A 113375-nucleotide genomic window follows, 5' to 3' on the forward strand; every position below is an offset into this window, starting at 1 on the left:
AGGGCTTGGCGCCAAGGCCTTGCCACCCCAGCACCACACCAAAACGCGGGTGATTTACCCCTCCACCGACACGCGCCAGACCTTGCCCAAAACCACCCGCCATCTGCGCGTTGTGATGGTGGGCCATTTGCGCGAAGAAAAAGACCCGCTCACCCTGATGGCAGCAGCACGTCTGCTGGCCCCGGACTGCGGCATCCTGGTGGACCACATTGGCGCAGCGTTGGACCCGGCCTTGGGGCAGGCGGCACTGGCCACCCAGGCGCAATGCCCGCATTACCGCTGGCTGGGTGGGGTGTCGCACCAGCAAACCTTGCAGCGCATCCAGCGCGCCCACCTGCTGGTGCACACCAGCCGGCTGGAAGGCGGTGCGCATGTGCTGATGGAAGCGATGTGCAGCGGCACGCCCGTGTTGGCCTCGCGCATCGATGGCAACCTGGGGCTGTTGGGCGAGGATTACGCCGGGCTTTTTGAATCCGGAGATGCACAAGGCCTGGCCAATTTGCTGCTGCGCTGCCGTGCTGATCAAAATCAGAACAGCCTGATGGCACACTTGGGCCGTCAGTGCGCATGGCGCACGCCCTTGTTTGAACCGCAGGCCGAACGCGCTGCCTTGCACCGCTGGGTGCAAGACCTCTGGACACCCTCATGAAATCATCCAATCAACCTGTGCTGCGCGACCTGGTGCTGGTCGGCGGCGGCCACAGCCATGTGGGCGTGCTGCGCATGTTCGCCATGAAGCCCGAACCCGGCGTGCGCATCACCGTGATCTGCACCGACATCGACACCCCTTATTCGGGCATGCTGCCGGGCTACATTTCGGGTCACTACAGCTTTGACGAAGTGCACATTGATCTGGGCCGCCTGTGCGCCTTTGCCGGTGCGCGGCTGTACCACGATGCAGTGGTCAGCATTGACCGACAAAACAAACAAGTCATTTGCCGCAACCGCCCTGCGGTGGCTTATGACGTGCTGTCGATCAACATCGGCTCCACCCCACAGATGAAGCACGTCGAAGGGGCGTCCAGCCTGGCCGTGCCCGTCAAGCCGATTGCCCAGTTCAACCAGCGCTGGCTGGCCTTGTTGGACAAAGCGCGGCAATGGCCTTCGCACCGAGGCCGCATGACGGTTGCCGTGGTGGGCGGTGGTGCAGGTGGTGTGGAATTGCTGCTGTCGATGCAATACCGCTTGCGCAACGAACTCAAGGCCCTAGGACGCAACCCGGAAGACCTGAAGTTTGTGCTACTGACCTCCGATGACACGATCTTGCCCACCCACAACCCGGGGGTGCGTGCGCGCTTTGCCAAGGTGCTGAGTGATCGCAACATCGAAGTGCACACCCAAGCAGAGGTGGTGCAAGTCTCGCCCGGCTGCCTGCACACCCGAAACGGACGCACATTGGACGCCGACGAAACCCTGTGGGTCACGCAAGCCGGTGGGCCCGAGTGGTTGCAAGGCACGGGGCTGGCGCTGGACGCGCAAGGCTTCATCCAGGTCAACGCACACCTGCAAACGGTCAACGACCCACTGGTGTTTGCAGCCGGCGACATCGCCTCTTTTGTGGACCGCCCTCTGGAAAAAGCCGGTGTGTTTGCTGTGCGCATGGGCAAACCCCTCGCCGAGAATTTGCGCCGCAGTTTGCGCGGCCAAGCCTTGGTGACTTACAAGCCACAGCGCCATTGGCTGGCCTTGATTTCAACGGGCAACCGCTACGCCGTGGCCTCTCGCGGGGCCTTGGGCTTTGCAGGCGATTGGGTCTGGCACTGGAAAGACCGGATTGACCGCAACTTCATGCGCCGCTTCACCGATTTGCCGGCGATGGACCCCAGCCACCCGGGTGCCCATGTCCGAACCGCGATCCAGTCGATGGGCCAATTGTTGAAAGACATCCGCGCCCAAGGCAAAGCCCCGACCACCCACTTGGCATTGAGCGCTGAAGAATCGCTGCAAGCCATATCGGCCATCGCCATGCGCTGTGGTGGCTGCGGTGCCAAGGTGGGGGCCAACATCTTGTCACGTGCGCTGGGCCATCTGCAGCCAGTGCAACGTGACGACGTGTTGATCGGCCTGCACTCGCCCGACGATGCCGCCGTGGTGCGCGTGCCGCCGGGCATGGCTGTGGTGCAAACGGTGGACTTTTTCAGGGCCTTCATCGATGACCCTTACCTGTTTGGCAAAGTGGCGGCCAACCATGCGCTGGGTGACATTTTTGCCATGGGCGCAGTGCCCCAAACGGCCACCGCCGTGGTGACCGTGCCACCGGGGCTGGAGAGCAAAGTGGAAGACCTGCTGACCCAAATGATGGGCGGGGCCATCGAGGTGCTGAACGCTGCAGGCTGCGCCCTGGTGGGCGGCCACACCGGCGAAGGGGCCGAGCTGGCCTTGGGCTTTGCCATCAATGGGCTGATCGACGAGAAGATGGATGGCGTGATGCGCAAGGGCGGCATGCAGGCGGGCAACGTGCTGCTGCTGACCAAACCCATTGGCACCGGCACCCTGTTTGCGGCGCACGCCCGCCATGCGGCCAAAGGCCGCTGGATCGATGCCGCGCTGCAATCCATGCTGCAGTCCAACCAGACCGGTGCCCGTATTTTGCAAGCACACGGTGCCACCGCGTGCACCGATTTGACGGGTTTTGGTTTGCTCGGCCACTTGGTCGAGATGACACGCCCCTCGGGCGTGGACGCCGAGCTGCAACTGAGCACCTTGCCCCTGCTGGATGGTGCGGTCGATTGCATCAAGGCGGGCATCGTCAGTTCTTTGCAACCGGCCAATGTGCGCCTGCGCCGCGCCTTGCGCCATGCGGATGAATTCATCAACGACCCACGCTACCCACTGCTGTTTGATCCGCAAACTGCGGGTGGCTTACTGGCCAGCGTGCCCGCTGCGCAAGCGGCGGCCTGTGTGCAGGCCTTGCAGGCTGCAGGCTATGCGCACACCGCCATCATTGGTCGCATCACGGCACAGGGCGAAGCACTGGAGCCGGTGGCGCTGAAACTCTGAGTGCACCACAAGCGATGACCGATCCGTCAAGCCCACGCGCTTTGCACATCGCTTGCCTGTGTGCCGAGTGGTGCGTGATTTGCCGCAGCTACGCGCCTTTGTTCCAGCAAATGGCCGCCGAGGCCCCCGAGCATGCCTGGCACTGGATCGACATCGAAGAACACGAAGACGCGCTGCCCGGCATCGACATCGAGACCTTCCCGACCATCGTGATCCTCGACCACCAAGGCCGATTCTGTTTTGCAGGCACGGTGGAGCCCCGCCCGGACATGCTCAAACGCCTGGTTCAATCGGCACAAACGGGGCATTTGCAACTGTCAGCGGCCGATGCAACGCCGTGGATGCCCGTCAAAGCGCTGCTGGGTTTGCGTTGAATGCGCTCTAAATTAGCTTTGAATTCGCGTTGAATTTTTGCTGCTGATGCGCAGCCACGGCGGCCCATCAGGGCGTGTGCTGCACCGAAGCGACCCATCCCACACTGCGGCTGGCGGTGTTGTCGCTGTCTGCGCCCACCAGCACCGCACGCACGAGCGGTACGCCGGTGTTTGCGGGCAGTTCATCGGCAAACAGCTTTGAAAAATCAGCAGCGACATCGCGCGTCTCGTTTTGCCATTGCCCCAAGGCTGCACCTTGGCCTTGCAAGCTGATGAAGCGCACCCGACGTGAATACGGGTTGGCCCCGTGCGTGCCTGCGGGGTGGGTGCTGTCCCACACGTAGCACAGCGTGGCGGCAGGCAAGTCTTCACCGCTCAGGCTGCGCGCCAGGCGCAGCTTGGTGCGCTCGACAAAGGGCACGCGCTCCAGAAGGTGGTCAAACATCACACAGACCTTGAGCGCCGCATCGTCACCGGTTTTGCTCAAGATGTCGGGCGCCCCCTTGCCGCCCGACAAGGGGACATCCAGCCGCCAGCGCCATTGCAGGCGACCCGCAGGCGTGTGCGGCAGGTCATGCACCAGCGTGCCATACGAAGCTTGCGTGCTGACCTTGATGGCGCGTTCACCTTGAACCGTGGCCACCTCAAACCGTGTGAGCGGGATATCGGCACCGGCTTTGGGAAAACCCACCACACGCCAAGACGCAGCCGGCTGTGCGCCTTCAGCAGGGATCAACGGCAACAGCATCTGGGCTTGGACCTGCAAGGCACCGGTCCACAGCAGCGCCACACCAGCGATTTTGAAAACACGGTTCATCCGCGCCGCCAATCGTGAAAGCGTTTCACCCAAACCAACAGCCGCGCTGGCGCGTGTGCCCGCTTCCACTCACCGGCCGCGTATTTGTTGGCTTCTGCCAGCGTGGGGTAGGTGTGGATCGTGCCCAAGATTTTGTTCAAACCCAGGCCGTGCTTCATGGCCAGCACGTATTCAGCCAACAGGTCGGCCGCATGCGTGCCCACGATGGTCACGCCCAGAATGCGGTCTTTGCCCGGCACCGTGAGCACCTTGACCCAACCGCGTGCCTCGCTGTCTGCGATGGCGCGGTCCAGATCGTCGATGCCGTACTTCGTCACTTCGTACGCCACGCCTTGGGCCTTCGCCTCTTGCTCGTTCAGACCCACCCGCGCCACCTCGGGGTCCACAAAGGTCGCACTCGGGATCACGCGTGTGTCCACCTTGAACGATTTGAAGTCTCCAAACAAGGCGTTGACGGCCGCATACCAAGCCTGGTGCGCGGCCGTGTGGGTGAACTGCCAAGGCCCGGCCACATCGCCTGCAGCATAGATGTTGGGGTAAAGCGTTTGCAAATATTCGTTGGTGTCCACCGTGCGGTGTATGGGCACGCCAATGTCTTCCAGACCATAGCCTTGCAATCGGGCTTGACGGCCCACAGCGCAGATCAATGAATCAAAGGGCACGCGCACCGTTTGGCCTTGGTGCTCAAGCACCAGCGTTTTTTCATCGCCCTGCCGCTCGCAACGCAAGGCCTTGTGGTTCGTCAGCACCTGCACGCCATCGGCCACCAACGCATCGCGCACGCATTGCGAAACCTCGTCGTCTTCGCGCGCCATGAGGCGATCGCCCATTTCGACCTGCGTGAGCTGCGCCCCCAGGCGCACCAGGCTTTGCGACAACTCGCAGCCAATCGGCCCGCCGCCCAGCACCACAATGCGCCGGGGAATCTGGTCAAGCTGTGCAAAAGCGTCCCACAGCGTGTCGCTGGTCAGGTAGCACACATCCTCCAACCCCGGCAGGTCCGGCACCACGGGCCGTGCACCTGCGGCGACCACGATGGACCGCGCTGTCAGCCGCTGTACCTGGCCATCGTTCAACATCACCTCGACCGTCCACGGGTTGACCAACTTGCCGTAGCCCTGCAACACCTCCACGCCCAGACTGGTGTAGCGCTCAACGCTGTCGTGTGGCTCGATCGCACGGATGACATCGCGCACGCGCTGCATGACGGCCTTGAAGCTGAACGTGGGCACCCCGTCGCTCAGGCCGTATCGGGAAGCATGGCGCATTTGGTGGGCCACCTTGGCGCTTTTGATCAGCGCCTTGCTGGGCACGCAGCCATAGTTCAGGCAGTCGCCGCCCATCTTGTGCGCCTCGATGAGTGTGACCTTGGCTTTGACGGCAGCGGCAATGTAGGCCGACACCAGACCTGCCGCCCCACCGCCGATCACGATCAGATTGCGGTCAAAGGTCTTGGGCCGCACGCTGGCCCAGCGGGCATAGACCTGCCGCCTTTGCCGCCAGCTCAGGGCCGAACGAAAGATGAAAGGCAACACGCCCAACAACACGAATGAGCCCCACAGCGCAGGCGACAAGATGCCCGACACACTGTCAATGCGCCCCAATTGCGTGCCCGCATTCACAAAGGCCAGGGTGCCCGCCAGCATGCCCAACTGACTCACCCAGAAATACGTCCACACCTTCATGCGCGTCAAACCCATGGCCAGGTTCAGCAAAAAGAACGGCACCATGGGCAACAGGCGCAGCGTGAACAGGTAAAAAGGCCCGTCTTGATCGACACCGCGCTGCAAAGGCTCCAGCTTGGCTCCCCAGCGCGCCTGCACCGCATCACGCAGCACATAACGGGCGCTGAGCATGGCCAGCGTGGCCCCCACAGTAGAAGCCAGCGACACCACCAGTGTGCCCATTGCCCAACCAAACAAGGCCCCTCCCACCAAAGTCAGCGGCACCGCGCCCGGCAACGACAAAGCGGTGACGGCCACATACAGCGCTCCAAAAGCCAACAGCACCGTGATGGGCGATTGCGCATAAAGCGCCAGCATCTGCGCCTGCCTGGTCTTGATCTCCACAAGCGTCAGGTAACGCCCCAGATCAAAGGCAAAAAACGCGGCCAACAACAAGGCCACGGCCAACAGCAGCAGCCCTTTTTTCAAATTCATGGTGTGTCTTTCTGCGGTTTGAAGCTGACATAGCCGGCATGGATTCGCACCGCGATGGTCAGCCCGCACAAAGCGGCAAAGCCATAGGCGATGGCCGCGAAGTGCTGCGGCCACCAACACATGGCCACAAAGGCCGCCAGGGTTTCGGTGGCCTCGGTCAGGCCGCCCAGGTAATGGAAACTTTTTCGCAAAGCTGCGGTGTCTGCCACCCCGGCCTGACTGGCCATGACCGCGAACGCCAAAAAGCTGCTGCCCGTGCCGATGAAAGCCGCCAGCAAAACCGCCGCAGGCAAGGCATTGGCCTGCGCATCGGCCAATGCAAACCCCAGCACGATGGCACCGTAAAAAATGAAGTCCAGCGTGATGTCCAGAAAGCCGCCGCGAAACGTGGGCTGCGTCAGACGCGCCACAGCGCCGTCCAGCCCATCCAGCAAGCGCGACGCGAGCAACAGTGCCAGGCCCACGCCATAAGCCTGAAACGCAATCGCCGTCGCCGCCAGCAAGCCCAGCGCAAAACCCAGCCAGCTCAAACTGTCGGCATGCACACCCACACGCACCAATTGCCGCGCCACCGCCTGCAATGCAGGGGTAAGCGCTTTTTGCAGCGGTTTATCCAGCATGGCTCAGCTCCACCACGCGCAGCGGGTCGGCCACGTCTTCGCGGTCGTGCGTGACCAGCACCACCGGGATGCGCCGCTCGCGCACATGCGCAAACACCCAAGGGCGCAGCTGGGCACGCAAGGCGGCGTCGAGTTTGGAAAACGGCTCGTCGAGCAGCAGCGCTTGCGGCTCGGCCAGCAGGGCACGCATGAGCGCCACACGGGCACGTTGCCCGCCCGACAGTGTGGACGGGTCGCGCTCACCGAAACCGGTCAAGTCGGCCTCTTGCAGGGCTTGGGCCACGCGCTTGTGGCACTCGGCCTGCGGCAAGTGGCCGGGCACGGCAAAGCGCAGGTTTTCGGCGACGGTCATGTGCGGGAACAACAGCGCGTCCTGAAACAGCAAGCCCACGCCGCGCTGGTGGGTGGGCAAACCGGTCAACTCACGCCCGTGCAATTGCACACAGCCTTCGAACTGCAAAGCTTGCAAGCCTTCTGACACGCTGGCCAGCGTGCCCGCCATGGCGGCCAGCACCGAGCTTTTGCCGCAGCCGCTGGGCCCCATGAGCGTGAGGATCTCGCCCGCAGGCACATCCAGCCGAAGGCCTTGCACGAGCGTGTGGGTGGCACTGCCCAGGCGGTCGATTTCGGCATGCAGTCCTGCGTTCATGGCTTGGCTTTCATGGGGGCGATCTTCTCAAATTGTCGGGGCCTGCCCAGCCAGGCGGCCAAAGCAAAGGCCAGCACGGGCAAAAGCATTTGCAAAACAGCATAAGCGCTCATGAGCGAACGCTGTGCGCCAGACGCGAGGGTGACGGCTTCGGTGGTCACGGTGGCATAACGGCCCGCCCCCACATAGAGCGTCGGCAAATACTGCGCCACGCTGACCGCAAAACCCACCGCCCACGCCGAGCTGATGGCCCGTTTGAGCAGCGGCCATTTGATGCGCACAAGATAAGGCCATCGGCCATGGCCCAGGCTGGCCACCACGGCGGCCTGGCGTGAGTCCACCGCCAGATAGGCCGGCTCCAGTGCCAGCAGCACATAGGGCAGGGCCATGACCGCATGCGCCAGCAACAAGCCCGGCCATTGCCCCTCCAACCGCCACTGCAGCGCCATGCTGTACAGCCCCACCACCCACAACACCGATGGCAGCACCAGCGGCAGCAACCAAACAGGCCGCAACACTTGTTGGCAGCGGCGCGGTGCCCATTCCAGCCAAGCCACAGACCAGACCAGGCACACACTGGCCGAGGCCGCCGCCAAACCCAAGGTGGTCCACACCGTGGAGGCACTGGCGATCACTTGCGCCCAGGCATCACCCGTCCACAGCGATGGCCAAAGCTGCGGAAAAGGCCAGACGCCCGACACACTGCCCACCGCCAAGGCCCACCAAACGGCAGCGTAGCTTGTGATGATAGTGGTCCAGACAACATTCGGCCGCAGGGGCAGCCTCCTACAAAAATGCAGAATCCATGTCAGGGGTTTTTGTAGGAGCCACCCTCCCAGATCAGTCGCCTGACTCTGTGGGAGCGAGCCCCTGCTCGCGAAGTTGCGCATGGCAGCGACCACTCGCAACGCCATCACAGTGAGCACGCCCGCCAGCAGCACCGTGCCCGTCAGCCACCCCGCCGCAGCCGCACCCTGCGCCTGCACGGCCACATCCGCATCGTTCAGCCACTGCCATGCCAACACCGCCAGAGTAGGCGGCGATGCCGGGCCGATGATGAGCGCCATGTCCACCACCGTGAGGCCATAAGCCAGCACCGCCAGCAAAGGCCAGCGCAAGCGAGGTGCCAGCTGCGGCAAGACCACTTGGGCAAAGGCTTGCGCGGGTGCGCGGCCCAAAGTTTGGGCCACCGCATATTCGGCTTGCCAGCGGCGGCGCAGGTCTTCACGCTGCAGTTGCGTGGCGGCCACCCACAGCAAAAACGGCACTTCTTTGAGCCACAGCGCCAAAATCAATCCCAAGCCCCACGGGTCTTGTGTGGTCAACCAAGGCGGTGGCGCATCAAAACCCGACAGGCCTGGCGACACCAGGCGCAAAGCCCAACCACTGGGCGAGAGCCACAGCACCAAACCAATCGCCATGGCCGCGTGCGGCGTGGCCAGCAAAGCGGGCACCTGCGCCAGCCACCGGGCCAACTGCTGGCGGATGAAGCCACTGGCCAGCAAACGCGAGACCGTCCACCACACCAACAGGGTCGATGCCAAGCCAGTCCCGAGCGTGAGGCCCCAGGCGCGCAGGGTTTGCGGGTCGGCCCAGAGGGCGTGCCAGGCTTGCGCGTCAAAGACTTGCGAGGCAGCCGCCCACAGCGCCCAGCCCATGGGCAGGCCAGCCAACGCAGCCAGCAACAAGGGCAACAGAAAGCTCACGGCCTGTAGGTCGGCGGCTTTAGCACCGACATGCAAGCTGCACGGCTCTTGGACCCGACAAGCCTTTGCGCACATCGTTGGCGCTGAAGCGCCAACCTGCGGAAACACACGGTGCGCATCTCACACGCCGTAACGGCGCACCCACTCTTTTTCGAGCGCGTCCACCCACGAGGCATGAGGCTCAGGCAGTGCAGGCGCGGTTTGGGCCAGTTGCCCGGCACGTGGGGTCGACTGAAAACGTGCGCGCTCAGCCGCTGGCAAGCGGGCCACATCGAGCACCGTGGGGTCGCCCCACACGTCAATGTCGGCCTTGCGTGCTTGCGCGGCGGGCGACAGCAAAAAGTTGGCCACCACCTGCGCAGCGGCCTTGGCAGGCGCGTTGTACGGGATGGCCACAAAGTGCGTGTTGCCAATCGTGCCTTTGGCAAATTGCCAGCTGTACACGCTGGTGGGCAAGCGCTTGGCGGCGATCTCGTTGGCCGCTTCGTTGGGGTTGAAAGTGAGGGCCATCACCAGCTCGCCATCGGCCATCATCTGGCGCACCGCCGTCGAATTTTGCGGGAACTGCTTGCCGCCGCGCCACAGCTGCGGGTGCAGCGCATCCAGAAAGCGCCACAGCGGTGCGGCTTGCGTCGCCAGCGCAGCAGGTGTCACGGCTTGAGCCAACGCTTTCACATCAGGGGCGTGTTCGATCAGCGCTTGCTTGATGAAGGTGGTGCCATGAAATTCGGGCGGGCGCGGGTAGGTGATGCGCCCTGGCTGGCTGCGGGCCAGCGCCAGCAACTCGGCCATGCTTTGCGGTGGCTTGGGCAAACGCACACGGTCGGCAAAAAACGTGAGCTGGGCCATGCCCCAAGGCGATTCCAGCCCGTCGGTGGGCACCGAAAAATCCACCAAGGTGGTGGGCTTGCCCACCGTGTCCACCCACTGGAAATTGGGCAGCGTTTTGGCGAACGAAGCCGACAACAAGCCATCGCGCTTCATGGCGGCGAAGTTTTCACCGTTGATCCAGATCAGGTCCACCGTGCCTTCGCTGTCTTTGCGGCCTGCCTGTTTTTCGGCCCGTACACGCTTGACCACATCGCCGGCATCGCTGATCTTGACGTGTTGCAGCTTCACGCCGTAATCACGCAACAACTCGGCAGCCGCCCATTGCAGGTAAGCGTTGATGCGCTCGCTGCCCGCCCAGGCATTGAAGTAAACCGTCTGCCCACGGGCTGCACGCTCGATGTCGGACCAGCTGGTTTGGGCTTGTGCCCAACCCGGCATGGCCACAGCGGTCAATACGCCCATGGTTTGACGACGGTTCAATGCCAAAGGTGCCGAGACAAAAGGTTTCAGGTTCATGATTCAGACTTCGCCAGCCAAAGGCAAATTGAGCAACAGGTTTTGCGGCTTGAGTTTGAGCAAACCCTGCTCGTTCATCGCCAGGCCCAAATAAACCGGCTTGCCCTGCACATCGGCACGCATGTCTTGCGGGTGGTCAAAGCGCAGCTTGAACAGGCTGATGAGTTGTTGCTGACGCTTTTCGTCCAGCGCTTGACCCTGATACAGGTCGTTGAGCAAGGCTGTGGCCGTGGCATCCAGACCCACATGCCAGCGCCATGCCGGATCGTCGACTTTTTGCACCGGATCGATCTGCACCGACACACCCAGAAAATGCTGCACCCAGCGGGTCAGCACCACCGACAAGGCCTTGAGGCCTGATCGGGCATTGACCATGCTCAAAATCAAGCCGTGCGGCAATTCGTTCTGAATCTCGTGCGTCATGTCGAGCAAGAAGGCGTAGCGGCCCAGACCTTCGCGTTGCGCAAAGTAGCGCTCGGCGTTGTCTTTGTGCAGTACTTTCACATCGACCGCTTTGAGCGGCGCACCACCTTCCATCAGTAAGCGGCCCATTTCGCCCAAACCGCCCGTGGCCTTCAAGGCGTCCAGCGTGTCGCTGTCGCCCGACAAGACACGACCATTTTCCACAGTGATGCGTTGGCGGCGAAACAGCAACTCGGCGGCGCGCCAGACCCAGGCGTCTGGTTCATCGGCCAATACATTGCACACGATGGCCTGCACCACCAGGTCGATGAACAGCGGCGGCAACTGGATGTGGCCACTGCGCATCCAGCCGATGTAGGCCGACTCCAGTGAGCCGGCGTTTTCCACGTCATCGCGAAAACGCAAGAACAGTTCGTAGTTGGCCCGTGCATCGTCGTCCTTGAAAGCCTTCAGGTCAGCAGGTGCGACCGGCATCAAAGGGGCGTCCAGCAAGGCCTTGTGCAGGCGCTCTTCGGCTTTGCACGATTCGGGCACCAGCGCCAACTCCGGGCGCTGCAACCACAAGCGCCAATAGTCTGGCGTGGGACACATCCAGCCACGCGCGTTGCGCGTCAGGTGTTGGTGGCCGCACGCCGTCCAGAAGTTGTGCATGGTGTTTACAGATTCGGTGCCAACAGGCGCTGCAAGTCTTTCACCTCAACCCCGCTGCGCTGCGCGAGGTCTTGCACCTGATCGCCACCCACCTTGCCCACGTTGAAGTACTGCGCCTCGGGGTGCGCGATGTAGAAACCGCTCACGCTGGCCGCAGGCGTCATGGCCAGGCTTTCGGTCAGGCCCATGCCGATGTCTTCGCATTGCAGCAAGTCGAACATCGGCTTTTTGGCGCTGTGGTCAGGGCAAGCAGGGTAGCCCGGCGCGGGGCGGATGCCCTGGTACTTTTCGGCAATCAGCGCTTCATTGCTCAGCGCCTCGCCAGCGGCGTAACCCCACAGGTCGGTGCGCACTTTTTTGTGCAGGCATTCGGCCAAGGCTTCGGCCAGGCGGTCAGCCAGAGACTTGAGCATGATGGCGCTGTAGTCGTCGTGTGCGGCTTCAAAAGCGGCGGCACGCTTGTCGGCACCGATGCCTGCCGTCACGGCAAACACACCGACGTGGTCAGGCACGGTGCCAGCAGGTGCAACGAAATCGGCCAAGCAACGGCTGGGGCGAATGACCCCGTCGATCATGTGTTTTTCGGTCTGCTGACGCAGGCCACGCCAAGTCATGGCGACTTGCTGGCGGGACTCATCGGCATAGAGCGCGATGTCGTCGTCATTCACCGTGTTAGCGGGGTACAGGCCCAGCACCGCGTTGGCCGTGACCCAACGGCCGTCGATGATCTTTTGCAGCATGGCCTGGCCGTCTGCATAGACCTTGCGCGCCTGCTCGCCCACCACCTCGTCGTCAAGAATCGAGGGGAAAGGCCCGGCCAGGTCCCAGGTCTGGAAGAACGGGCCCCAGTCGATGTATTGCGCAATCTCAGCCAGGTCGTAGTTCTTGAACACGCGCCGACCGATGAACTTGGGCGCAGCGGGCACACCTTGTGACCAGTCGATCGGCGTCTTATTGGCGCGGGCCTGGGCCAGCGTCCACATGGGTGTTTGTTTTTTGTTGGCGTGTTGTTCGCGCACCTTGGCGTAATCGGCATTCAAGTCGGCGATGAACTTGGCCGCTTGCTCGGACAACAAGCCCTGCGCCACGCCCACGCTGCGCGAGGCATCGGGCACATAGACCACGGGGCCGCTGTAGTTGGGCGCGATTTTGACGGCGGTGTGCACACGGCTGCAGGTGGCACCACCAATCAACAGCGGCATTTGGCGTTCGCGGAAGTACGGGTCTTTTTCCATCTCAGAGGCCACGTACTGCATCTCTTCGAGGCTGGGCGTGATCAGGCCCGACAGACCGATGATGTCGGCGTTTTCTTCCTTGGCCTTGGCCAAAATTTCGTGGCAGGGCACCATCACGCCCATGTTGACCACTTCAAAGTTGTTGCACTGCAAAACCACGGTGACGATGTTCTTGCCGATGTCGTGCACATCGCCCTTGACGGTGGCGATCACGATCTTGCCCTTGGCTTTCACGTCTTCGCCCGCCGCTTCTTGCGCGAGTTTTTCAGCCTCGATGTAGGGCAGCAAATGCGCCACGGCCTGCTTCATCACACGGGCGCTCTTGACCACCTGCGGCAAAAACATCTTGCCTTGGCCGAACAGGTCACCGACCACGTTCATGCCGTCCATCAGCGGGCCTTCGATCACATGCAGCGGGCGACCGCCTTGGGCCAGCACGTCACGGTAAGCCGCTTCGGTGTCTTCGTTGATGAAGTCGGTGATGCCGTGCACCAGCGCGTGCGAGAGGCGCTGCGCCACGCTCACAGGTGCATCGGGCGTGCCGCGCCAGGCCAGCTTGGTGCTCTCGTCCTTAGCGGCGCCCTTGGCGCTGTCGGCAATCTCCACCAGGCGCTCGCCCGCATCGGGGCGGCGGTTGAGCACCACGTCTTCCACGCGCTCGCGCAGCGTGGGCTCCAGGTCGTCGTACACACCGACCATGCCCGCATTCACGATGCCCATGTCCATGCCCGCTTGGATCGCGTGGTACAGGAACACGGTGTGGATGGCCTCGCGCACGGGGTCGTTGCCACGGAAGCTGAAGGACACGTTCGACACGCCGCCCGACACCTTGGCACCCGGCAGGTTCTGCTTGATCCAACGCGTGGCGTTGATGAAGTCCACCGCGTAGTTGTTGTGCTCTTCGATGCCGGTGGCAATCGCAAAAATGTTCGGGTCAAAAATGATGTCTTCGGGCGGGAAATCCACCTCGTCCACCAGCACGCGGTAAGCGCGTTCGCAAATCTCGATCTTGCGTTCGTAGGTGTCGGCCTGGCCTTTTTCGTCAAACGCCATCACCACGGCAGCCGCGCCGTAGCGCTTGACCAACTTGGCCTGGCGCTTGAACTCTTCCAAACCTTCTTTCATGCTGATCGAGTTGACAATGCCCTTACCCTGGATGCAGCGCAGACCCGCTTCGATCACGGTCCATTTGCTCGAATCCACCATCACCGGCACGCGGGCGATATCGGGCTCACCGGCCATCAGGTTCAAAAACCGCACCATGGCCGCCTGGCTGTCGAGCATGGCTTCGTCCATGTTCACGTCGATCACCTGTGCACCGTTTTCGACCTGCTGACGCGCCACGGCCAAAGCCTGCTCGTACTCGCCGTTCAAAATCATGCGGGCAAAGGCCTTGGAGCCGGTCACGTTGGTGCGCTCACCCACGTTGACAAACAACGATCCCTCGCCGATGGAGACAGGCTCCAGACCGGACAACTTCATGGGGGGAACAGACAGAATTTCGGACGCGACAACAGACACAGGCTCACCTTGGGCTTACAGGTGAGCGTCGTTGTGCAAAACAATCAGGAATTGAAGGCCCCAAGCCTGACCTGCAAGCTCATGGGTAGAGGCAGGCTGCAACGCTCCTTGGGAAGGTAGTGATTTTAACCGGTGGCTTCAAAGTAGCCGCTGAGGCCCCGCTTGTACCAAGATGACAGCTTTTCAGCGGTCTGAGTTGCACAATATCAGTGCACCATCATTGAACACCCCATGATCCTCACATCTGCCTCACTCAGTCCCCTCCAAGGCGCCTCCAACTTCCGCGATGTCGGCGGCTACCGCAATGCCGATGGTCGCCAAGTGCGTCGTGGCCAGGTATTCCGCTCAGACCATCTGGGAGGACTGACTTCTGAAGACTTGACGCGCTTTCAGCAGCTGGACATCGGGCACAGCCTGGACTTTCGCGGCGAAGCCGAATGCAAGGCCACGCCCTATGCCATCCCAGGCGTGCAGCGTGTGGCGCTGACGATTGAACCCACCGTAATCGCCCGCATGCAGGCACTGGTGGCGCAAGGCATTGTGCCGACCACCGAAGAAACGGTGGATCTGATGCGCGAGACCTACCGAGATTTTGTGAACAACAACGCAGGCACTTACGGGCGGTTCCTGAAGCATTTGCTCGAAGAGCCAACACCCCAGGTGTTTCACTGCACCGCAGGCAAGGACCGTACGGGCTTTGCGGCGGCGCTGCTGTTGTCAGCACTGGGGGTTGACCGGGCCACCATCGAGCACGACTATTTGCTGACCAACCAACTGTACAAGCGCGATGCCCGACTGGAAGGCCAAGGTCACCCGCATGTGATGAAGGTGCTGTGGCAAGTGCAGCCCGAGTTTTTGCATGCGGCATTTGAAGCGGTGGATGCGCAGCATGGGGGCATGGCCGACTATTTGCACGGGGCGATCGGACTCAGCCCGCAAGAGCTGGCCGAGTTGCAGCGGACGCTTTTAGAACCTTGACTCTTTTGTAGGAGCTTGCCTGCAAGCGATGGCTTGTCGCCTGTCAACGGCTTTATCGCCAGCAGGCTGGCTCCTACAGAACACATCAGTTTTTGTGAGGTACAGACTTCATCGATCCTGATCAAGCCGCTTCTTTGTAGAAGAACCCGCCATGCACGTTGCGCGGTGCCAGCGGGCCTACCGCTTTGCTGATGGCACCGATGTGGTCGGGCGTGGTGCCGCAGCAGCCGCCCACGATGTTGACCAGGCCTTCAGCGGCAAACTCGTGCAGCAGACGGCTGGTCACTTCGGGGGTTTCGTCAAAGCCGGTGTCGCTCATGGGGTTGGGCAGACCGGCGTTGGGGTAGCAGCTGATGAAGGTATCGCCCGCGACCTTGTTGAGTTCCTGAATGTAGGGGCGCATCAGCGTGGCCCCCAGCGCGCAGTTGAGGCCGATGGCCAATGGGTGCGCGTGGCGCACGCTGTGCCAGAACGCGGTCACGGTCTGGCCGCTCAGGATGCGGCCTGACGCATCGGTCACGGTGCCGCTGATGATGAGGGGCAGACGCTGGCCGCTGGCTTCAAAAAATTCTTCAATGGCAAACAGCGCGGCCTTGGCATTCAGCGTGTCAAAAATCGTTTCGACCAGCAGCACGTCCGAGCCGCCCTCGACCAGGGCTTCGACCTGCTCGTAATAGGCGGCGCGCAGCTCTTCAAAGGTCACGTTGCGGGCACCGGCGTCGTTCACGTCGGGGCTGATGCTGGCGGTCTTGGGTGTGGGGCCGAGTGCGCCGACCACAAAACGGGGCTTGTCGGGGGTGGAGAATTTGTCGCAGGCGGCGCGGGCCAGTTTGGCCGATTGCAGGTTCATCTCGCGGGCCAGGTGCTGCATGTCGTAGTCGGCCTGGGCCACCGTGGTCGCGCCAAAGGTGTTGGTCTCGATCATGTCGGCCCCGGCGGCCAGGTAGCCTTCATGGATGTCACGGATCACGTCGGGGCGCGTCAGGCTCAGCAGCTCGTTGTTGCCCTTGACGTCCTTGGGGAAGTCCTTGAAGCGCTCACCCCGGTAATCGGCCTCGGTCAGCTTGAAGCGCTGGATCATGGTGCCCATGGCCCCGTCGAGGATGGCGATGCGGTGTTTCAGGATCTCGGGCAGCGCCTGGGCGCGGGTGTAATTCAAGGGTTTCATGGGGTGTATTGTAAAAAGGGGCTGAAGCTGCCGACCTACAGGGGAGGGTCAAGGTTTTTGGTAACGCGCAAAGCCCGAGGCCCTGAGCTGGCACGCCGGGCACTGGCCGCAGCCATAACCCCAATCATGCCGCTGGGTGCGCTCGCCCAGGTAACAGGTGTGGCTGTGCTCCACGATCAAGTCCACCAGCGCCTGCCCGCCATCATGGGCATCGGCCTTTTGGCCCAGCTCGTGCGCCAGTTGCCAGGTCTGGGCCTTGTCGATCCACATGAGCGGGGTTTCAATCAACAGCTTGCGGTCCATGCCCAGCGACAGGGCCACCTGCATGGCCTTCATAGTGTCGTCGCGGCAGTCGGGATAGCCCGAAAAATCGGTCTCACACACACCCGTGACGATGACCTGCAGTCCCCGGCGATAAGCCAAAGCGGCAGCCAGCGTGAGGAACAACAGGTTGCGCCCCGGCACAAAGGTGTTGGGCAAGCCCGAGCTTTCCATTTCAATCGCCGTGTCGCGGGTCAACGAGGTTTCGCTGATTTGGCCCAGGATGCCCGCATCCAGCAGGTGGTCTTCGCCCATCTTCGGGGCCCATTGCGGAAAGCGCGCCTTGACGGCGGCCAGCACGTTCAAGCGGGCGTGCAGCTCCACCTTGTGGCGCTGGCCATAGTCAAACGCCAAGGTTTCAACCCGCTCGTAGCGGGTCAAGGCATGGGCCAGGCAGGTGGTGGAGTCCTGACCACCGGAAAACAGGACGAGGGCGGAGGTGTGCATGGGGTGCGATGGTAAACGCATGGGTCTATGGGGATCTGTCCGCGTTCGGGGGGCGCGTTTGGAAGGGGTCGGCGGCGGGCTCCTCATGAGGCGAGGGTACGCCAAAATCGTCGCCCGCCGCCGACCCCTTCCAAACGCTGGTGGTGATCGTCAGTCTTGCTGGCACTGACAGCCGTCCTTATTGGCGATGAACGCTGGCCTTGGTGTTGCTGGCTGCGCAGCCCATGGTCTTGTGTGGGTGGGTGAGGGCGGGCACAGGGTGACGATTTTGGCGTACCCCCGCCTCATGAGGAACCCTGTGCCCGCCCTCACCCACCCACACCACACCCGCAAAAACTCAAGCACCACACATAAAACCCGCCCCATCAATAGCGGACAATCAAGCCTTCAAAAGCTGTCAAACCCCACGTGTCCCCCCACCTCCCCATCCTGCGCGAAGTTTTTGGCTACGACGCCTTTCGCGGCCCGCAGCAAGCCATCATTGACCATGTGGCGGCCGGAGGCGATGCGCTGGTGCTCATGCCCACAGGCGGGGGCAAATCGCTGTGCTACCAGATTCCGGCCATTGCGCGCCAGCGTGCGGGCCAAGGCATCACGGTGGTGGTGTCACCGCTGATCGCGCTGATGCACGACCAGGTCGGTGCGCTGCACGAGGCGGGCGTGAGTGCCGCCTTCCTCAACTCCACCCTGACCGGCGAAGAAGCGGCAGACATCGAGCGGCGCTTGCTGCGCGGCGAAATCACGCTGCTGTATGCCGCACCCGAGCGCGTGACCAATGGCCGCTTTCTGGCGCAGATGGATTCGCTGCTCGAACGCGGGCTACTCAGCCTGTTTGCGATTGACGAAGCCCATTGCGTGAGCCAGTGGGGCCACGACTTCCGGCCCGAGTACCGGGGCCTGACGGTGCTGCACGAACGCTACCCCAGCGTGCCCCGTGTGGCGCTCACGGCCACGGCAGATGCGCTGACTCGTGCCGACATCATCGAGCGCTTGCAGCTGGAAAGTGCCGAGCTGTTCATCAGCAGCTTTGACCGCCCCAACATCCGGTACACCATCGTCGAGAAAAAAGACGCCAGCACCCAGCTGCTGCGCTTCATCGAGCGCGAGCACCCCGAAGAAGCGGGCGTGGTCTATTGCCAGTCGCGCAAGCGGGTCGAAGAGATCGCGGCGATGCTGGTCGAATCCGGCATTCATGCGCTGCCCTACCACGCCGGTCTGGACGCAGGCATGCGCCAGCGCCACCAAAACGAATTCCTGCGCGAAGACGGCGTGGTGATGGTCGCCACCGTGGCCTTTGGCATGGGCATCGACAAGCCCGATGTGCGCTTTGTGGCGCACCTGGACATGCCCAAGAACATCGAAGGCTATTACCAGGAGACCGGCCGCGCCGGGCGCGACAGCCTGGCGTCTGACGCGTGGATGGCCTATGGCCTGCAAGACGTGGTCAACCAGCGCCGCATGATCGATGAGAGCCCGGCAGGCGAAGAATTCAAGCAGGTCATGCGCGGCAAGCTCGATGCGCTGCTGGGCCTGGCCGAGGCCACCGACTGCCGCCGTGTGCGATTGCTGAGCTATTTTGGCGAGAGTTACAAGAACCCATCCGCCCGCCAAGCTGACAGTGCCCAGGGCGTGTACATGCCGTATTGCGGGAACTGCGACAACTGCCTGAACCCGCCCGAGGTGTGGGACGGCACCGACGCCGCACGCAAGCTGCTGTCCACCGTTTACCGAACGCAGCAGAGCAGCGGCCACAACTTTGGCGCGGGCCACACCATGGACATCGTGCGCGGCAAGAAAACCGACAAGGTGGTGCAGCGCGGCCATGAAAGCATCAGCACCTTTGGCCTGGGGGCCGAGTACAGCGAACAGCAACTGCGCGCCGTGATGCGCCAATTGATCGCAATTGGCGCACTGCATGTGCACACCGAAGACGGTTTCAGCACCCTGCACCTGACCGAGGCCTCACGCGCCGTGCTCAAAGGCGATGTGCCAGTGCAACTGCGTGAATCCACCAGCCAACGCAGCGACAAACGCAGCCGCACGCGCAGCGCCACATCACCTGCCGCAGCCAACCTGGGGCAAGACGCGATGGTGCGCTACATCAACCTCAAGGCCTGGCGCGCTGAAGTGGCCAAAGAGCACAACCTGCCGGCGTACGTGATTTTCCATGACGCCACCTTGGCCGCCATTGCCGAAGCTGCGCCACAAAGCCTGAGCGATTTGCAAGGCATCAGCGGACTGGGCGTGAAGAAGCTCGAAGCCTATGGCGCGCAGGTGCTGAAAGTGTGCAACGGCAGTTAACCCCTTAACTTGTGGGAGCGAGCCCCTGCTCGCGAATGAACGGTGATGGACCACCACCATTCGGCCGCAGAGGCGGCCTCCTAGAATTTTTCAGCAGAACGACAACTCAGGTGGCGTCTACCTGAATCGCCCCGCGCCGGATCTGGTCGCGTTCCAAGCTCTCGAACAGCGCCTTGAAGTTGCCTTCGCCAAAGCCTTCGTCGGCCTTGCGCTGAATGAACTCGAAGAACACCGGGCCCAGCAATGTCTGGCTGAAGATTTGCAGCAGCAGGCGCTTCTCACCGTTGCCGGTGGAGCCGTCCATCAAAATGCCACGTGCCTGCAACTCGGGCACGGGCTCGCCGTGGCCCTTGAGGCGCTCTTCGAGCATCTCGTAATAGATGTCGTTGGGCGCGGTCATGAGCGGGATGCCTGCCATTTGCAGCGCGTCCACACTCTTCAAAATGTCATCGGTCAACAGCGCGATGTGCTGGATGCCTTCGCCGTTGAACTGCATCAAAAATTCTTCGATCTGGCCACCGGTCTTGCCCGACTCTTCGTTGAGCGGGATGCGGATCATGCCGTCGGGTGCGGTCATGGCGCGGCTGGTCAGGCCCGTGTGAGTGCCTTTGATGTCGAAGTAACGGATCTCGCGGAAGTTGAAGATCTTTTCGTAGAACTGGCTCCAAAAAGTCATGCGGCCCTTGTAGACGTTGTGCGTCAGGTGGTCGATGAGCTTGAAGCCGTGGCCGGGTGGGTGGCGGTCCACGCCCTCAATGAATTCAAAGTCGATGTCGTAGATGCTTTTGCCGTCTTCAAAACGGTCAATCAAATACAAAGGCGCACCGCCAATGCCCTTGATCGCGGGCAAGCGCAGCTCCATCGGACCGGTAGGGATCTCGACCGGTTGCGCGCCCATCTCCAGCGCACGTTCGTAGGCCTTGTGCGAGTCCTTCACCCGAAAGGCCAGCGCGCAGGCGCACGGACCATGCTCGGCGGCAAAATAACCGGCCAGGCTTTTAGGCTCGCGGTTGACGATGAAATTGATGTCGCCCTGGCGGTAGAGCACCACGTCTTTGGAGCGGTGCTTGGCCACCAGCGTGAAGCCCATTTTTTCAAACAGGGGCTCCAGGGTGTTGGCGATGGGGGAAGCAAACTCGACGAACTCGAAGCCGCACAGGCCCATGGGGTTGTCAAACAGATCGGTCATGAAAATCTCCAGCAGTGAACGGGGCCGCACTGCAGGGTGCAGCGGGGCCCGAATTGAAATCGGTCAAACGAAAGGGGGGGTGTTTAAAAAGCCTGCGGCGGTGCGCAGGGCTTGCCCCGCGTGCTGCGCGCGAGGTGGATGCCAAAAATCAAAACCTGGATGGACATGGGCTGTGATGGTCGTCGCTTGTGCCTGTGCTGTCAAGCGACGACCGCAAGCCTTATTGCGGCTCGATGCCGGTTTTTTTGACGAGTGCGGCGTAGCGGGCCAATTCGCTGCGGAAGGCTTTTTGGGCCTGTTCGGTGCTGCTGACGCTGATGGTGTTGCCTTGCTTGGCCATGGTTTCTTTCACCGTCGCATCGTTGAAAGCGGTCACCACGGCATCGTGCACTTTTTTGACTTGGGCCGCGGCCATGCCTTTGGGGCCGATCACCGCGAACCAAGCTTCCATGTTGTAGCCCGTGAGGCCTTGCTCAACAAAGGTAGGAATATCGGGCACTGCCGGCGTGCGCTTGTCGGCACACATGCCAATGGCACGCAAGGCGCCCGACTTGATGTGCTGCGCCACGCTGGGCAAGGCCACCACGCCAAAGTCAATCTGGCCGCCCAACAAATCGGTCACCATGGGGCCCACGCCTTTGTAAGGGATGTGGCGGGCTTTGACACCGGCTTCGTCGATGAACATTTCACCGGCCAAATGCAAGATGGTGCCGGTGCCGCCGGAGCCAAAGTTGTAGCCATCGGGCTTGGCCTTGAGCGCGGCAATGAATTCACGGCTGTTGGTGGCGGCCACTTTTTGCGGGTTAACCACCAGCACCATGGGGGTGCTGCCCACCACGGCAATGGGCGTGAAGTCACCGGGCATGTCGAACGGCAAGTTCTTGATCACGCTGGGGAAGATCACCACGTTGTTGGACACCACCGACAGGGTGAAGCCATCGGGCGGGTTTTTGGCCAAGGCCTGCAAACCGATCACGCCGCTGGCCCCCGACTGGTTTTCGACCACCACGCTGGTGCCCAAGGCTTTGCCCAAGGCGGGTGCTGCGGCACGCGTGATGGCGTCCACGCCCGAGCCCGTGGCGTTGGGCAAGATGAACTTGATGGGGCGATCGGCTTGTGCGAACGACATGCCCGGCAAAGCCACAGCGGCAACAGATGTCAAAGCGGCCAAAGCGGTGCGGCGTGTGATGTTTTGTTTCATGGTGTGTCTCTTTCTTTTCAGATGGATGGGTAATTTACAACATGACGCTGCGTTGGCTCAGGCCACGGCCTTGAGCGTGCGCAAACGATCAATCTCTGCCGCGCTCAGGCCCAGGCCCTGCAACAGTTCGTCGGTGTTTTCGCCTTGCTGGGGCGGCTGGTGGCGCACGCCCAAGCGCTGGCCGTCCATGGTGAAGGGGAACAGCGCAGCGCGGGCGGTCTGCCCGGCCTTGGGGCCATCGGTCAGGCGCACATCGGCCAAGCCGCCGGTCGCATTCAGGTGCGGGTCGTCAAACAGTTCTTCGGGCTTGACGATGGGCGCAAAGGGCAGGCCTGCTTTTTCAAAAATGGCGGTCAATTCGGCGGCGGTGAAGGCTTCCAGGCGGCGGCGCAGTTCGGGCAGCAACTCGGCGCGCAGCGAGACGCGGGCGTTGTTGTCAAAGTAACGCGCATCGGCCTTCAAGTCGGCAAAGCCCAACACATCGCAGAAGGTGGCCCACTGCGCATCGCTCACAGCGGCCAGGAAAATCTGCTCGTTGTTTTTGACGGTGAACACGTCATACACCGCCCAGGCCGAGATGCGGTTGGGCATGGGCTCGGCGGCCTGACCGGTGATGGCGTATTGCAGCATGTGCTGGCCGACCAGGAACACGTTGTTCTCAAACAGGGCCGACTGGATCTCTTGCCCGCGCCCAGTGATGCCGCGCTGGATCAGCGCGCCCAACACGCCGATGGCGCCGAACATGCCGCCCATGATGTCGTTCACGCTGGTGCCTGCGCGCAGCGGGTCGCCGGGGCGGCCCGTCATGTAAGCGAGGCCGCCCATCATCTGCACCACTTCATCGAGCGCCGTGCGGTGGTCATAAGGACCGGGCAAAAAGCCCTTGAGGCTGGCGTAGATGATCTTCGGGTTGCTGGCCGACAGGCTGGCGTAGTCGAGTCCGTACTTGGCCATGGAGCCGGGCTTGAAGTTCTCGGCCACCACATCGGCGGTGGCGCACAGGCGGCGCGCCATCTCGGCCCCTTCGGGGCTTTGCAGGTTGAGTTGGATGCTCTTCTTGTTGCGGTTGAACATCGGGAAAAAGCCCGCGCCCGAACCCAGCAAATGCCGCGTGCGGTCGCCCTCGATGGGCTCGACCTTGATGACTTCGGCACCCATGTCGGCCAGCACCATGCCGCAGGTGGGGCCCATGACCATGTGGGTGAACTCGACGACGCGCAGGCCTTCGAGCGGGAGTTTCTTGTCGGAATTGTTCATGCCATCACTTCTGGGGTGCGCAGGGTCTTGGGCAAACCCGCCTGCGCGATCGAACCATGCAGGCATTCGCCTGCGAGCCACTGCGCCACTTGGGCACGCAAAGCCATGAGCTTACCGAAATCGATGCCGGTGTCGATGCCCATGCTGGCAAACAGATACGCCAGGTCTTCGGTCGCCACATTGCCGCTGGCCCCCGGGGCGTGCGGGCAACCGCCAATGCCAGCCAAGCACGCGTCAAAACGGGTCTCACCCGCTTGCAGCGCGGCCATCACATTGGCCATGCCCAAACCGCGTGTGTCATGAAAGTGCCCGCAGGCCAGCCTGTCACCCGCCACTTCGCGGGCCCGGGCAAACAACTCGCCCACCTGTCGCGGGTCGGCGTAGCCCACGGTGTCGGCAATACCGACACGATCCACCCCCAAGGCCAGCACGGCTTTGAGTAAGCGCAGCACTTCCTCGACCTCGACCCGGCCTTGGATGGTGCAGCCCAGCGCGGTGCTCATGCCCACTTCGATGCGGATGTTCGAGCCGCGTGCGCGGCGCGCTTCCACCATGGCGGCGATCTCGGCCAGCACCTCGTCGGGCGTCTTGCGCAGATTGGCCAGGCTGTGCGCATGGCTGGCCGACAGGGGCAGCAGCATCCAGTCAGCCCCGCTGTCCATGGCGCGCTCGGCCCCTTTGAGATTGGGCACCAGCACCGAGACCACCAGACCTGGCAGGGTTTTGGCAAAGGCCACCAGTTCGGCCGTGTCGGCCAGCTGGGGCAGCAATTTGGGCGGCACGAAAGAGCCGACCTCGATCTCGCGGATGCCCGCGTCGTAAGCGCCCTGAATCCATTGCAGTTTTTGCGCGGTGGGCAGCGTGCGGGCGATGCTCTGCAAGCCGTCGCGCAAGCCCACTTCGCGGACCGTCACGCGCTGGGGCCAATGAAATGCGTTCATGCCAAATGTCCTTGTCTCTGTACTGGCTGCGAGTTTAATGTTTCCAATCGATCATACAATTCAATTTTGGAAGCCTATTTGTTCCGACATGGAATAACTTGATGCGTGACCTTGACCTGACTTCGCTGCGCCTGTTCGTGACCGTCTGCGACACGGGCAACATGAGCCGTGCCGCCGAAAAAGCCAACATGGTCGCCTCGGCCGTGAGCAAACGGCTGGCCCAGCTCGAAGCCACCGTGGGGGCCAGCCTGCTGACCCGGCGCAAGCACGGCGTGGTGCCCACCCCCGCTGGCGAAACCCTGCTGGAACACGCCCGCAGCATGCTGCTGAGCGCCAGCCGCATCGAGCGCGACATGGCCAGCCACGCGGCGGGCATCCAGGGGCGGGTGAATTTGCTGGCCACGGCCTCGGTCATGGCCGAGTCGCTGGCCGACGAGATCGCCGGGTTCCTGAAGATGCCGGAGCACCAGAACATCCAGATCGACCTCGAAGAACGCATCAGTCCCGAGGTGGTACGCGGCATCCGCGAAGGCGTGGCGTCGATTGGCATTTGCTGGGATGCCGCCGAAACCGGCCTGCTGCACACGCGCACCTACCGCCACGACCACCTGAGCGTGGCCGTGCCCCGGGGCCACCCACTGTGCGCGCTCCAGGCGGTGCGTTACGCCGACACGCTCGACTTCGAGCATGTGATCATGCCGGTCAACTCGGCGGTCGAGGTGATGCTGCAACGCGAAGCCAGTGTGCTGGGCAAGCGGCTGCAGCACCGCGTGATCGTCACCAACTTTGAAGCCGCGCTGCGCGTGGTGCGGGCGGGGCTGGCGATTGCGCTGGTGCCCCGCGAGGTGACCACGCTCTATGCAGAAGCCTATGGGCTGGAGATCTTGCCGCTGCAAGAAAACTGGTCTGAGCGGCGCTTCATCTTGTGTCACCGGGGTGAAGACGTGCTGAGCCCGGCGGCACAGCTGCTGCTGAACTATTTGTCTGCCGCACACCCCGACCACTGAACTGTTGACCATGACCGATCCTGCATTGCAAACCCTGTTGCCCGAGGCCTTGAAATCACCGCTCAAGCTCTTGTACCTGTGCCAAGAGGCCGCGCTGATCGGCCGTCAACTGGCGGGCGAGACCCTCACACGGGAACAAGCCGGGGCACTGCGTGACGATGTCTCGACCGACGAGATCACGCCGGTGCACATCCTCAGCCATTACGACGACACGCTGGGCGATTTTGCACACACCGGGCTGCGCTGCGAAGGTGTGAACCCGATCGCGCGGCGGGCGCTGCGCCAGGCAGGCTTTGCCGTGCTGGTGGCAGGCCGCCGCTACGGCAAGGGCTCGTCACGCGAACACAGCCCTACTGCCGAAAAGCTCGCGGGCGTGCAGCTGGTGATCGCAGAAAGTTTTGAGCGCATCTACCGCCAGAACGCCGACAACATCGGTCTGTTCACCTCGACCGATTTCGGTTTGCTGGACCGCATCGAACGCGGCGAAGCCATTACGCTGGCTGATCTGCTGCAGGGACGCGAGCCGCTGGCGGCCTCGATCTTGTCGGCTGGGGGTCTGCTGCTTTGGGGGCAACGCTTTTTGAGTGGGAGTGAAACCTCGCTCACGAATGTTCGCCTGAGCCACAACACCCATTCGGCCGCGGGGGCGACCTCCCACACAGAAACCGCCACACACACTGGGCATGCCGAAGCCGCCGCTCTCTGTGGGAGCGAGCCCCTGCTCGCGAATGCGGCCCCCCAAACCCTGTTTGAAAAAATCCTGCAACGCCACCGCCTGCCCGCGCCGCACACGCCCGAACTACCGCAAGCCGGTGACGGCCTGTTCGTGCGGGCCGACTGGCGCTTCATCCACGAGTACTACACCGGCATGGCCGACACCTTGCTGCGCGGTGCATTGAGTAATCACTTCACACTGCAACGCCCCGAACAAATCGTGGTGTTTGAAGACCACACCTCTTACGTCGACGAAAGCCCGGCCCATGTGCGCGGCGGGTTGATCGCCAACATGCACGCCATGAGCCAGGCGCAACGCGACTTTGCGGCGCGCCACGGCCTGCGCATGCACCGCACCCTGACCGACGCCGAGGTGCTGCAGGACGACGGCAGCAACGTGGCCGGCATCTCGCACGCCATGGTGGCCGAGCACTACGCCCTGCCCGGCCAAGTGGTGGTGGGCACCGATTCGCACACGCCGCACAGCGGGGCCTTGGGCTGCGTGGCCTTTGGCGTGGGCACCACAGACATGGCCAACGCCTTTGTGACCGGTGCGGTGCGCGTGACGCTGCCCGAATGCGTGCAGGTCAAGCTGCAAGGCCAACTGCCCGCAGGCGTGACCGCCAAAGACCTGATGCTGCACTTGCTGGCATTGCCATTCATCCGCGAAGGCCGAGGTGTGGGTAAGGTGTTTGAATTCACAGGCCCCGGCATCGCCCACCTGAGCACCGACGAGCGCGCCACGCTGACCAACATGTGCGCCGAGTTGGGCGGGCTGACCGGCATCGTGGCCCCAGACTTTGAAACCGTGCGCTTCTTGAAAGAACGCAGGGGCGTGGACTTCCGCGTTGAGGACTGGATGCACAGCGACGCCGCTGCACACTTTGTGCACCGCATGGCCATTGATCTCAACACCTTGAGCCCCATGGTGGCCCGCCCAGGCGACCCGGGTCAGGGTCTGGCCTTGAGTGACTTGCAAGAGCGCGTGCGCATCGACATCGCCTATGGCGGCTCTTGCACCGCTGGCAAACGCGAGGACTTTGACCATTACCACACCGTGCTGGCATGGGGGCTGGCGCACGGCCTGCAAGTGGCCGAGGGCGTGCAGGTGTTATTGCAATACGGCACCACAGCCGTGCGGGACTACTGCATCGACAAAGGCTACGACAAGACTTTTGCGGCCATGGGCGTGCGCATTTTGCAGCCCTCGTGCGGGGCCTGCGCCAACTGTGGACCGGGCTCGTCGACCGATGCGGCGCAGGTCACGGTGAGCGCCATCAACCGCAATTTTCCGGGCCGCTCAGGGCCTGGCCAAGTCTGGCTGGCCAGCCCGCCCACCGTGATGGCGAGCGCGCTGGCAGGAGAACTGCTGTCATTTGAGGATTTGCAGCGAGGCGTGGCCGCAGGCTGAATGGCTCAGCGGTAAAACGCCTCGACTTTGCCCTTGAGCTTGATCATCAGGGGTTGGCCTTTGCGGTCCAACGTTTTGCCTGCCGGAACTTTGACCCAGCCTTCGCTGATGCAGTATTCCTCGACATCGTTGCGGTCCTTGCCATTGAAGCGGATGCCGATGTCGTGCTCAAACACAGCGCGCACATGGTGTGGGCTGCGGGCGTCGATGGACAGGTGATCGGGCAATTCGGGGCGAGCAGCAGCAGAAGTGGCGGGGTTATGGGCTTCGGTCATGGTGATTCGGCAAGATATTTGAAACAGCTGCTGATTCTGCACGATTTGACACGGTACACAGTGGCAGAATCCCCGGTCGTTCAATACACACCCTGCGTGCTTTCATCTGCACCTGCGAAGCCTCTTTGGCTCTGATCCCCACTGTTATGACCTTTCACCCCGCCGGCACGCTCGGCATTGATTTCGGCACCTCCAACTCCGCCATGGCCTGGGTTGGCGCACAAGGCAGCGCCCGCCTGATACCCCTCGAAGGCGAAGCCTTGGCCATGCCCACGGCCGTCTTCTACAACGCGGAAGACAGCAGCACCCACTTCGGGCGAGATGCCCTCAAGCACTATCTGGAAGGCACCGAAGGCCGCTTGATGCGCTCGCTCAAAAGCCTGCTGGGCAGCCCCTTGCTGCTGGAGACCACGCAGATCGGGCACCAGCAGATCAGCTTTCAGGACATCATTGGCACCTACCTGGCGACCCTGCGCGAACGCGCGACCCGAAGCCTTGGTACGGCTCCCCGCCGTGTGGTGATGGGTCGGCCCGTGCACTTTGTGGACGACGACCCCGAGCGCGATGCGCAAGCCGAAGCATCGCTGCGTCAGGCGGTGCAATCGGTGGGGTTTGAGGAGGTGTCCTTTCAGCTGGAGCCCATCGCCGCTGCGCTGGATTACGAACAGCGCCTGACGACAGAAAGCACCGTGTTGGTGGTCGACTTGGGTGGTGGCACCTCGGACTTCACCGTGGTGCGCCTGGGGCCTGACCGCATGAAAAATGCCGACCGGGGTCAAGACATCCTGGCCACCACTGGCGTGCACATTGGCGGCACCGACTACGACCGGCAACTGAACCTGGCCCAGGTCATGCCCCTGCTGGGTTACAAGCACATCGGCCCCGAGCAACGCGAAGTGCCCAGCCGCGTGTTTTTTGATCTGGCGACCTGGCACCTGATCCACTGGCAATACCAGCCCAAAGCCATCAGCCACGCCAAAACGCTGCGCAGCAACTACAGCGACCCGCGCCTGCACGAACGCCTGATGCAGGTGCTGACCGAACGCCACGGCCACCACATGGCGCACGAGGTGGAGCAAGCCAAAATTCGCTGCTCAGTGAACAACGCCGACACGGTGATTGACCTCTCGGTCATTGAGCGCAACCTGCAAGCCACCTTGGGCGTGGCCGACATGCAACCCCATCTGCATGAGCTGTTGGCCCGCACGGTGGCCTGTGCGCGCGAGTGCGTGCAACGCGCGGGCTTGACCGACGCTTCGCTGGATGCGATTTACCTCACGGGCGGTTCTTCGGCCTTGCGCACGTTCCAGCAGGCCTTGCAGGCCGAGTTTGCGGGGGTGAAACTGGTGGAAGGCGATTTGTTTGGCGGCGTGGCGCTGGGACTGGCGTACAGCCGCTGAGCAGACACAAAAAAGCCACTCAGGCATGACACCTGAGTGGCTTTGCAGACCGTTTCAGCCAATCAGCTCTTCACACTGCCCAAAGCCGCATTGAAGGTCGCGCTGGGGCGCATGATGGCGGCCAGCTTGGCCTGGTCAGGCATGTAGTAACCGCCAATGTCGACAGGATGGCCCTGCACAGCATTGAGCTCTTCCACAATCTTCTTCTCGTTGTCAGTCAGTTGCTTGGCCAAAGGCGCGAACTGGGCTGCCAATTCCTTGTCTTCGATTTGCGCAGCCAACTCCTGTGCCCAGTACATGGCCAGATAGAACTGGCTGCCACGGTTGTCGAGTTGACCTGTCTTGGGAGACGGGTTCTTGTTGTTGTCGAGCAGCTTGCCTGTGGCGGCGTCGAGCGTCTTGGACAACACGGTGGCCTTGGCATTGCCGGTCTTCAGACCCAGGTCTTCCAGCGACACGGCCAGGGCCAGGAATTCACCCAGCGAATCCCAGCGCAGGTGGTTTTCTTCGACCAGCTGCTGCACGTGCTTGGGCGCAGAGCCACCGGCACCGGTTTCGTACATGCCGCCACCGGCCATCAAAGGCACGACCGACAGCATCTTGGCCGAGGTGCCCAGTTCCATGATCGGGAACAAGTCGGTCAGGTAGTCACGCAGGATGTTGCCTGTGGCGCTGATGGTGTCCAGACCGCGCACCACGCGCTCCAGGGTGTAACGCATGGCACGCACCTGGCTCATGATCTGGATGTCCAGACCCGAAGTGTTGTGCTCGTGCAGGTACATCTTGACCTTGGTGATCAACTGGGCTTCGTGCGGACGGTACTGATCGAGCCAGAACACCACAGGCATGCCGGAGTTGCGGGCACGCGTGACGGCCAGCTTGACCCAGTCACGGATCGCCGCGTCCTTGACCTGGCACATGCGCCAGATGTCGCCGGTTTCCACGTTTTGCGAGAGCAGCACTTCGCCGGTGTTCAGGTCGGTGATGTTGGCCACGCCGTCTTCAGGAATCTCAAAAGTCTTGTCGTGCGAGCCGTATTCTTCGGCTTGCTGGGCCATCAGGCCAACGTTGGGCACGGTGCCCATGGTCTTGGGGTCAAAGTTGCCATGCCATTTGCAGAAGTTGATCATCTCCTGGTAAATGCGCGCAAAAGTCGACTCGGGCATCACGGCCTTGACGTCTTTCAGACGACCATCGGCGCCCCACATCTTGCCGCCGTTGCGGATCATGGCGGGCATGGAGGCGTCCACGATCACGTCGTTGGGCGAGTGGAAGTTGGTGATGCCTTTGGCCGAATCGACCATGGCCAGCTCGGGGCGGTGCTCGTGGCAGGCGTGCAGGTCACGCTTGATCTCGTCTTGCTTGGACTGGGGCAGCGTGGCGATCTTGCCGTACAAATCGGCCATGCCGTTGTTCACGTTCACACCCAGCTCTTCAAACAATTTGGCGTGCTTGGCAAACGCATCTTTGTAGAAGATCTTGACGCAGTGACCGAACACGATGGGGTGCGAGACCTTCATCATGGTGGCTTTGACGTGCAGCGAGAACATCACGCCGGTCTTGTGTGCGTCTTCGATTTCCTGCTCGTAGAAAGCTTCGAGGGCTTTCTTGCTCATGAACATGCTGTCGATGACTTCACGGTCCAGCAAAGAGACTTTGGGCTTCAGGATGATGGCCTTGCCGCTCTTGGTGATCAGCTCCATCTTCACTTCACGGGCGCGGTCCAAGGTCATGGACTTTTCGCCGTGGTAGAAGTCGCCAGCGTGCATGTGCGATACATGCGAGCGCGAGGCCTGGCTCCACTCGGCCATGCTGTGCGGGTTCTTGCGGGCAAACTCTTTCACGGCGCGGGGTGCGCGGCGGTCAGAGTTGCCTTCGCGCAGCACAGGGTTCACGGCAGAGCCGGTGCACTTGGCGTAGCGGGCCTTGAGGGCCTTTTCTTCATCAGTCTTGGCATTCTCAGGATAGTCAGGCAGGGCGTAGCCTTTGGACTGCAGTTCCTTGATGGCGGCAACCAGCTGGCCAACGGAGGCACTGATATTGGGCAGCTTGATGATGTTGGCAGAAGGGTTCAGCGTCAGTTTGCCCAACTCGGCCAGGTTGTTCGGGGCGCGCTGCTCGGCCGGCAGCAAGTCAGAAAATTCACCCAGGATACGGGCAGCCACCGAAATGTCGCTCTCGGCCACTTCGATGCCGGCAGGGGCTGCAAACGTGCGGATGATCGGCAGGAACGAGGCTGTGGCCAGCAAGGGGGCTTCGTCTGTCAGGGTGTAAATGATCTTGGATTTGTCTGCAGCCATGGGTACTCTCGTTATCAGGGTGTGTAAAAAGGAATACGTCGTTCGGCGGTACGTCGAACCGTTTCGGAAATCGCCCTTTTAAGGCGGTTTAACCCATGACTTTATCTCAAATGCCCCCCTGTTTTGCTTACGTGATGCCGCAGCCAGCACCTGCGTGCAGTCCAACTTGGGGGGCCAACAGCCGGGCGATTAAACTGACACCCCTTCAGACACACGCCAAATCACCGGACTTGGCGTCCCCTTACCCGGCCAGCGCCCTTTGAGCGCGGCCCCCAACCTAGGAACACACCATGGGCGCGCAATGGAAAGCCAAAGGCAAAGCACAAGCCGCAGACGCCAGAGGCAAATTGTTTGGCCGTCTGGCCAAAGACATCATGATCGCGGCTCGCAACGGCGCCGACCCCGCTGCCAACTCCCGCCTGCGTCTGGTGGTCGAGCAGGCCCGCAAGGTGTCCATGCCCAAAGAAACGCTGGAGCGCGCCATCAAGAAAGGCGCAGGCCTGCTGGGCGATGCGGTCAGCTTTGAGCGCGTGATCTACGAAGGCTTCGCGCCCCACCAAGTGCCGGTGATGATCGAGGTGCTGACCGACAACGTGAACCGCAGCGCGTCCGAAATGCGGGTGCTGTTCCGTAAGGGCCAGCAGGGCACATCGGGCTCCGTGTCGTGGGACTTTGACCATGTGGGCTTCATCGAAGCCGAACCCGCCCAGGCCGGGGCCGACCCCGAACTGGCGGCCATCGAAGCCGGTGCACAGGATTTTGAGCCCGCCGACGAAGACGGCGTGACCGTGTTCATCACCGAAGCGACCGACCTGGACCTGGTCAGCCGCGCCCTGCCCGCGCACGGCTTCACCGTCGTGTCGGCCAAGTTGGGCTACAAGCCCAAAAACCCAGTCGACCCGGCAAACCTGAGTGCCGAACAGCTCGAAGAAGTCGAAGCCTTTCTGGGCGCGATTGACAACAACGACGACGTGCAGAACGTGTTTGTGGGCTTGGCAGGCTAAGCCATCACACAGGAGTCATCGCATGAAACGCCGCTTGACCAGCCTGTTGTTGACCTTGGCCTGTCTTTGGGCAAATGCCGAAGAAAAAATGGTCAAGCTCGACATCGGTCGAGCCGATGGCCATTTGCCGATTTATGTCATGACGCAGCCGCAGGCAACCGCCACCTTGGTGCTGCTGCCTGGCGGTGACGCCAACACAGGCAAGATCGTGGATGGCCAGCCGACCAGCAAGAACTTTTTGGTGCGCAGCCGCGCGTTGTTTGCGGCCCAGCAATTCAACGTGATTGTGGTCTTCAGAGCTTCTGATTTGCAACGCCTGGACTACGACTACCGCATCAGTCCCACACATGTGCAAGAGCTGGCCGCGGTGGTGCGCCATGCCAAGCAACTGAGCGATGCACCCGTGTGGCTGGTGGGCACCAGCCGAGGCACGGTGTCTGGCACGGCAGCCACGATTGCTTGGCCCCAAGGCACGGTGCAAGGTTTGGTCCTGACTTCCAGCGTGACATCCAACAAGCCTGGCGCCATTGCCACACAAGCCATTGGCAAAATTGCGGTGCCCACCTTGGTGGTGCACCACAAGCAAGATGCCTGCAAGATCTGCTTGCCCCAAGAGGCGGCCCGCATCACCGAGGGCCTCAAGTCGGCACCGATCAAGAAATTCATCATGGTCGAAGGCGGCTCCGATCCGGTGGGCGACCCCTGCGATGCGCTCCACTGGCACGGCTTCATCAACCATGAAAAAGAAACCGTTCAGCTGATCACCCACTGGATCAAATCACCCCAAAACTGAAGCGGTGAACTGGCGCACAGAAAAGATCCGGCCCGCCGATTAAGGTGGGTGGATCTTTTTGGGGGAGCGATCCATGAATCTGGCCAGTCTGTGTCGACGCGAAATCATTTCTGTCAGCGCTCAAGCCTCGGTAAACAAAGCCGCCGAGCTGATGCGCGTTCACCATGTCGGGGCGTTGGCTCTGACCGATCCTGAAGACCCGGCGCAGGTGGTGGGCGTGGTGACCGACCGGGATCTGGTGGTCGATTTGCTGGCACAAGGACGTTCACCGGAAGAACAACATGTGGGCGCATTCAGCAGCGTGCATTTGATCCGGGTACCTGGAACATCCAGCGTGTACGAAGGCGTGCAAGCCATGCACCAACACGGCGTGCGGCGTATTTTCGTGACCGAACCCAGTGGTCGCCTCATGGGCTTGCTGTCCGTTGACGATTTGCTGGTCAGCATCGCCGATGAACTGAACGGCTTGTCGGAGGCCTTGCGCATCGGCATCGACATGGAAAGTGCAAGAACTTCACCCATGTTCAAACCCGGTGAACTGCCAGGGGGCATGTACCTGGCGCAGCATGAGCCTTGATGCCAAGGAGGCTCACGGGGCGTTGGCGTGAATGTGTCAGGGAACGGCCACAACAAACTGCCAAGAAACCAGCTCTCCAAAAAACAAGCCCGGCCAGTGAACTGGCCGGGCTGATGGGTCGTCACGAGAGGATCGTCCCAAAGTTTGCCCAAAAGAAGAGTTGTCGTTCTGATGGGCGGGGCGCATGAATGCGCCCCAGAGGATGCTTCGGTCAGTCGCCCGACGTCAGCGATGCCACTTTAAGCCTGCTCATAAAGTGCGGTCAAGCCACTGTTACAAATAACTTGCCGCTCAGGCGCAACCTCTGCGCTGCTGCACCGCCTGCGCCAGCGCCTGCAGCACCGGCACGGTCTGCGCAAAGCTGATACAGGCGTCGGTGATCGACACGCCGTATTGCAAAAGCTGGCCGGGCTTTTGGTCTTGGCGGCCTTCTTGCAAATGGCTTTCGATCATCAGGCCCATGATGCGGCGGTCACCTGCCGCGATCTGCGCGGCCATGTCGTGCGTCACCTCGATTTGTTTGCTGTGCTGCTTGCTGCTGTTGGCGTGCGACACGTCCACCATCACTTGCGGGGCGATGCCCGAAGCCTCCAGCGCTTTGCAGGCGGCATCGACATCGGCGGCCGAATAGTTGGGCGCTTTGCCGCCACGCAGGATGATGTGCACGTCCTGGTTGCCACGCGTCTCGAAGATCGCGGCCTGGCCCATCTTGGTCATGCCCATGAAAGCGTGCGGGGCCTTGGAGGCCACCACCGCATCGGCCGCGACCTTGACGCCGCCATCCGTTCCATTCTTGAAGCCCACCGGACACGACAGGCCGCTGGCCAGCTGGCGGTGGCTTTGGCTTTCGGTGGTGCGTGCACCGATCGCGCCCCAGGTGACCAGGTCGCTGATGTATTGCGGGCTGAGCAGATCCAGAAACTCGGTGGCCACCGGCAGGCCCAGGTCGATGATGTCGAGCAACAATTTGCGCGCCATCTCCAAGCCCTGGTTCATGGCAAAGCTGCCGTCCAGGTGCGGGTCGTTGATGTAACCCTTCCAGCCCACGGTGGTGCGAGGTTTTTCAAAATAGACGCGCATGACGATCTGCAGGTCTTTGGCGTGCTTGTCGGCTTCGGCCTTGAGCAGCCGGGCATAGGCGATGGCCTGGTCGTGGTCATGGATCGAACAGGGCCCGACCACCACCACCAAACGGTCGTCCTGGCCTTGCAGCACGTTCGAGATGTCTTGGCGCGAGCGCTCGACCAGCGCCAGATGCGCAGGCGCTGCGGGCAGCCGCTCTTCGAGCAGCGCAGGCGTCATGAGGGGGCGCACCGAGGCAATGCGGGTGTCGTCGATGCGGGTTTTGTCTTGGGTGGAAAGCATGGGGGTGTATCAGGGTTGAGTCGGAAAAGTGTAAGGCCTCGTCACAGCGGCAAACCCGCGCTCACAGACGCAAAGCGGTGTGTTGCACGTTGGTAGGATTTTTGTAGGAGCTTGCCTGCAAGCGATCAACAGCGGGCCACGTTCGCTCATCGCCAGCAGGGCTGGCTCCTACAAGGTCCAGTCAGCCAAATCGCGAAGGCGAGTAAGGCGTCGGGTCGATCCAGGTGGACTGGCCCTGCACCATCTCGGCCAGCAAGCGCCCCGCCACCGGCCCCAGCGTGAAGCCTTGGTGTGCATGGCCGAAGTTGAACCACAGCCCCTTGTGGCGCGGCGCGGGCCCCGTCACGGGCAGCATGTCGGCGGTGCAGGGGCGTGCGCCCAGCCAAGGGGCCTCGGGCAAAGGCTCGCCCAGGTCTACCAACTCACGCGCCAGGGCTTCGGCCTTGGACAATTGCACGGGCGTGGGGCGTGCATCGATGGGCGCAAATTCGGCCCCCGTGGTCAGGCGCAGGCCGCGCTGCATGGGGGCCAGTACATAGCCGCGCTCGGCATCCAGGATGGGTTGGCGCACCTGAGCGGGCGAGGTGTAGTGCTGGTGATAGCCGCGTTTGATGAACAACGGAAAACGGTAACCCAGTGTGCGGATCAGCCCGTCGGCCCAAGGACCGAGCGCCAGCACCGCCTGCTGGGCATCCACACGGCCTTCGGTGGTCTGCACGGACCAACTGGCCCCTTGCGATTGCAAGCTGGCCGCATCGCCCGTCAACACACGCCCACCCCGCGCCACGAACAAGTCGGCATAGCGTTGCACCAATGCACCCGGGTTGTTCACCGCCCACGGGTCTTGCCAATGCACCGCACCCGCCAGCGATGGGCGCAAAGCGGGTTCGGCCTGCGCCAGCTGGGCGGTGTTCTCGGCTTGGTAGCGCACACCAAAGCGGTCGTGCAGGGTCGATGCCCGTTGCGCCGCCTCGTCAAATGCCTGGGACGTGCGGAACACAAAGCGAAAGCCTTCACGCGCCACCAACGCCTGCGCGCCCGCAGCGGCGATCAGCAGGTCGTGTTCATGGGTGGCGTGGGCAATCAATCGGCTGTAGGCCTCGGTGGCGCGGGCATGCGAAGCCGGGCGTGAATTTTGAAAGTAGCGCCACAACGATCCGGCCATCTGCCACAGGCCACGCGCATGCCAGTGGACCTCGGCCCCCCGCCCCAAAGCGGCGTTGAGCAAAAAGTCCGGCTCACGCGGAAAGGCATAGGGCTCGACCGCCTCTTGCTGGATCAGGCCCGCATTGCCCAACGAGGTCTCTTGACCGGGCGCACGCCGGTCGACCAGCGTGACCTCGAAACCGCGCTGCTGCAAATGCAAGGCGGTGCAGGTGCCGACCATGCCGGCACCGAGAACAAGGATGGAAGAAGTCATGGCATTTCAAACAGCGTTGTGGCTGTCCACCTTAGCACCCCCAGCCTGGATGGGCGGGTGCGTCACGATGCTTTTGAGTTCGGGCCGGGGCTGCTGCAAAGCCGCCATGTCGGGCCGGGGTCTGTCCAAACCTGTTTGCGTTTTGCCCCATTGCTCCAGCGCCGCCGCCATGCGCAGCAAGTGCGCATCGCGGTGCAGCGGGCCAATCATCTGCAGGCCAAACGGCATGCCCGCTTCGTCGCAGCCCAGCGGCAGCGACAGCGCCGGGTTGGTGGCCAGCGTGACCATGTAGGTCAGGCTCAGCCACTCGTAATAGTTGCGCTGTTTCTGGCCATCCACCACCTCGGCGTACAGCTCGGTCCACGGAAACGGCGACAGCGGCGTGACCGGCGACAGGATCAGGTCATAGTGCTCAAACGCCGCTTGGAACTGGCGATTGATGCGCGTTTGCGCCAAGTGCGACCAAGCGCGGTCGCCCAGGGTGATGTTGGCGGCCATTTCCACATTGGCACGCACGTTGGGCCCCAGCGTGTCGGGCTGGGTGCGGTAGACCTCTTCAAAGGCGGCAAAAAAACTCTCGGCGCGGATCACGTCAAAGCAGCGGTGGCCGTCGCTCAGGTCCCACTGCAGCGGCTCGCACACGGCCACTTCGCGCGAGATGGCCTGCACCCGTTCGCGAAACGCCCGGCGGACCATCGGGTCCACCGCGCAGGCACCAAAGTCTTCGGTGTACGCCACGCGCAGCTGGCGCAAGTCAGCAGGCTGCATGGGCCAGAACGCTTCATGCTGCACGCCCAGGCTCAGCGGGTCCATGGGATGCGGGCCCACGCTGGCTTGCATCATGAAGGCGGTGTCGGCCACGTCGCGGCCCATGGGGCCGAGCACCGAAACCGCCGACCAGCCCAGCGGGCGCATGTCGTTGGCGATCAAGCCGGGCGATGGCCGCAACCCCACCACGCCACACAGTGCCGCCGGGATGCGCAGCGAGCCGCCCGTGTCGGAACCCGTGCACAGCGGCAGCATGTCGCAGGCCAGCGCGGCCGCCGAGCCGCCCGATGAACCGCCCGCGTTGAGTGAAGGGTTGAACGGGTTGCCCGTGGCGCCCCAAACCGGGTTGCGGCTGTTGGCACCTGCGCCCATGTCGGGCGTGTTGGTCTTGGCGGTGACGATGGCACCGGCCGCACGCATGCGCGCCACATAAGACACATCGCGCTCGGGCACATGGCCACGCAAGCGCACATTGCCGCTGGTGGTGAGCAGCCCGGCCGTGGCCTGCAGGTCTTTCACGCCCAGCGGCAGGCCGTGCAGTGCAGGCAAGGCCTCGCCCCGCATGACCTGCGCTTCGGCTTCGCGGGCCGAGGCCAATGCGCGCTCGTAGTCGGTCGCGCAGATCGCGTTCACGGCCGGGTTGTAGGTTTCAATCTGGTCGATGCAGGCCTGCATCAGCTCGACTGGCGAGATTTTTTTCTCGCCAATCTGGCGGCGCAGTTCAACCGCGCTGTGTTCCACCAAAGCCATGCTGCTCACTCCATCGGAATATTGGCGCGGTGCACATAGGCGCGCAACAAGGGCAGCTCTTGCGCCACCTTGGTGTCGTACACACTGCCGGGCTGGAACAACACGTCCAGGCCGACCTTTTGCAGCTCGGCCTTGACGGCAGGATCGTTCAGGCTGTCTTTGAGGGCCTTGGTCAATTTGCCGCTGACCTCGGCGGGCATGCCACGGCGTCCGACAAAACCAATCCAGGGCACCATTTCGTAGTCAGGAAAACCCGCTTCGGCCACCGTGGGCACCTGCGGCATCTGGGGTGAACGCTGGCGTGTGGTCACGGCAATGGCTTTGACCTTGCCGGTGGCCATCTGAGGCATGGCGGCCACGCTGGTGTCAAAGCTCAGGGGAATCTGCCCGCCGATCAAATCCGTCATGGCCGGGGCACTGCCACGGTAAGCCACATGCACCATGTTGGCCCCGGTCATGACCTTGAACATCTCGCCCGCCAAGTGCGCCGACGTGCCCACGCCGAATGAACCGAAGTTCAGACCTTTGGGGTCGGCTTTGGCCAGCGCCAGCAGTTCCTTCACGTTGTTGGCGGCCACTTTGGGATGGGCCAACAAGACCAGCGGGGAACTGCCGATCAGACCGATCGACTCAAAGTCTTTTTGCGGGTCGTAGGGCAAGTTCTTTTTCAGCGCGGCATTGACGGTGAAGGTGGTGTTGGACGAAATCAGCAAGGTGTAGCCGTCGGGGGCCGACTTGGCCACGGCGGTGGCGCCGATGGCGGTGCCGGCACCGGCCCGGTTGTCGACAATGACCGTCTGGCCCAGGCGCTGACCCAGCGGCCCCGCCAGCTTACGCGCCAGGATGTCGGTGGCACCGCCCGGTGGGTAGGGCACCACGAGTGTGATGGCTTTGTCGGGATAAGCGGCTTGCGCCAGCAAATTGAGGCCGCACAAGAGTGTGGCCAAAAGGGTCTTTTTCATGTCATGTCTCCTGGGACTGAAACGATTGAAGGTATTGCGACAAGACCTGCAGCTGCGCGGGCATGGCCGCTGCAGGTGAAAACGGTGCGACCAGACCCATGCCGCGCAATGCAGACAGGACAAACTGGACACGCGCCTCGGCCTGGGGGCCTTGGCACATTTCGGGGAAACTTTGTGCCACGCGCTGGTGCAGACTGGCCGTCAGCAAGCCACGGCGTTCAACGATGTGGGCCACCATGAGTTCATCTTCTCGCGCCGCGAGATAAGCCGACCACGCCACCGTGAAACGCGGCTGGCCATACAAAGTGGCCCAGGCTTGCTGCACAAAGTGGTCTGCCCGCCGCTGGAGACGCCAATGTGCGGGGGGCCAGAAATCGCTGTTCTCTTCGAGCTGCGCGATCAAGCGGGTGATCACCTCCAGCATCAAGGCGGCCTTGCTCGTGAAGTGGTGCTGGACTGCGCCAGCGGTCATGCCTGCGGCACGGGCCACTTCGTGCACCGACACCTGGCCATGGCCTTTGGCGTGCATCAGCCCCAAGGCGGCGTCCAGCAAACGCTCGCGCGTTTGTTCGCTTTTGATTTGGTGCAGCGTGCGGCTCATGGTGTGGGTGTCGGGATGCGGAGAGTCAAATTGCATTATGGTCGTAATGCAATTGATCGTTCCACCGTGCAAACCCCTAAGCCTGAACGGGCCAACCGCCCAAAGCGGCAAAGCCGGATCAGCGCTGTGCTGCGGCCTTGGCCTTGTCGGGTGAGCCCTCCAGCCCCGCCAGCAAGGCGCTGTTGTTGCCGCCAATCACCATCTCGAATTTGTTGTCCACAAAGGTGTAATCAAAGTAGCCCATGCGCGCCAGCGGCTGTATTTTGAGGATATTGAGCAGGCCTTGGCCGTCGATCACGTCGTCGTCGATGTGGATGGCCACCACCCGGCCAAACACCACGTCGGCCGTGCCCATGGGGGGCACACCCGGAAAACGCAGCGTGTTGAGGTAGACGCACTCGAACTGGATGGGCGAGCCCGCCACCCGCATGGGTTTCACCTTGCGCGAGGGCAGCTTGACGAGGCCGGCATGCTCGAACTCATCGACACCGTGCGGCAACTCTTCGGCCGACTTGTTGACCGCATCGCGTAGCGCATAGGTCGCCATGTTCCAGACGAATTCGCCGGTCTCTTCGGCGTTGCGCACCGAGTCCTTGCGTTGACCGCCCGTGTTCTGGTTGGCCGAGAACATGACGATGGGCGGGTTGAAGGTGACGTTTTGAAACTGGCTGTAGGGCGCCAGGTTATGACGGCCCTGGCTGTCCACCGTCGAAATCCAGCCAATGGGGCGCGGCACCACACAGGACTTGAAGGGGTCATGGGGCAGACCATGGGGCGTCACACCGGGTTCGTAGTACATGGTGAATTCCTGGAAACAAGACAAATGTGCCGGGCCGTGGGCAGCGCAGCACGCTCGGCGTCCATCCTAAAGGTGTTTGGCCATGGCGTTCACGTCCAGCCCAAGTCGGCCTTGGACTGCACAATGGGGTTTTGCGCTCTCGGGTCTTTGACAAGACCGCCACACCATGACCACCCACGACCTCCAACAAGCCTTGACCGACCTGTTTGCCCCTTGGGTGCAGGCCCTGAACCTGAAAGTCGAGCGCTTTGACGCCGACAGCGTGACTTTGCGCCTACCCCAAAGCGATCAACTCTCGCGGGTGGGCGGCATGTTGTGCGGCCAGGCCATGATGGCGGCGGCCGACACGGCCATGGTGTTGGCCTTGATCAACCACTTTGGCACCTTCCGGCCTTGCAGCACGGTGCAACTGTCGAGCAGCTTCATGAAGCCGCTGTCTGGGCAAGACGCTCTGGTCACGGCGCGCGTCTTGCGGGCGGGCAAGGCCATGGCGTTTGGCGAAATCGACCTGGCTGGGGGCAACGACGGCAAGAGCGTTTTCCGGGCCAGCACGACCTACGCCTTGATGTAAGACAAGCGCTGGCCGGGCTTGGCTACAATACGTCTATTCTTGTTTTGAGGTTCCCCATGTCTGCTCACAACGACACACACACATCTGACGATCCCGTGGAAAACGTGGTCAAGCACATTCCCGTGGTCATTCCGGCCGCTGGCGCCGTGTTGATTTTCTTGCTGGCCTTCATCGCCGTGTTCATGGCCTGAGGCTTTTGCACTCTGCGGTGCCCGCCCATCGGCAGCACCACCCAGCAAAAAACCCGCAACGGCTTCGGCTTTGCGGGTTTTGTTTTGGGCGGTGCCCGCCTGCAATCAGGCTGAGGTTTCGCGCACGGGCATGATGTGCAGTGCGCCGGGCGCAATCAGCAGCTGAACCCATCCACCCGCATCGACCTGAAGTCGGTCCAGCAGACGAGTGGTCAGGTTCAGGGTGATGGACTGAGCGGGCAATGCTTCTGGTGTGAGTGTGCACAAACTTATTTCACCCAAGGCCAACACCTCGACCAAGCGGCAGCGCAGCCGGGTGGCCCGCGCGTCGCCTTGAGCAAGTGTGCTGGCATCGGCCAACACATCGACCTGTTCTCCGTTGAGCACCCAGGTCACAGGCGTGCCATCGTCGATCTTGTTTTTGTCCACCACCGTCAAATCGATGGCTTCGTGTCCATGCCCCGCTGGCGTCCAGCGCAAGCGCGCCCAACCGGGCGTGTCTTTGTAGAAACGGCCCTCAAAGTGGTTCTGGATGCCCACCAGCTCTGCCACACGGGCGTTGCGGGGGCTGGCGAACACCCTTGAAGGTTGCCCCGTTTGCAAGGTCTGACCGGCGTCCACAATCACCACCCGGTCAGCCAGGCGGCGGGCCTCGGCCAGATCGTGCGTGACCAGCACCATGGGCACAGACACTTGCTGGCGCAAGGCCGCCAGTTCGCGGTAAAGGGTTTGGCGTGTGGGCGCATCCACGGCAGAAAAGGGCTCGTCCAGCAGCAACACGCCCGGCACAGCGGATGGCGTGGGCAAGGTCTTGGCAGCCGATGGTGTCGGCATGACACGCACCAAAGCCCGCGCCAAAGCCACGCGCTGTTGTTGCCCGCCAGACAGTTCGGCGGGTCGGCGCTGCGTGAGTGCATCCAGCCCCATGCGCTTGAGCAAGGCCTGCACGTCAGCAGCCGACCAGCCGGGCCCTGCGGCCAGCGCGACATTGGCATGGGCGGTCATGTGCGGGAACAAGGCGTAATGCTGAAACACCAGGCCCGCACGGCGCTGCTGCGGACTCAGGTGCACGCCAGCGGCTGTGTCGAGCCAGCTTTGCCCATCCACCCGAATACAAGCCTGCACATCGGCAGGTGTCCACAAACCGGCAATCGCCCGCAGCATGCTGGTCTTGCCACTGCCCGAAGGACCGACCAAGGCCACCAGTTCACCTGCGCCGCAGTCAAACTCGGCCTGCAAGCGAATGGGACTGCGCGAATGGAGCTGAACTTGCAAGCCCGACATCAACGCTCCTGCAGGGCTCGGCCACGCTGGCCTACCCGGTCAAACGCCAAGACCAATGTCAACGCCAGCAAGGACACGCCCACCAGCACCAAGGCCATCACATGGGCCGATGGCAAGTCCATGCCCTGCACCTTGTCGTAGAGCGACACCGACAAGGTGCGGGTTTCGCCTTCGATGTTGCCGCCCACCATGAGCACCACACCAAACTCGCCCAGCGTGTGCGCCACGGTGAGCGCCATGCCCGCCAGCAAGCCGGGCCAGGCCAGCGGCAATTCAATGCGCCAAAACGTCTGCCAAGTTGACAGCCCCGAAACCCAGGCCGCTTCACGCAGGCTGTGCGGCACCGCCGCAAACGCCCGCTGAATCGGCTGCACCATGAAAGGCAAATTGACCAGCACGCTCACCAACAGCAAGCCCTCCAAGGTGAACACCAGCCGAATACCCGAGGCCGCCAACCACGCCCCCAAGGCGCTGCCTTGACCCAGCGCCACCAGAAAGTAAAAACCGATCACCGTGGGGGGCAAGAGCAAAGGCAACAACAACAAGGCTTCGATGAAGGGGCGACCCAGCCAAGAGGTCACGGCCAGCCAGCGGGCCAGAGCCAAACCCAGCGGCAACAAGACCAAGGTGGTCAATGTCGCCAAGGTCAGCGAGACGGTGAGAGCGGGCCAATCCATGGGTCTGTTTGAAGGGTTGCGGGTCGTTGAGTGTGGCCTTGATTATTGTGGCAAGGCATAGCCATGCCGCAAAAAAACCGCCCGCGCTGACGGGCTGAGCAGGAATTGCTGCCACGCCACAGCGGCTGCGCTGGCCCCCTGCAGCAAAACCATCCGCTGGTGCAATGGGGCATGCAAGGATTCTGACAACGGCAAGACCTGCAAGGTCGGGGCCAGCTCAGGTGCAGTGGCCAGCGCCAAAGCCGTGATGCCCGCTTGTGCAGCCCCTGTGGCCACAAATTGCGCGGCCTGGCCGATGTTGTCACCCAGGACTTTTTGTCCGGCAGGCAGTGCGCCCGCGCCTGAACGCAACAAGGCCTCTTGTGCCGCAACCCCATAAGGGGCCAGCGCAGGGTTAGCCATGGCAAATTTGTCGCCGGGTTTCAGGGCGCGCACCACGGCAACCAGCCCCTGCGCCAAGGGCAGTGCTGAATTTTTAGGCAATATCAGCGCCAACCGGCCTGTGGCATAGCGCTGCCCGGCATCCAGCGTGCGCCCTGCTTTGACCAATTCAGCCACCCGGTCTTCGTCTGCCGAAATGAATTGCTCGACGGGCAGGCCTTGCAAAATCTGCCGCGCCAAGTTACCCGTAGCCCCCAAACTGACTTCGACCTGGACGCCTGTTTGTTGCCTGTATTGGCTTGTCAAGTCAGCCAGCACAAACTTCAAATTGCTCGCAGCGGCAATCTTGATGCGGATGGGCAGCTGCGCCTTGGCCCACTGTGGCAGTGCCAAAACCGCGACCAGCCACTGCCGGCGGCCCTCAAGCTGAGCCGAGGGGCGAAAGAGCGGCATAACGTCATGCGTTTTTTGCATAGATTTAAAAGGTTTTTGGGCGCAAATGACAGCCACGAACCAGACAGGCTCCCTAAAATCGAGACCCCAAGTTACCAAGCGGTTACGGCATCCGAGGGGATGCCGACAACACCACCAGTATCTCAGCCACGGAGCCGTTTTTTCAAAGCCCCCGAACAGCGGTTTTGAAAAAACGATTTTTAAACTTGGAGCTAGTCATGAACTCACCCGTGATGCAGGGCCTGAACCTGAACACACCCGCGTACGTCAAGAACGCGAAACTGATCGCCTGGGTCGCCGAAATGGCCGCCCTGTGCAAGCCCGCCAACATCTACTGGTGCGACGGCTCCCAAGAAGAATACGACCGCCTGTGCGCCGAACTGGTCGCCGCGGGCACCTTCAAAAAGCTCAACCCCGCCAAGCGCCCTAATTCCTTCCTGGCCTGCTCTGACCCGTCCGACGTGGCCCGTGTGGAAGACCGCACCTACATCTGCTCGGCCCAAAAAGAAGACGCCGGCCCGACCAACAACTGGATGGAACCCGCGCAAATGCGCGCCACCCTGAACCCGCTGTTTGACGGCTGCATGGCTGGCCGCACCATGTATGTGGTGCCTTTCTCGATGGGCCCGCTGGGCTCGCACATCAGCCACATCGGCATCGAGCTGACCGACAGCGCTTACGTGGCCGTCAACCAGAAGATCATGACCCGCATGGGCAAAGCGGTGTTCGACGTGCTGGGCACCAACGGCGACTTCGTGCCCTGCATGCACACCGTGGGCGCACCTTTGGCTGCTGGTCAAAAGGACAGCACCAGCTGGCCTTGCAACCCCACCACCAAATACATCGTGCACTTCCCCGAGACCCACGAGATCTGGTCTTATGGTTCGGGCTACGGCGGCAACGCGCTGCTGGGCAAGAAGTGCTTTGCGCTGCGCATCGCCTCCAACATGGGCAAAGAGCAAGGCTGGCTGGCCGAGCACATGCTGATCCTGGGCGTGACCAACCCCGAAGGCAAGAAGTACCACGTCGCAGCGGCTTTCCCCAGCGCTTGCGGCAAGACCAACTTCTCGATGCTGGTGCCGCCCAAGGCCTTTGAAGGCTGGAGCGTCACCACCATTGGCGACGACATCGCTTGGGTCAAGCCCCACGACGACGGCAAGATGTACGCCATCAACCCCGAAGCAGGTTACTTCGGCGTGGCCCCCGGCACCAACATGAAGACCAACCCCAACTGCATGCTGAGCCTGCACAAGGACGTGATCTTCACCAACGTGGCCCTCACGGACGATGGCGACGTGTGGTGGGAAGGCATGGAAAAAGACACCGGCAAACTGCCCGACCATTTGATCGACTGGCAAGGCAAGGACTGGACCCCCCAGATCGCCAAGGAAACCGGTGCCAAGGCCGCTCACCCCAACGCCCGCTTCACCGTGGCCGCGACCAACAACCCCGCGCTCGACCCCGCCTGGGACGACGCTGCGGGCGTGCCGATCGACGCCTTCATGTTCGGTGGCCGCCGTTCGACCACCGTGCCGCTCGTGACCGAAGCGCGCAGCTGGACCGAAGGCGTTTACATGGCCGCGACCATGGGCTCTGAAACCACGGCTGCCGCCTTTGGCGCACAAGGTGTGGTGCGCCGCGACCCGTTCGCCATGCTGCCTTTCTGCGGCTACAACATGAGCGACTACTTCCAGCACTGGCTGGACACCGGCGCCAAGGCCCAGGCCGCTGGCCACAAGCTGCCCGCCATGTACTGCGTGAACTGGTTCCGCAAGGGCGAAGACGGCTCGTTTGTCTGGCCTGGCTACGGCGACAACATGCGCGTGCTCAAGTGGATGATCGACCGCCTCGAAGGCAAAGCCACAGGCGAAGAAACCATGTTCGGTGTGGCACCCACTTACGGCGAAATCAACTGGAACGGCATCGAATTCAGCGCCGAGCAGTTCAAGTCCGTGACCAGCATCGACAAAGCCGCCTGGCAAGCCGAGTTCAAGCTGCACGACGAGCACTTTGCCCAACTGGCGTTCCACCTGCCCAAGGCGCTGCTGGACACCAAGACCGCTTTGGAAGCACGCCTGGCTGCTTAAAGATCAGGTTCTGCGCCCAAACGGCGCCTGAGCGTCAAACCGCCCCGGTCACAAACCGGGGCGGTTTTTTATTGCGCATCCCCTCGAGGGGCTTACTGTTTGAAGTAAAACTCGCCAATCGCCTGGTCGTAAAGAGACGGCGTTTGCTCGTGTCCCACCGATCGAGCCAAACGAACCACTTCATTGCGCACGTTGCGCAGCACCCGGTCAACAGAGACTCCCGGTTTGATCATTTCTTTCACAAAAATCCGGGTGAACAACCCATTCTTTTCTTTGTCGTTGTCACCCAACCTGTCCAGCGCTTGCTGACCCGCGCCTGCCGAGAACATGATCATCTGGCCTGTAGCTGCCGTTGTGGGCGCCAGCCCGCGGCCGCCGATGGCTCGGCCTTTGCTCTTGAAGGGGTTGTCACGGCAAGCGTCAATCACGGCAAGCGCAAACTTGGTCTTCTTTTCTTCCATGTCATCCAGTACTTTTTGCAGCAAGATGGCGTCGTCCTTGACCTGATCTTCTTGATCGCCTTGCACATCAATGGGCAGCAAATAGTTGGCGTTGCCCAGTTGCACACCGTGGCCGGCATAGAAGAACAGCACCTCGTCACCACCGGTCAAGTTCTGCCTGAAGTCGCGCACGGCCTGCTTGAATTTTTTCTCGTTCAAATTCAAATGTTTGAACACCTTGTAACCCACGGCCTCGAGTGACTTGGCCATGGCATCGGCATCAGCCCCTGCGTTGTTGAGCTTGGGCACATGGGTGTACAAGTCGTTGCCGATCACCAAGGCCTTGCGGTTGGCATAGGTCACAGGTTCTTTAGAGGTGACCGGTTCAGGGGCCGCAGCGGCAAGCTCTTTCGCCTTGGCCGCAGCTGTTGCAGCGGCGTTTTCTTGTTGGAGCTTGGCCAACATTTGCGTCATGGCTTCCAGTTGCTGAGCCATTTTGCGTTTTTCTTCATCCATGGCACGGCGCTCTTGCTCCAGCTTGAGCTGGGCCGAATTGTCGACCACGACCACCGGTGCTGGTGCGGGCACAGCTGTTGGCGCAGTGGCAACCTGAACAGGCTTCACGTCTGGCTCTATCCTGGGTGCACCAACGATCGTCGCCGGGCCTGGCATTGCAGCAACTGCGACTGGTGAGGCGGGCACTGCAGCTTCTGCCACCGTGCTGACGGGATAAGCCAGCGCCATGATGGGTTGAGGCTTCTTGTTGAAATAACTTTGCTGCATGGACTCGATGTAAATCGAGGTCCAGCCCGACAGAATTTGGTGTTCAGACAACCCTTGACCCGCTTTGAAATCATCTCTGAATTTAGCTGCCGTCATCCCTTTAGGTGGCAAAACAAACGCGTCAATCCGAAGGCGTTTGCCATTGAATTGCTGAACTGTCAGCTCAACCTGAAAAATACTTGGCCTGCGCACATTGTCTGATTCCAGCATGCCCTGCACGGCATCGGCCCACCATTGTTTATCTTGTGGATTGGCCCAAGCAAGCGTCTTCCAACTGTCAAAATTCCCGATGGCAAATATCCGCGAACATTTGTTCAAGAGCTCACTGATGCGAGTGCCATGCTCGTTCACCATGAACTGATTGGGATTGTTGGACAAACAACCGGTATTGCCCCATTTACTCACCGTGCTCGACTGGCGCACCACCAGAAAAGGCACCTTGGCATTCGGCTCCTGGTTTTTAAGGGTGTAAATTTCCCAAGCTGAACCGGGAAAGGCCAAAGAACTGACCTGTGTCGCCTGCCAGACCCCTTCAGGCAACGCCACACTCGTGCCTGCACCCAGAGGCAAAAAATCCTTGTATATGGAGCTCTTGACGGGCTGCGCCATGGCGGGGGTGACAAGGCAAGCCGTCAATACAACGGTCAAGCTCAAGATGCGGCCCATGAACGTGGTCTTCAAACCACAAACAAACCGATTTTCTCGAATTAAGGATGCAATGGTTGACATGGTTTTATTCCGAAAAAGTCCTCAACTCAGGACATCATTTTCAACAAACACAATATGCAAAACGATGAGAGCATCATTTAAATAATCTGTTCCAATTGTTACACTGATATTCAGGAAACACCCACCATGCGCTCTTTTCTTCAGCCCTTATGCCTTAGCCTGGCCATCTTTCCGGGAATGGTACAAGCCCAGATCAAATTGATCACCGAGGCAGAAGCGCAAGCACCCGCACTTCAGATCGCCTCCACCAGAGCCATCACCCGAGGCCCCGGCATCCATTTGATATCCCCCTCGGAAGTGACGGGGAAATCCTTCGCATTCAAGTTGAATTTCGAACCACGAGGAGGTGCAAGTATTGATTTAAATTCAATTAAATTTGAATACCTCAAACAACCTATTGTGGATTTAACGGCCCGTTTCAAAACAGGCCTGAATGGCAACCAGCTTGAGTTGCCACAGGCCAGCGTACCGGCAGGCACGCACCCCATACGCGTTTCTGTGCGTGACAGCGAAGGCCGTGAAGGCAACACCATCATCCATTTGAGCGCCAAGTGAGCCACACCAGCTTCAACTGCCCCTACTGCTGGAGCGATGTACCGGTCCAGGCATCGGTGTGCAGCCATTGCACGCGTGATCTGGTGCTGTTCAAGCCCCTGGCGCTTCGGCTGCAAACGCTGGCCGATGAAGTGGCGCAACTGAAATCATCGGTGGAGCAGCAAGCACAGGCACTCTCGCATGTGCAATCACAAGACATCCAGAACACCGTCTTGAGCTATGCCGAAACACACGACACCCCGCTGGAAACACCGACCGGCCCGCTGACCACAGCGCCATCCTGGCTCAGCTGGGCTGGCATCGTCTTACTGACCATCACCGCCATCGGTCTTTGCCATTGGGTTTTGCTTTTTGTCTACGATGCGCCGCCGCTGTTTCTGCGGCTCTTGACCATCACGCTTCCTGCATGCACGGGTTACCTCTGCGCACGCCGCAGTGGTTTGAGCTGGCCCATGCAACTGATGGCAGCCGTGCTGGTTTCGACAGGTGCTGTCGCTTTGATGTTGGGCATCACCGCCCACATCGATGGGGTGCCCCTGTTGCCCAGCAACCCCAGGGATTGGCGCGAAACCATTGAATACACCGCAGCCATCTGTTTGTCGTTCTTGACAGGTTATTTGATCTACCGCTTGTTCACTCGCTGGAAACAGCAGCAGCGCAACAAAATCAGTCTTCGAGTTTTGCTGGCGCGCGATGAAAAAGGACAATTCAAGATCACCGAAATTTCCAATCAGGTGCAAAGTCTGATCACAGCCACTGCACCTTTGGCCTCTGCCGGTATGGCGCTTTACTCCGGCCTCAAAGCTTTCAGCAACATTTGAGCTGCTTTCATTCACATGGTTTTGCCCGCATGAAAAAAAATATCCCGATCCTGTTGGCGCTGACACTTCTGACAGCATGGCCAGCGCAATCCCAAACGCAACCTGCTTTGCGATCGGCTCTGGTCATCGGGCTAAGCCAATACGGCCCCAACACAGGCGCCGCGACACTGGAAGGTGTGCCCCATGACGTTGAAAGTGCCAAACGCATTGCCATGGCCATGGGGATCCCTGCTGACCAGATACGCTTGGTAAAAGATCAACAAGCCACCAAAGCCAACATCCTCGAAGAAATTCGCAAACTCGGCGAACGCACCCGCGACGGCGGTCGCAGTTTCATCTACTTCTCCGGGCATGGCACACGCTATTGGGACACCTCTGTCAACGGTTGCGTTGAAGGTTTGTTGACCCATGACGGCCAGGCCATCACCAATGCCGAACTGGCACAAGCCACGCAAAAGGTGACGGCAGCCGCAGACAAGGTCATCACCATGATCGATGCCTGCCACTCCGGTGGCGTGGCATCGAACAAAGCGGCAACACGGTCCATTGGCGGCATTGAGTTCAAACCCAAATTCACTTTCAAGGCCAGCGGCAGCGCCGATGCCTGCAGCCAACCCTCCAACCTCAAAACACGCAGCCTGTTGGGAGAAACAACGCGTTTGGGGGCCTTGCAGGAAAACGTGGTGCAGATCACCTCATCACGTCCCGATGAAGTCAGTTTTGACGAGCCTGGCAAGGGTGGACTGGCCACACAAGGCATCCGGGACTGCTTGTTGGGCAAGGCCGCTGACACGGATGGCTCCGGGGCTGTATCGCTGGCAGAAATTCAACAATGCGCCCAAGCCGTCATTGACCAACGGCTCAAAGGCGTGAAAGACCTGACCCCACACCATGTTTCGGTTTCAGGCAATCGCAATTTGATCCCCGTTGCACAGCAACGTCCTGTCCAAGTGGTGGCGACGGCACCAAGCGCCCCTTCGGTGGCATCATCTGTGATGGCAACGACACCGGCACCGATACCGACACCTGCGCCATCCAAACCACCCGCCAGCATGACGATGGCCCAGAACACGGCATCGACCACAGCCGCGACCACCACAGCGACAGCCCCTACTCAAGCGCCGACAACATCCCGCCCACCTGCTGCGTCCCAACCACCAGCAGCAGCCGCATCGGTGACCCCACCGGCCATTGCGACGGCACCTGTTGTAACCCCAACCACCACCGCATCCGTTGCGGTGCCTGTTGCCGCGCCTGCCGAATCGGCCACACAACGGCCGAACAAGCCACCGTCTACAGCACAGCGCCCGGCGCAAGCACCTGCAGAGGTGCCTGCGCAAGCCACAGCAACGGCATCGCCCGTACCCGCAGCCCCTGTGCCCGAACCCATGCTGGCATCAGTGGCCACCTTGACCGACATCGAACAACAACGCGATCCACGCATGGTGCTGGATGTGAAATTGAGCAAGCCTGTCCTGAAGATTGGCAAAGATGCTTTGGACCTGAGCATCAAATCCAGTCACGATGGGTATATCTATCTTGTCTTGCTGGGCAGTGACCGCAAAAGTTTCTATGTGCTCTACCCCAATGGGTTGGACAAGGACAACCGCATCAAAGCAGGCCAAACCCGCAAGCTGCCCCGACCAGACTGGCAACTTGAAGCGGCTGGGCCAGCGGGCACGGATCACCTGCTTGTGATGGTGGCCTCCAGCCCACGACAAATCGACCGCTTGGCCATGACCGAGCCCAGCGCCACCAACCCGTTCACCTTTGCGCTCAATGAAATCGGTGGCCGTGCCGCCCTGATCAATTTTCTCGTTCACAACAAAGACGGAGAAGGTTCCGAGCGCTTTGGTGCCAAGCTCCTGACCCTGAAAGAAGTTCTATGAAACAGCTAACACTCGCATTGGCATTCATCTTGTGCGGTGTGTCTGCATCGGCACAACTGGTACAACAAGCCTCCAAAGACGACCTGATCGAAAAGCTCACACCGCCTGCGCCACCCACAACCCGCAGCCTGCGCAACCTGGTGCCCAAACCCGTCAACGTGGACTTGTCGATCAACTTTGATTTTGATTCGGCACGCCTGCAAGCGAGCAGCAAGCCCTTGCTTGACAACCTGGCACAAGCCATGAACAGCGAGCGCTTGTCGAACCTGAAATTCAAGGTCGAAGGGCACACCGATGCCAAAGGCAAACCTGAGTACAACCAAGAACTGTCATCACGCCGGGCATCCGCAGTTCAAGCCTATCTGACCAGTCAAAACGTCACGGCAGACCGCTTGCAATCCGAGGGCAAAGGCGCGAGTGAACTGCTCGTCCCCGACAAACCGCTGGCCAGCGAGAACCGGCGAGTCCGGATCAGCTTGGTCCCATGATGCGCACCATCGCCTGGCTCAGAGTGGCGCTGCTGGCCATCGGCCTGTGCGCTTGGGCGACCCACATCTGCGCGTTTGAACTGGTTTCGGCCCAGGAAATGCAAGCTTCGCTGACTGCAGCAGAACCTTTGACAACAAAAGCTGTCGCCGTACCGGGTGCGCCACAAATCGAGCTCGTGCACCCACGACTCGATTCACCCATCGCATCGCCAACAGCCATCCAACTGTTGTTCGTGCCCTCAGCCTCCAGCCCGGTGCGCCCCGAGAGCTTCAAGGTTTTGTATGGCCGTCTGCGCATCGACATCACCCAGCGCCTCATCAGTGCAGCAAAGGTCACGGCAGAAGGTATCAGCGTCAAAGAAGCCAGTTTGCCCAAAGGCAGCCATCGCTTGCTGCTGAGCGTTGAAGACATCCAGGGACGTCAAGGCATCAAGTCGCTGGATCTTGAGATCAACTGAACACATCGGTTTTCTGTCGATCCATTCAACGCGACCGTCATTTTGAACACCCCAGAATCCCGCGAACGCCTGGCACTCTGGCTGCTCTGGATCACCCCTGCGCTGTGGTCCGTCAATTACATCGTCGCACGCACCGCACCCGGCGTGGTCGCGCCCCACATGTTGGCCTTGGGCCGCTGGGCTTTGGCGGGTTTCATCTTGTGCTGTATTGCGCGCAAGGAACTTTGGCATGAGCGCCATGGCCTCATGAAAGCGGCTTGGCAATACCTGGTGCTGGGCGCATTGGGCATGCTGATTTGCGGTGCCTGGGTTTACCAAGGCGCGCAGACCACGCCCGCCATGAACATTGCGCTGATTTACGCCGCCTCACCGGTGCTGATTGCGCTGGGTGCGGTGCTTTGGCTGGGCGAGCGGTTTTCCGGACGCCAGGCCTTGGGTGTGCTCATCGCTTTGTCGGGCGTGTTCCATGTGGTGGTCAAGGGTCAATGGGGCGCACTGGGTCAGGTGCAATGGGTGGCCGGAGACGGCTGGATCGTGCTGGCCATGGTGGCTTGGGCGGGGTACGCCTTGCTGCAAAAAAAATGGGCCAGCCCATTGAGTGCCACGGCACGGCTGGCAGCCATCTGCGTGGGCGGTGTGCTGGTGCTCCTGCCTTTTGCAGCATGGGAATACAGGCAAGCGGACATCCCGCCCTGGAGCCTGCACGCCACCTGGCTGGTGCTGAGTGCGGGTTTGGTGCCCGGCATTGGCGCTTATGGGGCTTATGGCTTTTGCCAGAAGGTGCTCGGGGCCAGCCGCGTGGCCGCCAGCCTTTACATGGGGCCCTTGTATGGCGGCCTGACGGCTTGGCTGGTGCTGGGTGAGTCTTTGGGCTGGCACCATGTGATGGGCGCCATGCTGATCTTGCCGGGCATTTACCTGGCTTCGCGCAAAACAACACCCACACCCGAACCCTGAGTTTCGCCCCCGCCAAACAAAAGGCCTCCCGAAGGAGGCCTTGTGGTTCAAAGGCGCGAGGCCCCCGCCTATGCGATGTGATCAGATGTAGTACATGCGACTTTGCAGCATGCGAGCGGTGCGGCGGGTCATCAGCGTGGTGATGTCATTGGCCGGCTGTGTTTCGTTGCCAGCGCGGTCGATGGCCGTTTGCAAGTCGCTCATCAAGCGGCTGTCGGTTTGGGCCATGGCCCAAAGGCGCTCGTCGGCACGGCGGCGCGCCACATGGGCAGACCAGGCATCCAGGCCACCCATCAGGTTTTGGGCCAGTACGCGGGTCACGCCGCGCAGCACGCCGATGGCCACAGCGGCCACGGCCCACAAGGCCAGCCAAGCGGCCACAACGTGCGTTTCGGCCCAGCTGTCGATCATTTGGTCGGTGACGACCACCAGCGCCGCCACACCTGCGGCCAGCATGAGTGTGGCCAAAGTTTTGATGGACGTGGCAGGGGCTGCTGCTGCAGCGGTGTGGGGCATTTGGCCCAGAATGGATTTGGTAGCGGTGTTCATTTTGTGTTCCCTTGATTCGATTTTGTTCAATTTGGCAATCCAAATCATCAAAACCATGTCTGGATCATAGGGTTTTTACTGATGAGATTCAACTTTATATTCATGATGTTTATCATTCACAATGGTGATATACATGGAATGTCAGCATGAATCCCGCCATCCCCGCCTCTTTTCGCACGCTGGACTTGAACCTGCTTCGGGTTTTTGACGAAGTCATGGCCGAGCGCAGCCTGACCCGGGCCGCGCACAACCTGTCGCTCACCCAACCTGCGGTCAGCAACGCCCTGCGCCGCTTGCGAGATGCCCTGGACGATGAGCTGGTGCGCCGCCATGGGCACGGCATTGAGCCCACGCCGCGTGCACTGGCCCTGTGGCCCAGCGTGCGCGAAGCACTGCGCCAGCTGCAAGAAGCCATCGTGCCCAGCCCTTTTGTGCCCCATGAAGCCACCAGCACCTTTGTGCTGGCCATGGCCGATGCCACCGCTGCCGAGTTGATGGGCGGACTGGCCCGGCAACTACAAACCGAAGCACCCGGCGTTTCTCTGCGCGTGGTGCCGCTGACCACCCGCGACCCACGCAATCTGCTGAGCGATGGCACCGCCGCCATGGCGCTGGGCTACTTTCCGGCGGTGTTGACCGACTTGACGGGCCGCGCGCAAGCGGGCGAAGCCGTGTCTTTCGAGCACCAACGCCTGTACGCCGGTGAATACGTCTGCGTGATGCGGCAAGGCCACCCCTTGGCCAAGCAGCCCATGACCCTGGACGCCTATTGCGCAGCCCGCCACCTGCTGGTGAGCTTTTCCGGACGTCCTTACGGCTTTGTCGATGAGGCGCTGGCCTCCATCGGGCGGCAACGGCGCATTGTGCTCACGGTGAACCAGTTCTTCACCGCAGGCCAAGTGGTGGTCAACTCCGACCTGCTCACGGTGTTGCCGCGCCACTTTGTGCCCACCACGGGCATGACAGACCAGTTGGTGCTGCACGACTTGCCCCTGGATGTGCCACCGGTGCACGTCGAAGCCTTGTGGCATCGGCGCTCGCAACACGACAGTGCACACCAGTGGCTGCGTAGCCAGTTGCTGCAAGTGGCCCAAGCCGCCTTTGCCAACGAGGGCGCGGCATGAACATCCAGCTGCTCTCAGACCTGCACCTGGAAGCCAACCCCGGCTTTGTGCCCAGCCCCACACCGGGTGCTGACCTGTTGGTGCTGGCGGGCGACATCGGCTCTTACCAAGCGAACTCGGCGCTCACCGCCGCAGGCGATGCCGACTTTGGCCTGAAGCGTTTTTCGCCGCTGCACGGCTGGCCCACGCCCGTGCTGTTTGTGCCCGGCAACCACGAGTACGACGGCCTGGACTTTGACGAGGGCCACACGCGCCTGCAAGAGACCTGCACCCGGCTGGGCATCACCTGGCTGGAGCGCGAAGTCCTGACTTTGCAAGGCGTGCGTTTTGTCGGCACCACCTTGTGGACCGACTTTGACGCCCTGGGGCCGCTGGCCGGGCAAACGCTGCCCGACCCGACATCGGCCAAATTTCCGGCGCACTTCAACCACCCCAACAGCCAGTTCACGCGCCAGCTCAAGGCACGCGACAAGGCTTTTCGGGCGGCCAACTACTACCTGCGCAAAACCGGCACCACCCGGCAAGGTGAACCCTGGCTCGCCGAGCCCGTGCGCGAACAGGGTCTGCTGTGCCAGGAATGGCTGAGCCAGGCGCTCCACTCGCCGCACAACGGCCCCACCGTGGTGGTGACGCACTTTGCCCCCAGCCTGCGCAGCGCCGACCCGCGCTATGGCCAGGTACCGGGCACCGCCGGTTTTTGCAATGCCCTCGACCACTTGCTACCGCACGCGCAACTGTGGCTGCACGGCCACCTGCATTGCCCGGTGGACTACACGCACAACGGCTGCCGCGTGGTGGCCAACCCGCTGGGTTACGCGCACAAAGGAGAACAACTTCTGTTCAATGCCCAACGGATACTGCACCTGCAACACTGAGATCGCCCAAGAAGTTTCCGCGCTCATTCCCTCGATTTCATGACCTGAGTCAAAAACGGTATTCAAGAGTTGATTACATTCAAAACTTGTTTGAACTCATTGAGGAGCACACCATGAAAATCTTGTTGGCCGTTGACGGCAGCGACTACACCAAAAAAATGCTGGCTTATCTGACCACTCACGACGAGTTGTTCAGTGCCAACAACAGCTACACCCTGCTCACGGTGCAGCCTCAATTGCCGCCCCGCGCTCGCGCTGTGGTGGGCAAAGAAGCGGTGGAGACCTTCCACCGCGAAGAGTCAGAAAAAGTACTCGGCCCGGTCACCAAATTCTTGCTGCGCCATGGCATCGATGCCAAAACCGTGTCCAAAGTGGGTCACGCGGGCGAGACCATCTCCAAGACGGCCGACAGCGGCAAATTTGACTTGGTGGTGATGGGTTCACACGGCCACGGCACATTGGGCAATTTGGTCATGGGCTCGGTGGCCACCCAGGTGCTGGCGCACTGCAAAGTGCCTGTGCTGCTGGTGCGCTGAGCATTGGGGTATCAGCCCGGCCCTTAGCCAGCATTCGCGAGCGGGGGCTCGCTCCCACTCCAGACCGCGTCAGCGGGCGCTCAGACCGTCGAAACAGGTGCTCATCACCAGATCGAGGATTTGCTCATCGGTGTGCTGCTCGCCCATTTTGAGGAACTCCAGCACCGGGTCGCAGGCGCGCGCAAACAGGGTGTAGAGCACCGCCACAGCGGGCAAGGTCGGGTTGATCCTGCCTTGGGCCTGGGCTTCTTCGATCCAGCCGCCCAAGGCATCGCTGACTTCCATCAGGCCATCCATGTAGTCCTTGTTGGCCATCAAGGTGGCGCGCAGGCTGGAGTTCTGGCTGGGCAAGGAGGGCATCAGGCCCTGCAGCTTGAGGGTCATGGTCCAGCGCGTCACGGCCTTGAGTTTGTCGATGGGGGCCTGTTCGGCTGGCAAGGACTGGATGAAGTCTTGCGCCTTGCGCATGGCGGCCACCATCGCGGCACAAGCGAGTTCTTCTTTGCTGGTGAAGTGCTTGTACAGGCTGGCCTTGGCAATGCCCACTTCGGCGGCCACTTCGTCCACCGTCATCGCGTCAAAGCCTTTTTCGGCCAGAAAACGGTTCACCGACTGGATGATCGCCGTCTCTCGCGCCGCCAACATCTGGATCTTGAAAGACTTCTTCGGCGGTTTCTGGGTGTCGGTGTTCATGGCTGAATTCTAGCTCCGCAGATCAAAAAAAGACCGCTGAGTCGCGCCCAAGCCGAACCGATTCAAAATTCACCCGTCTTTGTGCACCCCAGCCACGCCGGAACGGATGCCCAGTTTGGCCTGCGCCCTGAACACGCCATCGGCCTGGGCCGGATTGGCCGTGGTCCTGAATTCAGCGCTGATGCCTTCGGGCCTCACCTCCAGCAGGGTGTAGCCGCGCTCGTCTGAGCGGGCGTGCACGATGTCCGGGTTGCTGTCACGGATTTGGGCGAGCAACTTTTCACCCAAGCCCCGTGACGTGATGGACGTGGTCACGATTTCGCTGGCCACCACGGGCGAGCGCTCGTCATTGGGCTGCACACGCAACTGGGCCGCCACATTCATGTGCACATCGCCCCCCAGCATGACCACGTTTTGCAGCTTCGCATCGGCCACGGTGCTCAGCAAACGGGCCCGCGCCTGCGGGTAGCCGTCCCAACCGTCGGTGAACGCACTGCGGCCCAGCGGGGTGTTGATGCCGCTGGAACTCATCTGGGTGGACTGGGCCACCAGCTTCCAGGGCCGGGTGCTGCGCGTCAGCCCCTCAGCCAGCCACTGTTCTTGCGCTGCGCCCAGCATGCTGCGGGCCGGGTCGGCCAGCGCGTCGCAGCCCACCACCACCCGGCCACCACCCCGGTTCGGGTCAGGGCAAGCCTGGTGGTCGCGGTATTGGCGGCAGTCCAGAGTCCACACATCGGCCAACTGCCCCCACGCCAAACGGTCATGGATGCGCATCTGGCTGGGCTGGGCCGGATCGGGCCCCAAACGCACCGGCATGTGCTCGAAATACGCTTGATAGGCCGCTGCCCGGCGTCGCAAAAACACCTGTGGATCGCTGAAGTTGCGGTCCAGGTCGTTGGCGTAATCGTTGACGACTTCGTGGTCATCCCAGGTCATCAACCAAGTGTGCGCTGCGTGGCAGGCACGCAAATCGGCATCGGTCTTGTACTGTGCATGGCGGTCACGGTATTCGTCCAGCAGCGTGGGCACACCGCCCAGGTGCTTGCGCAACATGTATTGCGGGTTGGAGCTTTCGTAGATGTAGTCGCCCACAAACAACACCAAGTCCAGATCGCGCTGGGCCATCTCGCGGTGGGCCGCAAAGTAGCCCTGTTCGTAATGCTGGCAAGACGCCAGGGCCATGCGCAAGCGGTCCACCACATCGTTCGTGCCCGGGCTGGTGCGGGCACGGCCCACCGGGCTGGTGGCGTTGCCACACACAAAGCGGTACCAATAAGGCCGCCCCGCTTGCAAACCGCTGGCCACCACATGCACGCTGTGGGCGCGGGCCGCATCGGTCTGCACGCGCCACTGGCGCACCGTTTGGCGCAAGGCCGCATCGGCAAAGACCTCGCACACCACGGAAATGCTTTGCGCTTTGAGCGCGGCATCGGCCTCTGTGATGCGCAAGCGCGTCCACAACACCACACTGCCCGACTGCGGCTGGCCACTGGCCACACCCAAACTGAACGGGTCGGCTTGCCAGCGCGGGCCTTGCGCTGCGCCCGCTGCACTGGTCAGCGTCTGTGCCTGGGCGGCGGGGCTGAGCCACGGCGACATGGCCAAAGCCAAAGCCATGCGGTTCCAGTCACGCCGGGTCACCTGCGCCAGAGGGGAAGTGCGCATCAAGGATTCAGGGTGTTCGGATTTGTTCATGGAAAGTCAGGGCACGGCTTGGCTGATGGATGGCATGTTACCCGTCACAAGAGCCGCGATCTCAGGCGACAGGCGCGGCTCATCCAGCACGGCACAATCCGGGGCATGAATTCGCGAAAAGACCATCTGGACGGCTTGGCCGTGGGCATGCTGCTGGCATGCTGCATGTTTTGGGGCCTGCAGCAAGTGCTGGTCAAAGCCATCATGGGCGAGGTGGCGCCCCTGTTTCAAGCCAGCCTGCGTTGCATTGGTGCCTGTGTGTTGCTGTGGGTCTGGTGCCGCGTGCGGGGCGTGCGCCTGTTTGAGCGCGACGGCAGCCTGTGGCCCGGCCTGCTGGCGGGCGCACTGTTTGCCGCCGAATTTGCCTGCATTTACCTGGGTTTGCTCTACACATCTGCCTCCCGCCTGACGGTGTTTCTCTACACCTCGCCGTTCTGGGTGGCCGCGTTGGTGCCGCTGTTTGTCAAATCCGAGCGCCTGCGACCGCTGCAATGGCTGGGCATGGGCTGCGCTTTTGTGGCCGTGGCCTTTGCCATGCGCGAAGGCCTGGGTGCAGGCAGCACCAACGGCAGCGTGAGCAACAGCGCTTTGGGCGATTTGCTGGGCCTGGCCGCAGGTGCCCTGTGGGGCCTGACCACGGTGACCATCCGTGCCAAAAACCTGACCCGCATCGCCCCCGAAAAGCTGCTGTTTTATCAAATCGCCACCACCGCCTTGGCCGTGCCCTGGATCTCGCTGGCACTGGGCGAAAGCTGGAACTTCAACTGGAGCCCGATGGCCTGGGGCTCCATGCTGGCGCAAACCGTGATCGGCGCTTTTGCCAGCTACTTGGCCTGGATGTGGATGCTGGGCCGCTACCCGGCCACCAAGATTTCGGTGTTCGTGTTTTTAACGCCGCTGTTTGCCCTGCTGTTTGGCACCTTGCTGCTGGGCGAAGCGGCCACGCCCACCCTGCTGGCGGCGCTGGGGCTGGTGGCGGTGGGGATTGTGCTGGTCAACCGCAAACCCAACTGACCTCTTTTTTGAAAGCGCCTCACATGACTTATCAAGCCCTGCAAATCAACAAAGACGACACCGGTTACCGCTGCACCCTGCAAACACTCGATGACAGCGCCTTGCCCGAAGGCGATGTGACGGTGCAGGTGGACTACTCCACCCTCAACTACAAAGACGGCTTGGCCATCACCGGCAAATCGCCCGTGATACGCAAGTTCCCGCTCACGCCGGGCATTGACCTGGCAGGCACCGTGACCGAGAGTCAGCACCCGCTGTTCAAAGCGGGCGACAAAGTGGTTTTGAACGGCTGGGGCGTGGGCGAAAGCCACAGCGGCGGGCTGGCGCAAAAGGCGCGCCTCAAGGGCGACTGGCTGGTCAAACTGCCTGCCGCCTTCACCCCGCGCCAAGCCATGGCCATTGGCACGGCAGGCTACACCGCCATGCTGTGCGTGATGGCGCTTGAAAAGCACGGCGTCACGCCAGGCAGCGGCGACATTTTGGTCACTGGCGCAGGCGGCGGCGTGGGCAGCGTGGCGATTGCACTGCTGGCCAAGCTGGGTTATCGCGTGGTGGCCAGCACCGGCCGCCTGCAAGAGGCCGACTACCTGCGCCAACTGGGCGCGGCCGACGTGATCGACCGGGCAGAACTGTCTGCCCCCGGCAAGCCGCTGGCCAAAGAGCGTTGGGCGGGCGTGGTCGACACCGTGGGCAGCCACACCCTGGCCAACGCCTGCGCCAGCACGAAATACGGCGGCGTGGTCACGGCCTGCGGCTTGGCGCAAGGCATGGACTTTCCATCGAGCGTGGCCCCCTTCATCTTGCGCGGCGTGACGCTGGCTGGCATCGACAGCGTGATGGCCCCGCGTGCCGTGCGCGAAGCCGCCTGGGCGCGCTTGGCACAAGACCTGGACACCGCACAACTGGAACGCATGACCCGCGAAGTGGACCTGGCCGATTCCATCGGTCTGGGCGCAGAGATTTTGGCAGGCCAGGTGCGCGGTCGGGTGGTGGTGAATGTGAACGCTTGAACCGCCCCTGTCGCACGGTTGCCGCCCTGTTCGCAAACAATTTAGTGGCGCTGCGTTTTGCCCGGCACAGGCATGCCGCGCTTGCATTTTTTGATATTTGCATCAAGAAATGGGGGCAAAGCGGTAAATTTTGACGCAAATATCAAGTTTTCCCCAAGCACCCCCCCTGGGCAAGCGGGGGGCGTTTCAGGTGGTTTTCTTTGCCGCCCAAATTAGCTGCTAAAACGAACAAAATTGGCAACTCGCCCTTGCTGGGTGAGCGGTAAAAATATGAATTCAAAAGAATTCTTTAGACAGAGGCTGACGGACAATGCTGAATTCTTTATCCAAAAACACATCGACATCGCCCGTGAGCCTCTACAGCCAACTGCAAACCGCCAAGAGCGAAGAAGACGTCAAAGACGCGTACATCAAGGCGCTGGGCCTCAAGGGCTACACCAAAGGCCTGATCGACATTCAAACCGACGAAATCTGGTTTGAAGCCAAGGACACCGGCAAAAACTCCAGTTACGCCATGTTCACGCAGCTGCTGCATTACGTGCAAGTGAGGCTGAACAAGGGCGAACCTGTGCCGCCCTTTTTGGCTGTAATTGACACCGAAAAAGCCGCCATCATGAAGAGCGCCGACGTGCTGCCCTTTCTGGCCAAGAAAACCATCCAATGGGGCAAGTCCGCCAGCCAGTACACCCCAGAGGCACTCGACGAAATCTCGGCCCACATCGGCACTTACTTTGTGTCGTTCAAGATGTCGACGCACGAAGACGAGTTCATCAGCACCGTCAAAGCGGCCATCAAGTCAGGCGACATCATCCGCACACAAATCACGCCGGACAACCTGAAACAGGTGTTTGACAAATGGGTGGCCATGATCGGGCGCGAGATTGCCGGGGTCACCGAAGAAGATTACGCACTGCTGTTTTTCGCGGACATCATGCACGACGGCACCGTGTCCACGCACGCCAATTTGCCGGCCGAGTTGATGCACAAAAACGGCGCACCCGTGTTCACCCTGAACGGCAAAATGTACGAGCTGGGCAACAAAGAAGGCTACCGCCAGTTTTGGGCCATTTACCACCGCCCGCCCAAATCGGAATACCGCGACTACCTGCTGGAGCGGCGCGACAGCCTGATCCCGTATGACGAGCGCAGCTTCAAAGGCGCGTATTACACGCCCCTGCATGTGGTGGACAAAGCCTATGACAAGCTGACCGAGACACTGGGCAAGAACTGGCAAAAAGACTACATCGTCTGGGACATGTGCTGCGGCGTGGGCAACCTGGAAGTCAAGCACAGCAACCCGCGCAACATCTTCATGAGCACGCTGGACCAGGCCGACATCGACGTGATGAAGGCCACCAAAACCTGTGTGGCGGCGCAGCGTTTTCAGTACGACTATTTGAACGACGACATTAGCGACGATGGTCAGATCGACTACAGCCTGAGCAACAAAGTGCCGCAGGGGCTGCGCGATGCGATCGCGGCGGGGAAAAAAATATTGGTGTTAATCAATCCGCCGTATGCGGAAGCAACGAACTTCGACAACATTGCGACAGGAGCGGATGCAGAGAACAAAACTGGTGTTGCTAAAACTCGAATGGCAACTCAAATGGACCGCTACGGGAAAGCCAGCAATGAGCTTTTTACTCAATTTTTGGCGCGTGTGGCTCTAGAGATACCTCGTGCCACGGTTGCCATGTTTAGCACCATGAAATACGTCAATGCCCCGAACTTTGAGAAGTTTCGGACTGCATGGAGCGCAAAGTATTTGGGTGGATTTGTGGTGCACAACCAAGCGTTTGACGGGCTGACTGGCAAATTTCCCATTGGTTTTTTGGTGTGGCAAACCGACCAGAAGGTGAGTCCCAAAATATCAATTGACTCAATTCAGGTTGAAGTCTTGGACAAAATTGCCAACGCCATAGGGGAAAAGACGTTTTACAACTTACCCAAAGACACATTCCTGAATGTATGGATTGACAGACCTAGAGCCAACCAAACACCGACGATTCCATTAAAAAACGCAGTTTCACCCTCTTCCTCGGTACCCAGGGTAAAGACTTGGGCAGATGGGGCACTTGCTTATATGTATTGCGGCGTGAACGATCTTCAACACGCCGAACAGCAAACTGTTATTTATTCCTCGGTCTATGGAGGTGGGAACGGTTTTTACCTAACAGCTGAGAACCTCTGGCAAGCTGCCGTTGTCTTTGCCATGCGCCGAGCGATACGTCCCACTTGGCTCAACGACCGCGACCAATTTTTGCAGCCGACTGAGCCATTGACCGATGAGTTCAAGAACGACTGCTTGTTGTGGATGCTGTTCAACCGCTGCAATCGAACCGCAGGCGCAAAAGACCTGGAATGGGGCGGCAAAAACTGGTCATTAGTCAACCACTTCATCCCCTTTACAGAAGACGAAGTGGATGCGCCCGACCGCTTCGAGTCCGACTTCATGGTCCAGTACTTGGCGAACAAAACCTTATCCCCCGAAGCCACGGCGGTGCTGGATGCTGGCCGCACCTTGTGGAGGGCCTACTTTGCCCACACCGACGTGCGCAGCGTGCGTGACCAATACAAACTCAACCGCCCCGATGTGGGTTGGTACCAAATCCGCAACGCCCTGGCCGAGCGCAACAAAAGCGGCGACACCGCGCCCGTCAACTTCACGCCCTTTGAAGCGGCCTACGAAGCGCTGACCACCAAACTGCGCCCGCAGGTGTTCAGCCTGGGGTTTTTGCGATAAAGGCCACATCGTGAATACCCAAAACAACGATCCAGTGATCCCCGGCGAATTCTTGCTCTACGAAACCGAAGATGGTCGCACCCGTGTGGAGTGTCGGTTCATCGAGGATTCGCTCTGGCTAACGCAAGCGTTGATGGCCGATCTTTTTCAGGTCAAAGTGCCCACCATCAACGAGCATCTGAAAACGCTTTATGCCGATGGCGAGATTGAATCTTCGGCAACCATTAGGAAATTCCTAATAGTTCGCCAAGAGGGTGAGCGAACCGTCAACCGGAACATTGACCACTACAACCTCGACGCCATCCTGGCCGTCGGCTACAGGGTGCGCTCAGCCCGAGGCACGCAATTTCGCCGCTGGGCCACCGAGCGCTTGCGGGACTATCTGGTCAACGGATTTTTGCTGGATGACGAGCGACTGAAGAACCCGCCGGTGGGCGATTCGGCGGCACCCGACCGTTTCAACGTGTTGCTGGAGCGCATTCGCGATATTCGCGCCAGCGAACGTCGCATGTACCTGAGGGTGCGTGAGATTTTTGCCATGGCAGCGGACTATTCGCCGTCCCTGCCCGAGACCACTCGCTTTTTCCGTTTCATACAAAACAAGCTGCATTTCGCCGTCACAGGCAAAACGGCCGCCGAATTGATCGCCGAGCGTGCCGACAGCACCCAGCCACACATGGGCCTGAGCACCTGGAAATCAGGCCGCGTACAAAAAACCGATGTGACCGTGGCCAAAAACTACCTTCACGAGCCAGAAATCCAATCGCTCAACCGCATCGTGACCATGTGGCTGGACTATGCAGAGGACCAGGCGCAGCGCCGCAAAGAAGTGTTTTTGAAAGACTGGGCCGAAAAGCTGGATGCGTTTTTGACTTTCAACGAACGCCAGGTGCTCGAAGGTGGGGGTAAGGTGTCAAATCAACAAGCCACCGCCCATGCCCAAGCGCAGTATGAGCAGTTCGCCGCCCAAAGGCGGGCGCAGTTGGAGTCCGAAGGGGCCGCGTTCAATATGCGCGCTCTGGAAGATGCAGCCAAAGCATTGCCCAAGCCCACAAAGGGCTAACAGGAGATGGCGGCCCTCTCATTTGTCCATCGTTGAAGGCTCGGACACCTGATCCCCGATAATCACGCCTTCAGATTCCCCATCGGCCCGCACGCCCTGCGGGCCATTTTTTCGGAGCAAAACATGAGCACCTTCCAAACCACCGGCGCACGCGCCACCGGCCTGGCCACCCTCGCCGCTGACGGCACCGTGCTGGACACCTGGTTCCCCGCCCCCGAGCTGGCTGGCGATGTGGCCACCAGCGGCAGCACGCGCCTGACCGAAGCCGAAGCGGTGGCCGCCTTGGGCGCTGACGTGGCCAAGGCCCTGAGCGCCTGCGCCGTGCGCGGCACCACCGTGGTGGCCGTGCGCACCGAGATCAAGTCGCTGGCCGACGCGCCCGCCGACACCCACGACGCCTACCTGCGCCTGCACCTGCTGAGCCACCGCCTGGTTCAGCCGCACGGTGCCAACGTGACCGGCATCTTTGGCCTGCTGGCCAACGTGGCCTGGACCAACTTTGGCCCTTGCGCCGTGAGCGAAGTGCCCGCTGCCCGCCTGAAGGCCCGCGCCACAGGCCGCGTGCTCGAAATCAAAGGCGTGGACAAGTTTCCACAGATGACCGACTACGTGGTGCCCGCCGGTGTGCGCATCGCCAACGCCGACCGCGTGCGCCTGGGCGCGCACCTGGCCAGCGGCACGACCGTCATGCACGAAGGTTTTTGCAACTTCAACGCCGGTACGCTGGGTGCCAGCATGGTCGAAGGCCGCATCAGTGCGGGCGTGGTGGTCGATGACGCCAGCGACATCGGCGGCGGCGCGTCCATCATGGGCACGCTGTCGGGTGGCGGCAAGGAAGTCATCAAGGTCGGCAAGCGCTGCCTGCTGGGCGCGAACGCCGGCATCGGCATCTCGCTGGGCGACGACTGCGTGGTCGAAGCCGGCTGCTACATCACTGGCGGTAGCCGTGTGCAAATGCCCGACGGCAGCCTGATGAAAGCCAAAGAGTTGTCCGGCAAAAACGGCATCCTGTTCCGCCGCGACTCACAGTCGGGCGCGTTGCACGCGATTCCGCGCAACAAGAGCTGGGGCGAGTTGAACGCTGAGTTGCACAAGAACTGATTCAGGTTCTTTCATGACAAAACGGCGTGCACGCGAAAGCGGCACGCCGTTTTCGCTTCTTAAAACTTGCGACATTTAACTCTTTCATCCGGCCTCGGCAGTCATGGTAATCACGGGCTGTGGCAGATTCACGGTGGTGCGCACTGAATAGATACTTTGATGATCGAGTTTCCTTTAAATCATTGTCATCAAACAAGTTTTTGCTGATTCCATCCGGATTCAGGAGCTTCATTGAATAGATTCGAGGCAAGCCACAGACCACGCTCTTGATCTGCCTGACGATATTGATTTGCGATTTTCAAGGCCTCACAATCAGCCGATTATCGAAGGAGCCTGCATGTCTAAGCGGACGGTATTCATCTTCAAACTGCTGATCTGCGGCGTGGTGGTCACAGTGGCCATTGGCTTCATGGCCCAGCTGCTGTGGCCTGCGCTGGGCCTGTGGGCCTTGGCGCTCTATGTACTGACAGGCTGGGGCATTCTGGCTGGGTTGATATTGGCGCTGGTGGCCAACACCGCCATCAGCAGCTGGATCAACCAGTGGATTTTGCGCAAGGGCGGCACGGACACACAGTGGCTGTGGTTCTCCGCAGACCCTCCCGGGTTGAAAAGAGACAACAAGCCGAAGCAGCCCTGAAGGTTTGGCGATTTCAGGGCTGTGGGTGGGTGCTGTCAGGCCTTGGCCAAGTGTGTCTTGGCTAATTCCACATACCAATCCAAACATCCCGGGTTGGCCATGGCGTCCTTGTTGACCACCTTTTCCAGCGGCTGGCCGAGCATCAGTTTTTTGATCGGCAGCTCCTGCTTTTTGCCCGACAGAGTGCGCGGGATCTCGGCCACCTGGAAGATGTCGTTGGGGATAAAGCGCGGGCTGAGCGCCACCTTGATGGCGTTGTTGAGTTTGGCCTTGAGCGCGTCGTCGAGCGTGGTGCCCGGGCGCAGCACCACAAAGAGTGGCATGTAGCTTTCCTTGCCCAGGTACTCCAGGTCCACGACCATCGAGTCCATCACTTCGGGCAAAGCCTCGACCGCGCTGTACAGCTCGCTGGTGCCCATGCGCAGGCCGTGGCGGTTGATGGTGGCGTCGCTGCGGCCAAAGATCACACAACCTTCGCCCTCGCCTTGTGCGTTGCCGATGCGCAGCCAGTCGCCGTGGCGCCAGACGCCGCCCATGCTGGCCGGGCCGTCACCGCCACCGGGCTTTCGGCCGTGGCCTGCGGGGTACATCTCGAAATAGCTGCTCAGGTAACGGGCGTTGTCTTTGTCGCCCCAAAAGAAGAGCGGCATCGACGGAATCGGTTGTGTGCAGACCAACTCGCCCACCTCGCCTTTGACCGGCTCACCCGCTTCGTTCCACGACTCCACGGCCGCACCCAGCATGCGGCATTGCATGACACCGGGCTCTTGCGGCAGCTCGCGGTGGCCGCCCACAAACGCACCCGCAAAGTCGGTGCCGCCCGAGATGTTGCACCACCAGATGTCGGTGCCAATCTTCCTGAATTGTTCCGTGCCCCAGCTTTGGGTTTCGGGCGACAGGGGTGAACCCGTTGTGCCCAAAGCACGCACCAGCGACAAATCACCGCAGCGAGAAATGTCCAAGCCGGCCTTGTGGCAGTTGGCAAAGTAGGCCGCGCCCGCGCCAAAGAAAGTGACTTTTTCTTCGGACGCCATGCGCCACAAAATGCCCCAGTCGGGGTTGTCTTTGCTGCCGCCGGGGTTGCCGTCATAAATCACGCAGGTCACGCCATTGAGCAGTCCCGCCACCTGGGCGTTCCACATGACCCAGCCGGTGGAGCTGTACCAGTGAAAGCGTTCGCCAAAGCTGTTGGGGTGGTAGCTACAGCCCACGTCGTTGTGCAAAATTTTGTTGGCCAACGCCACGATCACGGTGCCGCCATGGCCATGCACGATGGGCTTGGGCAGGCCGGTGGTGCCGCTGGAATAAACGATCCACAGTGGGTGGTCAAACGGCAGCCACATGGGCTCGAAGGCCTGCACCTCGGCATCGTCACGCGCCGTGATGGCCGACATTTGCACGCTGGCCGCCACGTCGCAACTGGCCAGGTCAAGCGTGCCCAGGTTCTCATGAACGATGACGTGTTGCACGGTGGGCAAAGCGTCTTGGAGTTCCTGCAGCACGGCCATGCGGTCGAAGTCACGCCCGCCATAGCTCACGCCGTCCACCGCGATCAGCACCTTGGGCTCGATCTGTTTGAACCGGTCCAGCACGGCGTTGGTGCCCATGTCGGGCGCACAAATGCTCCACACACCGCCCACGCTGACGGTGGCCAAAAACGCCACCATGGCTTCGGGGATGTTGGGCAAATACGCCGCCACGCGGTCACCCGGCTGCACGCCCTGGGCTTGCAAGTGCAGCGCCAAAGCGGCCACTTGGCGGCGCAGCTCGGGCCAGCCCATCTCGCGGCGCAGGCCTTTTTCGTTGAGGCTGATGACCGCCGACAAACCGGCTTCATCTGCAGGCTGAACGTGCCGGAACACCTGGTGCGCGTAATTGGTTTTGGCCCCCTCAAACCACACCGCACCGGGCATGGCATTTTTAGACAAAGCGGCTTTGTGCGGCGTGGGCGACTCCAGCCCGAAGTAATCCCAGATGCTTTGCCAAAAGCCTTCTAGGTCGGACACCGACCATCGCCACAGCTCGTTGTAAGTGGCAAAACTCAGGCTGCGTTGGTCACGCAGCCAGTTTTGGTACAGACGGATTTGAGGCACATAAGGTGCGGGCGCATGGGGGCGTGTAGCGGTGTTCATGGCGCTGAGCGTAGCAGCGCCAGTGCATGGCTGTCACCTGCGACAACCCTCGAAAAGCGCACTTAGGCGACAGCGTCTTTCTGCAGCCGCTGGCTCTTCCAGTACACGTCATCGCCGCCGTTCATGCGGTTAAGCACACGGGCCAAGACAAACATCAAATCGGACAGGCGGTTGAGGTACTGGCGCGGCATTTCATTGATGGCTTCTTCGTTGCCCAAGGCCACGCAAGCGCGCTCGGCCCGGCGGGCCACGGTGCGGCAAACGTGGGCCTGAGCAGCACCGCGTGTGCCTGCAGGCAAGATGAATTCTTCGAGCTTGGGCAACTGGGCGTTGTAGGTGGCCAGCGCCGCGTCGAGTGCCGCCACGGCCTCATCCTTGAGCAATTCAAAGCCAGGAATGGACAACTCGCCCCCCAGGTTGAACAGCTGGTGCTGCACCTCGACCAGCACTTCGCGCACGCCCTGCGGCATGTCTTCGCACAACAACAGGCCGATGTGGGAATTGAGTTCATCCACCTCGCCCATGGCGTGCACGCGCAAGCTGTTTTTGGACACGCGCTGGTTGTTGCCCAAGCCGGTGGTGCCGTTGTCACCCGTGCGGGTGGCGATTTGTGTGAGTCGGTTGCCCATGGTGTTGAGGTCGATGACCTGAAGTTCTGATTGAGAGGCAAGTATGCCTTCAAGTGGCACGCGGCCCATCAGATACCCAGTTGTCCAACCTCTTTGCGTATCTGTCTTCTCAACTCAGCCGTTCTGTCTTCTTCGGGCACGGCATCCAACCTCGCCTTGAAAACGTGCCATTTGGCAGTGTGTTTTTGCATGTAGCGCTGGTGAATTTGAGCCCTTAAATTTTCATTCAAAGCATTCAGCTGCGCCATGAATTCCGAGCTCTCTCTGTCACAACTCCACTCAGACAATTTTTCAATCAGATCATCGTCCGGGTTTGATTTATTTTTATTAATACTTTGCGGTATTATTTCATCATCGTTCTGATTTTTTCTTTCGCTATTAACATCCAAGGCCCCATCAATTGGTGGCATATTTTTTCCAATTGGTTGTGTCCAATTTAGACTGCCTCTGTGTACGGTGGCATCAGCAGTATCGGCAACCATCGTAGAAACTTCTATTACGATTTTGTTGAAAATAAATATTAAGGCGCCAACTACTGCGCTAGGAATAATTGCATAACTACCCATCAAAATTCCAGAAAGTGCAATCAATACCGCGATTAAAATTCCAATTCCCCCAAGCACATTTAAAAAGCTACGAAATGTAGGATAGGCACTATTTTCTCTAATGTAGTACAAATATTCTTTTGACATTTTCTACTCCATTTCAATCAGGTTAATTTTCATTTTTCTTTTGTCGATCACAGCCGGGAATATTGTGATTCCAGTTTTTCAAATCCGGGGCGCATCTGCGAACAACGTCTTTGCCCTCGACACCGCAAGTGATTTGCAGGAAAAACGGCAAGTCGCCGCATGAGAACTGCCGGGGTTGAGGTTCGATCTTGGGCTCTGGCTTGGGCAGCGGGGCCGGCACCGCTGGCGCATACACGGGCGCGGGCTGTGCCACTGGCGCAGGAGCGGCAGGCGGCGGCACTGGACGCAGTGGCTTGGCTGCTGGCTTTGTGATCGCGGGGGCCGGTGCAGCCGGCACTGTGGCGGGGGCCACCACAACTGGCGGCACAGGCGGACTCACAGGAGGTGATGCAGGCAAAGCGGCGGGAGCCGTCGGCGCGGCCGGGACAACAGCACCTTGCGCAGGCACTGGTGCTTGATTGGCTTGCACCGGGGGCTGAGTTTGCACCGACGACTTGCCGCCACCCAGATAGAAATAAGCCCCACCGGCTGCCGCAACCAAAACCACGGCCAAACCCCCGCCAATCGCCAACCACGGTGCTTTGCGCGCTGGGGCTGCTTGCGCGCTAGGGGCTGGGGCTGGGGCTGGGGCTGGAGCTGGAGCTGGAGCTGGAGCTGGAGCTGGAGCTGGAGCTGGAGCTGGAGCTGGCTGAGGCGCGGGCGTTGGCGTTGGCGTTGGCGTTGGCACAGCCTCAGCTTTGTCTTCGGGTTTCACCAAGCTGCCGAATTGATGGCCACATTTCACGCAAAACTTGCCTGTGCTGGAAGGTGTATGACATGAAGGGCAAATGACGGCAGGACTGAAGCCAGCACCACAGCCAATACAAAACTTAGCACCATCGCGGTTCTCGGTTTGGCAAGCAAAACATTTCATGGGCGACCTTCTTCAACACAGATAAAGTTTGGGAAATTGAAAAACCGATTCAGGCATCTGCCTTATCGAACACGCAAGAGCTTGATATTGGCTAGAGGGGTATCAAGGACCATGGTGTTTGAGTCGATGAGACGGAAAACTGTCCCCATCGGACTGCCTTCGGGGTACACGGTGACCTGTCCGTCCTTGACCTCGTAACGAACCTTGACCCGAACCCCATTGTTTTGCATCGTGTCCGCAGAAAATTCAAATTTCATAGCCTCAAAAATGTCGTTTTCTGGTTCCCATTGACCAATCAATGGATTGGTGTTCCCCCAACTCAACAATTTGGAAAGCCAGCCCGTCGTTGACCCGCTCTTTTGATTGACCGACGATTTGGAGACTTGCTGTTTTTGAGCCGCTGAAAAGCTCGCATCGGTCGCAACCTGCCATTTGCCCTCTTTCAACACGAAGGTGACCTGTCTTTCCACATCGCCCACATGCTGAGGTTGCAGCGCTTTCCAATCATTGGTATGCGTCCAGGGGGCCGGGTTTTTGAGTGCGAATGTCACCGAAGCCGTTGAAAATTCCTGCTCACCCACTTTCTGTGCAGGTGTGAATTCATCGACTGATTTGAGTTCAAGCCCGTCTGCAAAACACAGGGCTTTGCCGCGAATGAACTTGGCCGACTCTGGCGTTCTTTCGTATTTCGAAAGCATTTCGCTGAAGAATCCTTGGCCATTGCGGACGGATTCGGGGCCGCTGTACAGGCCTGCGCTGGACAAAAAGTTCAGCCACCGCTCCGTCCCTGTGTTGTAAGGGTTCACATGCACGGTCGTGAGGTCGTAGGCAAAATTCTTCAGACAGTAGTCTTCACTGAACAGTGTGGGTTGCTTTTGTAACTCACGGTTGATGGCATTGGCCAAATTGGCCTTGGATGCGCTTTCTGGCATCAACACATAAGCCGCACCGGCCATCGCTGCGATCACCAGCATCGCGACGCCCACTATTCGGGATATTTGGCGTCGCGCTTGAATGCCCTTGACTGGCGCAGTTTGTGGCGCAGCTTGTGGCGCATCAGGCTCGCTTGGCACCGCTACTGGCTTGACCATCGGGTGCCCGCATGTCTCGCAAAAGCGACCTTCGTCAGGGTTTGAGTGACCGCATTGGGTACAGAATGACATGCGTTTCCCCTTATTTGAGCTTGTGGCCGCAACCGCCACAAAACACGTCAGCATCTGTGACAGCGGTAGTGCAAATGGGACAGGTCAACGCCAGCGCTGGGGGCGCCTCTTTCGGTGTGACTTGTTGTGCCGCAGCCGCTTGGGCTGCAACCTGTGTCTTGATCTCCTGCGCACGGTCTTTGGCGGCCTGAAGTTGTTGGTTGACTTTTTCTTCAGCCTCACGCAGCGACAGACCCGCGATAGCCGTGTGATGAATGATGGCTGCGCCTTTCATGCCCACAAGGACAAGAGGAATGGCCGCAACCAAAAACAAGATGGTGGAGCCCAAGCCCAGGCCCCACATGTAGCCACTGCTGGCGCTAGCACCACCCATCAAGCCCATGAGACCGTCAAAGTTCATCGACATGCCGAAGATGCCTGCAGACATGCTCAATGTGATGCCAACGCCGCTGCCGACAATACCCACCACAATACCGCTGACCACCAACACCAACAGGCCCAGCATCAAGCTCATGACCACCGCCATGATCAATCGGTGGCGAGCAATTTCCTTGAGCATGACCAGCGCCGATATGGCCGTCGAGCCGCTCCATATGGCCGGGGCAGCCAGGGGAATCGCCACATACAGCAAACCGAACAACACCAGACCGGTCAGCAATGCACCCAACGGGTAAACGATGGCAAACAAGAGCGGGCCAACACCTGGAATTTTGCAAATGAGCAGCAAAAACCCCAGCACCAACAAATAAGCCAACAAGAGGAGGCCCTCAAACAACAAGACCAGCAGCAAGCGATGGCTGGTGAAGAGCGAGGTGAGCAACGCATCGGTGATGTTTCGCTGCGGGCGTCCCCAGACGCCGTCACTGACGAGTATGCCCGCCGCATTCATGCCCACCAAGGCGATGCCGAAGGTCATCAAAATGGCCAACATGAAAAGGAAGCTGGCAATGCCGCTCATGACCATCATCGACGCGAAGATGGCCGCAAATGTGGCATTCACAACGACACACGCCAAGAATGTCATGACCAGCACCGCAAAAGGACGCCACTGTGTCACGGCGTCAAGAGCCCCTAGAAGTGAACTCGATTGGGTCAGGTTGTTGCGCAGATCCGCTGATGCGTTCTGGTGCGTTGTGTAGCTTGCGGCTGTCATGAAATGTCCCTTTGATTCAAAAATCTGAATGGCTAAAGAAGCGCTGGCGATGCATCGCCGTTGTTTAACCCGATTTGTTTTCTGAGGGCACAGGCCCTGCTTGCACCGTCACCCGCTCGACCCCCTTGGGCACGCCAGCATCGATTTGCCGCACGAACGTGATTTGTTTCCCCTTGGCCGTGGTGATGACGTCGGGTGTCAGGCTCATCTTGCGGGCTTTGGCTTCTTCAGGCCGCACCGACAGGATGATGTCTGCCGAGCCCCGTTCATCGGCCATTTTTTCTGCCAGCTTTCTCAGCTTTTCAACTGCAGCGGCATGCTCTGGGCGGTTTTTGGTGGCGGTGGGCAATTCGACCGTCAGGGACTCAAAGGCTTTGACTTTTTTGGTGTCCTTGCCATCGTCGGTTTTCATGCTGACGTCTTGCGTTTTCACCTCGCCCACCAGCACGCCTTTGGTCTTTGCAATCGGCGCGATGGTGGCAATGATTTCTTGACGAGAGGCCGCTGCGTCTTCCAGCTCTTGCCGCCTAGCGCGCTCAAAGCCCAAAAGGCCACCAGCAGCAGCCCCGACCACACACGCCGTCAAGCGGTCACCGCCGACTATTTGGGCCATCAAAACACCCCCTGCACAACCCAGGGTTGCACCGGCCACCGTGCTGACGGTCTTTTGATCGACCGACTCAAGGCTTTTAGGAATGCTTTCACACCCCGCCAACCAGCCCACGAGGCAAAGAATGGTCAGTTTTTTCCCCACATGCATGCTGTGGCGCGTTGTCAAAGGAAATGAATGAAGGTGTGTCATTTGAGGTTGGCATCCAAAATGGCGTTGGCATGTTTGAGTCGCTCATCGTCGAGTTGCTTGCTCAAAGTGCGAACGGCGTCGCCGTCTGCTTGGGCAGCGGCTGTTGGTTTATGTTGTCGCGCGGGCGTGGGAACGGGTGCTTGACTGCCTTGGACCACGGGCACCAGGGCAGGCGATGGCGATGGAAGGACAGACGCCGCCTCGGCCACTGCGCCCGGTTTGACCACCAACGCCTCTTGCTTCACGACGGGTTTTTGCTGCTCCACCGGCGTGTGCGTCGGCAACAAGCCCAACCGATCCAACAGCTGTCCACCACCAAACGTGGCCCCCAACAGCAGCAAAGTGTTGATGGGGGCCAGATGCTTGGCCGTGAAGCTTCTGAACTTTTCGTAGATTCCCACTTTGGGTGAACTCGAACTTTCTGACATGCGTTTGTTCAAAAAATGAAATGGAAATAAACCTTGATCGGCAATATATCACCACAAAACACCATTAAAGTTCTAAAAATTGACGGTTTTTAACTTGTCATTTCTTAAATTTCAAGGAAATCTCCGCTTTGCTTTTGCACAAAACAAGGATTTCCATACCCGCTCATTGATCGTCCCCGTCGTCAGGCAACCACCGACTCAAAACTGACTCCTTGCAAACGTGGCGTTTGGCTTGGTCAAGCGCCACACTGGACAAAACCGTTCCTTGTCCCAGCGGGCCTTCGTAGGCATAGCCGTTGACTTGTCGGCCATCTTGGTCTTGCCTGTAAGACTGCAATTTGTAGGTGTCGCCGTTGGCGCACTGGCCCTCTACAAGGGGCGAGGTCCAAACCAGCGGCGTCTGGGCATTCGCCACGGCCGTCAACACCAAGAGGCCCCAAGCGGTCAAAACATTGATTCGTTGCATGTTGTTTCCTTAGAAAGTTGTTAATGACTCTCTTTAGACGTTGAAAAAATACTTTGGTTCACTTTATTTTTGAGGCTCTTTTAGAATCAGCGCATTCAACCCCCAACCTCCACCATGACCGAACTGCCTCCATCCACCTTGCAACATTTGTTGGCTCAAATCGGGCAACAAGACTTCAAGGCGTTTGAGCGGGTGTACCGGCATTACCACGACCGCGTTTTTGCCTTTGTGCTGCATATGCACGCTGATCGGGCTGACGGCGAAGAAATTACCAACGATGTTTTTTTGACTTTGGCCAGAAACCCAATGGCTTACCAAGGCCACGCCCGGTTTTCGACCTGGCTGTTGGGCATTGCCAAAAACAAGGTGTTTGACAAGATGCGCCAACGGGGACGGCAGGTGAAGACCGAGCCTGTAGACGAGAACACGAGGTGTGCCGTGACCGACGCATCGGGCGATGCGGTGACGCAGGCTTTGCGCCACGAAAAAGGCTTGGCACTGGACCATTGCCGGGATCAACTGCCGTCAGAACAAAAACAAGCGCTGTATTTGGCTTACTACATCGACGCCAGCGTGGAAGACATTGCCGCAGAACAACAATGTCCGGCGGGAACGGTGAAATCCCGGCTGTTCAATGCACGGCAAAACATGCGTCGCTGTCTTGAACGCTGGCAAGGAGGCGTCACGCCATGAACTCACCCCAAACCGACGAACAGCGTTTTGCTGAAAATTTGCCGTTTTATGTCAACGGCAGTTTGGCAACCGACGAACAGGACTGGATGGCGGCGAGCCTTGCACAACATCCGCAATGGCAAACGGATGTCGATCAAGCGCGACAAGAACGCATCGACTGCCAAGCCGTGTGCTCGGATGTGGCGGAGTCTGTTCGCCTGGCGCGCATACGCAGTCAACTGGCATGGCCAGAAACGGGCGTTCAAACGCAAGCAACCCCAAAGCAAAATCCACGCACCGTACTGACGCACCCATGGTTGACAGGCTTGTCGGGCATGCTGCTGGGTGCAGCGCTGGCCTTGGGCATAGGCCTGTTCATGCCGCGCATGAACCCGACACCCAACGACGCCTCCGCCTCGGCCATGCACCGGGGTGAACGCCGCGACTGCGCTGCGGCACCAGACATTCGCCTTGCGCTGTCGCCATCAACGCGATGGGAGGATCTGACGCAGCTGCTGCGCCAACTTGAATTGCAATTGGTCAGTGGTCCGAACCAGGACGGTGAAGTTTGGGTGCGTGCCAACAGTGCCGCCCCCCTGCCCGAAACCTTGCGCCAGCTTCGCAGCAGCCCGTCAATTGAGCAAGCGATGCCTGCCAACGTCACCGCCGCCATCAAGCCATACCAGCCTTGAAACACCTCAGATTCACTGTCTTGCTGGTGTGGCTGGGCTGCCTGGCGCTGTTTTTGCAAGCACAAGAGGCCGTGGCCCAAGCACGCGCAGAGGTACGCGCAAGCGCCCCCCGGAAACTGGCACTGGTCATCGGAAACAGCCAATACCAAGGGGCCAATCGCCATCTGAAAAATCCGGCCCATGATGCACAACTGATGAGCCAGACCCTGGTCAAGCTGGGGTTTGAAGTGCAGACCCACTTGGATTTGTCGCGCGCCGAAATGGGCAAACGCGTGTCAGCGTTTGCGGCCTCTTTGCCTTCGGGCGCCACATCGCTGGTGTTCTACGCAGGCCATGGTGTACAAATTGGCGGAGCCAGTTATTTGATGCCCGTCGACGTTCAACTCAACAACGAGCAAAACGTTCAACTGCGCGCATACCCTTTGCGGCGTTTACTGGATGAAGTGTCGGCTGCGCCCTCTGCCGTCAACATCGTGATCCTGGACGCCTGCAGAGACAACCCGTTTCAACCAGCGGCACCTATACGTTACCGCAGCACGGGACCGATCGGTTTGGCCAAAACACAGGCTCCTCGTGGCACGTTGTTGGCTTATTCCACCCAGCCGGGGCAACTGGCCGCCGACGGAAACAGCAACAACAGCGTCTACACCGCAGCACTCGCCCAAACCTTATTAGAGTCCGGGTTGACGTTGGAGGAGGTTTTCAAAAAGGTCAATGCTTTGGTGCGAGACAAAACCCGCGATGACCAAATTCCTTGGTATGAGTCCTCCGTCATCGAGTCTGTTTATTTGTTGCCCCCGACGCCACAAGCCACATCCTCAAAAAATACCAACCAACTCAAAGGGCTTGCTCAACTTGGCTTAGAACCCTACTGGCGGTCCCCATTTCAGGGGATGGATCTGGACAATTACGAATGGTGGAAAAGTGCAGAACCGGACCAACCACCCGACTGGCATCTGCGTTTAGATGCATATGAGTGGGGCAAGCTGAGTGATCACATGTATTCCCGCGAACACGACAGCAAACTGGAAGATATTTCACGATGGCTCAAACGTGCCGAAAATGGCAATGTGATCGACATGACTTCTTTGGGTCTCTTGTACCGGGATGGGTCTATTTTTTACCAAAAAGACAAAAACTTTCGCTTGCCGCCCAACCACGCAAAAGCTTTGTATTGGTTGCAAAAAGCCGCCGAAAAAAAATTCGCCTTGGCCCAAATTTACTTGGCCAGCATGTACCAACGCGGCGAAGGGGTCAAAAAAGACAATGTCAAGGCCCGGCAATTGCTGGACGAGGCCTCTAAAACGGACATTCCCGCCTGGAGAATACGCGACGTGAGTAACGCCTTTGAAAAGGACTGAGCAATCACGGGGATCAAGCAGTGCATAAAAGGCCACGCCCAAAACGCCGCAGCAAAGCACACCCCCCCCGTTAACGACATAATCTTCCTCAAGACAAGTGGCCCATTCAGGCTGCCACGCGAGGAGACCCCATGAACGCCCCCACACCCGCCGCCCACCTGGCCCCCGAAATCACCCAACGCGAAGTACCCGAAGCCTTTTTAACGGCGCTGAAAGACCGCTTCAAGGACAACTGCTCCACCGCCTTGGTGGTGCGTGAGCAGCATGGGCGCGACGAGTCGGCCTTCACGCATGTGCCGCCACCGGCTGCCGTGGTGTTTGCTGAATGCACACAAGACGTGGCCGATGCGGTGCAGTTGTGCGCCCAATACAAGGTGCCGGTGATTCCTTTTGGCGTGGGCTCGTCGCTCGAAGGCCATTTGCTGGCGGTGCAAGGCGGCATCAGCATCGACCTGATGCGCATGAACAAGGTGCTGGCCATCAACGCCGAAGACCTGACGGTCACGGTGCAGCCGGGCGTGACGCGCAAGCAGCTGAACGAAGAAATCAAGTCCACCGGCCTGTTCTTCCCCATCGACCCGGGTGCCGACGCGACCATTGGCGGCATGAGCGCCACCCGTGCCAGCGGCACCAACGCCGTGCGCTACGGCACCATGCGCGAAAACGTGCTGGCCATGGAAGTGGTCACCTCGGCAGGCGAAGTGATTCGCACCGGCACCCGTGCCAAAAAGTCGAGCGCCGGTTATGACCTGACCCGCCTGATGGTGGGCAGCGAAGGCACGCTGGGCGTGATCACCGAAGTCACGGTGCGTCTGTACCCTTTGCCCGAAGCCATCTCGGCCGCGATCTGCTCGTTCCCGAGCATCGAGGCCGCCGTGCACACTGTGATCCAGACCATTCAGCTGGGCGTACCAATTGCCCGCGTGGAGTTGATCGACCACAACACCGTGCGCATGGTCAATGCCTATGCCAAGCTGGGCCTGCGCGAAGAGCCCATGTTGCTGATGGAGTTCCACGGCTCGCCCGCGGGTGTGAAAGAGCAGGCCGAAACGGTGCAGGAGATCGCGAGCGAATTCGGCGGCAACGCCTTTGAATGGGCGGTCACGCCCGAAGAGCGCACGCGCCTGTGGACCGCACGACACAATGCCTACTTTGCGGCCATCCAGAGCAAGCCAGGCTGTCGTGCCATCAGCACCGACACCTGCGTGCCGATCAGCCGCCTGGCCGATTGCTTGCTCGACTCCATCACCGAGACCGATGCCAGCGGCTTGCCTTACTTTTTGGTGGGCCATGTGGGCGACGGCAACTTCCACTTTGGTTATTTGATCGACCCGAACAACCCGCAAGAGTGCGAAACCGCCGAGGCGTTGAATCAGCAACTGGTGCACCGCGCCCTGCGCCTGGGCGGCACCTGCACAGGCGAGCACGGCATCGGCTTGCACAAGATGGATTTCTTGCGCACCGAAACCGGCGAAGGTGCGGTGGACATGATGCGCACCATCAAGCGGGCGCTGGACCCGCACAACATCATGAACCCGGGGAAAATTTTCTCGATGTGATCGCGCTGCGGGCCTGCTGAGCTGAGCGACAAAGGCCCAGCTGAATCAGGCTGGCCGCCGGTTCAAAATCAGTTCCTCAATCTGCGCGCACAGCTGCGCCGGCTCAAAGGGCTTGAGCATGACGTCGTTCAAGCCTGCGGCCTTGAAGCGTTCCAGGTCTTGCGGGTTGACATTGGCCGTGAGCCCCAACACAGGGGTGTTGCGTGTGGCCTCGTCGAGTTCTCGGCGCAGCGCTTGGGTGGTTTCAATGCCGTCCATCTTGGGCATCACCATGTCCATGAAGATGACGTCGAAACGGTCTTTTTGAACAGCCGCCATCGCCTGCAGGCCTTCACCCGCTTCCACTACTTTGCTGTGTGGCCAGTGGTTGGTCAGCACTTTTTTCACCAGCAAGCGGTTGATGGGATGGTCGTCGACCACCAGAAAGTTCAAGCGCTGCGGATTGGTGTTTTTGTAAGTATCGGCGTTGCCTGCGGGCTTGGGTGGCTCGGCCTGTGCCGTCAGTGGCAAGGTGAACCAGAAGGTCGACCCTTTGCCCCAGGTGCTGTCAAAGCCGATTTTGCCGCCCATCAGTTCGACCAAGCGCCGTGTGATGGACAGGCCCAGGCCCGTACCGCCGTAACGCGACTGGATTGCATCGTCCGCCTGCGCGAAGCGCTGAAAAATCCGGGGTTTCTGGTGCTCGGCAATGCCGATGCCACTGTCTTGCACCGAAAATTTCACCACACCCACATCGCCTTTTTGATCGCCCTGGCCACCGGCTTCGACCCGCAAAGTCACATGACCTTGGTGCGTGAACTTGATGGCATTGCCCAACAGGTTCACCAAAATCTGCATCAAGCGATGGCGGTCGGTGTTGACCCATTGAGGCACGCCTTCTGCAATGTCGCATCTGTATTGCAGGTGCATGCTTTTGACACGCGGATTGAACAGGCTGAACGCGTTGTTGACCGTGTCGTGCAAGGCAAAGGTTTCGTACTGCACCCGGATCTTGCCCGCCTGCAGCTGTGAATAGTCGAGCACGTCGTTGATGACCGTCATCAGATGGTCAGCCGATTGGCGTGTGTGGTTGAGGATTTTCAGGGCTTGCGGGTTGTTTTGGGCTCGCCCCATCAGCATGGCATTGAAGCCCAAAATCGCGTTCATGGGCGTGCGCAATTCGTGGCTCACATTCGCAATGAACTGCTCGCGCAACTCGGAGGTCCGCTCCAGTTCCAGGCGTTTGTCTTCCAGTTCCTGGCGTCGTTTGAGCCGCTCGTTGTAGGCCTTGCGGAAAAGGCCGTCGTACAAAAACACCACCGACAAGATGAGCACCATCGTGACCGCGTTGCTGGCGAACGACGATCTGACCTGCGCCAGCCCCACCGTGGGATGCGGTGGCAACCAGCCGTGCCAGGTGGCGTATGACATGCCGCCCAGCAAGGCCATCACCACCATCAGCCAGAACAAGCCGGCACGTCGGCTGATGGCATAAAAAGGCACCAGCGGAATCAAGGTGTACCAGGCCAGGCGGGGTGAAAAAATACCGCCCGACATCCAACCGGCGTACGTCACTTGGGTCAATCCGGCGATCACGCCAATGTGAACCGCCACCGGCATGGGCATGCCATAGCTGAAGGCCACCACCAAGGCCACCAACACCAAGGCAAAAGCCAAGGGCACGGGTATGCCACTGTTGTAAGGGGTGACCAATGCAAGCAGCAGCATGGCGATGACCATGATGACCACCAGACAAAACAAATACGGCATCCGGCCCTGCCGGAAACGCGCCGGCAGGTAAGGCGTGATGCGCTCCAACAAGTTGTCAAATGGCGAAAGCTTCATGGATGCGCCTCCGAAGACACAGGCCAAGACAGTCTGGACAACTGAGCCACCAGTTGCGTCTCATCCAGGGGTTTGTGCAGGACCTCGTTCATGCCGGCGTCCAGGCACCGGTCTCGATCGACCGGGTTGCTGCTGGCGGTCAGGCCCAGCACTGGCACATTGCACACGGGTTGGGGGAAGTTTTCTCGCAGAATTTGGGTGGCCTGCAGACCATCGATATCGGGCATGACCATGTCCATCAACACCAGATCAAAGGGCTGTTCGCGCAACAAATCCAGCGCCACAGCGCCGCCATTGGCTTCGGTAATTTCGGCCTGAGGCAAGCGTTTTTGAAGCATCAGCCGCGCCACCATGAGGTTCACAGCGTTGTCGTCCACCAACAAAATGCGCAGACGGTGCCCCATCAACTTATCCAGCTGTCGCACGACCAAAGGATCGTCAGCAGCCGTCATGCTCAGGGGCAACTCGAACCAGAACGTGGTGCCATGCCCCAGCACGCTGCTCACACCAATGTGCCCGCCTTGCAAGCTGACCAGCCGCTCACACAAGGACAGGCCCAGGCCCGTGCCGCCGTATTGGCGGTTGGTTTGTGAATCGGCATGTTCAAAGCGGTTGAACACTTGTTGCTGCCGGTTGACCGCAATGCCAATGCCGGAGTCTTCGACTTCAAAAAACACGCCCATGCCCACGCTTTTCACGCGCACCACAACGTGGCCGCGTGCCGTGAACTTGACGGCGTTGTCGATCAGGTTTTTGAGCACCTGTATCAAGCGCTGCCGGTCCCCCTGCACCCACATGCCAACAACCTGGCTGTCTTCAAGCCGCATGTCCAGACCTTTGGCTTGGGCTTTTTCGGCAAACAAATCCAGCACGCTTTGCACGGTTTCGCTCAGCTCAAACCGATCGTCGCGCAAAGACAATTGCCCAGCCTGCAGTTGCGAAAAATCCAGAATGTCATTGACCACGCGCAGCAACTGCTCGGTGGATCGGCGGATGTGGTCGACGATCTCGGCATCTTCGGATTTTGCCGACAGCTCGGTTCGCAAAATGCCGTTGAGCCCCAAAATCGCATTCATGGGTGTGCGCAGTTCATGGCCCACAGAAGCAATGAATTCGTCTTTGTGGGCCTGTGCCTGACGCAAGGCGCGATGGGTTTCTTCCAGTGCCAGGTTGCTTTTGTCAATCTGCGTGACCTGCTGGCTGTGCATGCGCTCGGCCAGCCAGACCACCCCCATCGCCATGCAAGCGACCAGCACTTTGTTCACCAGCGTCCAGGCCATGATGTCGTTGCTCATGGTGGCCAGGTTGCCCAGCACCCCCGCGTTGGTCATCGCCAACATGAGCCCGATGACCAGCAAGGCCACCGCCCCCCAAAAAATGGCAGCGACCCGGCTGAGCAGCAAGGTGGCAGGCAAGGTCACCACCGTCATCCAGACCATGGTGACCGAATTGATGCCGCCGCTTTGGCTGGCCACCCAAGCAATGTGGAGGATTGAAATCAGAAAACCCAAATGCACAATGGGCACATAAAACGCACCCCATTGCAAGGCCCCCAACAAGATCAGATAAGACACTGCCGCATAGAGGTGGATGTTGTGGTCATAGGCGGGCTGGTAAAGCCCGTAAAACAAAAACGAGCTGACCACCAGCGCCAACAAGCACACCCGCAAGAGCCAGGCTCGCCGCTGGGCGTTGGAGTATTCGTGCAGCCCCTCTAAGAAGGCGTCTACTTTGAACGTGTTCAACAAGGTCTTCATCCGCAACGCTCAATTCCGCTGGAGCAACCAGTGCTCCACTTTGGCACACAAGGCATCCGGCTCAAACGGTTTGAACATCACATCGTCCAGACCTTCTTGCCTGAAAGCATCCAGATCCACCGGGCTGACATTGGCGGTCAAACCCAAAATCAACACATCCCGCACGGCATCGGGCAACAAGGTCCTGATCGTCTGGGTGGCCACAATGCCGTCCATCACGGGCATGACCATGTCCATCAACACAAGATCAAATGGCTGTTCGCGCAACATGTTGACCGCTTGCAGGCCATCAGCGACTTCCACAATGTGGCTTTTCGGCCAAGCGTTTTTCAGAACTTGACGGGCCAGCAAGCGGTTCACCGGATGGTCATCGGCAATCAGAAAGCGCCAGGGCAACTGTGCCGTCTGCACCGCCATCCGGGCCGCTGACTGTTTCTGTTGCGGTTCGGGACAAGTGGTCAATGGCAAATGGAACCAAAAACGGGAGCCCTGCCCGGGTTCGCTGTCAAAGCCGATGTCCCCACCCAGCAACTGCACCAAGGTGCGCGAGATCGCCAACCCCAGCCCATTGCCCCCATACAGCGCCTGAATGTCCCCATTGGCCTGGCTGAAACGGTTGAAGATTTGCGCTTGCCGGTCTTGGGCAATGCCGATGCCTGTGTCTTGCACGGCAAACAACACCCCCGGGTTTTGCCACTGGACGCGCAACACCACCTGCCCTTGGTGTGTGAATTTGAGTGCATTGCCCAACAGATTCACCAGCACTTGCATGAGGCGGTGCCGGTCGGTGTACACCCACTGGGGCAGGGCCGGGTCCAGTTCGATGCGGTAGGCCAGTTCCATGCTCTTGACGCGGGGGAAAAACAACTCAAAAGCATGCTCTACCGTTTTGCGCAACTCGAAGGTTTCCGGCTGAATCTCCAACTGGCCCGCTTGCGATTGCGAATAGTCCAGGATGTCATTGATCACCGTCATCAGGTGATCGGCCGACTGGCGCGTGTGGTTGAGGACCTTGCGTGCCTCGGGCTTGTCGCCCAGTCGCGCCAGCAACAAGGCATTGAAGCCCAAAATCGCATTCATCGGCGTGCGCAGTTCGTGGCTGACGTTGGCAATGAAATGCTCACGCATCTGTGAGGCGTGTTCCAGCTCTTGGCGCCGCTCTTCCAATTCGCGTTGATGGCTGCGGCTGGCGTCCAGCGCCTGGCGGTACAGGTGGTCGTACATCAGGGGCACCACAATGAGCACACAGGTCACCAGCGTGTAGGTCACTAAAGAGGACAGCACATGTTCCGGGCCGGTCTCGAAGGTCGGCACCCAAGCCAGATAACTGGACACCGCGATGAACAACTGCAAAGCCATCACCACCGCGAGCCAGAAAGTACCCGACCTGCGGTTGATCACATAAAAGGGGGTGAGCGGCAGGATCAACAGCCAAGCCAGGCGTGGCGAGTGGATGCCGCCGGACACCCATGCGCTGTAAAGCAAAACGATCGCGCCCAGACCCGTCCCCAGATGGATGGCCAGATTCAGCGACATGCCGCGCTGCACCAAAACAAGCAGCACCACCAGGAAAAGGGCAAACAGGCCAAAAATCACCGAGGCATACGGATACGGGCTGATCACGGCAAACACCAACAAGACCACCACCGCCATTTGCGCAAAAAAGAAGGCATAAGGCATCTTGCCCTGCTGAAACCGCGAAGGCACCCGCAAAGCCATGCGCTGAATCCATCGCTGAAGACCGGTGTCGAGGCTCACAGGCGGGCCTCCCGCACCCGGCGCACATGGCGGGCCACGGTGAACATCAAAGCGGTTGCGTCCATGGGTTTGTGCAGCACATCGTTCATGCCAGCAGCAAGGCACCGATCTCGGTCCACCGGGTTGGTGTTGGCGGTCAGCGCCAGGATCGGCATCTGCGCGGCAATGGCTGGAAAATGCTGGCGAATGTGCTGCGTGAGCTGCATGCCATCCATGACCGGCATGATCATGTCCACCAGGGCCACATCAAACACCTGTGCATCCAGCAACGGCAGGGCTTTGGCACCGCTGTCAACGGTGGTGATGTGCGCGCGAGGCCAGCATTTTTGCAACTGCAACTGCGCCACCATCAGGTTCACAGGGTTGTCATCCACGACCAGAATGCGCAACGCCTCGTCGACCAGGTGGTCATCGGGCTGCGGGTCGGCGGGGCTTTGGTCCTGCGCGGCTTGCAGGGGAATCTCCAGCCAGAACAAAGCACCGTGCCCCGGCTGGCTGACGACCCCAATCTGCCCGCCATGCAGGGTGACCAGTTTTTCACACAAAGTCAGGCCCAGGCCCGTGCCGCCGTACGCGCGGTTGGTCTGCACATCGGCATGTTCAAAGCGGCGAAAGATATGCTGCTGCCGCTCGGGCGCAATGCCGCGCCCGGCATCACGCACCTCCAGCCGCAGCTGGTCACCACGGACCATCAGCTTCACGTCCACGGCCCCCTCGGCCGTGAACTTGATGGCGTTGTCCACCAGGTTGTTCAGAATCTGCAGCAGCCGGTTACGGTCGCCATGCAGACGCAAAGGCAAAGCGGGGTCACGGTGGATGTGCAATGCAATGCCTTTGCTGCGGGCCTTGTCGCCATGGCGTTGCTGCAGTTCTTCGGACAAGCTGCGAACATCGTAGTCCACCGGATTCAGATGCAGTTTGCCCGCTTGCAGTTGCGAAAAATCCAGAATGTCGTTGACCACTTGCAGCAAGTGCTCGGTCGAGCGGCGGATGTGCCCGACCACCGCCAACTGTTGGGGGTCGTCTCCCAGCTCACGGCGCAGCACCCCATTGAAGCCCAAAATCGCATTCATCGGCGTGCGCAATTCGTGCCCCACCGCCGCCACAAATTCGTCTTTGTGGGCTTGTGCCTGCATTAGCGCTTGGTGGGTGGCCTTGATCTCGTCGTTGCGCTGGTTGAGCTTGCGCAGCTGCACCTGCTGCAGGTGTTCGTAAATGCGCACAGCCATCATCAGGTTCAAAAGCGCCAGCAAATGGTTCAACCAGGCCCAGCCAATGATGGATGAAGACGGGTTGACATGGCTGCTGACCCAGCCCAGCCAAGTGACCAAGGTCAAGCCCCATATTGAACACAACATGATGCCGATCCAGACCAGCGTGGCCATCCGTCCCAGCAACAGCAAAACGGCCACAGACAACACATTGAGCCAAACGACCGATGTCGAATTGATGCCACCCGTCTGGGTGGCGGTGAACACAATCAACATGACCAGCAAGGCCATGATGGTGTGCACGATGAGCTCAAACAAGGCCCGCACGCGCACCACCAGCAGCAAGCACACCGCCAGCATCGACACCACCAGATTGCCTTGCGACACCAGCTTGACCGGGGTGAACAAAAATCCGCAGAAAGTCGTCACTGCCACCAGCATCAGGTAAATGGTGAGCATTTCCTGGCGCAAAAACCCGTCCGGGCGAAACAAGCTTCGCCAAGAAAGAGGGACCGGTTTTTGCACGCGTGCCATGGTGTGTTTCAGCCGCGCAGCTTTTCAATCAAACCATTGAGTTCATCCAGCGAACCAAACTGGATGCTGAGCTCGCCCATCTCTTCCATCTTGCCCAAACGCTTGACGCGTTTTTTGACCCGCACCTCCACCTGGGCCATCAACAGGTCCGACAACTCTTCCTCCACCCGACGCACATCGCGCGACTTGTCTTTCTTGGGCTTTTGCGTGACCAGGTTGAATTCGGCCCCGAGTTTTTTGGCCAGGCTTTCGGCCTCGCGCACCGACAGCTTTTTGGCCGCAATCTGGTTGGCGGCCGTGATTTGGGCGGCCTTGTCGAGCGACAGCAAAGCACGCGCGTGGCCCATGTCCAGATCGCCCGCCATCAACATGGTCTGCACCGGCTCGGCCAGGTTCAGCAAGCGCAGCAGGTTGCTGCCCGCGCTGCGCGAGCGGCCCACAGCCTGGGCAGCCGCTTCGTGAGTGAGCCCAAACTCTTTGATCAGGCGTTGCAGGCCTTGGGCTTCTTCGAGCGGGTTGAGGTCTTCGCGCTGGATGTTCTCAATGAGGGCCATGGCGGCGGCGGCCTCGTTGGGCACGTCACGCACCAAAACAGGGACAGACTCCAAACCCGCCAGGCGCGAAGCGCGAAAACGCCGCTCGCCCGCGATGATCTCGTATTTGCCGGCGTTGTCGCCATCGGTGAGCTGGCGCACCAAAATCGGCTGCATGATGCCCTGCGCCTTGATGGATTCGGCCAGCTCGTACAAAGCGCCCTCGTCCATGCGGGTGCGCGGCTGGTACATGCCTGCCACCATCTGGTCAAGCTTGAGCTGGGTGGGCACACCCGTTTCAGCGGTCATGTCGGCTGCGGGCGCATCCTGCACTTTGGGGCCCAGCAGGGCTTCGAGTCCACGGCCAAGGCCTTTGGGTTTTTTGGTGACCATGGTCAATCCTTCAGTAATGTTTGCAACAGCGCGTGACCCTGCGGCCAATCGCCCAGCGATGAGTCGGCGTTGATGTGCCCGGCTTCGCCCAGGTCCACCCAGCGAGCGCCCCAGTCATGGGCCAGACTTTGGGCCCGCACAACCGCGCAATAAGGGTCGTTTTGGCTGCCCACCAGGATGCTTTTGAAAGGCAGCGCTTGGCGCACGATGGGCGACCAGCCGGGGAGGCGGTTGCTCAGCTCCGGGTCTTCGGTGTCGCCGGGCGCCACCAGCAAGGCCCCCTGCACACGGGCCGTGTGCCGGGACACCGCGGCCCACGCGGCCACCAAAATGCAACCCAGACTGTGCGCGGCAAACACCACCGGGCCGGGGGCGTCGATCACGGTTTCATCCAGCCGCGCCAACCAGTCACCCCGCAAGGGGTGCATCCAGTCGTTTTGCTCGACCACGGCATAGCCATGCACACGCGCCCAGCGCATTTGCCAATGCCCGGGGCCGCTGCCTTGCCAACCGGGCAAGACCAGCACCGAGGCGGGCTGCGCCACAGCGCTGTCGAGGGACGAGGGTTGCACCTGAAACGTCATGCTCTGGGCAGCTCAGAGCGTGGGCGCACGCAACACCAGCTCTTGCGCAAAGTCGACATACGCCTGGCTGCCTTTGGCCGACGGATCGAACACCACGCCGGGCAGACCGTAACTGGGGGCCTCGGCTAGGCGCACATTGCGCGGGATCACGGTGTCAAACACCTTGTCGCCAAAGTGGGCCTTGAGCTGGTCGCTGACCTGCATTTGCAGAGTGATGCGCGGGTCGAACATGACACGCAGGAGGCCAATGATCTTGAGGTCTTTGTTGAGGTTGGCGTGCACCTGCTTGATGGTGTTGACCAGGTCGGTCAGGCCTTCGAGCGCGAAGTACTCGCACTGCATGGGCACGATCACGCCATGGGCCGAGCACAGGCCATTGAGCGTGAGCATGGACAGCGAAGGCGGGCAATCGATCAGCACAAAGTCGTAATCGGCATCGACCACGGCCAAGGCGTTTTTCAGGCGTTGGTCGCGGTGCTCCAGCTGCACCAGCTCGACCTCGGCGCCGGCCAGCTCGCGGTTGGCGCTCAGCACGTCGTAACCGCATTTATCGGCTTTGACCACGGCTTCGGCGATCGATGCCGACTCGAGCAGGACGTCGTAAACACTCAATTCAACCGCGCGTTTGTCGATGCCCGAGCCCATGGTGGCATTGCCTTGGGGGTCCAGGTCGACCAACAGCACCCGCTGCCCGACTTTGGCCAAGCCAGCCGCCAAATTGACGGTGGTGGTGGTTTTGCCAACGCCACCCTTTTGGTTCGCAACACAGAAAATTTTGGCCATGCTGGGCTTTCGGGTTTATTTGGAAATGGCCAGCTTGATGCCGAACCCGATCAGGAAAATACCCGCCAACTTTTCCAGCACACGGCCGATCAGCGGGTTCGCGCGCATGCGCTCGGCCAGGTGGTGGGTAAGCAAGGTCATGCCCAAGCCATAGAGAAAGGTCAAACCCGCAATGGTGGCCGCCATAACGCCAAAACTGAGCAAGCCCAAATGGGTTTGAGGATCGACGAACAGCGGGAAAAACGCCATATAAAAAACGATGGCCTTGGGGTTGAGCAAGGTGATGGCCAAGGCTTGCTGAAGGTACTGACGCGGCCGGATGTTCATCACGGGGGCATCGCCCGGTTTGGCCGACAGCATCTTCCAGCCCAGCCAGGCCAAATACACAGCCCCCAGCCACTGGATGGCGGCGAAGGCACTTGGGTAGGTGGCCAGCACCGCCGCCACACCGGCCACCGCCAGCCACATGAGCACCTGGTCGCCCACGATCACGCCCAAGGTGGCCATCAGGCCCCCGGCCACACCGCCCTTGCTGGTGGAGGTGATGAGGGCCAGATTGCCGGGGCCGGGAATGGCCAGAAACAAAACGATGGCGGCCACAAACGCGCCGTAATCAGAGATGCCAAAAAACATAAGAAGCTTTCAGAAAAATGAGGCCGTCTGGCGCACGTTTTATTTGGTGACCACCATCTTGAGGCCAAAACCGATCAAGCAAACGCCCGCGAGCTTTTGCAAAAAGCCCGAGAACCGAGGGTTGGCCCGGATGCGCTCAGCCATGGTGTGGGTGATCAAGACCACGCCAAAGCAGTACGTGAAGCCCAGCACCGCAATCGTCAAGGCCATCACCGCAAACGTGATCCAACCCTGGTGGTTCACCGGGTCAATGAATTGCGGAAAAAACGCGAAGTAAAACATGATCGCCTTGGGGTTCAGCAAGGTGATGAACAAGGTTTCTCGAAAGTAATGCCCCGGCGTGATCTGGATGCTGGGGCCTTCACCCGCCTTGGCCGTGATCATCTTGAAGCCCAGCCAAACCAAATACGCGGCCCCCAACCACTGCACCGCCATGAACAAAGGCGGAAAGGTTTTGAGCAAGGCCGCCACACCGGCCACCGTGAGCCACAGCAAGATTTGATCACCCAAAAGCAGGCCTAAAACCGAGGCCAAACCACCCGACAAGCCCCCTTTGCTGGCCGAGCTGATCAAGGCCAGATTACCAGGGCCGGGCAAAAACAAAAGCAGAACAAAGGCCGCGGCAAATGCGCCGTAATCCGAGATACCAAACATGCATGCACTTTCAGGGGATGTGGCGAGTGTACGTGATGCCCTCGGGGCAACCCCTCAAACGGCGTGTTTCACGTGAAACACGCCCTCATTCACGCCGCTTCGGGCTTCATCCAGACCATGCAGCGTTCCACGTCCAGCCCGGGCACGGTCAATGGTTCCACGTGAAACACTTTCACATCGGCAGGCAAAGCGTCGATTTCATCCTGCGGGTGCTTGCCTTTCATGGCCATCCAGGCCCCGCCCTCGGCCAAAGCCGAACGAGACCAAGCCACGAAGTCGGGCAGCGAGGCGAACGCCCGCGAGCAAATCACTTGATAAGGATCGGTCAAGGATTCGACCCGTGCATGAATACCGCGCAAGTTGGGCAACTTCAGGCTCACCGCCACCTGCTGCACAAATGCGGCTTTTTTGGCCACGGTATCGACACAGGTCACATTCAGCTCGGGCATGCAAATGGCCAGCACCACGCCAGGCAAACCGCCGCCAGAACCCACATCCAGCACCCGGATCGCCTGGCCTTGGGTGTGCCGGGTCAAGGGGGCTATGGCCGTCAAACTGTCCAGCAGGTGATGGGTCAACATGTCGGCCGGATCACGCAGCGCCGTCAGGTTGTAAACCTTGTTCCATTTCTCGATGAGTGTCATGTAGTCCAGCAAGCGCTGAATCTGTTCATCCGACAAACTCAAACCCAAAGCCTGCGCACCCGAGCGCAAGCCAGCCTCGAGGTTCAACGCCGTGCTCATGCCTGCGCGCCTTCCTCTGCCGCTTGCATGAAGCCCTTGAACCCACCCTTCTTCAGGTGAATCAACAGCAACGACACGCTGGCGGGCGTGATGCCCGAGATGCGCGAAGCCTGGCCCAAGGTTTCAGGGCGGTGTTTGGCCAGCTTCTGGCGGGCTTCGATCGACAAGGCGGAGACCTGCATGTAGTCCAGGTTTTCGGGCAAGCGCAGGTGTTCGTAAAAAGCAGCACGCTCCACTTCGCCCTTTTGCCGGTCGATGTAGCCGGAATACTTGGCGGCGATCTCGACCTGCTCAATGACCGTTGCGCTCAGGTCACCCAGCGTTTCACGTGAAACATCGGCGCCGGCCATGCGCCCTTCGTCCAGAGACATCAGGGCGTGGTAAGACACGTTGGGGCGGCGCAGCAGGTCAAACAGGTTGTGCTCGTGTTCGATGGCTTTGCCCAACACCCGCTCGGATTCGGCTGCAGGCAGGTTGCGCGGGTTCACCCAGGTCGATTTCAGGCGCTCTGTTTCACGTGAAACAGCATCGCGTTTGCGGCTGAAGGCGTCCCAACGCGTATCGTCGACCAAGCCCATTTGCCGCCCCACTTCCGTCAAGCGCGCATCAGCATTGTCTTCGCGCAGCTGCAGGCGGAACTCGGCCCGGCTGGTGAACATGCGGTAAGGCTCGGTCACGCCCTGGGTCACCAGGTCGTCCACCAGCACGCCCAAGTAGGCTTGATCGCGTGCAGGCGTCCAGGCGGCTTCGCCCCGGCATTGCAGCGCGGCGTTGATGCCGGCAAACAAACCTTGGGCGGCGGCCTCTTCGTAACCGGTGGTGCCGTTGATCTGGCCCGCAAAGAACAGACCATTGATCTGGCGGGTCTCAAAGCTGTTCTTCAGTGAGCGCGGGTCAAAGTAGTCGTATTCGATGGCGTAACCCGGCCGCAGGATGTGGCAATTTTCCAAGCCCTTCATCGAGCGCACCAGGTCGTACTGGATGTCAAACGGCAAGCTGGTCGAGATGCCGTTGGGGTAATACTCGTTGGTTGTCAGACCCTCGGGCTCCAGAAAAATCTGGTGGCTGTCCTTGTCGGCAAAGCGGTTGATCTTGTCTTCCACGCTGGGGCAATAGCGCGGGCCTACGCCCTCGATCTTGCCGGTGAACATCGGGCTGCGGTCAAAGCCGGAGCGGATGATCTCGTGCGTGCGCTCGTTGGTGTGCGTGATCCAGCAGGGCACTTGCTGGGGATGCATGTCCGCATGGCCCATGAAGCTGAACACCGGCACCCCGCCCTCGGGGTTCATGCCACCGGGCACACCGTCGCCCGGTTGCTCAGAGCACTTTGAAAAATCGATGGTGCGGCCATCCAGACGCGGTGGTGTGCCGGTTTTCAGGCGCCCTTGTGGCAGCTTCAACTCCTTGAGTCGGGCCGACAGGCTCACGGCGGGCGGATCACCGGCCCGTCCGGCCGCATAGTTCTGCAAGCCCACATGGATCTTGCCGTCCAGGAACGTGCCCGCGGTCAGCACCACGGTGCGCCCCCTGAAACGGATGCCCACCTGCGTGACCGCGCCCACCACCCGGTCGCCCTCGACCATGAGGTCATCCACGGCTTGTTGGAACAGCCAGAGGTTCGGCTGGTTCTCCAGCATGCGGCGGATGGCGGCTTTGTACAAAATGCGATCGGCCTGGGCACGCGTCGCGCGCACAGCCGGGCCTTTGGAACTGTTGAGGATGCGGAACTGGATGCCGCCTTCGTCGGTGGCCAGCGCCATGGCACCACCCAAAGCATCGACCTCTTTGACCAGATGGCCCTTGCCAATGCCACCGATCGAGGGGTTGCAGCTCATCTGGCCCAGCGTTTCGATGTTGTGCGACAAAAGCAAAGTTTTGCAGCCCATGCGTGCGGCCGCCAGCGCGGCTTCGGTTCCGGCATGGCCACCGCCGACCACGATCACATCGAATTCTTGAGGGTAAAGCATGAAAAATCCGCCTCGAATGAAGGCCAAAAAAGGGCAGCGCCTGCGCCATGAACCGCCCTGCCACGGGGTCGGCTGAAGCTGCTCATTTTACAGGCAGGGGGACAACACGCGGGTTGCCCCGTGCCCACCCTCACGCTTTAATGGCCTTGTTGTAGCCGTAAAAAACCTCGTCGCGGACCCAGCCAAGCAACTCATACGCAGCTTGGGCCGACAAATTGGTACGAGCGGTGGTCAAGTCCATTCGCACTTTGCCGTTCTGTGCAGCCAATGCTTCGGCCGCAAGCAACAAAGCCCTGCCGACACCGGACCGCCGGACTTGCGGCCACACGAACAAGTCATACAAGGCGTAAATGGGCTCAGCTTCCACCGAACAAAACGTCGGATACAACTGGCAAAACCCCAAGATGTCACCGTGTGCTCCGATGGCCAACAGGATGTCCGACTCTGCGCGCTCCATCCGCTCTCGGATGAACTTTCTGGCGCGGTCCAAGTCTGGCGGCTGCTCATAAAACTGCCGATACGCATCAAAGAGCGGCGCAACCAATTCCAGATCCGCCAAAGTGGCCAACTGTGTGTGAATCATATTTCTTAAGCATTCAAATCAACAACGCCAAGATTATCAAGCCACGCCCCAACTGGGGTTATGCGCCAAATGCATGAGCTGACAGCCAAGCGGCCTTGGACGGTTTGGCATCCCCGCCCTACCATTTGCGCCACTGACAACCCGTCAGTTTCAAGAAAGGCGACGAAACATGTCCAATTCACCCGCAGGCATCCAAGCCACAAGCCCCCATGCACTGCCCTCTTATTTGAACCCTGAGCACCTTGGCCCTTGGGGCATTTACCTGCAACAAGTTGACCGCGTCACGCCCTACCTGGGCTCGCTGTCGCGTTGGGTCGAAACGCTCAAGCGGCCCAAACGCGCACTGATCGTGGACGTGCCCATCGAGCTGGACAACGGCACCATGGCCCACTTTGAAGGCTACCGCGTGCAGCACAACACCAGCCGCGGCCCGGGCAAAGGCGGCGTGCGCTTTCACCAGGACGTCACGCTGTCCGAAGTCATGGCCTTGTCGGCCTGGATGTCGGTGAAAAACGCCGCCGTCAACCTGCCCTTTGGCGGGGCCAAGGGCGGCATCCGGGTGGACCCCAAAACACTGTCTCGCGGCGAGTTGGAACGCCTGACACGCCGCTACACCAGCGAGATCGGCATCATCATCGGCCCGACCAAAGACATCCCTGCGCCCGACGTGAACACCAACGAGCAGATCATGGCCTGGATGATGGACACCTATTCCATGAACGAAGGCGCCACCGCCTCGGGCGTGGTCACGGGCAAACCGATTGCGCTGGGTGGCTCATTGGGCCGACGCGAGGCCACCGGGCGGGGCGTCTTCACCGTGGGCCAGGAAGCCGCGCAACACATTGGTCTGGACATCTCCAAAGCCAGAATTGCGGTGCAAGGCTTTGGCAACGTGGGCGGCATTGCGGCCAAACTGTTTGCACAGGCCGGGGCCACGGTGGTCGCGGTGCAAGACCACGGCGGCACCGTTTACAAAGCCGCAGGACTGGATGTGCCAGCCCTGCTGCGCCATGTCGGCGAGCACGGCAGCGTCAAAGGATTCACGCCTGCAGAGACCCTGCCCGATGCGCAGTTCTGGAGCGTGGATTGCGACATCCTGATCCCGGCCGCGCTGGAGCAACAAATCACCGCAGCCAATGCCCAGCAGATCAAAGCCCGCATGGTGATCGAGGGCGCAAATGGCCCGACCACGCCCGAAGCCGACGACATCCTGCACGAGCGGGGCATTCTGGTCGTGCCCGATGTGATCGCCAACGCGGGGGGTGTGACGGTCAGCTACTTTGAATGGGTGCAGGATTTCTCCAGCTTCTTCTGGAGCGAAGACGACATCAACACCCGCTTGGTGCGCATCATGCGCGAGGCCTTTGCCGCCATCTGGCAAGTGGCTGACGAACACAACATCAGTTTGCGCACCGCCACCTTCGTTGTGGCCTGCTCGCGCATTTTGCAAGCGCGGGAACTTCGCGGCCTCTACCCCTGAAAGAGGCGACCCACGGCGGAACTTGGGCCAAGCCCAAGTACGCCCCGCACTTGCTCAAGGCTTCAAAGGCAGCGCCCCTGCAGCCTTGACCTCGCCCAACGAAAAACTGGTGTGCAGGTCTTTCACGTTGGGCAGGTTGATCAGCACATCGCGCGCAAACTGGCTGAAAGTGTTCAGGTCTTTGCTGACCACCTGCAGCTCAAAGGTGCCGGTGCCGCTGATGTAGTGGCAAGAGATCACTTCAGGGATCTTGAGGATTGCCTCTTCCAGTTGGCGCGTGATGTCGCCCCGGTTGCGCTCAGCGTCCAGGCGCACAAAGGCCAGCACATCCAGCCCCACCTTTTGGCGGTCAATTTCAGCGCGATAGCCTTTGATAACCCCCGACTCCTCCAACGCCCGCACGCGCCGCCAGCAAGGCGCTGCCGACAGGCCGACACGCTGCGCCAATTCGGCATTGGTCAATCGCCCGTCACGCTGCAGTTCATTCAATATCGCCCAGTCAAATTTATCTAATGTTTCCAAAATAGGCCTTTTTAAGCAAGATTCTTTCAAATCATAGGGCAAATCCTGTCACAGAAAGCAAGCACTTGTCGGCACGCCCGTCCTACACTGTGCTTTCCTTTTTCCGCCGCAGGACACACCATGAACGCCCCTTTGCCCGAATCGATTCGCCAGGCTTTAGAAACGGTGACGCTGGACGACAAATACAGCCTCGATGTGGGCCGCGCCTTCATGAGCGGCGTGCAGGCGCTGGTCAAACTGCCCATGCTGCAACGCCAACGCGATGCCTTGCAAGGCAAGAACACAGCCGGCTTCATCAGCGGTTACCGAGGCTCCCCGCTGGGCAACTACGACCAGTCGCTGTGGAAGGCCAAAGACCACCTGAAGGCCCAAAACATCGTTTTCCAACCCGGCGTCAACGAAGAGCTGGCCGCCACCGCCTTGTGGGGCACACAGCAGCTGGGCTTTGCTCCGGCAGGTTCCAACCAATTCGACGGCGTGTTCGGCATCTGGTATGGCAAAGGCCCAGGCGTGGACCGCTGTTCCGACGTTTTCAAGCATGCCAACATGGCGGGCACCACGCCCTGGGGCGGTGTGCTGGCTGTGGCCGGTGACGACCATGTAGCCAAAAGCTCCACCGCTGCGCACCAGAGCGACCACATCTTCAAGGCCTGCGGCCTGCCGGTGTTCTTTCCGACCAACGTGCAAGACATCCTGGACCAAGGCCTGCACGCAATTGCCATGAGCCGCTATGCAGGTGTCTGGGCCGGCATGAAAACGATCCAGGAAATCGTCGAATCCAGTGCCACCGCGCACATCGACCCCGAGCGCGTGCAGATTGTGCTGCCCGAGTTCGTCATGCCACCCGGCGGAGTGCACATCCGCTGGCCCGACACCGCGCTGGAGCAAGAGGCCCGGCTGTTCGATTACAAGTGGTATGCGGCCCTCGCCTACATCCGCGCCAACAAACTCAACCACAACGTGATCGAAGGCCCGAACGATCGATTTGGTTTGATCGCCAGCGGCAAAGCCTACAACGACACCCGCCAGGCTTTGATGGATTTGGGCTTGGATGACCACCGTTGCCGTCAATTGGGCATCCGTTTGCACAAAGTGGCGGTGGTGTGGCCGCTCGAAGCGCAATCCACACGCGAATTTGCCACAGGCCTGCGCGAAATCCTGGTCGTCGAAGAAAAGCGCCAGATCATCGAATACCAGCTCAAAGAAGAGCTCTACAACTGGCGCGACGATGTGCGCCCCAACATCCTGGGCAAGTTCGACGAAGCCGATGGCGATGTCTCGGGTGGCGAATGGTCTATCCCCAACCCCACCGAACGCACCTTGCTGCGGGCCAATGCCGATTTGACGCCCGCCATCATTGCGCGGGCCATTGCCAAGCGCCTGAAAAAACTGGGGGTCGATGCGGATACCGCCACTCAGATCGACGCCCATTTGGCGGTGCTCGACGGCAAGGAAAGGGCCATGCAGACGCTCACGCTGGGAACAGCGGCCGAACGCCAGCCCTGGTTCTGCTCGGGTTGCCCACACAACACATCCACCAAGGTGCCTGAAGGCTCGCGTGCCATGGCAGGCATTGGCTGCCACTTCATGAGCATCTGGATGGACCGCAGCACCATCGGCTTCACGCAGATGGGCGGCGAAGGCGTGCCATGGACGGGCCAACAGCCTTTCAGCAACGAACAACACGTCTTTGCCAACCTGGGTGACGGCACCTACTTTCACAGCGGCATTCTGGCCATTCGCCAAAGCATTGCCGCAGGGGTCAACATCACCTACAAGGTGCTTTACAACGACGCCGTGGCCATGACCGGTGGCCAGCAAGTGGGCGAGCGCCCCGAAGGCCACAGCGTGGTGCAAATCGCCATGAGCATGCGGGCCGAAGGGGCCCAACGCATCGACGTGGTGACCGATGAACCCGAAAAATACGACGGTGTGGCTTTAGCCGAGGGCGTGCGTGTGTTCCACCGCGACGAGCTGGACCGCATCCAGCGCGAAATGCGCGAGATCAAGGGCACCACCGTCATCATTTACGACCAGACCTGCGCCACTGAAAAGCGCCGCCGCCGCAAGCGCGGCACCATGGTCGACCCCGCTTTGCGCGTGATGATCAACGAGGAAGTGTGTGAAGGCTGTGGCGACTGCGGCGTGCAATCCAACTGCCTGTCGGTCGAGCCGCTGGAAACACCTCTGGGCCGCAAACGCACCATCAACCAAAGCACTTGCAACAAGGACACCAGTTGCCTCAAGGGCTTTTGCCCCAGCTTTGTCACGGTGGAAGGTGGCACGTTCAAGAAAAAATCATCGTCCAGCACCACGGCATTGAACCCGTCCAACTTGGGCGCTTTGCCTGACCCCGAACTGCCCGCCATCACACAGCCTTGGGGCATGGTGGTCGCGGGTGTCGGTGGTACCGGCGTCATCACCATCGGTCAATTGCTGGGCATGGCCGCGCACATGGAAGGCAAAGGCATCGTCACGCAAGACTCGGCAGGTCTGGCGCAAAAAGGCGGTGCCACCTGGAGCCACATTCTGGTGGCCAACACACAAGACGAGATCCGCACCACCCGCGTGAGCATGGCCGCGGCTGACCTGATCATTGGGTGCGACCCCATCGTCAGTGCCTCCAAGGAAACCACTTTGCGCATGCGCGCAGGCCGCACGCATGTGGCGCTGAACAGCAACAGCACACCCACGGCGGCGTTTGTGAAAAACGGCAACTGGCAAAACCCAGCCGAGCAGTGTGTGGCCGAAATCACAGCCCAAGTGGGCGTTGAAGGTGTGGGCAGTTTTGACGCCGACACACTGGCCAAACAACTCTTGGGCGACACGATTTACGTCAACCCCATGATCCTCGGCTACGCCTGGCAAAAAGGCTGGGTGCCTTTGCGGCATGAGTCCTTGGTGCGGGCCATTGAGCTCAACGATGTGCAAGTGAAAAACAACCTGGCTGCTTTTGAGTGGGGTCGCCATGCCGCACACCAACTGGATGTGCTGATGCAAAAGAGCCAGCCCGTGCAAGTGGTGCAGTTCAAGAAACGCGAAACACTGGAAAGCCTGATCGCTGACCGCATGACGCGTTTGACCGATTACCAGAACGCGGCTTATGCAACCCGCTATCAGGCCTTTATGCAGCGTGTTCAAGGGGCTGAAATGCCATTGGGCAAAACCGTTCTGACAGAAACTGTGGCGCGCCATCTGTACAAGTTGATGGCCTACAAAGACGAATACGAAGTGGCCCGCTTGCACACCCAGTCAGCGTTTATGGACCGCATCGCCAACAGCTTTGAAGGTGACTTCAAAGTGCATTACCACCTGGCCCAACCGCTCTTGGCCAAGCGCAACAACAAGGGCGAGTTGGTCAAGCAAAAGTTTGGCCCTACCATGCTGACAGGCTTCAAGTTGCTGGCCCAATTGAAAGGCTTGCGCAGCACCCCATTCGATGTGTTCGGCCGCACAGAAGAACGCCGGACAGAACAAGCCTTGATCGGTGAATACATGCAGCACATCGAACAGGCCATTGAACACCTGAGCCCTGAAAACCATGCACACGCCTTGGCCGTTGCCAACGTGCCTGAAAACATCAAAGGCTTTGGCCATGTCAAGGAACGCAACCTGAAAGCAGCCAGGGCATTGTGGGCTTCATTGAACGCCCATTGAAAAAAAGAAAGCCACCCGCAAGGGTGGCTTTCGATCGTGCACTGTCCGAGACACTTCAATCGCAAGCTCAAATGGCTTGCAGCAGCATCTGCAGATTTCAGCGTGCGTCGGGCAATTCGATCTTGACTTCCAGCACTTCCAGGTTGTCCTGGCGCTCCAGGTTCACCTTGATGTCATCCGGATTGATCTTGATGTATTTGCTGATCACTGCCACCAATTCGCGTTGCAAAGCGGGCAGGTAATCGGGCTCAGCGGCATTGCGACCACTGCGTTCGTGGGCCAAGATGATCTGCAGGCGCTCTTTGGCCACGCTGGCGGTTTTCTTCTTTTCGCCCAGGAGGAAGGAAAGAAACGACATGGTTCACTTGCCTCCGAACAAACGTTTGAAAAAGCCAGGCTTGTCGGCTTCGGTGAACCGCATGGGTTTGTCTTCGCCCAGGAAACGGTCAATCACATCCTTGTAGGCTTCAGACACATCGCTTTGTGCCATGTGAATCGCTGGCGTGCCTTGGTTGGACGCTTGCAACACGTTCTCGCTTTCAGGGATCACGCCCAGCAACTTGATGCGCAAGATGTCTTGAATGTCCTGCAGCGACAACATCTGACCATCTTCAACCCGGTTGGGGTTGTAACGGGTGATCAGCAAATGCTCTTTGATGGGTTCCTGGCCTTCAATGGCACGTTTGGTTTTGCTGCCCAGCATGCCCAGAATGCGGTCCGAATCGCGCACAGAAGACACTTCGGGATTGGTCACCACCAAGGCCTCATCGGCAAAGTGCATGGCCATCAAAGCGCCTGTTTCGATGCCAGCAGGTGAATCGCAAACGATGTACTCAAAACCCATCTCTGCCAGATCTTTCAGCACCTTCTCGACGCCCTCTTGCGACAAAGCATCCTTATCACGAGTTTGCGAAGCCGCCAACACAAACAGGTTGTCACATTGCTTGTCTTTGATCAAAGCCTGGTTCAGGTTGGCTTCGCCTTGAATCACGTTGATCAGGTCGTACACCACACGGCGTTCACAGCCCATGATCAGGTCCAGGTTGCGCAGGCCCACATCAAAGTCAATGACGGCCGTCTTGAAGCCTTTCAGTGCCAAACCTGTGGCAAAACTGGCGCTGGTGGTGGTTTTACCCACACCACCTTTGCCGGAAGTCACAACAACAATTTTTGCCATGGCATTTTCTTTCTTGGAGAGGATATCGGTACAAATTCAGATTTTCAGAGCTTGAGGGGCGACACCAACAACTTGTCGCCTTCAGGGCCCGATTGCAAACGGACTTGAGCCGCTTGCCCTAAAACGTCTTTGGGCAAGGCATTTTCGCTGGTTCGGTAAATGCCCGCGATGGAAATCAATTCAGGCTCCATCACCTGCGCAAAAATGCGTGCCTCGGTGTTGCCGCGAGCACCCGCAATGGCTTTGCCACGCAAAGTCGCATAAATGTGGATATGGCCATCGGCAATGACTTCTGCGCCTGCATTCACCATGGCCAGAACAATCAGGTCACGGCCCTTGGCATACACCTGTTGACCTGAACGCAGGGGTTTGTCGATCACCATGGGACCCAACGGGACAGGTGCTTCCATGGGAACAGAGACAGGTTCAACGCTGGGTACAGCCTGCACAACATCCGCAAGGGGCACAGAACGGCGAATGCGGGCATCGCTGGCATCCACCAGACCCACCCCCTTGGCTTGCGTCAGAAGTTCGCCCTGAGCGCCTTTAATGGCCAAAGGCACCAAACCGTGTTCACGCAGGAGCGGTAACAAGGTTTTGAAGTCGATGGATGGCGTGTTTTCTTCAAAATTCAGAAAACCGACATCAATGATCACAGGGTCTTGGTCAAAAAATCCTGGGCTTTCGGCCAATTGTTGAACCAAGGCCTGCGAGATGGCAGCGATGTCGGTGGTTTTGAGGACCAAAGCCACCAAAGACAAGTCTGCGCTTTTGATGTCGTAACAGTTTGAGAGGGATGCTTCTGAAACGATCGCCATGGTGCCGTCAAAGGAGGAAAGACGCAAATCTTAACAGCGCACTTGTTCCTTGTTCTTTCTCTATAGATTTATATCTTTAAATAGCAGTAGTAGATAAGGGCAGCACATTTGTGTGGACAAGCTGATTTTTTTCAGGAGTGACAAGGACTTGCATCACTTGTGAACGTGTGCGCTGTAGCGGTTTTTTGGTGTTTCAGAAAAATGAACAACTTCTTGCCAACACATCAAGCTGTGGATAACTGGCTGCTTGTTGTTTTTTTATCCACAGGCTTATCCAGAAATGGATGTCATGTTTCAAGCAACCATTGAATGACGCCTTTGGCCACAAAACCCAGCATGCCAAACGCCAATCCCAGAAAAATGACAAAGGTTCCGAATTTCCCGGCTTTGGACTCCCAGGCCAGCTGTCCGATGATGAACAGCATGTAAAGCATGAACGCCCCGACACCGATCGTGAGGCCGAACCAGGCGAATTGTTCTTCGTTGAATCCGAACATCACCGTTCACCCTGTCCGGAAATGCGTTCTTCGAGCTGAGACACATCGACCAAGTGCCGATAAGCATGCCAGCTGCCATGGCCCAGCATGGGAATGACGAGGATCAGGCCCAAAAACAAGGAAAAAATGCCCAGCATGCTGAAACCAATGATCAGAAAAGCCCACAAGGTCATTTGAAAGGGGTGGGTCAGCACGGCTTTCCAGCTGGTCAGTACCGCCTGTAATACCGTGACGCGGCGGTCTAGCAGCAAAGGCATGGACACCACGCTGGAAGCAAAGACGGGCACCGCCATCATGCCGCCCAAGCCCACCCAAAGTTCAAACAAATGCCCTTCTTTGGCCAGCACCACATGGCGGATGAAGTCGACCGGCGTGTGAATGGGAACGGGGGCCAGCAAGGTGATCAGCGCAGCCGAAGTGATGACCCAGCCGGTGGCCGCCAAACCCAGCAACAGGCCAAAACGGATCAGGCTCCAGTAACTGTCAGGCTGGTGACGCAGGCGCAACTGCCACTGCGTCCAGGTTTGCACCAGCAAATCAAAATTGACGGTTTCTCCGCGTTCCATGGCACGGCTCATGGCATACAGGCTGGTCGCCAGCACAGGTGCCACCACCATGAAGCCCGACAGATAACCGACCAACAGCCAGAATTGGTCATGCGCCAGCAGGGCAATGAAACCGCCCAGGGCTGCCAGCACCAAGCCATGCATGGTGCTGAGCAAGGGTGCCCTTGCCATGTCTTTGAACCCCAGTGCCAGCCATTGCATGGGCTGGTCCATCAAGATGGGTCGGACAGGGGGCAAAAAAATGCCAGAACGTGTTTGGGCGGAATCGGAGTGGGGTATTTGGGCCATGCGCAAAGCTTAACCACCCTCCGTTTTTCAGGGCTTGATGTGTGTCAAATCTGAAAACGAAATAAAAAGGCCGCTCGGTGAGCGGCCTGGTGTTGAAGACGAGCGTGGCTCGTCTGCGTTTTCAGTGGTGGCCGTGATGGCCTTCGCCATGGCGCATGCCACCGCCCATGCTTTGCATGGCGCGTGCGGTTTCGGCATCAAACACTTTCTTTTGGCTGGCATTGAGGGCTGCATAAAAAGTTTTGGTGGCGTCTGCGTGTTTTTGCATATCAGCGTCGCGCTGCGCTTTGTGCGCTTGCATTTGGTCGATGCGTTCAGGCGTGGTCAGCTTGTCCATTGCAGCTCGGTCGGGACGTGCCATGGGTTTGCTTGGCATTTTCATGCTTTGCTCAAAAGCAGTCCATGCGCTTTCCTGGCCTGCTTCGAGCTTCAGTTTGCCTTTGAGGTCAGCCAGATGCTTGGCATGGCGCTCGCCCATTTTGGCGTGCATCTTGTCCATGCGTTCAGCACGGGGTCCGCTGGTTTTGGCTTCGGGTGCTGTTTGGGCCAGGGTCAAGCCGGTCAGGCCAGCCAGCAAGCTGGCGGCGATCAATGTGTTGCGAATCGATTTCATGGGAAACATCCTTTCAGTGATGGGGTGAGGTCAGTGTGATCTGGCCATGTGTCTGGGATGTGGCCCATGTGCTGTGATTTGTAAAGGTGCGTGAAGTCAATTGACTCCACACCACCTTTTAAAAGCATGCACAGAACTGCGCAGGGCGTGGTGTCCTGTGCATCAGATGTTGCGATTTTTGCAGGTGTTGATGCCCAGTAGGCTGTAAGGCGGGCACCAGCCCATGAGGCCTGTGGCCAAGGGAACGGCACCCAGCCAGCCCCACCAACCCACGGTGCTGGTGGCTGCCAGTGCGACCAGCACGAGGCCTGCCACGATGCGAAGAATGCGTTCGATGCCGCCGATGTTTTGGGTCATGTGGATCTCCTTTGGGGTTTAAAAAATTCAGGCCGCGACGCGGTAGCCTTCTTCGGTCATGGCTTTGGCCAATGCTTCGCGGGCTTGTTCAGAATCGACCTGCACCTTGTTTTGCGTGCGGTCGATCACCACCTTGGCTTGTGGGTCCAACGCGAGCAGGGCTTTGGTCACGGCTTTTTCGCAGTGGCCGCAGGTCATGCCTTCGACCGTAAAAATCTGGTTCATGATGTACCTTTCAGACAGACCCTTGTGGGTCTGTTCAAAGCATAGTTGAAAACACAGCCTCCGACATGACACAGATCAAGACAGAACCTCAGACCATCGACATAGGCATTGGCGGCATGACCTGTGCTTCGTGTGTGGCACGGGTCGAAAAAGCACTGAACAAGGTTCCGGGCGTGACCTCGGCCACGGTAAACCTGGCCACTGAAACCGCGCGCATCGCGGTGGCTTCTGCCGACACCACCGATGCCCGGTTGCGCAGGGCCATTCGCGATGCGGGCTATGAGCCCCGTTCTCTGGAGGCAGCCGAAGCCGCCGCCAACAACACCTCTCCTTGGGCTGGGTTTGCGCCTGTGGCCTTGGGTTTGGTGTTGTCAGCACCCTTGGTGCTGCCCATGCTGGGCGACCTGTGGGGCCTGCACTGGATGCTGCCGTCCTGGGTGCAGTTTGCCTTGGCCACGCCAGTGCAGTTCATTTTGGGTGCACGTTTTTACAAGGCCGGCTGGCACGCGCTCAAGGCGTTAACGGGCAACATGGATTTGCTGGTTTCGCTGGGCACCACCGCAGGCTGGTTGCTGTCGGTCTGGTTGTGGTTGACGGCGCATGAAGGGCACGCGCCACATTTGTATTTTGAAGGTTCGGCCGTGGTCATCACCCTGGTCTTGTTGGGCAAGTGGCTCGAAGCACGTGCCAAGCGCCAGACCACAGAGGCCATCCGCGCCTTGCACGCGCTCAGGCCCGACAAGGCCCATTGGATCAGCGAAGACGGCGAAGTCGATGTGCCGGTGGATGAAATTCTGACCGGTGACCTGATCGTGGTGCGCCCCGGTGAGCGCTTTCCGCTCGACGGTGAACTGGTCGAAGGCCAAACGCAAGTGGATGAATCCATGCTGACCGGTGAACCGCTGCCGGTGTCCAAAATCGTGGGTGCACAACTGACCGGGGGCTCGATCAATGGCGATGGCCGTGTGCTCATGCGAGTGACCGCTGTCGGTCATGAGACGGTGCTCTCGCGCATCATCCGGTTGGTGGAAGACGCGCAGGCGGCCAAAGCGCCCATTCAGCGCTTGGTCGACCAAGTGGCTGAGGTCTTTGTGCCGGTGGTTTTGTTGATCGCGCTGGTCACGCTGGCTGCATGGATGTTCAGGGGCGCAGACTTTGAAACAGCCCTTATTTACGCCGTGGCCGTGTTGGTGATCGCCTGCCCTTGCGCACTGGGTTTGGCCACCCCTGTGGCCATCATGGCGGGCACCGGGGTCGCGGCCAAATACGGCATCTTGATCAAGGACGCGCAAGCGTTGGAGATGGCGCACCGCGTGCAGACCGTGGCCTTTGACAAGACCGGCACCCTCACGGTGGGTCAGCCTCGGCTGACGCAACACGTGGCGGCACCCGGACAAGACGTTAAAGCAGCCCTCACCTGGGCCGCCTGTGTGCAAAGTGGCAGTGAGCACCCTCTGGCCCGTGCTGTGGTCACGGCCGCCAAAGCGCAGGGCTTGAACGTGACAACGCCCGCCGATCTGGCCGCTGTGCCAGGCCGGGGCGTGCAAGCCACGGTGGAGGGTCGTCAGTTGCTGCTGGGCAGCTTGCGCTGGCTGCAGCAAGAAGGCATGGACCCTGCGCTGTGGTCGGCCGATGTGCCCGCACTGCAGGCACAGGGCGCGACCTTGTCGGCACTGGCCGAGCGCACGGCCACCGGTGTTCAGGGCTTGCTTCTGATGGCCTTTGGCGATGAGCCCAAGGCGGGTGCGGCCGAGGCGCTGGCGGCCTTGCGTGAGCGGGGCTTGAAACTGGTCATGATCTCGGGCGACAACCAGGCCGCAGCCGAAGCCATGGCGCGGCGTCTGGGTTTGCGCCCGGAAGACGGCGAAGTGCTGGCCGACGTGTTGCCCGGCGACAAGGCCGCGCAGGTGCAAAAACTGCGCGAAGGCGGCCGCATCGTGGCCATGGTCGGTGACGGGGTGAACGACGCCCCGGCGCTGGCCGCGGCCGATGTGGGCATGGCCATGGGCAACGGCACCGACGTGGCCATGCACGCCGCAGGCATCACCCTCATGCGCGGCGATGTGGCGCTGGTGGGCGCGGCGCTCGACATCTCGGCGCGCACCGTGGCCAAGATCCGGCAAAACCTGTTCTGGGCCTTTGCCTACAACGTGGCGGGCATTCCACTGGCTGCATTGGGCTACCTGAACCCGGTGATTGCCGGCGGCGCGATGGCGCTGAGTTCGGTGAGTGTGATGAGCAATGCCTTGTTGCTCAAGCGCTGGAAGCCCTGAGTACGAGACAGCGCTGAACCTTCGCTTGACTTTGTGGGAGGCCGCCCCTGCGTCCGAATGTCTGCAAAGCCATATCACGCATTCTTGACATGCGTCATGGTGCGTTGGGACACAAACCGGCAGACTGAAACTCTTCAGAACCCGGAGTTTGTTTTCATGACACAGCACAGCGCACTTCAAATCATCCGCGACGAACACGCCTCCTTGGCGGCCATGCTCCAGTCCATGCGCATGATGGTCAAACGCGGTCCCGCAGAAGACCGGCGCAACTTCTTTGACGTGGTGCGCGCCATGCTGTTTTACATCGACGAATTTCCAGAGCGTTTGCACCACCCCAAGGAATCCAACCTCTTGTTTCCCAAAGTCGTGAAGCTGGCCCCCAAGGTGATGGGCGCCATCGACAAGCTGGAGCGCGACCACCTGAGCAGCGAAAAAGCCGCCCGCGACATGCAGCACATGTTGCAGGCTTGGGAACTGTTAGGGGCCAGCCGCCGCCAGGCCTTTGAAGAAGCGTTAGAGAAATACGTCAACTTCTATCTGGAGCACATGAGCCTGGAAGAAAGCGTGATCCTGCCCGAGGCCGAGCGCTGTTTTTCAGCAGACGATTGGCGTGTGCTGGATGCGGCGTTTGCAGAAAACGCCGACCCGCTCACGGGCCATTACCCGCCTGCCCAGGAGTTTGAAAAACTCTTCAGCCTGATCGTGACCCGTGCGCCCTCACCCATTGGTCTGGGTTGAGGCATCACGGTTTTCAGAACGTCTTTTCAGAACATCCATTTGGTCCCGAGCGTCACCAAGTTCAGACCCGCCTGGCGGCCCACGCTGGCGTCCAGCTGCAACTTGGGCAGGATGTTGGTGCGCAAGCCCGTGGCCCAAGTGGGCTTGTCGTGCTGTTGTCCATAAACCTCCACATGGGCGGTAACGTCACCGTAAGCACGTTCCCACGCCAGGCCCCATGTGCCGATGCGCTGGGTCCTTGAAAAATCCAGCGCGCCCAGGTTCGTGTGCAGGCTCCCCAAGGTGGCGTGGTTGCAGGTGAGCAAGGCATTCACATAGCCTTTGGACGTTTCGCCGGTGGTGCGGGCCGTGCCCACCACGGCACCGACATTGCAGCCGTTTTCCCGTGATTCTGTGATGCGGAATTTGGCCTGAATGTTCAAAGTTTCAAGCCCTGTTTTTTGCTCACGGGCCATGCCTGCGCCCAGCTCCACGTTCTGGATGGGGGCATAGGCGGGCGCTACAGTCCAGCTGCGCGAGCCACTTGGCGCGCGTGTCCACCAGCCCTCCACATGGCCTTCGCCCACATCGTTCACATTGGCGTCGTCCACGGTCAAGGGTCGACCGGCTTGGGCATTGAAGATGCACCACAGGCCGATCCCAAGGAAAAAGGCTTTGTGCGGAATTGAAAGGCGGTTCATGAAGCCGACGCTTGTTGAAGAGAGGGATAGTCGGTGTAGCCCGTGTCGTCGCCACCGTAAAAGGTTTTGCGATCGGGCGTGTTGAAAGGGCCGCCTTGCCGCAGCCGAGCCCCCAGATCCGGGTTGGCAATGAAAGGGCGACCAAACGCCACCAGATCGGCGCCTTGTGCCAGCGCTTGCTCGGCCAGCGGCAGATCGTAGCCATTGTTGAGCATCCAGGCGCCCTGCCCCTTGGCCGTTGTGTAAGCCTGGCGCAGCGCGGCGTAATCAAAAGCCTGTCCGCCTTGCTGGTGGTCGCGAGGCCCACCGGTCGAGCCTTCGATCACGTGCACGTAGGCCAGCCCCATTGGGCCCAGCAAACGGGCCACGTGCTCAAACAAGGGCTGAGGCTGGTCGTCACTGGCATCGTTGGCGGGTGTGACGGGTGAAATGCGAATGCCTGTGCGATCACCGCCAATTTCGGCCACCACGGCGCTCATGACGTCATTCAGAAAACGGGCGCGGTTGTCGATGGAGCCGCCGTAAGCATCGCTGCGCTGGTTGCTGCCCGAGCGTAAGAATTGGTCGATCAGGTAACCGTTGGCTGCGTGCACTTCCACGCCATCAAATCCGGCCGCGATGGCGTTGGCCGCAGCACGGCGGTAGTCCGCTACGATGCCGGGCAACTCTGCAGTGTCCAGCGCACGCGGTGTGGATGTGTCCATGAACTGGGCTTGGCCGTCGACCAGCAGCACCGTTTTGGTTTTGGCCGTGATGGCCGACGGCGCCACAGGGGCCGCACCCCCGGGCTGCAAGCTGGTGTGGGACACCCGGCCCACATGCCACAGCTGCATCACGATCTTGCCGCCCTCGGCGTGCACGGCGTCTGTGACCTGCTTCCACGAGGCGACTTGCGCGTCGCTCCAGATGCCGGGCACATCGGCATAGCCTTGGGCCTGGTGGCTGATGGCGGTGGCCTCGGTGATGATCAGGCCCGCACCCGTGGCCGGGTTGGCGCGTTGGCGGTAATAGGTGGCCATGCGCGCGTTGGCCAGTGCGCCGGGGGCGCGGTTGCGGGTCAAGGGTGCCATCACGATGCGTGAGGCCAAAGCGATGCTGCCGACTTGGCAGGGTTCAAACAAAGAGGTCATGGGGGCAATTCAAAATCAAGAAAATTAAGAGAGGGAGGTCAAACGTCGTAGCCCGGATTTTCGCGCCCCAGCTTGCGCAGCAACGAAGGCCAGACAAACGCACCGCCCAAGCCCCCTGTTTGCACGCGCATGGCGTTGGCCACACCGTCTAGGATTTGCGGGTTCACCGCCGTCAGGTCGGCCGGGCCCGACTGCCCTGCCAGCGCATCGACCTGGATGCGGCAGGTGTTCTCAAATGTGTACATCGACAAGAACGCGTCGGCAATCGATTTGCCCACCGTGAGCAGGCCGTGGTTGCGCAGCATCAGGTAATTGGCTTGACCCAAATCGGCTTGCAGTCGGGTCTTCTCGTCGTCGCGGATCGCCACGCCTTCGTAGCCGTGGTAGGCCAGTGAGGCCAGCACAAAGGTGCTTTGCTGGCTGATGGGCAATACGCCATGGGCCTGGGCGCTGACGGCCACGCCCGCCCGGGTGTGGGTGTGCAGCACGCAACCGGCATCAGGCCGGGCTTCGTGCACCGCGCTGTGGATCACAAAACCCGCCGGGTTCACCGGGAACGGGCTCTCGTGCAGCTTGTTGCAAGCCATGTCCACTTTGACCAGACTGGATGCGGTGATCTCGTCAAACATCAGGCCGTAAGGGTTGATCAAAAACTGGTGGTCAGCACCCGCTACCGAGTGTGGCAACTTGGCGCTGATGTGGGTGAACACCAGATCGCTCCAGCCGTACAGTGCCACCAGACGGTAACACGCGGCCAGGTCTACCCGCAACTGCCATTCGTCGGGGTGCACGCTGTCTTTGAGGGATGGGATGTCAAACGCCATAAAAAGACTCCGGGTCAAAAGATGAACCACGAGCTTAACGACATGGGCGGCATGGCGATGACGTCTTGGAGACTGGTGGCTTCGTGGCGCCGCTCAGACCATGCCCAAACTTCCCAAAATGGCGAGCAATTGGGTGGTGTTGATCAGGATGGCCGACTTGTGGATTTTGCGGAATGCAGGAATGGCCGCCACTTCATCGGCCAGGATCTGCGGTGCCAACCGGTCCATTTGGGGGATGAATTGCTTGCGCAGCACCCATGTCAGTGTGGCGATGGCGGCTGCACCGAGGGCGAAGGCCGGTCGCCCCGCCAGTGCGTAGCTGATGGTCGTGCCCAGGGCGGTGGTGAGCGCGATTTTGTAATAGGTGATGTAGAAAGACCGGATGAATCGCGCATCCACAGGGTTGTCGTGTTTGAGTGTGAGCAGCGGGATGGAACCGAGCAAAAAGTAAGCGGTGACCGCCAGCAAGGCGACGGTGAAAAACAGCGCGATATTTTGAGCTTGAAGCAGCATGGTGTGGTGATGGCGTGAAGTGCGTATGTTCCTGAATCAGTCTGGTCGTGTCAACGCTTCCAGCCGCATCAAATACCTGCGGGCAAACAGCCCGCCATCGTCTTGAGGGCCGCACATGTCCAGCGAGGCTTGCAGTTGCCCGCACACTGCCGGTCGTTCTGGTTGGTCAAAAATCTTGCACCGCAACTGCTCGTCAAGCTGCACACAGGGCACACCTGCGGGTTTGCCATCGGGCATACCCGGGATGGCCGACGAGATGGAGGGCGCGGTGCAGCAAGCGGCGCAACCCGGGCGGCATGACAAGCTCATCGGGGCCACAGCGCCCACAGTTGAAGGCTTTGGTTGATGCGCCCTGCAAAGTCCCCGGCGGCTTTGCCCGAGCCGGCGTAATAGTCGGCCCGCACGGCTCCCACAATTGCGCTGCCGGTGTCTTGTGCCAGCACCAGTTTGTCCAGTGCGACTTGAGGCCCTTTTGAAACCAGCCAGACAGGCGTGCCATACGGGATGCTGTTGCGGTCAATGGCCACTGAGCGACCGGCAGTCAGGGGAACGTTTTGTGCGCCTTTGGGGCCGGGCGGCGTTTGGCCTGCTGGCAGGTTCTCTTCCCTGAAAAAGATGAATCGGGGGTTCTTCCACAGCAGCTCGTTCACCCGCGAGGGGTTGCGGTCCATCCAGTCCTTGATGCCGGGCCAGGAGGCGTCTTTCAGCAAGCCTTGTTGCAAAAGCCAGCTGCCAATGCTTTTGTAGGGGTGTTCATTGGATGCGGCAAAGGCCATTCGCACGGTGCGTTGGCTGCCGTCGGGCTCGGTGACGTTGACCAGACCGGAGCCCTGAATGTGCAAGACCATCGCGTCAATCGGGTCGGCCAGGTAGACCAAGGCTTTGCCGCGCAAGGCACTGCGCGCGGGTGATTGGGTCTCGATTTCCTCGCGAGTGAACCAGGGGGTGTTCTTGGTCATGCCTGCAGGAGGCGCATACAGGGGTATGTTGAAGCCGGAGCGTGGCAACCTGGACGCGTCGAAACGGGGCTCGTAATAGGCGGTCAATTTGCCCTGTGATTGGCCCTCATGGGATTCCACGCGGTAGGGCTGCAAATTTTCCCGAATCCAGCGGCGTTGCTCTTGTGCGGATGCATTGGCCAGTTGCCGGATATCCGGGCACAGTGCCGCCCAGGGTTTGGCTGGGCGCGAGCAGCTTTGCACCCATGCAGGCCAGGCTTCGTGCACCGAGTCTGCTTCCAACCCAGGCAGTTCAGACCAGTGCACCGGCACCCAGCGGCTTTTCGCCTGCATCATCACCGGCGGCAGTGGCCCTTGATTGACCTCGGGGCTGGGCGATGATGGGCTTTGTGGAGAGGGCTCGTCCAGGACAGGCGCAACCGAGCAAGCGGTCAGGCTGCCTACAATCGCAGCCAACAGCCAGCGGGGACCTGCGCGGCGAACACAAAGAAACGGAAATTTGCTCATGGCCCTTATTTTGCTGGAAGCTTTGCTGGCCTTGGCCGTCTTCGTCGTGATTGTGTGGTGGACCATGTTTTCCGGACGATCCAAAGGCGAATTGCCGCAGCCTGAAAAATCCGACGCAGACGACAAGGCACCTTGATCGGGCGGGTCAGTCGAGCAGCGTTGCGGCCCCTTCAAAACGCTGGGCGTAATAACGGTTGGTCAGTTGGTCCATGCGCACGCCGGTTCGCGGGTTGCTGGCATGCACAAAGCGGCCGTCGCCGACATAAATGCCCACATGCGAATGGCGTGTACCCAAGGTGTTGAAGAACACCAGATCACCGGGCTGCAGGTTCGCGCGGTCAATGGGTCGTGACTTTTGGCCCAGATCGGCCGAGGAGCCTTTGACCGGCAAGCCCGCCGCCTCGCGGTAGACATGCGAGACCAGCCCCGAACAATCAAACCCGGTGGCAGGGCCCCGGCCACCCCAGGCATAAGGGGTGTCCAGCAAGGACAAGGCAAACAAGGTCAGGTCGTTGCGCTTGGGGTGGTAGGGGGCGCTGTTCTGAGCCCGTTGTGCTTTGGGGGGCAAGTCTGGCAAATCAGACATCGGGGCGGTCGAGCTGCAGCCGGTCAAAACCGCAGCGAATGCCATGGTCAGTGCCGTGGTTGTGATCCGCGTGAATCTGGCGGTGAGCCGTGCAAGCGGGTTCATGTCAAGGTTCGCATCAGGTTGGCCAGTTCGACGGCTGATTTGACTTCCATCTTGTCGAACACGCGTGAGCGATGCACTTCAACGGTACGGACGCTGATGTCCAGTTGATCGGCGATCAGTTTGTTGGGCAAGCCTTCGACCACCAGGCGCATCACATCGCGTTCGCGTTCGGTCAGCTCTTGCAGCCGTGACTGCAAAAAGTTTTGCTGCGTGCGTGCGGTCAGACGTTCTTGAGACAGCAACAAGGCTTGTTCAACCCGGTCAACCAGGGCGTTGTCCGAAAACGGTTTTTCGCAAAAGTCAAAAGCCCCCCGTTTGACGCTGTCCACCGCCGTGGGCACATCGGCGTGCCCGGTCAAGAAAATCACGGGCCAAGCCTGGGCGATGCCGCTGGCTTGCAGTTGCTCAAACAAGGCCAAACCGCTCATGCCCGGCATGCGCACATCGAGCAGGATGCACGCAGCTTGTGCGGGCAACAGCGAGGCTTGGGCCGTGCGCTCGAGCATGTCCAGAAATGCTTCAGCGCTGTCGTAGGACTCGCTCAACAGGCGCCGCGTTCGCAGCAGCCACGCCATGCCTTCGCGCACGCCAATGTCGTCGTCAACGATGTAGACCATGCTGTCAAAAGGTGGGTGCATGGCGGGATTTTAGGTGGTGGGAGCGGCGGCGCTGCCGGACGCCGCTGGCAGCGTGAAACGGAAGACGGTGCCTTTGGGCGCATGTGTTTCAAACGCCAGATGACCGCCGTGTTGTTCGATCACGGTGCGGCACAGGCTCAAGCCCAGCCCCATGCCTTCGGCTTTGGTGGTGAAGAAGGGGTTGAACAGTTGGGTGGCGACATCGGCATCGATGCCCGCGCCAACATCGGTGATTGCAAATTCGATCCCCCCTGGCTCGGCGCCGGATGAGGCGCGCTTGACCTGCAAGACCAGCACTCTGTCGTGGCATTGCGGGTGGTCCATGGCCTGCATGCCGTTGCGAGCCAGATTGAGCAAAACCTGCTCCACCATGGTGCGGTCGCACCACACAGAGGGCAAGCGCGGCTCGACCCGAATGTGCACACGCACGTGCAGTTTGCGCGCTTGCAGGTTGACCAAAGGGGATATGGCATCGAGCAAAGCTTGTGGCGACACGGCCTCGCGCGCCTGGTCGCGGCGGCGCACAAAGTCATGCACGCTGTTGATGACGCGTCCGGCCCGTTCGGCTTGTTCGGCAATCCGCCGCAGTGCCATGTGCACATCGTCCAGTGTTCGGGGTTCGGTTTGCGGGTCTTTGAGCAGGTTGAGCGAGCCATTGGCATAGCTCGATATGGCCGCCAGTGGCTGGTTCAACTCGTGGCTCAGCAGGGAGGCCATTTCGCCAACGGTGGCCAGTCGGGCGGTCGCCTGCAGGCGCTCTTGGCTGGCACGCGAGAGTTCTTCGATGCGGCGTTGCTCGCTGATGTCGATCACGGCCCCCATCCAGCCCGTTTGTTCCCCGCGAACGCTGATCAGTGGCGCTTCGATGATCAGCACCGGAAAGCGTGTGCCGTCTTGCCGCATGAAGACCGATTCAAAACCTTCACGCGGTGGTGCGTTGCCCGCCAGCCGGATGGCTTGGCGTTGCTGGTATTCGTCCACCATTTCCGGTGGCCAATAAGGCATGGGGGCGTTTTGCCCGACCAGTGCTTCGGCGTCCCAGCCCACCATTTGGCAAAAGGCGGGGTTCACATAGGTGATGTGCCCTTGCAGGTCGCGTGCCCTCAAGCCGGTGACCAGCGAGTCTTCCATGGCTTTGCGAAACGCCAGGGCATCGGCCAGGTCGCGTTCGGCCTTGAGGCGACGCCGCGAGTCCTTGGCCAGCAAAACCATGACCGTGATCAGCGCGATCGACATGCCCGTGACCAACGCGGTGAGCACATTGGGAAACAAGTCGGGCTCGCCCCGTCGGCCATCCATGCGCAGCAGCAAGGTGTTGCCAGGCAAGTCCACCAGTTGTTGTGCCGTG

General features: G+C 60.2%; 106 protein-coding genes, 1 pseudogene and 1 riboswitch (2 of these 108 cut by a window edge). Of the genes and pseudogenes, 39 read left to right on the forward strand and 68 right to left on the reverse strand.

Going from position 1 to position 113375, the window contains the following annotated elements:
• The 3 genes in view from senB to ACZ5VE_RS14510 are tightly spaced (at most 14 nt apart) and all read left to right on the forward strand, a layout consistent with a single transcriptional unit that may run on beyond the window.
• Window positions 1-649, forward strand: the 3' portion of a protein-coding gene (senB, locus tag ACZ5VE_RS14500) for a selenoneine biosynthesis selenosugar synthase SenB (RefSeq protein ID WP_464455818.1). The gene continues 341 nt to the left of window position 1, outside the view; 649 of the gene's 990 nt are visible here — the last part of the coding sequence; its start codon lies beyond the left edge, outside the window; its stop codon occupies window positions 647-649.
• Complete coding sequence (selD, locus tag ACZ5VE_RS14505; protein WP_464455819.1) at window positions 646-3000, forward strand: selenide, water dikinase SelD; 2355 nt, start codon at window positions 646-648, stop codon at window positions 2998-3000. The genes senB and selD overlap by 4 nt, the downstream gene beginning before the upstream one ends.
• A gap of 14 nt (window positions 3001-3014) precedes the next feature.
• Window positions 3015-3374 carry a thioredoxin family protein gene (locus ACZ5VE_RS14510; RefSeq protein WP_464455820.1) on the forward strand — a complete coding sequence of 120 codons (360 nt, stop codon included), beginning with the start codon at window positions 3015-3017 and terminating at the stop codon, window positions 3372-3374.
• A gap of 67 nt (window positions 3375-3441) precedes the next feature.
• Here ACZ5VE_RS14510 and ACZ5VE_RS14515 read toward each other — a convergent pair whose 3' ends face one another.
• From ACZ5VE_RS14515 to metH, 8 genes are all read right to left on the reverse strand, one after another.
• On the reverse strand, window positions 3442-4191 hold the full coding sequence (locus tag ACZ5VE_RS14515; RefSeq protein ID WP_464455821.1) for a DUF3047 domain-containing protein: 750 nt from the start codon (window positions 4189-4191) through the stop codon (window positions 3442-3444).
• Window positions 4188-6350 (reverse strand): FAD-dependent oxidoreductase, encoded by a 2163-nt coding sequence (locus ACZ5VE_RS14520; protein WP_464455822.1) that lies wholly within the window; start codon window positions 6348-6350, stop codon window positions 4188-4190. Before ACZ5VE_RS14520 ends, ACZ5VE_RS14515 begins: the two co-directional genes overlap by 4 nt.
• The gene (locus ACZ5VE_RS14525) at window positions 6347-6970 is read right to left on the reverse strand and encodes a CDP-alcohol phosphatidyltransferase family protein (RefSeq protein WP_464455823.1); all 624 of its coding nucleotides are present in this window, start codon (window positions 6968-6970) and stop codon (window positions 6347-6349) included. The genes ACZ5VE_RS14520 and ACZ5VE_RS14525 overlap by 4 nt, the downstream gene beginning before the upstream one ends.
• On the reverse strand, window positions 6960-7619 hold the full coding sequence (locus ACZ5VE_RS14530) for an ATP-binding cassette domain-containing protein (RefSeq protein WP_464455824.1): 660 nt from the start codon (window positions 7617-7619) through the stop codon (window positions 6960-6962). The genes ACZ5VE_RS14525 and ACZ5VE_RS14530 overlap by 11 nt, the downstream gene beginning before the upstream one ends.
• The gene (locus tag ACZ5VE_RS14535; protein ID WP_464455825.1) at window positions 7616-9325 is read right to left on the reverse strand and encodes an ABC transporter permease; all 1710 of its coding nucleotides are present in this window, start codon (window positions 9323-9325) and stop codon (window positions 7616-7618) included. Before ACZ5VE_RS14535 ends, ACZ5VE_RS14530 begins: the two co-directional genes overlap by 4 nt.
• 120 nt (window positions 9326-9445) lie before the next feature.
• A complete protein-coding gene (locus ACZ5VE_RS14540) occupies window positions 9446-10672 on the reverse strand; it encodes an ABC transporter substrate-binding protein (protein ID WP_464455826.1) in 1227 nt (408 codons plus the stop codon).
• A 3-nt stretch (window positions 10673-10675) separates the two neighbouring features.
• The gene (locus ACZ5VE_RS14545; protein WP_464455827.1) at window positions 10676-11746 is read right to left on the reverse strand and encodes a DUF6352 family protein; all 1071 of its coding nucleotides are present in this window, start codon (window positions 11744-11746) and stop codon (window positions 10676-10678) included.
• A gap of 5 nt (window positions 11747-11751) precedes the next feature.
• Window positions 11752-14463 (reverse strand): methionine synthase, encoded by a 2712-nt coding sequence (gene metH / locus ACZ5VE_RS14550; protein WP_464455828.1) that lies wholly within the window; start codon window positions 14461-14463, stop codon window positions 11752-11754.
• A gap of 55 nt (window positions 14464-14518) precedes the next feature.
• Window positions 14519-14618: riboswitch (S-adenosyl-L-homocysteine riboswitch) on the reverse strand.
• A 115-nt stretch (window positions 14619-14733) separates the two neighbouring features.
• Between metH and ACZ5VE_RS14555 the strand changes: the two genes are divergently transcribed.
• Window positions 14734-15480 carry a tyrosine-protein phosphatase gene (locus tag ACZ5VE_RS14555; protein WP_464455829.1) on the forward strand — a complete coding sequence of 249 codons (747 nt, stop codon included), beginning with the start codon at window positions 14734-14736 and terminating at the stop codon, window positions 15478-15480.
• 121 nt (window positions 15481-15601) lie between these two features.
• On the opposite strand, the gene ACZ5VE_RS14560 is transcribed toward ACZ5VE_RS14555, so the two are convergent.
• On the reverse strand, window positions 15602-16648 hold the full coding sequence (locus ACZ5VE_RS14560; RefSeq protein WP_464455830.1) for a homocysteine S-methyltransferase family protein: 1047 nt from the start codon (window positions 16646-16648) through the stop codon (window positions 15602-15604).
• A gap of 48 nt (window positions 16649-16696) precedes the next feature.
• On the reverse strand, window positions 16697-17416 hold the full coding sequence (gene queC / locus ACZ5VE_RS14565; RefSeq protein WP_464455831.1) for a 7-cyano-7-deazaguanine synthase QueC: 720 nt from the start codon (window positions 17414-17416) through the stop codon (window positions 16697-16699).
• 408 nt (window positions 17417-17824) lie between these two features.
• On the opposite strand from queC, the gene recQ reads away from it, so the two are divergent.
• Window positions 17825-19717 carry a DNA helicase RecQ gene (gene recQ / locus ACZ5VE_RS14570; protein WP_464455832.1) on the forward strand — a complete coding sequence of 631 codons (1893 nt, stop codon included), beginning with the start codon at window positions 17825-17827 and terminating at the stop codon, window positions 19715-19717.
• 106 nt (window positions 19718-19823) lie between these two features.
• Here recQ and hppD read toward each other — a convergent pair whose 3' ends face one another.
• The 4 genes from hppD to ACZ5VE_RS14590 all read right to left on the reverse strand — a co-directional run bounded on the left by hppD (window position 19824) and on the right by ACZ5VE_RS14590 (window position 24305).
• Entirely contained in the window at window positions 19824-20906 is a 1083-nt protein-coding gene (gene hppD / locus ACZ5VE_RS14575; protein ID WP_464455833.1) for a 4-hydroxyphenylpyruvate dioxygenase, read from the reverse strand.
• 220 nt (window positions 20907-21126) lie between these two features.
• Complete coding sequence (locus ACZ5VE_RS14580) at window positions 21127-22107, reverse strand: Bug family tripartite tricarboxylate transporter substrate binding protein (protein WP_464455834.1); 981 nt, start codon at window positions 22105-22107, stop codon at window positions 21127-21129.
• A 57-nt stretch (window positions 22108-22164) separates the two neighbouring features.
• Complete coding sequence (locus tag ACZ5VE_RS14585) at window positions 22165-23364, reverse strand: CaiB/BaiF CoA transferase family protein (protein WP_464455835.1); 1200 nt, start codon at window positions 23362-23364, stop codon at window positions 22165-22167.
• Complete coding sequence (locus ACZ5VE_RS14590; protein ID WP_464455836.1) at window positions 23361-24305, reverse strand: hydroxymethylglutaryl-CoA lyase; 945 nt, start codon at window positions 24303-24305, stop codon at window positions 23361-23363. Before ACZ5VE_RS14590 ends, ACZ5VE_RS14585 begins: the two co-directional genes overlap by 4 nt.
• A 101-nt stretch (window positions 24306-24406) precedes the next feature.
• Between ACZ5VE_RS14590 and ACZ5VE_RS14595 the strand changes: the two genes are divergently transcribed.
• Both ACZ5VE_RS14595 and ACZ5VE_RS14600 read left to right on the forward strand, forming a co-directional pair.
• Window positions 24407-25312: a LysR family transcriptional regulator gene (locus tag ACZ5VE_RS14595; RefSeq protein WP_464455837.1), complete on the forward strand. Its 906-nt coding sequence runs from the start codon at window positions 24407-24409 to the stop codon at window positions 25310-25312.
• 10 nt (window positions 25313-25322) lie between these two features.
• The gene (locus ACZ5VE_RS14600) at window positions 25323-27437 is read left to right on the forward strand and encodes an aconitase family protein (protein WP_464455838.1); all 2115 of its coding nucleotides are present in this window, start codon (window positions 25323-25325) and stop codon (window positions 27435-27437) included.
• Between the two features lie 5 nt (window positions 27438-27442).
• Here the strand turns inward: ACZ5VE_RS14600 and ACZ5VE_RS14605 are convergent, their stop codons facing one another.
• The gene (locus ACZ5VE_RS14605) at window positions 27443-27712 is read right to left on the reverse strand and encodes a DUF3297 family protein (RefSeq protein ID WP_464455839.1); all 270 of its coding nucleotides are present in this window, start codon (window positions 27710-27712) and stop codon (window positions 27443-27445) included.
• 146 nt (window positions 27713-27858) lie between these two features.
• Here ACZ5VE_RS14605 and ACZ5VE_RS14610 point away from each other — a divergent pair, with 146 nt between their 5' ends.
• Entirely contained in the window at window positions 27859-29112 is a 1254-nt protein-coding gene (locus tag ACZ5VE_RS14610; protein WP_464455840.1) for an Hsp70 family protein, read from the forward strand.
• Between the two features lie 62 nt (window positions 29113-29174).
• Here the strand turns inward: ACZ5VE_RS14610 and ACZ5VE_RS14615 are convergent, their stop codons facing one another.
• The gene (locus tag ACZ5VE_RS14615; protein ID WP_464455841.1) at window positions 29175-31412 is read right to left on the reverse strand and encodes an NADP-dependent isocitrate dehydrogenase; all 2238 of its coding nucleotides are present in this window, start codon (window positions 31410-31412) and stop codon (window positions 29175-29177) included.
• A gap of 290 nt (window positions 31413-31702) precedes the next feature.
• On the opposite strand from ACZ5VE_RS14615, the gene ACZ5VE_RS14620 reads away from it, so the two are divergent.
• From ACZ5VE_RS14620 to ACZ5VE_RS14630, 3 genes are all read left to right on the forward strand, one after another.
• A complete protein-coding gene (locus ACZ5VE_RS14620; RefSeq protein ID WP_464455842.1) occupies window positions 31703-32416 on the forward strand; it encodes a YebC/PmpR family DNA-binding transcriptional regulator in 714 nt (237 codons plus the stop codon).
• 22 nt (window positions 32417-32438) lie between these two features.
• Window positions 32439-33209, forward strand: coding sequence for an alpha/beta fold hydrolase (locus ACZ5VE_RS14625; RefSeq protein WP_464455843.1), 771 nt, complete (start codon window positions 32439-32441; stop codon window positions 33207-33209).
• A 73-nt stretch (window positions 33210-33282) separates the two neighbouring features.
• Window positions 33283-33786 (forward strand): CBS domain-containing protein, encoded by a 504-nt coding sequence (locus ACZ5VE_RS14630; protein WP_464455844.1) that lies wholly within the window; start codon window positions 33283-33285, stop codon window positions 33784-33786.
• A 291-nt stretch (window positions 33787-34077) separates the two neighbouring features.
• Here the strand turns inward: ACZ5VE_RS14630 and ACZ5VE_RS14635 are convergent, their stop codons facing one another.
• From ACZ5VE_RS14635 to ACZ5VE_RS14660, 6 genes are all read right to left on the reverse strand, one after another.
• Window positions 34078-35151: a 3-deoxy-7-phosphoheptulonate synthase gene (locus ACZ5VE_RS14635; RefSeq protein ID WP_464455845.1), complete on the reverse strand. Its 1074-nt coding sequence runs from the start codon at window positions 35149-35151 to the stop codon at window positions 34078-34080.
• Window positions 35152-35332: 181 nt separating this feature from the next.
• Entirely contained in the window at window positions 35333-36571 is a 1239-nt protein-coding gene (locus tag ACZ5VE_RS14640; protein WP_464455846.1) for an NAD(P)/FAD-dependent oxidoreductase, read from the reverse strand.
• A gap of 6 nt (window positions 36572-36577) precedes the next feature.
• Complete coding sequence (locus tag ACZ5VE_RS14645) at window positions 36578-38089, reverse strand: amidase (RefSeq protein ID WP_464455847.1); 1512 nt, start codon at window positions 38087-38089, stop codon at window positions 36578-36580.
• Window positions 38090-38094: 5 nt separating this feature from the next.
• Complete coding sequence (locus ACZ5VE_RS14650) at window positions 38095-39051, reverse strand: Bug family tripartite tricarboxylate transporter substrate binding protein (RefSeq protein WP_464455848.1); 957 nt, start codon at window positions 39049-39051, stop codon at window positions 38095-38097.
• 1 nt (window position 39052) lies between these two features.
• Window positions 39053-39652, reverse strand: coding sequence for a TetR/AcrR family transcriptional regulator (locus ACZ5VE_RS14655; protein WP_464455849.1), 600 nt, complete (start codon window positions 39650-39652; stop codon window positions 39053-39055).
• A 118-nt stretch (window positions 39653-39770) separates the two neighbouring features.
• Entirely contained in the window at window positions 39771-40451 is a 681-nt protein-coding gene (locus ACZ5VE_RS14660) for a flavin reductase family protein (protein ID WP_464455850.1), read from the reverse strand.
• 166 nt (window positions 40452-40617) lie between these two features.
• Here ACZ5VE_RS14660 and ACZ5VE_RS14665 point away from each other — a divergent pair, with 166 nt between their 5' ends.
• Both ACZ5VE_RS14665 and ACZ5VE_RS14670 read left to right on the forward strand, forming a co-directional pair.
• Entirely contained in the window at window positions 40618-41022 is a 405-nt protein-coding gene (locus ACZ5VE_RS14665; protein WP_464455851.1) for a PaaI family thioesterase, read from the forward strand.
• A 56-nt stretch (window positions 41023-41078) separates the two neighbouring features.
• On the forward strand, window positions 41079-41213 hold the full coding sequence (locus ACZ5VE_RS14670) for a hypothetical protein (RefSeq protein WP_255417455.1): 135 nt from the start codon (window positions 41079-41081) through the stop codon (window positions 41211-41213).
• Between the two features lie 105 nt (window positions 41214-41318).
• Here the strand turns inward: ACZ5VE_RS14670 and ACZ5VE_RS14675 are convergent, their stop codons facing one another.
• The 3 genes from ACZ5VE_RS14675 to modA are packed head-to-tail and all read right to left on the reverse strand — an operon-like array spanning window position 41319 to window position 44008.
• The gene (locus ACZ5VE_RS14675) at window positions 41319-42497 is read right to left on the reverse strand and encodes an ABC transporter ATP-binding protein (protein ID WP_464455852.1); all 1179 of its coding nucleotides are present in this window, start codon (window positions 42495-42497) and stop codon (window positions 41319-41321) included.
• The gene (gene modB / locus ACZ5VE_RS14680) at window positions 42497-43174 is read right to left on the reverse strand and encodes a molybdate ABC transporter permease subunit (RefSeq protein WP_464455853.1); all 678 of its coding nucleotides are present in this window, start codon (window positions 43172-43174) and stop codon (window positions 42497-42499) included. The genes ACZ5VE_RS14675 and modB overlap by 1 nt, the downstream gene beginning before the upstream one ends.
• Window positions 43175-43216: 42 nt before the next feature.
• Complete coding sequence (modA, locus tag ACZ5VE_RS14685; RefSeq protein ID WP_464455854.1) at window positions 43217-44008, reverse strand: molybdate ABC transporter substrate-binding protein; 792 nt, start codon at window positions 44006-44008, stop codon at window positions 43217-43219.
• A gap of 218 nt (window positions 44009-44226) precedes the next feature.
• Here modA and ACZ5VE_RS14690 point away from each other — a divergent pair, with 218 nt between their 5' ends.
• Complete coding sequence (locus ACZ5VE_RS14690) at window positions 44227-46095, forward strand: phosphoenolpyruvate carboxykinase (GTP) (protein WP_464455855.1); 1869 nt, start codon at window positions 44227-44229, stop codon at window positions 46093-46095.
• Window positions 46096-46187: 92 nt separating this feature from the next.
• Here ACZ5VE_RS14690 and ACZ5VE_RS14695 read toward each other — a convergent pair whose 3' ends face one another.
• On the reverse strand, window positions 46188-47369 hold the full coding sequence (locus ACZ5VE_RS14695) for a caspase family protein (protein WP_464455856.1): 1182 nt from the start codon (window positions 47367-47369) through the stop codon (window positions 46188-46190).
• Window positions 47370-48173: 804 nt separating this feature from the next.
• Here ACZ5VE_RS14695 and ACZ5VE_RS14700 point away from each other — a divergent pair.
• The 6 genes from ACZ5VE_RS14700 to ACZ5VE_RS14725 are packed head-to-tail and all read left to right on the forward strand — an operon-like array spanning window position 48174 to window position 53215.
• A complete protein-coding gene (locus tag ACZ5VE_RS14700) occupies window positions 48174-48602 on the forward strand; it encodes a hypothetical protein (RefSeq protein ID WP_464455857.1) in 429 nt (142 codons plus the stop codon).
• Window positions 48599-49423, forward strand: a complete 825-nt coding sequence (locus tag ACZ5VE_RS14705) for a hypothetical protein (RefSeq protein WP_464455858.1) — start codon at window positions 48599-48601, stop codon at window positions 49421-49423. The genes ACZ5VE_RS14700 and ACZ5VE_RS14705 overlap by 4 nt, the downstream gene beginning before the upstream one ends.
• Window positions 49424-49452: 29 nt before the next feature.
• Window positions 49453-51312 (forward strand): caspase family protein, encoded by a 1860-nt coding sequence (locus tag ACZ5VE_RS14710; RefSeq protein WP_464455859.1) that lies wholly within the window; start codon window positions 49453-49455, stop codon window positions 51310-51312.
• Window positions 51309-51800 carry an OmpA family protein gene (locus tag ACZ5VE_RS14715; protein WP_464455860.1) on the forward strand — a complete coding sequence of 164 codons (492 nt, stop codon included), beginning with the start codon at window positions 51309-51311 and terminating at the stop codon, window positions 51798-51800. Before ACZ5VE_RS14710 ends, ACZ5VE_RS14715 begins: the two co-directional genes overlap by 4 nt.
• A complete protein-coding gene (locus ACZ5VE_RS14720; protein WP_464455861.1) occupies window positions 51797-52258 on the forward strand; it encodes a hypothetical protein in 462 nt (153 codons plus the stop codon). The genes ACZ5VE_RS14715 and ACZ5VE_RS14720 overlap by 4 nt, the downstream gene beginning before the upstream one ends.
• A gap of 42 nt (window positions 52259-52300) precedes the next feature.
• Window positions 52301-53215, forward strand: coding sequence for a DMT family transporter (locus tag ACZ5VE_RS14725; protein WP_464455862.1), 915 nt, complete (start codon window positions 52301-52303; stop codon window positions 53213-53215).
• An 81-nt stretch (window positions 53216-53296) separates the two neighbouring features.
• On the opposite strand, the gene ACZ5VE_RS14730 is transcribed toward ACZ5VE_RS14725, so the two are convergent.
• Window positions 53297-53764, reverse strand: coding sequence for a hypothetical protein (locus ACZ5VE_RS14730; protein ID WP_464455863.1), 468 nt, complete (start codon window positions 53762-53764; stop codon window positions 53297-53299).
• 146 nt (window positions 53765-53910) lie between these two features.
• Here ACZ5VE_RS14730 and ACZ5VE_RS14735 point away from each other — a divergent pair, with 146 nt between their 5' ends.
• From ACZ5VE_RS14735 to ACZ5VE_RS14745, 3 genes are all read left to right on the forward strand, one after another.
• Complete coding sequence (locus tag ACZ5VE_RS14735) at window positions 53911-54888, forward strand: LysR family transcriptional regulator (protein WP_464455864.1); 978 nt, start codon at window positions 53911-53913, stop codon at window positions 54886-54888.
• On the forward strand, window positions 54885-55763 hold the full coding sequence (locus ACZ5VE_RS14740) for a metallophosphoesterase (RefSeq protein ID WP_464455865.1): 879 nt from the start codon (window positions 54885-54887) through the stop codon (window positions 55761-55763). Before ACZ5VE_RS14735 ends, ACZ5VE_RS14740 begins: the two co-directional genes overlap by 4 nt.
• Before the next feature lie 113 nt (window positions 55764-55876).
• Window positions 55877-56299 (forward strand): universal stress protein, encoded by a 423-nt coding sequence (locus ACZ5VE_RS14745; protein ID WP_464455866.1) that lies wholly within the window; start codon window positions 55877-55879, stop codon window positions 56297-56299.
• Window positions 56300-56368: 69 nt separating this feature from the next.
• Here the strand turns inward: ACZ5VE_RS14745 and ACZ5VE_RS14750 are convergent, their stop codons facing one another.
• A complete protein-coding gene (locus ACZ5VE_RS14750) occupies window positions 56369-56992 on the reverse strand; it encodes a TetR/AcrR family transcriptional regulator (protein ID WP_464455867.1) in 624 nt (207 codons plus the stop codon).
• A 69-nt stretch (window positions 56993-57061) separates the two neighbouring features.
• Window positions 57062-58687, reverse strand: coding sequence for an alkaline phosphatase D family protein (locus ACZ5VE_RS14755; protein ID WP_464455868.1), 1626 nt, complete (start codon window positions 58685-58687; stop codon window positions 57062-57064).
• Between the two features lie 105 nt (window positions 58688-58792).
• Between ACZ5VE_RS14755 and ACZ5VE_RS14760 the strand changes: the two genes are divergently transcribed.
• The 6 genes from ACZ5VE_RS14760 to ACZ5VE_RS14785 all read left to right on the forward strand — a co-directional run bounded on the left by ACZ5VE_RS14760 (window position 58793) and on the right by ACZ5VE_RS14785 (window position 66255).
• Window positions 58793-59701: a DMT family transporter gene (locus ACZ5VE_RS14760; RefSeq protein ID WP_464455869.1), complete on the forward strand. Its 909-nt coding sequence runs from the start codon at window positions 58793-58795 to the stop codon at window positions 59699-59701.
• 23 nt (window positions 59702-59724) lie between these two features.
• Entirely contained in the window at window positions 59725-60711 is a 987-nt protein-coding gene (gene acuI, locus ACZ5VE_RS14765; protein WP_464455870.1) for an acrylyl-CoA reductase (NADPH), read from the forward strand.
• A 310-nt stretch (window positions 60712-61021) separates the two neighbouring features.
• Entirely contained in the window at window positions 61022-63454 is a 2433-nt protein-coding gene (locus tag ACZ5VE_RS14770; RefSeq protein WP_464455871.1) for a hypothetical protein, read from the forward strand.
• 10 nt (window positions 63455-63464) lie between these two features.
• Window positions 63465-64517, forward strand: coding sequence for a virulence RhuM family protein (locus tag ACZ5VE_RS14775; RefSeq protein WP_464455872.1), 1053 nt, complete (start codon window positions 63465-63467; stop codon window positions 64515-64517).
• A gap of 123 nt (window positions 64518-64640) precedes the next feature.
• Complete coding sequence (gene dapD, locus ACZ5VE_RS14780; protein ID WP_464455873.1) at window positions 64641-65618, forward strand: 2,3,4,5-tetrahydropyridine-2,6-dicarboxylate N-succinyltransferase; 978 nt, start codon at window positions 64641-64643, stop codon at window positions 65616-65618.
• Window positions 65619-65955: 337 nt separating this feature from the next.
• Window positions 65956-66255 (forward strand): hypothetical protein, encoded by a 300-nt coding sequence (locus tag ACZ5VE_RS14785; protein ID WP_464455874.1) that lies wholly within the window; start codon window positions 65956-65958, stop codon window positions 66253-66255.
• A 35-nt stretch (window positions 66256-66290) separates the two neighbouring features.
• Here ACZ5VE_RS14785 and ACZ5VE_RS14790 read toward each other — a convergent pair whose 3' ends face one another.
• From ACZ5VE_RS14790 to ACZ5VE_RS14800, 3 genes are all read right to left on the reverse strand, one after another.
• On the reverse strand, window positions 66291-68387 hold the full coding sequence (locus ACZ5VE_RS14790; protein ID WP_464455875.1) for an acetoacetate--CoA ligase: 2097 nt from the start codon (window positions 68385-68387) through the stop codon (window positions 66291-66293).
• A gap of 62 nt (window positions 68388-68449) precedes the next feature.
• Window positions 68450-69016, reverse strand: coding sequence for a cob(I)yrinic acid a,c-diamide adenosyltransferase (locus ACZ5VE_RS14795; RefSeq protein ID WP_464455876.1), 567 nt, complete (start codon window positions 69014-69016; stop codon window positions 68450-68452).
• Between the two features lie 68 nt (window positions 69017-69084).
• The gene (locus tag ACZ5VE_RS14800; protein WP_464455877.1) at window positions 69085-69708 is read right to left on the reverse strand and encodes a hypothetical protein; all 624 of its coding nucleotides are present in this window, start codon (window positions 69706-69708) and stop codon (window positions 69085-69087) included.
• Window positions 69709-69896: 188 nt separating this feature from the next.
• Between ACZ5VE_RS14800 and ACZ5VE_RS14805 the strand changes: the two genes are divergently transcribed.
• Entirely contained in the window at window positions 69897-70166 is a 270-nt protein-coding gene (locus ACZ5VE_RS14805) for a hypothetical protein (protein ID WP_464457530.1), read from the forward strand.
• Between the two features lie 326 nt (window positions 70167-70492).
• On the opposite strand, the pseudogene ACZ5VE_RS14810 reads toward ACZ5VE_RS14805, so the two are convergent.
• The 6 genes and pseudogenes from ACZ5VE_RS14810 to ACZ5VE_RS14835 form a co-directional block, all read right to left on the reverse strand.
• A pseudogene (locus ACZ5VE_RS14810) lies at window positions 70493-70621 on the reverse strand (double zinc ribbon domain-containing protein); the annotation flags it as partial.
• A gap of 62 nt (window positions 70622-70683) precedes the next feature.
• Window positions 70684-71712, reverse strand: coding sequence for a hypothetical protein (locus ACZ5VE_RS14815; protein WP_464455878.1), 1029 nt, complete (start codon window positions 71710-71712; stop codon window positions 70684-70686).
• An 82-nt stretch (window positions 71713-71794) separates the two neighbouring features.
• Window positions 71795-72937 carry a hypothetical protein gene (locus tag ACZ5VE_RS14820; protein ID WP_464455879.1) on the reverse strand — a complete coding sequence of 381 codons (1143 nt, stop codon included), beginning with the start codon at window positions 72935-72937 and terminating at the stop codon, window positions 71795-71797.
• Window positions 72938-73001: 64 nt separating this feature from the next.
• Window positions 73002-73550: a hypothetical protein gene (locus ACZ5VE_RS14825; RefSeq protein ID WP_464455880.1), complete on the reverse strand. Its 549-nt coding sequence runs from the start codon at window positions 73548-73550 to the stop codon at window positions 73002-73004.
• Between the two features lie 185 nt (window positions 73551-73735).
• Window positions 73736-74167 (reverse strand): hypothetical protein, encoded by a 432-nt coding sequence (locus tag ACZ5VE_RS14830; protein ID WP_464455881.1) that lies wholly within the window; start codon window positions 74165-74167, stop codon window positions 73736-73738.
• Between the two features lie 163 nt (window positions 74168-74330).
• Window positions 74331-74633, reverse strand: coding sequence for a hypothetical protein (locus ACZ5VE_RS14835; RefSeq protein WP_464455882.1), 303 nt, complete (start codon window positions 74631-74633; stop codon window positions 74331-74333).
• A 114-nt stretch (window positions 74634-74747) separates the two neighbouring features.
• Between ACZ5VE_RS14835 and ACZ5VE_RS14840 the strand changes: the two genes are divergently transcribed.
• The 4 genes from ACZ5VE_RS14840 to ACZ5VE_RS14855 all read left to right on the forward strand — a co-directional run bounded on the left by ACZ5VE_RS14840 (window position 74748) and on the right by ACZ5VE_RS14855 (window position 78917).
• The gene (locus ACZ5VE_RS14840) at window positions 74748-75326 is read left to right on the forward strand and encodes an RNA polymerase sigma factor (RefSeq protein ID WP_464455883.1); all 579 of its coding nucleotides are present in this window, start codon (window positions 74748-74750) and stop codon (window positions 75324-75326) included.
• Window positions 75323-75997, forward strand: coding sequence for a hypothetical protein (locus ACZ5VE_RS14845; protein ID WP_464455884.1), 675 nt, complete (start codon window positions 75323-75325; stop codon window positions 75995-75997). The genes ACZ5VE_RS14840 and ACZ5VE_RS14845 overlap by 4 nt, the downstream gene beginning before the upstream one ends.
• Before the next feature lie 71 nt (window positions 75998-76068).
• Window positions 76069-77358 carry a caspase family protein gene (locus ACZ5VE_RS14850; protein WP_464455885.1) on the forward strand — a complete coding sequence of 430 codons (1290 nt, stop codon included), beginning with the start codon at window positions 76069-76071 and terminating at the stop codon, window positions 77356-77358.
• A gap of 131 nt (window positions 77359-77489) precedes the next feature.
• Complete coding sequence (locus tag ACZ5VE_RS14855; RefSeq protein ID WP_464455886.1) at window positions 77490-78917, forward strand: FAD-binding oxidoreductase; 1428 nt, start codon at window positions 77490-77492, stop codon at window positions 78915-78917.
• A gap of 45 nt (window positions 78918-78962) precedes the next feature.
• Here the strand turns inward: ACZ5VE_RS14855 and ACZ5VE_RS14860 are convergent, their stop codons facing one another.
• The 12 genes from ACZ5VE_RS14860 to ACZ5VE_RS14915 all read right to left on the reverse strand — a co-directional run bounded on the left by ACZ5VE_RS14860 (window position 78963) and on the right by ACZ5VE_RS14915 (window position 92874).
• Entirely contained in the window at window positions 78963-80741 is a 1779-nt protein-coding gene (locus ACZ5VE_RS14860) for an ATP-binding protein (RefSeq protein ID WP_464455887.1), read from the reverse strand.
• Window positions 80738-82498, reverse strand: coding sequence for an ATP-binding protein (locus tag ACZ5VE_RS14865; RefSeq protein ID WP_464455888.1), 1761 nt, complete (start codon window positions 82496-82498; stop codon window positions 80738-80740). The genes ACZ5VE_RS14860 and ACZ5VE_RS14865 overlap by 4 nt, the downstream gene beginning before the upstream one ends.
• 9 nt (window positions 82499-82507) lie before the next feature.
• Window positions 82508-84256 carry an ATP-binding protein gene (locus tag ACZ5VE_RS14870; protein ID WP_464455889.1) on the reverse strand — a complete coding sequence of 583 codons (1749 nt, stop codon included), beginning with the start codon at window positions 84254-84256 and terminating at the stop codon, window positions 82508-82510.
• Entirely contained in the window at window positions 84253-86001 is a 1749-nt protein-coding gene (locus tag ACZ5VE_RS14875) for a hybrid sensor histidine kinase/response regulator (RefSeq protein WP_464455890.1), read from the reverse strand. Before ACZ5VE_RS14875 ends, ACZ5VE_RS14870 begins: the two co-directional genes overlap by 4 nt.
• Window positions 86002-86009: 8 nt before the next feature.
• A complete protein-coding gene (locus ACZ5VE_RS14880) occupies window positions 86010-86927 on the reverse strand; it encodes a ParB/RepB/Spo0J family partition protein (RefSeq protein ID WP_464455891.1) in 918 nt (305 codons plus the stop codon).
• Window positions 86928-86929: 2 nt separating this feature from the next.
• On the reverse strand, window positions 86930-87511 hold the full coding sequence (locus ACZ5VE_RS14885; RefSeq protein WP_464455892.1) for an RBBP9/YdeN family alpha/beta hydrolase: 582 nt from the start codon (window positions 87509-87511) through the stop codon (window positions 86930-86932).
• 12 nt (window positions 87512-87523) lie between these two features.
• Entirely contained in the window at window positions 87524-88294 is a 771-nt protein-coding gene (locus tag ACZ5VE_RS14890) for a ParA family protein (protein ID WP_464455893.1), read from the reverse strand.
• A gap of 15 nt (window positions 88295-88309) precedes the next feature.
• Window positions 88310-88927 carry a LysE family translocator gene (locus ACZ5VE_RS14895; RefSeq protein WP_464455894.1) on the reverse strand — a complete coding sequence of 206 codons (618 nt, stop codon included), beginning with the start codon at window positions 88925-88927 and terminating at the stop codon, window positions 88310-88312.
• A gap of 39 nt (window positions 88928-88966) precedes the next feature.
• Window positions 88967-89581 carry a LysE family transporter gene (locus ACZ5VE_RS14900; protein WP_464455895.1) on the reverse strand — a complete coding sequence of 205 codons (615 nt, stop codon included), beginning with the start codon at window positions 89579-89581 and terminating at the stop codon, window positions 88967-88969.
• Between the two features lie 89 nt (window positions 89582-89670).
• Window positions 89671-90324 (reverse strand): 16S rRNA (guanine(527)-N(7))-methyltransferase RsmG, encoded by a 654-nt coding sequence (gene rsmG / locus ACZ5VE_RS14905; RefSeq protein WP_464455896.1) that lies wholly within the window; start codon window positions 90322-90324, stop codon window positions 89671-89673.
• Entirely contained in the window at window positions 90321-92291 is a 1971-nt protein-coding gene (gene mnmG / locus ACZ5VE_RS14910; protein WP_464455897.1) for a tRNA uridine-5-carboxymethylaminomethyl(34) synthesis enzyme MnmG, read from the reverse strand. The genes rsmG and mnmG overlap by 4 nt, the downstream gene beginning before the upstream one ends.
• Before the next feature lie 130 nt (window positions 92292-92421).
• A complete protein-coding gene (locus ACZ5VE_RS14915; RefSeq protein WP_464455898.1) occupies window positions 92422-92874 on the reverse strand; it encodes an N-acetyltransferase family protein in 453 nt (150 codons plus the stop codon).
• A gap of 169 nt (window positions 92875-93043) precedes the next feature.
• Here ACZ5VE_RS14915 and ACZ5VE_RS14920 point away from each other — a divergent pair, with 169 nt between their 5' ends.
• Window positions 93044-94354 carry a Glu/Leu/Phe/Val family dehydrogenase gene (locus ACZ5VE_RS14920; RefSeq protein ID WP_464455899.1) on the forward strand — a complete coding sequence of 437 codons (1311 nt, stop codon included), beginning with the start codon at window positions 93044-93046 and terminating at the stop codon, window positions 94352-94354.
• Window positions 94355-94408: 54 nt separating this feature from the next.
• On the opposite strand, the gene ACZ5VE_RS14925 is transcribed toward ACZ5VE_RS14920, so the two are convergent.
• Window positions 94409-94876: an Lrp/AsnC family transcriptional regulator gene (locus ACZ5VE_RS14925; protein ID WP_464455900.1), complete on the reverse strand. Its 468-nt coding sequence runs from the start codon at window positions 94874-94876 to the stop codon at window positions 94409-94411.
• Window positions 94877-94996: 120 nt separating this feature from the next.
• On the opposite strand from ACZ5VE_RS14925, the gene ACZ5VE_RS14930 reads away from it, so the two are divergent.
• Window positions 94997-98533 (forward strand): indolepyruvate ferredoxin oxidoreductase family protein, encoded by a 3537-nt coding sequence (locus tag ACZ5VE_RS14930; protein ID WP_464455901.1) that lies wholly within the window; start codon window positions 94997-94999, stop codon window positions 98531-98533.
• 97 nt (window positions 98534-98630) lie between these two features.
• On the opposite strand, the gene minE is transcribed toward ACZ5VE_RS14930, so the two are convergent.
• The 8 genes from minE to ACZ5VE_RS14970 all read right to left on the reverse strand — a co-directional run bounded on the left by minE (window position 98631) and on the right by ACZ5VE_RS14970 (window position 103074).
• Entirely contained in the window at window positions 98631-98891 is a 261-nt protein-coding gene (gene minE / locus ACZ5VE_RS14935; RefSeq protein ID WP_108285570.1) for a cell division topological specificity factor MinE, read from the reverse strand.
• Between the two features lie 3 nt (window positions 98892-98894).
• Entirely contained in the window at window positions 98895-99710 is an 816-nt protein-coding gene (gene minD / locus ACZ5VE_RS14940; protein ID WP_464455902.1) for a septum site-determining protein MinD, read from the reverse strand.
• Window positions 99711-99754: 44 nt separating this feature from the next.
• Complete coding sequence (gene minC / locus ACZ5VE_RS14945; protein WP_464455903.1) at window positions 99755-100528, reverse strand: septum site-determining protein MinC; 774 nt, start codon at window positions 100526-100528, stop codon at window positions 99755-99757.
• 287 nt (window positions 100529-100815) lie between these two features.
• Window positions 100816-101025, reverse strand: a complete 210-nt coding sequence (locus tag ACZ5VE_RS14950) for a DUF2788 domain-containing protein (RefSeq protein WP_464457511.1) — start codon at window positions 101023-101025, stop codon at window positions 100816-100818.
• Window positions 101025-101879: a DUF2189 domain-containing protein gene (locus tag ACZ5VE_RS14955; RefSeq protein ID WP_464455904.1), complete on the reverse strand. Its 855-nt coding sequence runs from the start codon at window positions 101877-101879 to the stop codon at window positions 101025-101027. The genes ACZ5VE_RS14950 and ACZ5VE_RS14955 overlap by 1 nt, the downstream gene beginning before the upstream one ends.
• 121 nt (window positions 101880-102000) lie before the next feature.
• Complete coding sequence (locus ACZ5VE_RS14960) at window positions 102001-102492, reverse strand: Spy/CpxP family protein refolding chaperone (protein ID WP_464455905.1); 492 nt, start codon at window positions 102490-102492, stop codon at window positions 102001-102003.
• A 162-nt stretch (window positions 102493-102654) separates the two neighbouring features.
• Window positions 102655-102849: a YgaP family membrane protein gene (locus ACZ5VE_RS14965; protein ID WP_464455906.1), complete on the reverse strand. Its 195-nt coding sequence runs from the start codon at window positions 102847-102849 to the stop codon at window positions 102655-102657.
• 27 nt (window positions 102850-102876) lie between these two features.
• Window positions 102877-103074 carry a heavy-metal-associated domain-containing protein gene (locus tag ACZ5VE_RS14970; protein ID WP_464455907.1) on the reverse strand — a complete coding sequence of 66 codons (198 nt, stop codon included), beginning with the start codon at window positions 103072-103074 and terminating at the stop codon, window positions 102877-102879.
• A gap of 65 nt (window positions 103075-103139) precedes the next feature.
• On the opposite strand from ACZ5VE_RS14970, the gene ACZ5VE_RS14975 reads away from it, so the two are divergent.
• Both ACZ5VE_RS14975 and ACZ5VE_RS14980 read left to right on the forward strand, forming a co-directional pair.
• Entirely contained in the window at window positions 103140-105347 is a 2208-nt protein-coding gene (locus tag ACZ5VE_RS14975) for a heavy metal translocating P-type ATPase (protein ID WP_464455908.1), read from the forward strand.
• A gap of 156 nt (window positions 105348-105503) precedes the next feature.
• Window positions 105504-106085, forward strand: coding sequence for a hemerythrin domain-containing protein (locus ACZ5VE_RS14980; protein ID WP_464455909.1), 582 nt, complete (start codon window positions 105504-105506; stop codon window positions 106083-106085).
• A 26-nt stretch (window positions 106086-106111) separates the two neighbouring features.
• Here the strand turns inward: ACZ5VE_RS14980 and ACZ5VE_RS14985 are convergent, their stop codons facing one another.
• From ACZ5VE_RS14985 to mltA, 6 genes are all read right to left on the reverse strand, one after another.
• Entirely contained in the window at window positions 106112-106765 is a 654-nt protein-coding gene (locus ACZ5VE_RS14985; RefSeq protein ID WP_464455910.1) for a hypothetical protein, read from the reverse strand.
• The gene (locus ACZ5VE_RS14990) at window positions 106762-107895 is read right to left on the reverse strand and encodes an alkene reductase (RefSeq protein ID WP_464455911.1); all 1134 of its coding nucleotides are present in this window, start codon (window positions 107893-107895) and stop codon (window positions 106762-106764) included. The genes ACZ5VE_RS14985 and ACZ5VE_RS14990 overlap by 4 nt, the downstream gene beginning before the upstream one ends.
• Window positions 107896-107933: 38 nt before the next feature.
• Window positions 107934-108719, reverse strand: a complete 786-nt coding sequence (locus tag ACZ5VE_RS14995) for a class II aldolase/adducin family protein (RefSeq protein WP_464455912.1) — start codon at window positions 108717-108719, stop codon at window positions 107934-107936.
• A 93-nt stretch (window positions 108720-108812) separates the two neighbouring features.
• Entirely contained in the window at window positions 108813-109232 is a 420-nt protein-coding gene (locus ACZ5VE_RS15000; protein ID WP_464455913.1) for a hypothetical protein, read from the reverse strand.
• A gap of 36 nt (window positions 109233-109268) precedes the next feature.
• Window positions 109269-109541 (reverse strand): YkgJ family cysteine cluster protein, encoded by a 273-nt coding sequence (locus ACZ5VE_RS15005; RefSeq protein WP_464455914.1) that lies wholly within the window; start codon window positions 109539-109541, stop codon window positions 109269-109271.
• Window positions 109538-110698 carry a murein transglycosylase A gene (gene mltA, locus ACZ5VE_RS15010; RefSeq protein WP_464455915.1) on the reverse strand — a complete coding sequence of 387 codons (1161 nt, stop codon included), beginning with the start codon at window positions 110696-110698 and terminating at the stop codon, window positions 109538-109540. Before mltA ends, ACZ5VE_RS15005 begins: the two co-directional genes overlap by 4 nt.
• Here mltA and ACZ5VE_RS15015 point away from each other — a divergent pair.
• Window positions 110697-110834, forward strand: a complete 138-nt coding sequence (locus tag ACZ5VE_RS15015; protein WP_464455916.1) for a hypothetical protein — start codon at window positions 110697-110699, stop codon at window positions 110832-110834. The two genes, mltA and ACZ5VE_RS15015, sit on opposite strands and share 2 nt — an antisense overlap.
• A 9-nt stretch (window positions 110835-110843) precedes the next feature.
• On the opposite strand, the gene ACZ5VE_RS15020 is transcribed toward ACZ5VE_RS15015, so the two are convergent.
• The 3 genes in view from ACZ5VE_RS15020 to ACZ5VE_RS15030 are tightly spaced (at most 56 nt apart) and all read right to left on the reverse strand, a layout consistent with a single transcriptional unit that may run on beyond the window.
• A complete protein-coding gene (locus tag ACZ5VE_RS15020; RefSeq protein WP_464455917.1) occupies window positions 110844-111329 on the reverse strand; it encodes a C40 family peptidase in 486 nt (161 codons plus the stop codon).
• Between the two features lie 56 nt (window positions 111330-111385).
• Window positions 111386-112027 carry a response regulator transcription factor gene (locus tag ACZ5VE_RS15025; RefSeq protein WP_464455918.1) on the reverse strand — a complete coding sequence of 214 codons (642 nt, stop codon included), beginning with the start codon at window positions 112025-112027 and terminating at the stop codon, window positions 111386-111388.
• Between the two features lie 9 nt (window positions 112028-112036).
• Window positions 112037-113375, reverse strand: the 3' portion of a protein-coding gene (locus ACZ5VE_RS15030; protein ID WP_464455919.1) for a sensor histidine kinase. It continues 746 nt past the right edge of the window; 1339 of the gene's 2085 nt are visible here — the last part of the coding sequence; its start codon lies beyond the right edge, outside the window; the stop codon is at window positions 112037-112039.

Source organism: Limnohabitans sp. INBF003 (genome assembly GCF_055396645.1).

Bases quoted from the DNA above. Each gene is read 5' to 3' on its own strand.
- ACZ5VE_RS14740 (WP_464455865.1), top strand. From the start codon at position 54,885: ATGAACATCCAGCTGCTCTCAGACCTGCACCTGGAAGCCAACCCCGGC.
- metH (WP_464455828.1), bottom strand. From the start codon at position 14,463: ATGAAGTTGTCCGGTCTGGAGCCTGTCTCCATCGGCGAGGGATCGTTG.
- queC (WP_464455831.1), bottom strand. From the start codon at position 17,416: ATGCACACCTCCGCCCTCGTCCTGTTTTCCGGTGGTCAGGACTCCACC.
- ACZ5VE_RS14650 (WP_464455848.1), bottom strand. From the start codon at position 39,051: ATGAAAAAGACCCTTTTGGCCACACTCTTGTGCGGCCTCAATTTGCTG.
- ACZ5VE_RS14990 (WP_464455911.1), bottom strand. From the start codon at position 107,895: ATGACCTCTTTGTTTGAACCCTGCCAAGTCGGCAGCATCGCTTTGGCC.
- ACZ5VE_RS14895 (WP_464455894.1), bottom strand. From the start codon at position 88,927: ATGTTTTTTGGCATCTCTGATTACGGCGCGTTTGTGGCCGCCATCGTT.
- ACZ5VE_RS14890 (WP_464455893.1), bottom strand. From the start codon at position 88,294: ATGGCCAAAATTTTCTGTGTTGCGAACCAAAAGGGTGGCGTTGGCAAA.
- ACZ5VE_RS15005 (WP_464455914.1), bottom strand. From the start codon at position 109,541: ATGAGCTTGTCATGCCGCCCGGGTTGCGCCGCTTGCTGCACCGCGCCC.
- ACZ5VE_RS14640 (WP_464455846.1), bottom strand. From the start codon at position 36,571: ATGACTTCTTCCATCCTTGTTCTCGGTGCCGGCATGGTCGGCACCTGC.
- ACZ5VE_RS14920 (WP_464455899.1), top strand. From the start codon at position 93,044: ATGTCCAATTCACCCGCAGGCATCCAAGCCACAAGCCCCCATGCACTG.
- ACZ5VE_RS14930 (WP_464455901.1), top strand. From the start codon at position 94,997: ATGAACGCCCCTTTGCCCGAATCGATTCGCCAGGCTTTAGAAACGGTG.
- ACZ5VE_RS14660 (WP_464455850.1), bottom strand. From the start codon at position 40,451: ATGTACTACGAACCCGGTGTGACGCCCCATGGTCTGCCCCATGACCCC.
- ACZ5VE_RS14755 (WP_464455868.1), bottom strand. From the start codon at position 58,687: ATGAACAAATCCGAACACCCTGAATCCTTGATGCGCACTTCCCCTCTG.
- selD (WP_464455819.1), top strand. From the start codon at position 646: ATGAAATCATCCAATCAACCTGTGCTGCGCGACCTGGTGCTGGTCGGC.
- ACZ5VE_RS14885 (WP_464455892.1), bottom strand. From the start codon at position 87,511: ATGACGTTTCAGGTGCAACCCTCGTCCCTCGACAGCGCTGTGGCGCAG.
- ACZ5VE_RS14960 (WP_464455905.1), bottom strand. From the start codon at position 102,492: ATGAAATCGATTCGCAACACATTGATCGCCGCCAGCTTGCTGGCTGGC.
- ACZ5VE_RS14620 (WP_464455842.1), top strand. From the start codon at position 31,703: ATGGGCGCGCAATGGAAAGCCAAAGGCAAAGCACAAGCCGCAGACGCC.
- ACZ5VE_RS14900 (WP_464455895.1), bottom strand. From the start codon at position 89,581: ATGTTTGGTATCTCGGATTACGGCGCATTTGCCGCGGCCTTTGTTCTG.
- ACZ5VE_RS14795 (WP_464455876.1), bottom strand. From the start codon at position 69,016: ATGGGCAACCGACTCACACAAATCGCCACCCGCACGGGTGACAACGGC.
- ACZ5VE_RS14970 (WP_464455907.1), bottom strand. From the start codon at position 103,074: ATGAACCAGATTTTTACGGTCGAAGGCATGACCTGCGGCCACTGCGAA.
- ACZ5VE_RS14815 (WP_464455878.1), bottom strand. From the start codon at position 71,712: ATGGTCAAGCCAGTAGCGGTGCCAAGCGAGCCTGATGCGCCACAAGCT.
- ACZ5VE_RS14525 (WP_464455823.1), bottom strand. From the start codon at position 6,970: ATGCTGGATAAACCGCTGCAAAAAGCGCTTACCCCTGCATTGCAGGCG.
- ACZ5VE_RS14975 (WP_464455908.1), top strand. From the start codon at position 103,140: ATGACACAGATCAAGACAGAACCTCAGACCATCGACATAGGCATTGGC.
- ACZ5VE_RS14835 (WP_464455882.1), bottom strand. From the start codon at position 74,633: ATGCAACGAATCAATGTTTTGACCGCTTGGGGCCTCTTGGTGTTGACG.
- ACZ5VE_RS14915 (WP_464455898.1), bottom strand. From the start codon at position 92,874: ATGATTCACACACAGTTGGCCACTTTGGCGGATCTGGAATTGGTTGCG.
- ACZ5VE_RS14520 (WP_464455822.1), bottom strand. From the start codon at position 6,350: ATGAATTTGAAAAAAGGGCTGCTGCTGTTGGCCGTGGCCTTGTTGTTG.
- ACZ5VE_RS14675 (WP_464455852.1), bottom strand. From the start codon at position 42,497: ATGTCGGGCTTGCAAGTTCAGCTCCATTCGCGCAGTCCCATTCGCTTG.
- ACZ5VE_RS14735 (WP_464455864.1), top strand. From the start codon at position 53,911: ATGAATCCCGCCATCCCCGCCTCTTTTCGCACGCTGGACTTGAACCTG.
- ACZ5VE_RS14635 (WP_464455845.1), bottom strand. From the start codon at position 35,151: ATGCTTTCCACCCAAGACAAAACCCGCATCGACGACACCCGCATTGCC.
- minE (WP_108285570.1), bottom strand. From the start codon at position 98,891: ATGTCGTTTCTTTCCTTCCTCCTGGGCGAAAAGAAGAAAACCGCCAGC.
- ACZ5VE_RS15000 (WP_464455913.1), bottom strand. From the start codon at position 109,232: ATGCTGCTTCAAGCTCAAAATATCGCGCTGTTTTTCACCGTCGCCTTG.
- ACZ5VE_RS14665 (WP_464455851.1), top strand. From the start codon at position 40,618: ATGACCACCCACGACCTCCAACAAGCCTTGACCGACCTGTTTGCCCCT.
- mltA (WP_464455915.1), bottom strand. From the start codon at position 110,698: ATGAGCAAATTTCCGTTTCTTTGTGTTCGCCGCGCAGGTCCCCGCTGG.
- ACZ5VE_RS14955 (WP_464455904.1), bottom strand. From the start codon at position 101,879: ATGGCCCAAATACCCCACTCCGATTCCGCCCAAACACGTTCTGGCATT.
- hppD (WP_464455833.1), bottom strand. From the start codon at position 20,906: ATGACCGATCTGTTTGACAACCCCATGGGCCTGTGCGGCTTCGAGTTC.
- ACZ5VE_RS14995 (WP_464455912.1), bottom strand. From the start codon at position 108,719: ATGGCGTTTGACATCCCATCCCTCAAAGACAGCGTGCACCCCGACGAA.
- ACZ5VE_RS14540 (WP_464455826.1), bottom strand. From the start codon at position 10,672: ATGAACCTGAAACCTTTTGTCTCGGCACCTTTGGCATTGAACCGTCGT.
- ACZ5VE_RS14820 (WP_464455879.1), bottom strand. From the start codon at position 72,937: ATGACAGCCGCAAGCTACACAACGCACCAGAACGCATCAGCGGATCTG.
- ACZ5VE_RS14715 (WP_464455860.1), top strand. From the start codon at position 51,309: ATGAAACAGCTAACACTCGCATTGGCATTCATCTTGTGCGGTGTGTCT.
- rsmG (WP_464455896.1), bottom strand. From the start codon at position 90,324: ATGAGCACGGCGTTGAACCTCGAGGCTGGCTTGCGCTCGGGTGCGCAG.
- ACZ5VE_RS14785 (WP_464455874.1), top strand. From the start codon at position 65,956: ATGTCTAAGCGGACGGTATTCATCTTCAAACTGCTGATCTGCGGCGTG.
- ACZ5VE_RS14830 (WP_464455881.1), bottom strand. From the start codon at position 74,167: ATGTCAGAAAGTTCGAGTTCACCCAAAGTGGGAATCTACGAAAAGTTC.
- ACZ5VE_RS14790 (WP_464455875.1), bottom strand. From the start codon at position 68,387: ATGAACACCGCTACACGCCCCCATGCGCCCGCACCTTATGTGCCTCAA.
- ACZ5VE_RS14875 (WP_464455890.1), bottom strand. From the start codon at position 86,001: ATGGCACGCGTGCAAAAACCGGTCCCTCTTTCTTGGCGAAGCTTGTTT.
- ACZ5VE_RS14710 (WP_464455859.1), top strand. From the start codon at position 49,453: ATGAAAAAAAATATCCCGATCCTGTTGGCGCTGACACTTCTGACAGCA.
- ACZ5VE_RS14720 (WP_464455861.1), top strand. From the start codon at position 51,797: ATGATGCGCACCATCGCCTGGCTCAGAGTGGCGCTGCTGGCCATCGGC.
- modB (WP_464455853.1), bottom strand. From the start codon at position 43,174: ATGGATTGGCCCGCTCTCACCGTCTCGCTGACCTTGGCGACATTGACC.
- ACZ5VE_RS14855 (WP_464455886.1), top strand. From the start codon at position 77,490: ATGAACGCCCCCACACCCGCCGCCCACCTGGCCCCCGAAATCACCCAA.
- ACZ5VE_RS14985 (WP_464455910.1), bottom strand. From the start codon at position 106,765: ATGAACCGCCTTTCAATTCCGCACAAAGCCTTTTTCCTTGGGATCGGC.
- ACZ5VE_RS14615 (WP_464455841.1), bottom strand. From the start codon at position 31,412: ATGGCTGCAGACAAATCCAAGATCATTTACACCCTGACAGACGAAGCC.
- ACZ5VE_RS14865 (WP_464455888.1), bottom strand. From the start codon at position 82,498: ATGAAGACCTTGTTGAACACGTTCAAAGTAGACGCCTTCTTAGAGGGG.
- ACZ5VE_RS14770 (WP_464455871.1), top strand. From the start codon at position 61,022: ATGCTGAATTCTTTATCCAAAAACACATCGACATCGCCCGTGAGCCTC.
- ACZ5VE_RS14880 (WP_464455891.1), bottom strand. From the start codon at position 86,927: ATGGTCACCAAAAAACCCAAAGGCCTTGGCCGTGGACTCGAAGCCCTG.
- ACZ5VE_RS14750 (WP_464455867.1), bottom strand. From the start codon at position 56,992: ATGAACACCGACACCCAGAAACCGCCGAAGAAGTCTTTCAAGATCCAG.
- ACZ5VE_RS14600 (WP_464455838.1), top strand. From the start codon at position 25,323: ATGACCGATCCTGCATTGCAAACCCTGTTGCCCGAGGCCTTGAAATCA.
- ACZ5VE_RS14605 (WP_464455839.1), bottom strand. From the start codon at position 27,712: ATGACCGAAGCCCATAACCCCGCCACTTCTGCTGCTGCTCGCCCCGAA.
- ACZ5VE_RS14625 (WP_464455843.1), top strand. From the start codon at position 32,439: ATGAAACGCCGCTTGACCAGCCTGTTGTTGACCTTGGCCTGTCTTTGG.
- ACZ5VE_RS14760 (WP_464455869.1), top strand. From the start codon at position 58,793: ATGAATTCGCGAAAAGACCATCTGGACGGCTTGGCCGTGGGCATGCTG.
- ACZ5VE_RS14965 (WP_464455906.1), bottom strand. From the start codon at position 102,849: ATGACCCAAAACATCGGCGGCATCGAACGCATTCTTCGCATCGTGGCA.
- ACZ5VE_RS14950 (WP_464457511.1), bottom strand. From the start codon at position 101,025: ATGTTCGGATTCAACGAAGAACAATTCGCCTGGTTCGGCCTCACGATC.
- ACZ5VE_RS14860 (WP_464455887.1), bottom strand. From the start codon at position 80,741: ATGAAGCTTTCGCCATTTGACAACTTGTTGGAGCGCATCACGCCTTAC.
- dapD (WP_464455873.1), top strand. From the start codon at position 64,641: ATGAGCACCTTCCAAACCACCGGCGCACGCGCCACCGGCCTGGCCACC.
- ACZ5VE_RS14510 (WP_464455820.1), top strand. From the start codon at position 3,015: ATGACCGATCCGTCAAGCCCACGCGCTTTGCACATCGCTTGCCTGTGT.
- ACZ5VE_RS14580 (WP_464455834.1), bottom strand. From the start codon at position 22,107: ATGAAACAAAACATCACACGCCGCACCGCTTTGGCCGCTTTGACATCT.
- ACZ5VE_RS14585 (WP_464455835.1), bottom strand. From the start codon at position 23,364: ATGAACAATTCCGACAAGAAACTCCCGCTCGAAGGCCTGCGCGTCGTC.
- ACZ5VE_RS15025 (WP_464455918.1), bottom strand. From the start codon at position 112,027: ATGCACCCACCTTTTGACAGCATGGTCTACATCGTTGACGACGACATT.
- ACZ5VE_RS14595 (WP_464455837.1), top strand. From the start codon at position 24,407: ATGCGTGACCTTGACCTGACTTCGCTGCGCCTGTTCGTGACCGTCTGC.
- ACZ5VE_RS14670 (WP_255417455.1), top strand. From the start codon at position 41,079: ATGTCTGCTCACAACGACACACACACATCTGACGATCCCGTGGAAAAC.
- ACZ5VE_RS14530 (WP_464455824.1), bottom strand. From the start codon at position 7,619: ATGAACGCAGGACTGCATGCCGAAATCGACCGCCTGGGCAGTGCCACC.
- acuI (WP_464455870.1), top strand. From the start codon at position 59,725: ATGACTTATCAAGCCCTGCAAATCAACAAAGACGACACCGGTTACCGC.
- ACZ5VE_RS14545 (WP_464455827.1), bottom strand. From the start codon at position 11,746: ATGCACAACTTCTGGACGGCGTGCGGCCACCAACACCTGACGCGCAAC.
- ACZ5VE_RS14560 (WP_464455830.1), bottom strand. From the start codon at position 16,648: ATGAAACCCTTGAATTACACCCGCGCCCAGGCGCTGCCCGAGATCCTG.
- ACZ5VE_RS14515 (WP_464455821.1), bottom strand. From the start codon at position 4,191: ATGAACCGTGTTTTCAAAATCGCTGGTGTGGCGCTGCTGTGGACCGGT.
- ACZ5VE_RS14745 (WP_464455866.1), top strand. From the start codon at position 55,877: ATGAAAATCTTGTTGGCCGTTGACGGCAGCGACTACACCAAAAAAATG.
- ACZ5VE_RS14700 (WP_464455857.1), top strand. From the start codon at position 48,174: ATGCGCTCTTTTCTTCAGCCCTTATGCCTTAGCCTGGCCATCTTTCCG.
- ACZ5VE_RS14590 (WP_464455836.1), bottom strand. From the start codon at position 24,305: ATGAACGCATTTCATTGGCCCCAGCGCGTGACGGTCCGCGAAGTGGGC.
- minD (WP_464455902.1), bottom strand. From the start codon at position 99,710: ATGGCAAAAATTGTTGTTGTGACTTCCGGCAAAGGTGGTGTGGGTAAA.
- ACZ5VE_RS14840 (WP_464455883.1), top strand. From the start codon at position 74,748: ATGACCGAACTGCCTCCATCCACCTTGCAACATTTGTTGGCTCAAATC.
- ACZ5VE_RS14845 (WP_464455884.1), top strand. From the start codon at position 75,323: ATGAACTCACCCCAAACCGACGAACAGCGTTTTGCTGAAAATTTGCCG.
- ACZ5VE_RS14980 (WP_464455909.1), top strand. From the start codon at position 105,504: ATGACACAGCACAGCGCACTTCAAATCATCCGCGACGAACACGCCTCC.
- ACZ5VE_RS15020 (WP_464455917.1), bottom strand. From the start codon at position 111,329: ATGGCATTCGCTGCGGTTTTGACCGGCTGCAGCTCGACCGCCCCGATG.
- ACZ5VE_RS14555 (WP_464455829.1), top strand. From the start codon at position 14,734: ATGATCCTCACATCTGCCTCACTCAGTCCCCTCCAAGGCGCCTCCAAC.
- ACZ5VE_RS14730 (WP_464455863.1), bottom strand. From the start codon at position 53,764: ATGAACACCGCTACCAAATCCATTCTGGGCCAAATGCCCCACACCGCT.
- ACZ5VE_RS15015 (WP_464455916.1), top strand. From the start codon at position 110,697: ATGGCCCTTATTTTGCTGGAAGCTTTGCTGGCCTTGGCCGTCTTCGTC.
- ACZ5VE_RS14610 (WP_464455840.1), top strand. From the start codon at position 27,859: ATGACCTTTCACCCCGCCGGCACGCTCGGCATTGATTTCGGCACCTCC.
- ACZ5VE_RS14645 (WP_464455847.1), bottom strand. From the start codon at position 38,089: ATGGCTTTGGTGGAACACAGCGCGGTTGAACTGCGCCGCCAGATTGGC.
- ACZ5VE_RS14655 (WP_464455849.1), bottom strand. From the start codon at position 39,652: ATGAGCCGCACGCTGCACCAAATCAAAAGCGAACAAACGCGCGAGCGT.
- ACZ5VE_RS14630 (WP_464455844.1), top strand. From the start codon at position 33,283: ATGAATCTGGCCAGTCTGTGTCGACGCGAAATCATTTCTGTCAGCGCT.
- ACZ5VE_RS14825 (WP_464455880.1), bottom strand. From the start codon at position 73,550: ATGGCCCAAATAGTCGGCGGTGACCGCTTGACGGCGTGTGTGGTCGGG.
- ACZ5VE_RS14690 (WP_464455855.1), top strand. From the start codon at position 44,227: ATGAACTCACCCGTGATGCAGGGCCTGAACCTGAACACACCCGCGTAC.
- modA (WP_464455854.1), bottom strand. From the start codon at position 44,008: ATGCCGCTCTTTCGCCCCTCGGCTCAGCTTGAGGGCCGCCGGCAGTGG.
- mnmG (WP_464455897.1), bottom strand. From the start codon at position 92,291: ATGCTTTACCCTCAAGAATTCGATGTGATCGTGGTCGGCGGTGGCCAT.
- ACZ5VE_RS14800 (WP_464455877.1), bottom strand. From the start codon at position 69,708: ATGTCAAAAGAATATTTGTACTACATTAGAGAAAATAGTGCCTATCCT.
- minC (WP_464455903.1), bottom strand. From the start codon at position 100,528: ATGGCGATCGTTTCAGAAGCATCCCTCTCAAACTGTTACGACATCAAA.